Here is a 115,343-nt window from a genome sequence, read left to right as displayed (position 1 = left end):
GATTTGGTGATCGTGAAGCCGCCGTCCTGCTGTTCGAGCGTCACCGCGGCGCTCGTCTCGAGGGTGTCGCCATTATAGCCCGCGCGCGCGAGCCCGAACGACAGCGCCATGGTGAAACAGGCGGCGTGCGCCGCGGCGATCAATTCCTCGGGATTGGTTCCGGGCTGGCCTTCGAAGCGCGTGCCGAAGCCATAAGGCTGCTTGTCGAGCACCCCCGATTTGGTCGTGATCGATCCTTTGCCCTCCTTGCCGAAACCTTCGTAGCGGGCCGATGCGCGGTTGACGGTCATGCGATATCTCCTGGGTTCGATCGGGGGTCGATCATGCGTGCGAAACGGAAATGGCGTCCGGGACTCGGGCGTCCTCAGGCGGCGAGCAGCTTAGGCCCCGCACCCACCCGCTTCCATGCTTTTTCGTGAAAGAAGAAGGCGACGGCATTGATGCACGGCTCGATGATCGCGATCCCGCCCGCGAGCGCGGCCGATCCGGTCATCACATAAGCGACGCTGAACCCGATCGTCAGGTGGATGGTGAGATAGGTGAACGTCTTGATCAGGTCGGCGGGCATGGCCGGTCTCCAGCAGCGGTGAACCGGGCCAAATTAAGAATGATTCGCAACAAGCGCCAGCGAGTGCTTTCGCTCAGTCTGATCGATTTTCCCGCGACACGCCTGCGCGGTCGAGTTCGGGGCCCAGCCGCCCGCCGAGCCACATCGCCCACATCCTGAAGTCGGCGGCGAGGCTCCACAGTGGATAGCTGAAGGTCGCGGGGCGATTCTTCTCGACCCCGAAATGCGCGATCCAGGCGAAGAAATAGCCCGCGACCGGCAGCGCGGCGAGCCAGCCCCAACGGCCGCTGACCACCGTCGCGACCGCGATCAGCACGACGAGGCTCGTCCCGACATAGTGCAGCGCGCGTGTCGACGCCTTGCTGTGCTCGCGCAGGTAAAAGGGCCAGAATTCGGCGAAACTGGTGTAGAGCCGCGGCATGATCGAAGGATGCTGCGGCGCGCGCGCGGCGTCAAGGCGGACGCTCGTGTTGGACCGCTTCGGTCGTCGGCTTTGGGGTGGGTTGACGACGTTTAGGACTTGAGGTGGTTTCCCCTCCCGCCTGCGGGAGGGGAGAAGAACGGCAGCAATCGGTCGGTTTCCGCCGCTCGGCGTTACCAAATGAAAAGGGCCGCGGATCGCTCCGCGGCCCCATCCATTTCGCCTGACGGCTCCGATCAGAGATCAGAAGACGCGGGCATATTGTTCGTTGCCGACGAAGCCGAGCTTGCCGACGCCGCTGCGCTTGATCACCGCCATGACATTGTCGACGACGATATAGCGCGCATAGGGGTCGGGCTGGACCTGCAGTTCGGGTTCGACCGGCAGCGCCTTGGTCTGTTCCAGATATTGCGCCAGCTGCGCGAGGTCGACCGGCGTTCCGTTCCAGGTGATCGTCCCCGCGGGGTCGATCATCACCTTGTTCTTCTCGGGGTCGACATTGCTCTGGCTATCGGTCGGGACCGGCAGATCGATCTTCACCGCGTGGGTCTGGACCGGGATGGTGATGATGAACATGATGAGGAGCACGAGCATGACGTCGATGAGCGGCGTCGTGTTCATGTCCATCATCGGTTCGTTTTCGTCCCGATCTCCAACTGCCATGGACATGCGATTATTCCTTCATAATTGAGCGGACCGCCTTAGAGACGGCCCACCGTGCCCGAGCCAGGAGCCGGTTCGGAAATGAACCCGATCTTCTGGAAGCCGGCATATTGCATCGTGTAGATCACACCGCCGATGCACTGGTACGGCGTGTTCACGTCGCCGCGGATATGCACTTCGGGGAAGTTCTCTTCGGTGATGTTCTGCGGCCCGCCGATATCTTCGAGCAGCTTTTCGAGCTTGGCCTGCCCGCGTTCGAGCAACTGCCGCGAATCGACCGGGGTCTGGCCCCAATAGACTTCGCACGCCGTGCTCTCGGCATTGGGCTCGCCATCGCCGTCGGTGTCGGCCGAGCGGATCGACAGCAGCACATTTTCGGGCTTCGTCGTCGTCGGCTCGAAGACCACGTCGGGCAGCTTGAGGTTCACCGTCTCCAAAACCACGGGAACCGTGATGAGGAAGATGATGAGCAACACAAGCATGATGTCCACGAGCGGGGTCGTGTTGATTTCGGACATCGGGGCGTCTTCGCCCTTGTCGCCTACACTCATCGCCATAGGATTAGCATCCTGTCACAAAATTACTGTCATGGACCCTTGGGTCGTCGCGCCACCGGCGCCGCGCCCGGTCCAGCGGACCCCGCCCTGCGCCGCGCGGCGACAAGGCGGGGATCCAGGAACCAATCAGGCCTTCTTCGGCGCCGCCGCCGGAGCAGCGACCTTCGCCGGAGTGAGCGACGCCGGCTTCACCTGGCCGTTCGACATGATCGAACCGAGAACGTCGTTCGAGAAGGTCGACAGGCGGCGGGCGATCGCCTTGTTGCGGCTCTGCAGCCAGTTGAACGCGAGCACCGCGGGAACCGCGACGATCAGACCGATGGCGGTCATGATGAGCGCTTCACCGACCGGACCGGCGACGGTGTCGATCGAGGCCTGGCCCGACGCGCCGATCTTCACGAGCGCACGGAGAATACCGATAACGGTACCGAACAGACCGACGAACGGCGCGGTCGAACCCACCGTCGCGAGGAAGGCGAGGCCCGAGTTCAGCTTCGAGTTGATGTGGTTCTGCGAACGCTCGAGCGTGCCGTGCATCCAGTCGTGGGCTTCGACGGGGTCGGTCAGCTTGTTATGCTCTTCGTTGGCGCGCAGACCGTCTTCGACGACCTGGCGATAGGCGCTGTTCTTTTCGAGCTTCGCCGCGCCGTCGGCGAGCGTCGGAGCGCGCCAGAAATTGGCGTCGACCGCCTTGCCCTGGCCGATCACCTTGTTCTGCTCGAACAGCTTGGTGAACAGGATGTAGAGCGTGCCGACGAACATGATCAGCAGGACGAGGAAGGTGACCTGCGACACGATGCCGCCTTCGCACAGCGCGGGGACGAGGCCGTAAGGGTTCGTGCCCTCTTCCTTCACGCACATCGATGCGGGCATCAGGCTCATGCCTGCGTCGTGAGCGGCAGCCGGCGCCGCAGCGGCGGCATTTGCGATCAGATTAAACATATAGGAAATTCCCTCTCAAAATATTCAAAATCGAAAACAGCTGGTCCGGCGCCGATCAGCGCGGAATCTGCCAACGGATACGGTTGCTGTAGGTGCCGCCTGTCGGATTGCCCGCACGGTCCTTGCCCGGGTTGAACCGGCCACGGCGCGTGATGAGCTTGCAGGTTTCGGCATCCAGGTCTGCGTGCCCGCTCGACGAGGTGACGTCGCACGAAGTCACGCGTCCCTCGACATTATAGGTCACGCGGAAACCCGTCGTGCCCTCGCGTTCTTCACGCATGGCGCGCGCCGGATAGTCGTCGTTCGTCGCCCAGCGGCCCGGATTGCCACGCGGCGAACCGGCCTGGCTGAGATCGGGCGCCGGCGGCGGCGGGGCCGGCGGCGTGAAGACGGGCGGCGGCGGAGTCGGGGGCGCCTTCGGCACCGACTGGACCGTATTGGTCGTCACCGGCGGCGGAATCGGCGACGGCGGCGTCACGACCGGCGGCGGCGGCGGCAGCTTGTTGTCCGGCGGCGGCGGCGGCGGCGGTTCCTCCGGCGGCGGCGGCTCTTCGACGTCCACCACATCCAATTTTTCGGCGATCTTCTTGACGATGCTGATATTCAAGCCGTTGACTAGGCCATAGCCCAGCACTGCCGTAAACAGACCAACCAAGACAATCGCCACTACCCTGTTTTTAGGGTCGACATTATCACCATAAGCCATTCAGGGACGACGCTCCTTGCTAGATCATCCTGACACCAATTCCCAACCCTCGGGACGGTTGCCAAATGCCCGGATGATTTCCGATGCGTTTTCACAGACCCGACGGCACTGCACCCGGCTTATTATGTTTTCGCCGGACGCTTCGCGGCCCGTCCTATCGCGGTGGCGAGACATTCGCAAACCCTTTATCAGCGGTTAATGTGCCTTGTCCCATGATGGGGATTCAGGCGCCGATACCGGTGTCACAGACGATGGAAAGTAGATCGACCATGCGCCTCCCTCACCCGGCCGCTATCGCCGGCATTTTGACCTTGAGCTTTGGAATCCCAAGCGTTTCCGCAATGCAGGCGCCCGCGGACGCCACGGCGGCCAGCCCCTACACCTACGCCGACATCGCCGATCTGGCGACGGCGGCGCCGATCGTGCTGCACGCGCGGATCCACCGGGCGACCGACCTGAAACCCGAGCGAGCGCCCGGAGTCGCCGCGGGCCATGTCCGATTCTATGTCGAAGCCGACGTCGTCAGCCTGATTCGCGGCAGCGGCCCGCTCGCGGCGCGAATCTCCTATCTCGTCGATCTGCCGCTCGATGCGCGGGGCAAACCGCCGAAGCTGAAGAAGAAGCAGCCCGTCCTGCTCTTTGCCCGTCCCGTCGCGGGCACGGCCGCGGGCACGAACAACACGGGCAGCGTCCGCCTGATCGCCCCCGACGCGCAGCTGCCGTGGGATCCGGCGACCGAAGCGCAGTTGCGCGCGATCCTGACCGAGCTGGTCAAGCCCGGCGCGCCGCCCGCGATCACCGGCATCGCCAACGGCTTCCACGTCCCGGGCACGCTGCCCGGCGAAGGGGAGACGCAATTATTCCTGAACACCTCGACCGGCGACCCGGTGTCGCTCACCGTGCTCACCGCCGCCGACGGGTCGCGGCGCTGGGCAGCGGCGTTCGGCGAGATCGTCGATGGGTCCGCGGCGGTGCCCGCGCGCGACACGCTCGCCTGGTACCGCCTCGCCTGCGGCCTGCCGCGCCAGCTGCCGCTGAACAAGCTCGCGGGAACCCCGCCCGAAGACCGGCGCAAGGCGGCGTCGGACTATGGCGTCATCCTCGGCGCGCTCGGCGAATGCACGCGGACGCGCAAGCCGCCGGTCGATTGATAGAACTTCTTCGCCTGACGGCGAAGGCGGCACCGGCCCGCTCCCCCTCCCGGCCTCCCATAGGCTACTATCGTGAGGGAGGCCGGGAGGGGGAGTGGGCCGGTGCCGCACGTTTTCGCATCGCGGCAACAGAAAAGCTTCCTTGTCTCGCGCGCAAAAGCCGATAGGGCGCTCGCGATGACGGGGCGCGGCCCCGTAGCCTTATGGAGTCCCGCATGTCGCCCTATTCCGCCCCGACCGCCCCCCGCCCGCCGCTGCGCGTCGCGCTCGCGGGGATCGGCGTCGTCGGCGGCGGGGTCGTGCGGCTGCTCGAGGCGAACCGCGAGCTGATCGCGCGGCGCGCGGGGCGGCCGATCGAGATCGTCGCGGTGTCGGCGCGCGACCGGCACAAGGACCGCGGCGTCGACCTGTCCTCCTATCGCTGGGAAGACGATATGGACGCGATCGTCGCCGCCGACGATGTCGATGTCGTCGTCGAGATGATCGGCGGTGCCGACGGCATGGCGCTGACGCTCGCGCGCCACGCGCTCGGCGCGGGCAAGGCGCTCGTCACCGCCAACAAGGCGATGATCGCGCATCACGGGCTCGACCTCGCGCGGCTCGCCGAAGAAAGGGACACGCCGCTCAAATATGAGGCCGCGGTCGCGGGCGGGATTCCCGTCATCAAGGCGATCCGCGAGGGCGCGTCGGCGAACGAGATCGCGCGCGTCTATGGCATCCTCAACGGCACCTGCAATTACATCCTGACGCGCATGGAGCGCGACGGCGCGAGCTTCGCCGACGCGCTCGCCGCCGCACAGGCGGAAGGCTTTGCCGAGGCCGATCCGAGCTTCGACGTCGATGGCGTGGACGCGGCGCACAAATTGTCGATCCTCGCCGCGCTCTGCTTCGGGACGCGGCTCGACATCGGCGCGGTGACCGCCGACGGCATACGCGGGCTGATCGCCGCCGACATTCGCGAAGCCGGCCTGAGCGCAGTCGTCTGACACCGAGGCCGCCAGCACGCCGACATTCGCGAAGCCGAAGCCCTCGGCCACCGCGTCCGTCTGATCGGCATGGCCGAACGCGACGGCGCCGGCAAAGGCGGCGGCCTCTATCAGCATGTCCAGCCGTGCCTCGTCCCCGCCGACCATCCGCTCGCCTATGTCCCCGGCGCGCTCAACGCCGTGGTCGCCGAGGGCAATTTCGTCGGCCGCCTCTTCTTCGAAGGCGCGGGCGCGGGCGCGGGACCGACCGCATCGGCGATCGTCGCCGACATCATCGACATCGCGCGCGACGAATATGGCCCCGCCTTCGCGATGCCCGTCGACGCGCTCGACGCGGCGCCCGCCGCCGACGCCGGCGCGCGCGTCGGCAAACATTATGTCCGCCTGATCGTCGAGGACCGCATCGGCGTCCTCGCCGAGATCGCGACGGCGATGCGCGACGCCGGCGTCTCGATCGAAAGCCTGATCCAGCGCGGCAGCGAGGATGGCGACGGCGTCGTCATCGTGCTCGTCACCCACGAAGGGCCCGCGCGCGCGATTCACGCCGCGCTCGCTGTCCTCGGCGCGTCGGACCACGTCGTCGGCACGCCGATGCACATGCCGATACTGGCGCTCTGACTCGCCCCTGACCGAGGGGATCAAGGCTCGGGCGTCTCCGGCACCGCAGGCTCACCCGTTTCGGGATCGGTGCGCTCCTTCGCCATTTCATAGAGCGCATTATATTCGGGGCCGGGCGCATAGCGGCCGCCGATCGACACCCAATTATAGGGCAGCTTGTCGAGGCTCATCGCCCGCGCCTCGGCACGCGGCAGCTTGGGCGGCGCCTCGCGGCCCACCCCGGCGATCGCCCGCAGTTCGGGGGTCAGGCGGTGGCGTTCGGTGTCGGTGCCGCACACATTGATCGATCCGTCCTCGGCGGGTTTGCAGCGCCGGATCGGATCGACCATCTCCTTTGCCCGGGCGGCGGCGGTTTCGGCGTCGCGCGGCGGCGGCGGCGCGGGCGGCCCCTGCACCTGCGCGGCGGCGGGCGGCATCGCGGTCATCAGGACGACACAGCTCATGGCGAAAGCGGCTCCGAATCGGGCGAAGCGTTCTCGACAAGTGGCGCGGGCGACCATATGGCGCCCACCATGCCGACGCGGCGCAGCAAGTAAAGACGGAGAGTGCGAAAGATGACGGATAGCGGCAGCAACCTCGACCGGGTGCTCGTGCTCGAAATGGTGCGCGTCACCGAAGCCGCGGCGATCGCCGCCGCGAAGCTGATCGGCCGCGGCGACGAAAAGGCAGCCGACGCCGCCGCGGTCGAAGCGATGCGCACCGCGTTCAACACCCTCTATATGGACGGCACGATCGTCATCGGCGAGGGCGAGCGCGACGAAGCGCCGATGCTCTATATCGGCGAGAAGGTCGGCAATGCGCCGGGCAAGGGCCCCAAGATCGACATCGCGGTCGACCCGCTCGAGGGCACGACGATCACCGCCAAGGCGGGGCCGAACGCGCTCGCGGTGCTCGCGATCGCCGAGGAAGGCTGCCTGCTCAACGCCCCCGACGTCTATATGGACAAGCTCGCGGTCGGCGCCGGCTATTCGCCCGACATCGTCGGTTTCGACAAGAGCGTGCGCGAGAATGTCGAGGCGGTGGCGCGCGAAAAGGGCTGCAAGCCCGAACAGATCATCGTCTGCGTGCTCGACCGTCCGCGTCACGAGGCGATCATCGCCGAACTGCGCGCGATCGGCTGCGGCGTCGCGCTGATCCCCGACGGCGACGTCGCGGGCGTGATCGCGACGACCAATCCCGAAACCAATATCGACATCTATATGGGGTCGGGCGGCGCGCCCGAGGGCGTGCTCGCCGCCGCCGCGCTGCGCTGCGTCGGCGGCCAGTTCAAGGGCCGCCTGCTCTTCCGCAACGACGACGAACGCAAGCGCGCGAAGAAGTGGGGCATCGAGGATCTCGACCGCGTCTACGACCTCGAGGATCTCGCCAAGGGCGACGTGATCTTCGCCGCGACGGGGGTCACCGACGGATCGCTGCTGCGCGGCGTCAAGCGCCGCCGCGACGGCGTGATGACGACCGAAACGGTGGTGATGCGCGCCTCGTCGGGCACCGTGCGCTGGGTCAAGGGCGAGCATCGGTCGCATTGAGGATGGATTGAAAGCGGCCGAAACTAGCCGTCGCCCCCGCGAAGGCGGGGGCCGCTGTCGGTTTACGCGGGCACCGCTGATTAAGGCCGCTGGCGGCCCCCGCCTTCGCGGGGGCGACGGTTATAGGCAACGTCCGCTCTCCACCCCAACGCCGCCATCCGCTCAAAACCGCTCGCCCATCCCCTTCAGCAATCCCCGCCAAAACTCCCCCAGCCGCCGCTGAAAAAGCAGCAGCTCGAACCCGTGCCGCGCGACGTGGCTTTGCGGGATCGCGTCCCAGCCGCGATGCTCGACGATCACGCGCGTTTCGCCGCCGACGGCCTCGAACCGGACATCGACTTCGGTCGTCTGATCGTCGCGGAAACTCGGCAAGCGCCAGGCGAACGCCAGCCGTTCGCCCGGCAGCCAGTAGCGCACCGCGCCGATCTCCCACTCCGTGCCGTCGTCGAAGCGCGTGACGAGCCGCCCGCCCGGCCCCGCGGGATCGAAGCGCAGCACGCCGTCGCCCCCGCGCGAAAGCTGGAACAGCGGATGGCTCCGCCACCAAATTCCGATGTCGCGTGTAAAGGCGGCGAACGCCGCCCCAGGAGTCGCCGCAACGCGCAGCGCGACGATCACCGCCGCGCTCATTCGCCGCCCTCGACATGACGCTTGAAATTCGCCAGCTGGTGCGACCACAATGCCTCGGTCTCGGCGAGCCATTGCTTGAGCTCGGCGGTCGCGCCGTCCTTCAGTCGATAGATGCGCACGCGTGCGTCGAACGCCGGATGCCCGTCCTCGACCAGCCCGCCTTCCTTCAAGCTTCGCAGGTGCCGGCTCATCGCGGGCGGCGCGAGGCCGAGCGCGCCCGCCAGCTCGCCGGCGCTGCGCGGCCGCTCGCCCAGCAGCGCGATCGCGCGCCGCCGCACCGGGTCGGCGAGCGCGCCGAGCATCCGGTCGAGCGCGGCGCTCAATCGTCGAGCCGCGTCTTGGTCGTGAAGCCGCCCTCGGCATCCCATTCCTCGGCGGTCTTTTCCTCGACCGTCACGCCGAAGGTCCAGATATGCCCCTCGGGGTCCCTGGCGCGGTAGGTGCGGTCGCCGTAGAATTGGGTTTCGGGCGCCGCGACGATGTCCGCCCCGGCGGCGCGCGCGCGTTCGCAATGCGCGTCGATGTCTTCGCCGCGGCCCAGCTGGACATGCACCGTCTGCGTGTTCTTGCCGCCGAGGTTCGCGGGACTGCGATGGTCGTCCGACCATTCATTGCCGATCATGATCGACGAATTGCCATATTCCATCTCGCTGTGCGCGAGATTGCCGTCGGCGTCGAGCAGCACGAAGGCGGGCTCGAACCCGAACGCCTCCTCGAGCCAGCGGAACGCCGCCTTCGCATCCTTGTAGCAGACGGCGCTCGCAAGCCCCTTGGGTCGTGGATGATCGGCCATGTCCTGTCTCCCGAGTCGCTATTTGATTTCGCAATCATAAAATATTTTCTATAAATTGAAAATACTCGCCGATGGGCATCAAGATGATAAAGCAGCGTCATGACCGACGACCTTCGCACCCATATCGACGAAGCGATGACACTGGCCGCTGCGCAGCTCGGAAAAGGGCGCGTCGCCGGCTATATCCCCGCACTGGCGAAGGTCGATCCGGACAAGCTCGGTTTCGCGCTCGCCCTCCCCGACGGCACCATCCACGCGGCGGGCGACGCCGACGAGCCCTTCTCGATCCAGTCGGTATCGAAGGTCTTCACCCTCGCATTGGCCCTCCGCCGCGTCGGCAGTTCGCTGTGGGACAGCGTCGGCCGCGAACCCTCGGGATCAGCGTTCAACTCGGTCGTCCAGCTCGAAAGCGAGCAGGGCATCCCGCGCAACCCGCTGATCAACGCGGGCGCGCTCGCGACGACGGACCGGCTGATCGACGGGCGCAGCGGCGATGCGACCGTTGATGAGATCGTCGATTTCATGCGCGCCCGCGCGGGCGATGACGGCGTCGGAATCGACTTCGACGTCGCCTTTTCCGAATCCGAAACCGGCGCGCGCAACCGCAGCCTCGCGCATTTCATGGACGCCTTCGGCAATCTGACGCACCCGGTCGAAACCGTCGTCGGCGTCTATTTCCGCCAATGCGCGATCGCCATGTCGTGCCGCCAGCTCGCGCGCGCCGGGCTGTTCCTCGCGATGGAGGGGCGCGACCCGCTGACCGGCGAGCAATTGATCGAAGCACACCGCGCGCGGCGGATCAACGCGATCATGATGCTGTGCGGCCACTATGACAATTCGGGCGAATTCGCCTTCCGTGTCGGCCTGCCGGGCAAGAGCGGGGTCGGCGGCGGCATCCTCTGCATCGCGCCGGGGCAGGGCTCGATCGCGGTCTGGTCGCCCGCGCTGGGCGAGGCGGGAACGTCGCTCGCGGGCGCGGCGGCGCTCGAACATTTCGCCTATGCGGCGGGCTGGTCGGTTTTCGATTAGCGGCAGCTTTGCGGTGGTGAACGGACGTTGCGGCCTTATGAAAAGCCCCTCCCCTGAAGGGGAGGGGCTTTCTCCCCTATGTCCGCAACCAGTCGAAACCCGGCAGCGACGCCATTATCTCAGTCGTCGGCGAGCAGCGCCAGCTTCACGCGCGCGGTGCCGCTGCGGTGCATGCCGATCTCGCGCGCCGCCGCCTGGCTGATGTCGATCACGCGGCCGTGGGCGAAGGGACCGCGGTCGTTGATGCGGACGATCACGCTGTCGCCGTTCGACATGTTGGTGACGCGCACCATGCTGCCGAAGGGCAGGGTGCGGTGCGCGGCGGTCAGCTGGCCGGGGTCGAAGCGTTCGCCGTTCGCGGTGCGGTTGCCGGCGAGTTCATTGCCATAATAGCTCGCCATGCCCCCGTCGATTTCGGTTTCCATGTCGGCGATGGGGACCGCGCTTGCCGCGACGGCGGGTATGGCAGCGGCATCGCTATCCTGCGCGGCGGCCGATGCGACGAGCATCAGCGGCAATACCATGGTTGCAAGAGCCCGCATGGCACCTCTCCCTCTTTGGTGGAGGCGCCAAAAGCAGCAGCGGCCCGCCGAAACAAGCCGCCGCGCGTTCAATCGAACCTAAATTGCGATCAGACGTCGAGATTCGCCACCGACAAGGCGTTGGTCTGAATGAAATCGCGCCGCGGCTCGACCTCGTCGCCCATCAGCCGCTCGAAGATTTCGTGCGCGACATCGGCCTGTTCGGCCTCGACACGCAGCAGCGAGCGGTTGGCGGGATCGAGCGTGGTTTCCCAGAGCTGTTCGGCATTCATTTCGCCCAGCCCCTTGTAGCGGCTGATCGCGAGCCCCTTGCGGCTGTGCGCGAAGATCGCGTCGAGCAGTTCGGACGGGCGCGTCACGGGGTTGGCCTTGGCGCCCGTTGCCGCTGCGGGCGCCTCGCCCTCTTCCCCATCGGCAATCTCGGTTTCGACTTCGGCCGCGGCGCCGGTCGCCTTCACCAATCGTCCCGGGCGGGCATAGGTGTCGGCCTGTTCGGCGGCGAGCTTGTGCATCCGGCGCGCTTCCTGGCTGGCAAGAAAACCCGCGTCGATCGCATGATGGTCGCTGACCCCGCGCCAGCGGCGTTCGAGCGTATAGCCGCCGCCCTCGACCGCTTCGACGGTCCAGATGGCCTCGGCCCCGCCGGTCAGCGCCCGCTCGGCCGCGTTGAGCCAGGCCGCGGCGGTCGCCGCGGCGCTGTGGCGGCCCGCGGTGTCGAGATCGGGGTCGAGCGCGCCGGTCAGCGCGAGCGCCTCGACGAGCCCGTGGTTGAGGGTGCGCGGCACGTAGCGCATCAGCGCGCGCAGCCGCCGACCATGGTCGATCAGCGAGCGCAGATCGGCGCCCGAACGCGCGCCGCCCGCCGTTTCGAGCAGCAGCGCATCGATCCCCGCATCGACAAGGTAATTTTCGAGCGCAGTGTCGTCCTTGAGATAGACTTCGCTCCGCCCCTTCGCGACTTTATACAGCGGCGGCTGGGCGATGTAGAGATGACCGTTCTCGATGATCTCGGGCATCTGGCGATAGAAGAAGGTGAGCAAAAGCGTGCGGATATGCGCGCCGTCGACGTCGGCGTCGGTCATGATCACGATCTTGTGATAGCGCAATTTTTCGACATTGAACTCGTCGCGGATGCCCGTGCCGAGCGCCTGGATCAGCGTGCCCACTTCCTTCGACGAAATGATGCGGTCGAAACGCGCGCGCTCGACGTTCAAAATCTTGCCCTTCAAGGGCAGGATCGCCTGCACATGCCGGTCGCGGCCCTGCTTCGCCGATCCGCCCGCCGAATCACCCTCGACGAGGAAAAGTTCGCATTTCGAAGGATCGCGTTCCTGACAGTCGGCAAGCTTGCCGGGGAGCGAGGCGATGTCCATCGCGCCCTTGCGCCGCGTCAGCTCGCGCGCCTTTTTCGCGGCTTCGCGCGCCGCGGCGGCGTCGATCACCTTCTGGATCACCGCCTTCGCGTGCGCCGGATTCTCCTCGAGCCATTCGGTCATCCGGTCGGCCATCAGGCTTTCGAGCGGCTGGCGGACCTCGGACGACACGAGCTTGTCCTTGGTCTGCGATGAGAATTTGGGATCGGGCAGCTTGACCGAGACGATCGCGGTCAGCCCTTCGCGCATGTCGTCGCCGGTCAGCGAGACCTTTTCCTTCTTCAGCATCCCCGACTTTTCGCCATAACCGTTCAAGGTGCGCGTCAGCGCGGCGCGGAAGGCCGCGAGGTGGGTGCCGCCGTCGCGCTGCGGGATATTGTTCGTGAAGCAGAGGACATTTTCATAATAGCTGTCGTTCCACTCGAGCGCGACGTCGATGCCGATGCCGTCGCGCTCGCTGCTGATCGCGATCGGATCGGGAAGCAGCGCATTCTTGTTGCGGTCGAGATATCTGACGAACGCCGCGATCCCGCCTTCGTAGAAAAGGTCGTGCGTCTCATGCTCGGCATGGCGCGCGTCGACGAGCTTGATGCGGACGCCCGAGTTGAGGAAGGCGAGCTCGCGATAGCGATGCTCGAGCTTCTCGAAATCATATTCGGTGACATTCTTGAACGTCTCGGTCGAAGCCATGAAGGTCACGCGCGTGCCCTTCTTGCCCGCGGGTGCGGGGCCATTGACTTTGAGCGGCGCGACCGAATCGCCATGTTCGAAGCGCATCCAATGTTCTTCGCCGTCGCGCCAGATCGTGAGTTCGAGCCATTCCGAAAGCGCGTTGACCACCGAGACGCCGACGCCGTGCAGGCCGCCCGACACCTTGTACGCATTGTCGTCGCTCGTATTCTCGAACTTCCCGCCCGCGTGGAGCTGGGTCATGATGACCTCGGCCGCCGAAATGCCTTCCTCGGCGTGGATGCCGGTCGGGATGCCGCGGCCATTGTCCTCGACGCTCACCGACCCGTCGCTGTTGAGCGTGATCAGGACGAGGTCGCAATGCCCCGCGAGCGCCTCGTCGATCGCATTGTCCGAAACTTCAAACACCATGTGATGCAGGCCCGACCCGTCGTCGGTATCGCCGATATACATGCCCGGACGCTTGCGCACTGCGTCGAGGCCCTTGAGGACCTTGATCGAATCGGCGCCATAGGCATTTGCGTTGGGCTGTTTGGAGGCGCTTTCGGGCGCGCTGTTTTCGGGCGTGTCTGTCATATCGATTATATAGGGTCGAAGGGCGCAAAACCCAAGCGAAAATGCGGCTCTCGGGGGTAGGGCGACGAACGTTGCGCGCCCGCGCCGCGGCGGCTAGTTTCATTCCCATGAAACACCCTGTCGCTCCGTCCTTCGCCGCCCTGTTCATCGCCGCGCTCGCCGCGTGCAGCCAGCCCGCGCCGCCCGCCGACAACGCCCCTGCCGTTGCCGGCGAACCGCTCGCGACGCGCGCGGTGATGATCGGCACCGAGGGGCCGAGCCTGCCCGCCTGTTCGAGCATCAGCCGCGTCAAGGCGGGCGGCACCGACGTCTATTGGGCGCCGAACGAAACGCGCGCGGTCAAGGCGAGGCTCGCGGGCGGCGCGAATGTGTCGCTGTGCGAGGCGGCCGAGAATGACGCCTGGTTCGGCGTGGTCTTCGCCGCGCCGGGCACCGACCCCGACATGTGCGGGGTCGGCAAATCGGTCCAGAACGCCCGCGAATATCAGGGTCCGTGCCGCTGGGGCTGGATCAAGGGCGGGACGGTGCAACTGGGCGGGTAGCCGCGCCACCAATAGGACCGGTTTCGACCGGGAGCGGACCTATGTTTCATCGTCACCCCGGACTTGATCCGGGGTCCATTCACGCAGCGTGGAAAGAATGGATCCCGGATCAAGTCCGGAATGACGAGGGGCTGAAACCGACCGATACCAGCCGTCGCCCACCTTTTACTTCGTCATCCCCGCGAAAGCGGGGACCCAGAGCATGCGTAGGCTGACCCCAGACTGGGTTCCCGCTTTCGCGGGAATGACGAAAATAGGGAAGGGCCTCTTCCCACCCCAAAGCCGACGTCCCATTACCCCCGGCAATCCTCGATCACCCGCCCGATTTCGGACTGCACCGGCAGCGTCAGCGCACCGCCGCCCGGAGTCTCCAGCGCGAAGCGGCCGCGGCTGAAGGCGATGCGGTCGAGCCGCGGGTCGCGGCTCGGCAGGTTCGCGCTGCCGCCATCGAAGCGGATCTGGTCGGTCCCGGCGCTGGTGCGCAGGCTGATGTTGCCCGAAAGCGCCGAAGTCATGCGGATACCGCCGCCGCTGCACGCCATCGTCAGCAGCGGGTTCGCGCTGCCCGTCGGCACGAACGCGGCGGTGCGGCTCGCGGCGTCATAACGCCACGCGCCGCGATCGATCGCGCGATCCTCCCATCCGGCCGTCGGGGTCGGCAGCGGCGCCGGACTCGGGGCAGGCGCAACCGGTTGCGGCGCGGGGGGCGGCGCTTCGGGCGTCGGGATCGCGGCGCAGCCCGCGACGGCCAGCATCAGCGTCCCTGCCGCCGCATAGCGAAACCCGGACATTTTCATCGCTTAAAACCCCTGCCAATCAATCACTTCATCCAGCGGCGCGCGCGGCACCGGCCACTGGTTCACCGCCGCATCGGTGTCGGCATAGCCGATCGCGAGCCCGGTGAACAAAATCTGCCCGTCGTCCAGCCCGAGCGCGTGCCGAACGGTCGCGCCATACATCGCCCAGCATTCCTGCGGGCAGCTCGCGAGACCGTGCTCGACGAGCAGCAGCATCACCGATTGCAGCCACATGCCCATGTCCGCCCATTGCGGAGGCCCCATGATGCGCGAACAATGGAGGAAAAGCATCACCGGTGCGCCGAAACCCCGGTAATTGTCCATGAACCGAGCGAGCCGCCCAGCCTTGTCCTCGCGCGGGATGCCGAGCGACGCATAGAGCGCCTCGCCGACCCCGAAGCGGCGTTCGGTCCAGGGTGCGGTCAGCGCCGGGGGGTAGATGTCATATTCGGGCTCGTGCCCCGCGCGCCCCATCGCGATCCGCGCGGCGACAGCGTCTTTCATCGCCTGCCACGGTTCGCCGGTCAGTAGCGTCGCCTGCCACGGCTGGAGATTGCCGCCCGACGGCGCGCGCTGCGCCGCGGCGAAAATCTCCTTGAGCAGCGCCGGATCGACCGGCTGGCCGGTAAAAGCGCGCACCGAACGGCGCTTGTGGAGAGCTTCGGTCACGCTGGTATCAATCGCTGGCATATTTATCCTCTCGCCGCTTGCCGAACAGCAATTTGCGTTCGAGCCGAGCTTTCAACTGGCGGTAGTAGGAAAGCAGGAAGACGTCATCCTCTTCGGCGACCGGCCGCCCGATCTTGGCGCGGATCGCATCGGCGACCTCGCGCATCGCGCGCGGATCGCGGCCGCGAAGCACGCGCTCGAGTTCCTGCAGCTCGAAAATGCCGTAGACGGCGAGCTCGGCGTCGGTGAAGGCCATCGCATCCCCCGCCGCATCGACCGCGGCGATGTCGGCGTCGAGCTTGGCGCGCCGCGCCATCACCACCCAAGTCCCCGCGATCAGGTCGCCCATCCGCATCCGGTCGCGGTTGAACAGCAGGAAGAGGCTGAGCGTCAGCGCCCAGAGGATGCCGGCGAGCATGATCCACCCCGACACCATATCCTCCGACGCGCCGACGCCGAGCATCATCAGCGGCAGGAAGATTTCGAGCTCGCGGATCAGATTGCGCGCAACCACCGCGTCGGCGGTCAGGCGGCCGCCGTCGCGTGCAACGACGCGGATGCCCATCAGGCGCTTGCCCGGCGTCGCGGCGCGCGAGCCGAGTTCGAAGCCGATGAACCAGAAGGTGCGCAGCATGAAGGCGCCCAGCATCCACACGACGACGGTAATGTCCGATTGCGATGCGAACCCCATCCACAGCATGAACAGCGAAAAGAGAAGCAGCGCGAGCAGGATCAGCACCACATCGACGAGCAGCGCGCCGAAACGCAGCCCCGCGCTCGCGATCCTGAGTTCGAGATCGACGCCCTCGGGCGTCACGAACTGGCGGATCTTCTTCGTTTTCGCGGCGCGCTGTTTCGCGTTGGCGGCAGCGGTCATGTCACATCCTCGCGGCGCGGGATGTAATAATAGGCCAGCCAGAAGAGCAGTAGCAGCGTGCCGATCGCATAACGCAGCATCGTGTCGGTGATAAGCTGGCGCCCGAAGCCTTCGAGCAGCCCGGCGGCGAACAGCATCAGTATGACGCCGACCATCACCTTGCCCGCGGTGCGCCCCGCCTCCGACGCCGCCTGCAACCGCCCGCGCGCGCCGGGAAAGACGACCGCAGTGCCGATACGAAGGCCCGCGGCGCCCGACAATGCGGCGGCGAACAGCTCGGTGGTGCCATGGATGAACAGCCAGCCGCCGAAATCGAAGCCGAGCCCCTTGGCCGAAAAGACCGCCATCATCGCGCCGAGCCCGATCCCCTGATAATATTCGAGCATCAGCGTCGGTACGCCGAAAGCGAAGCCGAGCGCGAAGGAGAGGATCGACACGCGGCTATTGTGCGTGAACAAATAGGTCGCGAAGACGTGCAGCCCGCTTTCGCCTTTCTCCGCCGCCGCTTTGCCATGGCCGAGCGTCGTCTGGAGATATTCGGCCGAAGCGCGCGGATCGCGGCCGCCCGCCATCTCCTCGGGGACGAAGTTGAAATACCATTCGGGGTTGCTCGCGACGAGCGAATAGCTGGTCAGCGCACCGAGCAGGATGACGAGCGCGACGATCAGCGTCTCCTTCCATACCGACCGCACCGCCGCGGGCCAGTCGTAGAGGAAGAAGCGGCGGAGCCGGCTCCAGCGGCTCTCGCGCACGCCATAGACGAGGAAATAGCCGCGGATCGACAAGGCTTCGAGATGATCGAGCAGCGCCTTGTCGAGGCTCGTCGCGCGCGCGATCGACAGCGACGACAGCGTCGCGCGATAGAGGATCGGGAGCTGGAGCAGCTCGTCGCTGGTCAGCGCCTTCGCGCCCTTCTTCTCGAGCTTCGTCAGCAGAAGGTCGAAGGCGATCCAGTCGGCTTCGCGTTCGGCGCGGAAGCGGCTCGTCGAGAAGCTCGGCGCGTCGATGCTCCTTGCGGGGGCGGCGGGCGGGATCACAGGCTGCCCTGCCTCTTGATGCCGAGATAGGCCTCGACCGCGCTCGCGCCCATCGCGTCGGCGGGCACTTCGATGACGTCGGCGCCGAGGCGCTGGAGCCGCGCGATCACCAGCTGGCGGTCCAGCAGCATCGCCGCGGCGACGTTCGATCGCGTGACGTCGGCGCCGGTCTCGGGCCGCCGCCGCTCCTCGCTCTCGACCTCCTCGTCGCGGATCACGACGAACAGCAGGCGGTGCTTCTGCGCGAGCCTGCCTGCGGCCCGGATCATCAGGTCGGCGCTCGTCGCGTCGGTGAATTCGGTGAACAATATGATCAGCGAGCGGCGGTTGAGCTGCGCGCTGAGCGTCGTCAGCGCGAGGGTGAAATTGCTCTCGACATGGGCATAGTCGATCAGGCTCGCGGCGCGCTGTAACGCCGGGAAATCCTGCGTGTGCATATAGGCAGGGGTCAGCGCCTGCGGCTTGGCGGCGAAGGAGAAGAAGCTGACGCGGTCGTTGAGCTTCAGCCCGACATAGGCGAGCAGCAGCGCTGCCGACACCGCGCGGTCGACGCGCGGCATGCCGCCGACCGGCTCGGCCATCGTCCGCCCGCTGTCGATCGCGAGGACGACGCGATTGTCGCGCTCGACGCGATATTCCTTGGCGAGCAATTTGACGTGGCGCGCCGAGGCATTCCAGTCGATCGCGCGCCGGTCCATCCCCGGCTGATATTCGGCAAGCGCCTCAAACTCGGCGCCTTCGCCGCGAAAACGCTGCTGGCGAAGGCCGAACCAGCTGTTGCGTTGAAAGAGGCGGCTGCCCTCGTCGGTGACCGCGCGCAGGCTCGGCACGACGCTGATCGCGCCGTCGATCGCGAATTTGCGCTGTTTCCACACGAGCCCGAGCGGCCCCGCCCAGCGGATCCACAGTGAATCGACGCGCGCCTGCCCGCGCCGCGAGGCCGTGAGCGCGAGCGTGCGGACGAGGGCATCGCCCGTGCCCGCGCGCCGCATATCGCCGGCCAGCCGCCCGCCTTCGGCAAGCCTTTCGTCGAGCGCGAGCGCGAGTTCGGCGTGCGGCGGCACGCCGCGGCCGCTCGCAGTGAGCGACAGGTCGAACGGATCGCCGACGCCGACCTGATGCGGGAAGCGGGCATCGAGCGTCAGATGGCGGGGATTCGCACCCGCAATGCTATCGAGGATCAGGCAGGCGATGATCACCCCGATCCAGCCGGGCGCGACCAGCCACAGTTCGGGCCGCACCAGCCCGAGCGCGAGCGCGACCGGCGCGCCCGCAAGCAGCAGATAGATCGCCCGGCGGGTGGGGTAGATCATGTCAATCCGCCCCCGTTCCATCCGTCATTGCGAGCGTAGCGAAGCAATCCAGAGCGGCTTGCCACGCCCTGGATTGCTTCGCTACGCTCGCAATGACGCTGTAATGCTGAGGAAAAACGATAATCGTCACCGCGGCACCTCCTCGCGTTCGAGCACCGCCGCGACAACCTGCTCGACACCCCGGCCCTCGATCTCGGCCGCCGCCGACAGGATGACGCGGTGGCGCAGCACGCCGGCGGCGAGGCGCTGGACGTCGTCGGGGATCACATAATCGCGCCCGTCGAGCGCCGCCGCCGCGCACGCCGCGCGCGCGAGCAAGGTCGCGGCGCGCGGGGAGGCGCCGCATTCGAGGTCGGCGCTCTCGCGCGTCGCGCGAACGAGACGGACGATATAATCGACGATCTCCTCGGCGAGCCGGACGGTCGCGATCGTGTCGATCGCCGCGCCGATCGCCTTGGCGTCGGCAACTTGCGTGACGCCGAAATCTCCAACCGCCGGGCTTTTGAAGCGCCCGCCATGGTCGGCGACGATGCGCCGTTCCTCGGCGGCGTCGGGATAATCGACGACGAGCTTGAACAGGAATCGGTCGAGCTGCGCCTCGGGGAGCGGATAGACGCCCTGCTGCTCGATCGGATTCTGCGTCGCGAGCACGGTGAAGCGCGGGCTCATCGCGTGCGGTTCGCCATTGATCGTCACCCGCCGCTCCTGCATCGCTTCGAGCAGCGCGGCCTGCGTCTTGGGCGGGGTGCGGTTGATCTCGTCGGCGAGCAGCAGTTCGGTGAAGATCGGCCCCTTGGTCAGGGTAAAGCTCGACGTCTGGAAGTTGAACAGGTTCGACCCCAAAATATCGCCGGGCATCAGGTCGGGGGTGAACTGGATGCGCCCGAAATCGAGGCCGACCGCCTTGGCAAAGGCCTGCGCGAGCAACGTCTTCGCGGTGCCCGGCGGACCTTCGAGCAGGACGTGTCCGCCCGCGAGCAGCGCGATCGTCACCATGCGCGTCAGCTGCCCCTGCCCGAACACCGCCTTGGCGACCTCGCCCTCGATCGCGGCGCCGAGCGCCGCCACGCTTTCCACGGGATTAGCTGTCACGGAGTAGATCCTTCCTGATGTCGTGCAGCGCCTGCGCGTCTGCCAGAAACTCGTGGGTGTTGCGCGCGATCGGCAGACGCCGCGCCAGCGCGGAGAAAAGCTCGCCGTCGCCGCGCAGATGCTTGTCGATCCACGCATCGGTTTCGGCTTCGTCGAGCCCGGCGGGCGCGTGCAGCCGCCGCGCGATCGCGCTGCGCTGGCTTTTCACATAGGCATCGGCGCCGTCGAGTTCGCGCCGCGCCTGCCGGATCAGGTCGGCGCTGTTGGCGATCAGCGCCGCCTTCGACACCGGGATCGCGCGCCCGGGCTTCAGCGCGGGGCCGAAGCGCGTCCACGCCTGCCACAGTGCGAGCAGCCCGGCGGCGAGCAGGCAGAGCGTGATGCCGATGAAAGGCGGCACGAAGGCGAAGCGGAGCAGCGAACGCCCGCCGCCGAAGCCATTGAGCGTGAGGTCGAAAGCGAGCCCGTCGGCGTCGGTATAGTCGGCGATCGCGTCGATCAGCATCGCGCCGCCGGCCGCCTTGTCGCGCGAGGCGAAGGCGAGATTGTTGATGAGGTCGGGGTCGGCGAGAATGTAGATGTCGCGCTCGCCGACCTGCGCCAGCACCGCGCCGCCGTTCGGCGCCGCGATCAGCGTTTCGAGATTGCCACCCGAAATCGTCTGGACATTGTCGGGCAGCCAGGCGGTGAAGCTGCGCCCGGCCAGCCGCGCGGGCACCTCCTGCGCCTTGCCTGGCGCGGCCTTGATCGCGACTTCGCCGAATTGCGCCGGCGGCAGCAACGCCGCGGGCGGGCGCACCGGAAAGCCGACGCTGACCCAGCCGGGCTTCTGCGTCTGTCCCGGCACCGCCATGGTCTGCCATTTCGGCAGCACGATCAGCGCAGATCCCCTGCGCCCGGCGTCGAACAGTTCGGCGATCTCGGAGGCGCGGGTGCGGTGCGTCGGGGTCAGCACCAGCAGCGGTTCATAATCGTCGTAGCGCGTCGTTTCGACGCGCCGGCGGAGTTCGACCTCGGCGCCAGCGCGCTCGACAAGATCGACGATCCCGGCATAGCCCGGCGCCGCCTTCGACAGCGCGTGGCCGCCGCCATCGTTACCGCTGCTGAGCTGCGGCCCCAAGGCGATGAGCGCCCACAGCGCGACGAAGGCGATGACGCCGATCATCACGACGCCTGCGATCAACCGCGGGTTGAAGCCATGATCGCTGACGCCGGAATCGCTCATGCGCGCGCCCAGCTCCTCGGCACCGTCAGCTCGGCATAAGCGCTGCGGCACTGCTCCCACGCCGCCGCGTCGATCGAGCGTCCGCCGAACAGGCTGATCTCGACCGCGCTCGCGATGCGGCTGAACGCGCCGCGCGCGACGATGGGCAGGTCGTACGCTTCGGCAAGGTCGCGCGATGTCATCGCGGGTTTGACGAGGCCCGGGCGGCGGCCCTCGATATCCTCGACGCTGCGATAGAGCAGCAGATGCACCGCCTCGGCGAAGCGCCCCTCGGCGGCGAGCGCATCGGCCTCGGCGAGCAGCGCGCGCGCCGCGCCCGCTTCGGCCTGCCCGGCGAAATCACCGGCATCCGCGTCGCCGCGCTTGCGGCCGAAGCGCAGATTGTCGACCCACTGTGCAAAAGCGGGCACCAAATGATAGAGGAGGAACAGCAGGAACAGCGCGGCCACGATCCACATCAGCGGCTTCGCCGCGGGCGCGCTCCATTCGAAGAAATTGCCGATCGCGTTCAGCAGCGACTTCAGCCACTCGGGCGGCGGCGCCGGCGGTGGGGGCGGCGGCGGGAAGGCGGTCTGGATCTCGCCGCCCGCGATCGTCTGGCTGTAACCCGGATCGACCAGTTCGGGATCGAGCAGCCATCCCCCGCCCGCGTCGGCGCTCGATGCGTCGGCAGCCGCCGACGCCTGGGAGATCCACATGGATATCATGTTGAAAAGATGATCTCGCCCCGCTCGGTCATTGCCGAACGTGGTAGCGCGAGCGCGCGCAGCAAGGCAAGAGATGCTTGCGCGCCGGACGGCCCCGTTCTAGCGCGCGGAAAAATCGGCCGGTTCGTTACAACGGAAACCACTGGCCGCGTGACAGGAGAGACAGGTGGACGCGGCGCAGGCGGTACATGAAAAATTCCTCGCGGCCCTCGCGGGGGGCCTTCTGCCCGGCCGTGCCGACGCGCCCGATCCCGCCGCGGCCGGCCTGTCGCGCGCGCAAGCGACCGACATCTTCCTCTCGCAGCTGACGAGCCGCCAGATGGACCGGCTGTCGCGCCATCTGCAGGCGCGCGGCGAAGGCTTCTACACGATCGGCTCGTCGGGACACGAGGGCAATGCGGCGGTCGCCGCGGCGCTGCGCGTCACCGACATGGCGTTCCTCCACTATCGTTCGAACGCCTTCCAGCTCCACCGGTCGCGCCAGCTTCCCGGCGGCACGCCGACGTGGGACATGCTGCTGAGCTTCGCCGCCTCGTCCGAAGATCCGATCTCGGGCGGACGGCACAAGGTGATCGGGTCGAAGCCGCTCGCGATCCCGCCGCAGACCTCGACGATCGCCTCGCATCTGCCGAAGGCGGTCGGTGCGGCTTTCTCGATCGGGATCGCGCGGCGGCTCGGCATGACCGGGCTGCCGTTGCCCGACGATGCGGTGGTGCTGACGAGTTTCGGCGACGCGTCGGCGAACCATTCGACCGCGCAGGGCGCGTTCAACACGGCGGGCTGGGCGGCGTTCCAGGGCTCGCCCATGCCGCTGATCTTCCTTTGCGAAGACAATGGCATCGGCATTTCGACGCGCACCCCGACCGGCTGGATCGAGGCGCAGTTCCGCCACCGCGCGGGGCTCCACTATATCAAATGCGACGGCACCGACCTCGTCTCGGCCTATGCCGGCGCGTGCGAAGCCGCCGACCATGCGCGGCGCACGCGCAAGCCCGTCTTCCTGCATATGGCGACGGTGCGCCTCTACGGCCACGCCGGGTCCGACGTGCAGGGCGCCTATCTTCCCAAGGCGCTGATCGAGGCCGACGAGGCGCGCGACCCGCTGCTCGCGGGCGCGGCGCTGATGATCGAACATGGCTGGATGTCGCGCGCCGAGATCGCCGACGCCTATGAAGAGATCGGTGCGACGCTCGCGCGGCAGGCCGAAGCGGCGATCCTGCGCCCGAAGATCACGACCTCCGCCGGCGTGATGGAAAGCCTGATCCCGCCGAAGCGGAAGATCGCCCGCGCCAACACGCCGTCGGACGACGATCGCAAGGCGATGTTCGGCAGCGACGCGCAGGCGATGGACAAGCCGCAGCACATGGCGCGTCTCCTCTCGTGGGCGCTCGCCGACCTGATGCTCGCGCATCGGGAGATCGTCGTCGCGGGCGAGGATGTCGGGCCGAAGGGTGGCGTCTACAATGTCACGGCGAAGCTCCATCAGCGTTTCGGCTCGGCGCGCGTCGTCAACACCTTGCTCGACGAGCAGGCGATCCTCGGGCTCGCGATCGGCATGGCGCACAATGGCTTCCTTCCGATGCCCGAGATCCAGTTCCTCGCCTATGTCCACAATGCCGAGGACCAGATCCGCGGCGAGGCAGCGACATTGAGCTTCTTCTCGGACGGCCAATATACGAACCCGATGGTGATCCGCATCGCGGGGCTCGGCTATCAGAAGGGCTTCGGCGGCCATTTCCACAACGACAACAGCCTCGCGGTTTTCCGCGACATTCCGGGCCTTGTCCTCGCGGTACCGTCGAACGGGCGCGACGCTGTGGCAATGCTTCGCGAATGCGTCCGCCTCGCGCGCGAGGAGCAGCGCGTGGTCGTCTTCGTCGAACCGATCGCGCTCTACATGACGCGCGACCTCCACGAAGAAGGCGACGGGCTGTGGACGAGCGTCTACGAAACCCCCGGCGAAGGCGCGCCGATCCGCCTCGGCGACGTCGGCGTCCATGGCGCAGGCACGGACCTCGCGATCGTCACTTACGGCAATGGATATTATCTCTCGCGGCAGGCCGAGAAACTGCTCGCCGGCGATGGTGTGAAGGCACGCGTGATCGACCTGCGCTGGCTCGGCCCGGTCGACGAGGAGAAGCTCGTCGCCGCCGTCGGCGACGCGCAGCGCATCCTGATCGTCGACGAATGCCGCATCACCGGGTCGCAAAGCGAGGCGCTGATGGCGACCTTCGCCGAGCGCACTCCTGACAAGAGGCTGAAGCGCATCGCCGCCGACGACAGCTTCATTCCCTTGGGCAAGGCCGCGACGCTGACGCTGCCGAGCCGCGATTCGATCGTCGCGGCTGCGAAGGAGTTGCTGGCGTGACGCTTTACACCGCCGTGCCCCTGCGCAGGCAGGAGCCCATCTCCGACGCTTTCCTTTTTCATGGCCCGTTGCTTCGAGCCGAAATGGTCGATGATGGGCCCCTGCCTGCGCAGGAGCACGGCGGTTTGGTTGATGGAGGTCGGGTATGACCGCGGCAAAGAAAACCGCCCTTGTCGTCGCCCCTGGCCGCGGCACCTATGGCAAGGGCGAGCTCGGCAGCATTGCCCGGCTTCACGGCGCGCGCTTCGCCGACCTGATCGCCGATTTCGACGCGCAGCGTCGCGAACGGGACCAGCCGACCGTTTCCGAGCTAGACGGCGCCGACCGCTTCAGCGTGAGCACGCATATGCGCGGCGACGTCGCGGCGCCGCTGATCTACACCGCGACCGCGCTCGATTATCTGAGTATCGACCGCGACACATATGACATCGTCGCGGCGCTCGGCAATTCGATGGGCTGGTACAGTGCGCTGGCCGTGGGGGGCGCGGTCTCGGTCGAGGACGGCTTCCGCATATCGAACGCGATGGGGCTCAACAGCCAGACGCACGGGCCCGGCGGGCAGATATTGCTGCAGGTGGTGGACGACGACTGGCGCCCGGTGCCCGGCCTGCGTGCGGCGCTGCTCGATCTCGTCGCCGCGATCGACGCGCGGCCCGATCACGCTCTCGCGCTCTCGATCGACCTAGCCGGGATGCTCGTGCTTGCGGGCAATGAGGAAGGGCTCGCTGCCCTGCTCGCCGAAGCCCCGCCGACCCCGGGGCGCGATCCGCTGCGCCTCGCGGGCCACGGCCCTTTCCATACCCCGCTGATGGTCGGCAGTGCGGACAAGGCGAAGGCCGAACTGCCGCCGTCGCTGTTCGGCCGCCCGGCCCTGCCGCTGGTCGACGGCCGCGGCCATATCTGGCGGCGCTTCTCCAGCGATCCCGCCGCGATATGGGATTACAGCTTCGGCCACCAGATCCTCGCGCCTTATGATTTCGCGCTCTCGGTGCAGGTGGCGGTCAAGGAGTTCGCCCCCGACGTCATCATCCTGCCCGGCCCCGGCGACACGCTCGGCGGAGCGATCGCGCAGTCGCTGATCGGTATCGGCTGGCAGGGCATGGCAAGCAAGGCTGATTTCATGGCGCGGCAGGCGTCGGACCCGATCCTGCTCTCGATGGGGCGCGCCGATCAGCGCGCGCTGGTCCTCCAGCGATGACGAAATAGGCCGGCAGGGAGGAACGTCCCTGCCGGCCTGTCGTTGGCCCGGGGTCAGGTGGGGTTGACCCCGGGCGGATGAACGGCAGCGCCAATGGGGACCAACTCAAGGGCGGTACACCGTTCATTTTCCTTATAGGCGCATTGCGCGCCGCGTGGCCGGGTTTGCGCGCGATCATGCACCGAAACGGACCCGATCGACCGGCGCGGCGCGCGCATGTTCGGCGGTGAATTGCAATCGCAGCAGTTCGGCGACATTACCCGCGCCGGCGCGGCGCATGATATTCGCACGATGCACTTCGACCGTGCGCGGGCTGAGCGCGAGCCGCCGCGCGATCGTCTTGTTGCCGAGACCGGCGGCGATCCCATCCAATATGTCGCGCTCGCGCGGGGTCAGCGCCGCCAGTCGCGCTTCGGCTTCGCGCTGCCGGGCACGCGCCTCTTGCGCCGCGCGCCAATCGGCCAGCACCGCATCGATCGTGCCCCGGACGAAGCGGGGGTCGAGCGGCGCGGGTAGTAGATCCTGCGCGCCGCCGCGCAGGATGGCGCGCGATTCGGCGATACTGAGCCGCTCGGCCGCGACGAACGCGGCGATCCCGGGACGCCCGGCGACCCGGTCGAGCAGCGCCGCGCCATCGGTCCGGCCCGGCTGGCGCCAGCGAAAAAGCAGGATGCCGGAAAGGTCGTCGCCCTCGGCCTCGATCCACGCATCCGCGCTCGCAAAGCTGCGCACGACCCGCGCGCCACCCGCCGCGAGCGCACGAAAACAGGCGGCCCGTTCGACAGGATCGGGCAGGATCAGATGGATATGGCCCCCGCTTTCGGTCACGCTGCGATGCTGCGCCCCGAATGACCGGACGGACAGCGCGAAAGGGTCGAAGGCGGCGCCATTTCGGCGCGTTTGCCGGAAATTCGGGGAAGCGAGGACCCCGAACAACTATCCGCCGTTTAGCTGAGCTGGCAGATGTCGAGGACATTCATGTCGTCATAATCCTGGTTCTCGCCCGCCATGACCCAGATGAACGCATAGGCGCCGGTTCCGGCGCCCATGTGGATCGACCAGGGCGGAGAGATCACCGCCTCGCCGTCCGCCATGACGATATGCCGGGTCGCCTCGCCCTGACCCATGAAGTGCATCACCCGGCCCTGTTCGGGATCGTCGAGATCGAAGTAGAAATAAATCTCGCTCCGGCGTTCGTGGACGTGCGGCGGCATCGTGTTCCACACGCTTCCCGGCTTGAGGATGGTGAGGCCCATCGCCAGCTGCGCGCTGTCGCACACGCCGGGGATGACGAGCTGGTGAATCGTCCGGTCGTTGGCCGTCTCCAGGCTGCCACGCTCGAGTATCCTGGCGTCGGCGAGCGGCAGTTTGCGCGTATCGAAGGCGCGATGCGCGGGCGACGAGGCGAGATAGAAGCGCGCGCCGTCGCCGGAAAAGCGGACGTCTTTCGCGCCCATCGTGACATAGAGGCTGTCCTTCGCACCGAGCGCGAACAGCTCGCCGTCGACGGCCACGGTGCCCTCGGCGCGGCCGACATTGACGATGCCGAGTTCGCGCCGCTCGAGGAACGGGTGGCCGGCTGCCGACGCCGGCTCCGATTGGTCGGGCAGCCGGACGCTTCCGCTCTCGACCAGCACCCCGCCGATCACCAGCCGGTCGGCATGCGTATAGTTGAGCACGCACGCGTTCGGGCGGAACAAATTCCGGATGAGATAGCGATCGCGCAGTTCGTCATTGGACACGCACGCCATCATGTCCGGATGGGTGGCGTAATAGGTTCGATCGAACATGATTGCTCCGAAGAAAGGACCGGACCGGCGGCACCGCCCCGGGTCAAAAGGGCCACGTGCAGCCGCCGGGGCGCGAGGCGCCGACGACCGCACGGGCAGGGGGGAGGGCTATTTCCCTTTCAGGAAGACCGGCGGCGTGTAGGCGCCGTTCGTCGCGACGTCCCACACCTCGATGCGCGCCCATTTGCGGCCGCGGAGATCGACACGCTTCTCGATCGTGCGGCTTCCGAAGGGCGCGGCGCCGGTCAGGTCGATGCGATCACGATAGACCTTGTTGCCATCGCCGCTGACGATTTCGGCGAAGGCGGGCGGGAAGGTCCATTCGATCTTCGCGCGCACCACGCTATTCCGTCCGAACGCGGCTTCTTCGCCGCTCTTCGCACCGCCGATCGTGAATTCGGGGATCAGCACTTCACCGGTGGTGGTGAAGAAGCGGCCTCCGCGCAGCGCGTCGAGCACGCTCTGCCACCCATCGGAGTAGCGCGGCAACGGCCCGTCGAGCCGGAGATAGTTGATGTTCATATGCGCATAGAGCTCGCTCTCGTCCGAGATCTGGAACACGTCGACCTCGCCGGGGGCGAACTTGCGCTCGGACGGGCTGGCCGCCCAATTGTTCATGTCGTCGAGCGTGTCGAGCACGCGCGTGCCGAGCCGCGGCAGCGAATAATCCACCGGCATGTTCTTCCACGCGCCGCCGAGGAAGCGGTCGCTCTTGAAGAAGGCCGTGTCCTTATGCTTGTCGGGGAAGCCCGTCGAGCCCTTGATTCGCGGGTGCGCGGTCCACATCAGGCCCTTCTCGTCCTGCATCAGCTTCAGGACATCGTCCTGCGAGCCGACATGATAGACCTTGCCCAGCTTCGGGTCGTTTTCGACGAAGGGCTGCCCCTCCTTGCGGTCGAGCGTCCAATAGACCGGCTTGGGGAAGAAGCTGATCCAATGCCCGCCGAGATGGACGTTGGGCTCCTCGCCCGGAAGCAGCAGCAGCTTGTCGTCCGACAGCCGCGCGGTCTCCGCGTGCATGGTCTTGAGCAAGGTCAGCCGGTCGCCCGCGCGATCGAGCGCCTCGCGCCCGAGGTGAAGCTCGGCGAGATGGACGATCTCGACGTTCATATCCTTGAACCGCTTGACGAACTCGGGCGACTCGAGCCCGTCGGGCACGCCCGTCGATTGCTGGAAACGCTGCGTGTTCAGAAAGTCTTCGGTGTGCTCGACATGATAGTGGCTGGTGAAGGTGCGGTGCCCGTCGAGCGCCTTGAAGCGGTCGCCGCGCGTATAGGCGAGCGCAGCCTTGGTGACGCTCGCGGCGTCGCCGCCGTCGGGGAGCAGAAACACGCCCATGTCCTGCATCGTGCCCGGCGGCGCGTTGACCCACGGCACATAGCGCCGGTCGCCCTCGAGCGTCTGGCGCACACCGAAGCTCGTGCGGCCGTCGAGGTTGCGATAGTCGTTGCCGTACCAGGCCGAATTGTCGTTGTTGGCATAGTCGAGCGGGTAGTAGAATTGGTGCGGCGGCGGGACGATGCCGAGCGAACCGCCCGACGGCCCTTCCGCGACGATCATCCGAGCGCGGACCTTGGGGGAGACCGCGGGCTCCCGCGACGCGTCGCCTTCCTTGCGCACCATCGCGTCGCTGGTGTCGGTGAAGGCGATCGAACGCCATGGCAAGGGCGCCGAGGAGGCGACGCTGAGCCCGGCATCGAAGGTATAGGCGGTGGCGGGGCGCTGCGTGGTCATCACCATCGCCGCACGCACCAGTCGCGAACCCGGATAGATAGTGAATTCATAGGTGCCCGAGAAGGGCCCGGCCGCCGCGCCGCCGACGATCACCTTGGTATAGCCGCCTTCCGCGCGCACGCTGATGTCGCTGCGCGCCAGCGTCAGCGGGAAGCTTTCGAACGGGCGCTTGCGAGGGTTGTCGAAGAAGATCGTCCAGCCCTGCTTGAGATCGCGGGTCCCGACGGTGACGACGCCGGCCGGATCGACGCCGCCGAGCACGGTCGTGCCGGCGATTGCGATGGCCTGGATCAACGGCTTGCCCGGATCGCGCGCGAGGACGAGCTGCGCGCGCTCACCCTGCGCCGAGGGCCAGTCGATCGTCACCAAGTCCTGCGTCCGCGCCACGCGCACATCGCCGGGCAGGGCCTGGGCGGACTCGGCGAGAGCGGTGGCCGGCGCCTGTGCATGCGCCGCGCCGGCGATTGCGAAGCTGCCAGCCGTCAGAGCCGTTGCCAGCCCGAACGCCGCAAACATTCTTTTCCTGTTCAAACCATCCTCCTGTTTTCGCCTTTTTCAGCGTCCGTTCGGCGGCCCGCGTCATTCGACGCGGGCCGCGCGCCATATTCATGTTCAGAAGTTGAAGCGGACCCCCAGTGAATAGGTCGTGTCGTCGTTCCGCACCTCGCGGACGAAATCCTCGCGCGATTCGAAGTTGCGCGTCTTCTGGCCCGTGATGTTCGTGCCGGCGAGGCTGACCGTGATGCCGGGCGCCACGTCGTAATTGAGGCCGAAGTCGAGCCGCCCTGCGGCGCGGATGCCGTTGAGTCCCACGGGGATCGAAACCGGCCGCAGCGAGAGGCCGTTGGTGATGTCCCCGTCGAAATATCGCGAGCGATAGGTGTAAATTATCCGTGCCGAAATGCCGTATTTTTCATAGATCAGGCCGATGTTGTAATTATATTTGGAGACGCCGAGCAGCGGCAGACCCTGAAGCCGGTCGCCGGGGGTCGTCACCTCGCTGTCGATGACCGTGAAGTTTCCGATCACGCCCGCACCGTCGAGACCCTCCGGAAGGAAATCGAGGAAGAGCTGGCCGCCCACTTCGACGCCCTTGATCTTGGCCGACCCCAGATTGCGGGGCGTCGAGATCACATATTGCAAGCCGTCGATCGTCCGGACCTCGGTGCCATTGATGATCCGGTCCTTGATGTCGCGATAGAAGCCGACCACCGAGACATAGTTGCTGCGGCCGAAATAATATTCGAGCGACGCATCGAAGCTGTCGGCCTTTTGCGGCCGGAGGTCGGGGTTGCCGCCCGACCCCGAATTCTGGATCGTGTTGACGTAGGATACGACATAGCTGAGGCCGGGGTTGAGCTGGCTGAAGCTCGGCCGCGACAGCGTCTTCGAATAATTGAAGCGCGACTGGAGGCCGCCGCCGAACTGGATGCGCGCGCTGGCGTTGGGCAGAAGGTCGGTGTCGCTGGTCGAGCGCCGCACGAGTTCGATGCGCGAGGTGCCCGTCGCCGGATCGGTCACCCGGCCCGAACCCGCAATATTGCGGTCGGTGCGGGTCAGGCGCGCGCCGACCATGCCGTCGATCGAGATCGTATCCGTGAGCGGGAATTTATAGCCCGCCTGCAGAAAGCCGGCATAGCTTTTTTCCTGCGCATCATAGTCGCGCGTCGGGTCGAAAGCCGGCGTGTCCGGCGAGATGCCGTACAGCGTCCTGAGCTGCCGCTTGATCGATTCCTGAACCAGATAGTCGGGATCGAGCTGCAGGAAGGGCGCGCCGTCGTTCATCTGCGGGACGCCGGGGGCCTGCGAAAGAATATCGCCGGGCAGGCCGGCCGCGTCCAGCGGCGTCACGAACGAGCCGCCTGGGGCCGGCGGGCCGCCGAGATACTGCTCGAACGCGGCCTTGCGCTTCGCCACGCGAACGCCCGCCTGAACATAGTCGAGGACCCCATCGAAATCATATTTGGCGTCGCTCATGACAGCCCACAAAGTGCCCCGGCTGCGGTTGATATTTTCGCTCATGCCGTTGGCGAACGCGAGGCCCGCCGGGTCGTTCATGGGGTTGCCGGGCATCGTCGCCCGAACCTCATGATCGACGTCGCGAACGAGGACCAGTTCGTCGATGCGCTTGCCTATGTCGACGCGGAAGCTGTCGTTCCGGTTGGTCGAGGATTCATAGGAGATGTCGGTATTCCAGGTGAGCGCGCCGATCTCCTTGTTGAAGCCGGTGGCGATCACATAGATGTCGGTGCGCGACTTGTTCGCGACGGTCGCGGTGTAATATTCCAGATTGCGCGCCGTGTAGCCGGTGGCGTTGCAGAGCTCGCGGATCGTACCCGTCCCCGTCGGATTGTCGGGGCTCAGCACATTCCCCGAATAATAGCCGTCGGGGCCGACCGCGAAATCCTCGCAGGTGTCGCCGGCGGTCGCCTCGAACGAGGTGCCGGTGAAGGCGCGGAAGGTCGGGCGCGCCTGGAAGACGTCGCCGCGATACCCCGCGAACAGACCCTCGAGATAGATTGTCGTGTCGCTGTCCGGCGCCCATTCGAGCGAGAAATTGGCCTGCGGGCGCTCATATTTCCCGAATTCGATCGCGGCGGCGAAGCCCGTGGGCGCGTGCAGGTTCTGCGGCGAGCCCGCGGGCCCCGCGCTGGTTGCGCGCGTCCAGTCGTTCCATGCGATCGGCCGGGCATATTTGTTGCGCTGATAGGAAAGGCCGACCATCGCCGCGATCTCGCCCTCGCCGGCGTCCCAGCGGTTGGCGACGAGCAGGCTCAATGCCGGATTGATCGTGTTCTTCGACCCGGCTTCCTGCAGATAGGTCGCCCGCGCACTGCCCGCGATCGTCAGCTCGTTGAAGTCGAGCGCGCGGCGCAGGCGCATGTTGACGCCGCCGGCCACGCCGCCTTCGAGCCGCTCGGCCGAATTGGACTTGTAGACATCGACGCCCGCAAGCGCTTCGGCCGGCAGATCCTGAAACGAGAAGCCGCGACCGACACCGGTGAAGATCTCGCGCCCGTTGAGCGTGGTGATGATGTCGTCGAGGCCGCGGATGCGCGCGCCGACGATCTCGTTATTACCGCCGACGACCACCTGCACGCCGGGCACACGCTGGAGCGCCGACGCCGTGGTCAGGTCGGGAAGCTTGCCGATATCCTCGGCGACGATCGAATCGACCACGGCGGTCGACTCGCGCTTGATCTCGGCGGCGCGCGACAAGCTCTGGCGAATGCCGGTGACGACGATGTCGCCGTCCTGCGCCTCGCTTGCGGCCGGATCGGCGGCCGGCGCGGTTTGCGCGATTGCCATGGGCGCACCGCTTGCGAGTGCGATCAGCGCCACGGAGGCGCGAAGACTGACCTTCAATGGACCTCTCCCTATAAGACATCATATAAGCTTGGCAGATTGATCTTATTATTCTGCCGGGCGTAATCGGGTGCCTGATTGCTCTTCAGGTCTGTCGTGTTGGTCGGGTCAGCCCGTCGGGCTGTTGGACGACATGAAGTCGTGCAATTCGCGGTGCCGCTTGAGGCTGCCGCTCATATGCGTCCGCGCCGCTATCCGCGCGGCGTCGGGGTCGCGATGGATGATGGCGTCGAGGATCGCCTCATGCTCCGCGCTGATCACCGCCTTATAGCTGTCGCCGATATAGGCCTGGCCCTGCCGCAGATAGAGCGAGCGAGGCGGGACGAGGCGGACTCCCAGAAAGTCTATCAGCTTGGCATAATAGCTGTTCTGGCTCGCCCGGGCGATGGCGTTGTGGAATTCGACATCGGCCTTGACCGAATCCTCGAGGCCGACCGCCGCCTCGCCCAGAATCTTGATCTGCTGACGCATGTTCATCACGTCGACCTCGGTGCGCCGTTCGGCCGCCAGCGCCGCCATCTCGGTTTCGACGCAGAGCCTGAGCTCGAGCAACTGGATCACGTCGCCGAGATTCTCCACCTCGTCGCGCGTGATCTGGAACGCCTGGTAACGCGCGGTCTCGCTGACGAAGAGCCCCTTGCCCTGTCGGGCCTCGACCAAACCCGCAGCGGCGAGGCGGGCGATCGCTTCGCGAATCACCGTCCGGCTCACGCCCAGAACATCGACGAATTCCGCCTCGGTAGGGAGCTGCGCGCCGGGCCGGTGCGCGCCCGACAGGATGCTGGCGCGGATATTTTCGCACGCAGCATCGACGAGCGACGGCCGCCGCTTGCGCAGCGTCAGCCTGTCGTCATGCACAGCGTGGGTGCCGCCCTGCTTCACGCCCATCCTCCCGTTGCCGACGCATTGTGCATCATACCCGCTTGAGTGTAACGATTATAAGTCATATGACAACTTAAATAATTTCATTTGATTTTAAAATGCAGCCATCGGGCTGCGAGCCACGAATATGAGAGCGCCGTTCGCGCATGTGCGACGGAAAGGGCGGCAACGGGAGAGAGAATGATGCAGGCTTCGACCCTATGGAAAAACGGGTGCCCGGTGGTGACCATGGCGTTTCTGTTTGCGGTGACCGCGGCGATGCCCGCCGCGGCACAACACACCGGGACGCCGGACATGCCGGCGGCCACCGGGTCGCTGCCGCCGCCGCCCGATCGCGAAGCTCAGGCCGCCGTGGTGCGGGCCGACTATCGCTACGACGATCTATTGTGGGAGAATGATCGCACCGCGCACCGCATCTACGGCCATGCGCTCGAAGCGGCGGAACCGCCGTCGGGCTCGGGAATCGATTCGTGGGGCAAGAATGTGCCCTGGCCCTTTGCCGATCGTCAGCTGCGCAGCGGCGACCAGCACAGTTATCGCGGCGAAGGCCTCGACTTCTACAATGTCGGCACGACGCGGGGCGCCGGCGGGCTCGGCATCTGGCATGACAACAAGCTGTGGACCTCGCGCAATTACGTCCGCCACCGCATTCTGTCAGCGAGCGGACAAGCCGCCGATTTCACCGTCGATTACGCGCCCTGGCCCGTCGATGTGGACCGCAAGGTCTGGGAGACGCGCCGCTTCACGCTCCCGCTCGGCACGCATTTCACCCGCATGGTCTCGACGATCTCGTCCGACAGCGCCGAACCGCTCCTCGTCGGGATCGGCATCGGCAAGCGGACCACGGGATCAGGCGCCGGCGAACTGACGGTCGACCGCGCGAAAGGGCTGCTCTCATGGTGGGGACCCGCCGACGGCGACCATGGCCGGATCGCGATCGCGATCCGCGTCGATCCTGCGATGATCGCCGGGATACGCGACGATGCGGACAATCATCTCGTCCTGCTCCGCGTCGCGCCGGGCAAGCCGTTCGTCTATTTTTCGGGTTCGGCCTGGGACAAGGGTCGGGGCGGCTTTCGCACGCGCCAGTCATGGGACGCCTATGCGGCCGACGAGAAGCTGGACTTCAGAGTCCCGGACGCCCCTCTTCCCTAGCGATGGATTATCGACCGGTGGTGACCCCTACGGGAATCGAACCCGTGTTTCAGCCGTGAGAGGGCCGCGTCCTGACCGCTAGACGAAGGGGCCTTGGGTCGGAAATTTCGTAGCAAGGAGGAGCCGACCGCTCCCGTGACCGATGGTGACCCCTACGGGACTCGAACCCGTGTTTTCGCCGTGAAAGGGCGACGTCCTAGACCGCTAGACGAAGGGGCCGTCTGATCGGTGAGCGCGCGCCTTAGACGGGCGTTGGGACGCGGTCAAGCATGGGGACGCCCGGCCCGCGCAAAAATGTTGCGCCGCACGCCGGCGGCCCGCTCCTAGTCAGCCCAGGCCGCATCCTCGAGATGCAGTTCGGCGGCGGGGCGGCTGCCCCAATCGTCGCGTTTTGCGCGGCCCGCGAGCCATAATTTGCGTCCGCGCGCGTGGAGCAGGGCCTGCCCCAATTCGGTCTCGGCGCTGCGGAAGGCGACCGCCTTGAAGCACGCGCCGTCGTCGCCCGCCACGATCAGGCGGACATGGTCGGCGCCGACGATCCCCGATTCGACGATTCGCACCGGTCCCGTCGCGACGCGCGGCGCGGGCCAGCCGGCGCCATAGGGGCCCGCGCTCTCGATCGCGTCGCACCAGAGCGGATTGATCCCGCGCGGCGCGAGCACCGCATCGATCAGCAGCGATTTGTCGCCGCTCGCGCGCTCGACGTCGGCGGCGAGACGATCGCTGAGGAAAGCGCCGAGCGCATCGACCTTGTCTTTTTCGACGGTCAGCCCCGCCGCCATCGCATGACCGCCGCCCGCGACGAGCAGCCCCGACTCTTTCGCGGCGAGGATCGCGGCGCCGAGGTCGACGCCCGAGATCGAGCGCCCCGACCCCTTGCCGACGCCATCCTCGTCGAGCGCGATCACGATAGCGGGGCGATGCAGCCTTTCTTTCAGACGCCCGGCGACGATGCCGATCACGCCCGGATGCCAGCCCTCGCCCGCGACGATCGCGACCGGCGCATTGCCGCAGGCGGCGCTCGCCTCGATCGCCTGGTCGAGCACCGCCGCCTCGATCGCGCGGCGCTCTTCGTTCAGCCGGTTGAGCTCGGCTGCGATCTCGGCGGCTTCCTGCGGGTCGCCCGTCGTGAGCAGCCGGACGCCGAGGTCGGACTTGCCGACGCGCCCGCCGGCGTTGATTCGCGGACCGAGCGCAAAGCCCATGTCGCTCGCGCCCGGCGGCTTGGTGAGCCGCGCGGCGTCCATCAGCGCGGCGAGGCCGATATTGCCGCGCCGCGCCATCACCTTCAGCCCCTGCGTCACCAGCGCGCGGTTGAAGCCGGTGAGGCGCGCGACATCGGCGACGGTGCCGAGCGCGACGAGGTCGAGCAGCTCGATCAGCGCGGGCTCGGCGCGGCTCGCGAAAAATCCGCGCGCGCGCAGGGTGCGGAGCAGCGCGGCGCCGAGCAGGAAGGCGACCCCCACCGCGGCGAGATTGCCGTGGATCGCCGCATCGGCTTCCTCGTCGAGCCGGTTGGGGTTCACGAGCGCGAGCGCCGCGGGCAGCGTCGTCGCGCATTGGTGATGATCGACGACGATCACCTCGACCCCCGCCGCCTTGGCCTCGGCGATCGCGTCGAACGCCTGCGCGCCGCAGTCGACCGTGACGACGAGCTTCGACCCCGCCTCGCCGATCTTGACGAGCGCCGCGCCCGACGGCCCATAGCCTTCCATCAGGCGGTCGGGGATATAGGCGCCGACGGGGAGGCCGAGCCCGCGCAGCAATCGCACGAGCAGCGCCGCCGAGGTCGCGCCGTCGACGTCATAATCGCCGAAGATCGTGACGGCCTCGCCTTTCTCGACCGCATCGGCGAGCCGGGCGGCGGCGGCGTCCATGTCGCGGAACAGCGACGGGTCGGGCATGAAGCCGCGCAGCGTCGGCGCGCGCTGCCGGTCGAGATCGTCGCGCGCGACGCCGCGCGCGAGCAGCAATTGCGTGACGAGATCGTCGGGGGCGAGATTTTCGCTAGCCATATCGGCGCTCGCCCGCCGCCAATGCCAGGGCTGGCCGGCGATCGAGCGCGTTATTCCGAGCGCCGCATCGCTCATCGCCGTACCCTCGCGGCAAGGATGCGGGCGCGCAGCGCCTGCGCCGTGGCGGTCGGGATCGCCGGAATTTCATGGCTGACGAGCGAACTGCCGCCGGGCACGCCGAACACCAGAGTCGCGAGGCCCAGCGGGCGCAGGATGAAATCGCTCTTGAGGTCGACGCTCTGCACCGACGCGTGCGGCAGCAGCGTCGTCTTGGGTTTCCATATCCCGCGCCGGATCGCCACTTGCTCGCCAAGATCGGTCCAGCGATGGAAGCGAGCGCCGAACAGCGACCCCGCGCCGATCAGGAGCCCGGCGAGAGGCCCCAGCCAGCCGAGCGGCTGGCCGAACGACACGGCGACAAGCCCGCCGGCGGCGGCACACACCGCGCCGATCAAGCCGCCGAGCGCGACGATGCGGTGGCTATGCTGCCACGCCGCCTCCGCGCCCGGCCGCGCCATCGCGACCTCGTCCAGCACCGGGTCGATCTCGGCCAGCTTGCCGAAGGGGATGACCTGATGATCGCGCTCCTTCTCGCCATCGCTCGCAAGGCTTTGCAGACGAAGCTCGTGCCAGCCGAAACGCCGGCGAAACCAGCCGGTGACGAGGATCGCCGCCTGCACGCGCCTGACCGGCAGCGCGACGTCGGTGCGCGTCGTCAGCCCGCGGGTCCGGCGCAGCGCGCGCGGCTCGCGCGTCAGGCGAAAATCCCAGTTGGCGAAGACCATCATCGCGATCCCGCTTACGAAACCGATCAGCAGCAGCGACAGCGCCGCGCCGATCCCGGCGACCCAGCGATGCGCGAGCAGCCACCGATCGAGGCCATAGCTTTCGGCGATGTCGATCCAGTCCACCGGATTGAAAATATTGAAATCGAACGGCAACAGGCCATCGAAAAATTGCATCGCGGCGCCGACCACCGCCAGCGCGGCGAGCGAGAAGTTGAACAGCCCCGCGGTCAGCAACCGCCCCGGACTCATTGCGAAGAGCAGCCGGTCTTCGGGCGCGGGCGGCGTATCGGGGATGTCGGCCGCGACGGCGGCGGCCGCCTCGCCGCTGCGATGCGCGCGGATCGTCGTGCGCAACGCCTGCGCGGCGTCGAGCGCGATCGCGTTTAGGGCGGCGTCATTTTCCTTGCCGCCCGCGCCGGTCTCGAACCCGACCTTGGCGATGCCGAGCGCGCGCGCGACCAGCCCCTGCTCGATGCTGACGTCCTGGATGCGGTCGAAGGGGATGGTGCGGTGCTGGCGCGCCAGGACGCCGCTTTCGATCTCCACCTCGTCGTCGCCGACGAGGAAGCGGAAGCGCAGCCATTGGAACCAGGCGGCGAGCAGCGAGATGAGCAGAAAGGCGCCGATCGCGGGCACGATCCAGATCCAATTGCCCGTGAAGCCGAGCGCCGCGACCGCGGGCAGGGCGTTGAGCGACTTCGGCCCGAGCGCAACGACCGCGAGCGCCAGCGTCGCGGGATGCAGCCGCTGCCAGCGCGCCTCGCCCTCTGGCGCGGCGAGGATGGCGGCGCCCTTCATGCGAAGTCGGTCTGGATATGGCGCCGGATCGTCTCGCGCATCGCCGCGGCGAGGTCGCTCGGCAGTCCGGGCAGCGTCACCGTGCTGTTGTGCGTGCCCGAGGTGTGGACGATCAGATGCGACAGGCCGAACCAGCGTTCGATCGGCCCCTGCCCGACGTCGATATGCTGGACGCGCACGAAGGGCACGATCGTGTCGGTGCGGAACAGCCAGCCACGCGCGACGCGGAGCTGCCCCTCCCCGATCTTGTAGCCCCAGCGCGACACGCGGCGCGACGGGAAGCTGACGATCGTGACGATCGCGATCAGCCACGCCAGCGCGGTGATCAACCCATAGGGGCCCTCGATATGCCGGATCAGCAGAGCATCGAAAACACTCGCGCCGATCGCGAGCGGGATCAGGTTGAGCGCGGTCGCGATGCGCAGCACCTTGGCATAGGCCGGGTCGACCGGGTGCAGCCCTTCGGCGGCATTCAACGCCTCGGCGTCGAAGGGATCGGTCGGATGCGCGGCGGGCGTGTCGGTCATGCTCTTCCGTTAGCGTCTTATATGACTATGGCACAACCACATTGAAGCGCGGGTCGGCGGGCGGATGGAGCGCGAACCACGACAGGAAAGCCTGCCTGTCGCCATCGATGCGGATCGCCCCCGACTGGATGAGCGCGGGAAATTGCGCGCGGCCCATCATCGCCTCGTCGAGGATCTTGCGGTCGATCGTGATCGTCGCGGTGGGGGCGGGGTCGGTCGCGCCATAGCGCGGAAATTCGACCCCGCCGCCGACGACGACCGCGACGCTTTCCTTGCTGTCGGGCAGGATGAACTGGAAAATCCCCTCGACCGCGCGCCCCTTCACGGCGTCGAAGCGCGTCGCGAGCGCGTCGAAGAAGACCGCGGTCGGGATCGCGCTGACGAAGCTGCGGCTTTGCCCGTTGCTCGTCGCCGCCTCGACCGCGTTGCCGCGCAGGCTCGCAGCCCCGGCGAGATAATAGTTGCGCCACGCGCCCGATTCGGCCTGATAGCCGAGCTGGTCATAGGCCGAGGCCAGCGCCGCGCGCGCATCCTTGTTATCGGGCTCGGCAAAGACCAGCTTGTTCAAAAGCTCGGCCGCCCAGCGATAATCGCCCGCCTTCAGCGCCGCCTGCCCCGCCGCGAGCAGCTTGTCGGCGCCGCCCGCGAGCGCGACATATTTGGGCGCCGATTGTTCGGGCGGCAGCGGGTTGAAATTCGCCGGATTGCCGTCCCACCAGCCGAAATAACGCTGATAGACCGCCTTCATGTCGTGGTTGAGCGTGCCATAATAGCCGCGCGTCGAAAAATCGGCCGCCTGCACCGGCGCTTCGGCGGTCTGGTCGGCGAGCTCGTGCAGCGTCGCGCCGCGGTTCGCGAGGAAGAGCGTGCGGTCGTGGACATAGCGATAGGCGTCGCGCTGGTTCGCGAGCAGCGCCGACACTTCGCCCGCGCCCCATGTCGGCCAATGGTGCGACGCCATCGCGACCTCGGCCGTGCCGCCCCATTTGAGCAGCATCGCGTCGATCACCTTCGACCAGCGCAGCGCATCGCGCACCTGCGCGCCGCGCAGGGTCAGGATATTGTGGAGATTGTGGGTCACGACCTCGGTCGTGTGCAGCGCCTTATAGGCGGGAATATAGAAAACAAACTCCGACGGCGCCTCGGTGCCGCCCGCGTCGAGGAAGTCGAAGACCAGCCCGTCGATCGTCAGCGTGCCGCCCTGTTCGCCGACCGTCTCGGTCGGTTCCATATAGCCGATCGTTCCCGACGACAGCTTCGGCCCCAGCCCGGTGTCGACCTGTCCCGTCGGCCCCGGCGGCAGGATCGCGCCGAACATATAGAGCGCGCGCCGCCCCATCGCGCCGCCCGCAAGGACATTTTCCGACGTCGCTTCCTCCGAAAAGCCGTGCGGCGCGATGATGCGGATTTTCTCCGCCTGGACCTGTTCGGGCGTCACGATCCCGCCGACGCCGCCGAAATGATCGCTGTGACTGTGCGAAAAAATCACTGCCCTGATCGGCCGCTCGGACTCCTTGCCCGCGACCGTGTCCGCGAACAGCTTCCATCCGGCGGCGGCGGCCTCTTCGGACAAGAGGGGATCGACGACGATCCAGCCGGTCTCGCCGCGGATGATCGTCATCACCGACAGGTCATAGCCGCGGATTTGCCAGATGCTGCCCGGCACCACCTCGAACAGACCGTGGACCGCATTGAGCCGCGCCTGCCGCCATAGCGACGGATTGACCGTATCGGGCGCTTCCTTCGCGTCGAGGAAGGCATAGGGCCGCCGGTCCCATATGATCCTGCCGTCGGCGGTCTGGATCAGTCCGCCCGGAATCTCGGCGATCTTGCCGCGCGTCGCGTTGGCCTCGTCGCGCGGGTCATCGAGCGGCAGGCGCTTTGCGAGGTCGGCCTGCGCGGCGCGGGTCGCCTCGCTCGCGGGATCCTGCGCGGTAGCGGCAAAGGGCAGGCTCGCGGCAAGCAGCAGGGCGGTCAAACGGCGCATCTTCTCTCTCCCCCTATTTCGGAGCAGCTTGCGCCGCGTCCTTGCGCTTGGCAAGCATCGGCGCATGACCGGCACGCCGCACCTCCTCATCGTCTGGCATAGCCGCACCGGCGGCAGCAAGGCGCTCGCCGAAGCCGCGGCGGAGGGTGCCGCCACGGCAGCCAAGCTCGTCGCCGCGGGGGACGTCACGCCGGAGCTTCTGCAAGCCGCGGGCGGCTATCTCTTCGTCGGCCCCGAAAATCTCGCCGCGCTGTCGGGCGCGATGAAGGAGATGTTCGACCGCTGCTATTATCCCTGCCTCGGCAAGCTCGAAGGCCGCCCCTATGCGACGATCATTTGCGCGGGGTCCGACGGCGAGAACGCCCAGCGCCAGCTCGACCGCATCGCCACCGGCTGGCGGCTGAAGCGCGTCGCCGAGCCGATGATCGTCAATACCGCGGCGCAGACTCCCGAAGCCATCCTCGCACCAAAGACCATCGCGCCCGACCGCCTTGCCGAAGCGCGCGACATGGGCGCCGCGCTGGCGGAGGGGATCGCGGCCGGGATTTTTTGAGGACGGAGCGTTCGTTGCGACCGCTTTGAGGTGGAAAGCAGACCTTCCCGACATTCGTCATTCCCGCGGAGTCGCAGACGGCGCGCAGCGCCTCCGCGGGAACCCAGTGCGGGATCAGCCTACGCACGCTCTGGGTCCCCGCTTTCGCGGGGATGACGATGTAAGAGGCCGCAATTGTCCGGTCTCAGACATTCGTCATCCCGGACTTGATCCGGGATCCATTCTTTCAACGCTGCGTGAATGGACCCCGGATCAAGTCCGGGGTGACGATGAAACATAGGTCCGCAATCGTCCGAAAGCGGACATGCCTTCATAGCACGAAGGGGCCAAGGGGCTTGCCCCCCGTCCCCCGCCGCGCCACATTTTCGCGATGCAGCTCCCCGCCCCCTTCGCCGACTGGTTCGCCGCGCGCGGGTGGCGGCTGCGGCGGCATCAGGCCGATATGCTCGGCGCGAGCGCGCGGGGCGAGCATGCCTTGCTCGTTGCGGCAACCGGGGCGGGCAAGACGCTGGCGGGGTTCCTGCCGAGCCTCGTCGATCTCGCCCGAAATCCGTCCGACCGGCTCCACACCCTCTATGTTTCGCCGCTGAAAGCCTTGGCGGCCGACGTCGAGCGCAACCTCCTCGGTCCGATCGCCGAGATGGGACTCGACATCAGCGTCGAAAGCCGCAGCGGCGACACGTCGTCGGACAAGAAGGCGCGCCAGCGCAGCCGCCCGCCGAACATCCTGCTGACGACGCCCGAATCGCTGTCGCTGCTGCTTTCCTATCCCGACAGCTTCACGATGTTCGCGCATCTGAAGACGGTGGTGATCGACGAGATCCACGCCTTTGCGCCGGGCAAGCGCGGCGATTTGCTCAGTCTCGCGCTGTCGCGGCTCCAGACGATCGCGCCGGGGCTGCGCCGCGTCGGGCTGTCGGCGACGATCGCCGATCCGGTGCGATATGCCGGCTGGCTCGCCCCCGAAGCCGACGCCGGCGCGGTCACCCTCGTCGAGGGCGAAGCAGGCGCCGAGCCCGACATCGAGATATTGCTGCCCGAAGGCGCGGTGCCCTGGGCGGGGCATTCGGGGCGCTGGGCGGTGCATCAGGTGATGGAGGTGATCGCCCGGAACCGCACGACGATCATCTTCTGCAACACGCGCGGGCTCGCCGAGCTGATCTTTCAGGAGCTGTGGAAGGTCAACGACCTCAGCCTGCCGATCGCGATCCACCACGGCAGTCTCGACCGCGAAGCGCGCCAGCGCGCCGAGGCCGCGATGGCCGAGGGACGGCTGCGCGCACTCGTCGCGACCGCGAGCCTCGACTTGGGGCTCGACTGGGGCGACGTCGATTGCGTGATCCAGATGGGCGCGCCCAAGGGGTCGTCGCGATTGCTCCAGCGCATCGGGCGCGCGAACCACCGGCTCGACGAGCCGAGCAAGGCGCTGATCGTGCCCGGCAACCGCTTCGAATATCTCGAAGCGCAGGCGGCGCTCGACGCGGTCGAAGCGGGCGAGCGCGATGCCGACCGCTTCCGCCCCGGCGCGCTCGACGTGCTCGCGCAGCATGTGATGGCGCTTGCCTGCGCGGCGCCGTTCGACGAGTCTGGACTGCTCGCCGAAATCCGGAGCGCGACGCCCTATCGGTGGATCGATGCCGACATCTTCGCGCGATTGCTCGGCTTCGTGCGCGACGGCGGCTATGCGCTCAAAAGCTACGACCGCTTCCGCCGCCTCGCCCCCGACGGGCCGGGCAAGTGGCGGATCGCGCATCCGCGGCTCGCCGCGCAGCACCGGCTCAATGCGGGGATCATCGTCGAAGCGCCGATGGCCGACGTCCGCTTCAAGAACGGCCGGCGGCTCGGCAAGGTCGAGGAATATTTCGCCAGCACGCTGACCCCCGGCGACACCTTCGCCTTTGCCGGTTTGAGCCTCGAGGTCGAGGCGATCCGCGATACCGACCTGATCGTCCGCGCGACGACGCGCCCGGCGCGTATTCCGAGCTATATGGGGGCGAGGCTCGCGATCTCGACGCGGCTCGCCGACCGGGTGCGGACTTTCCTGGCCGATCCGGCGAGCTGGGCGCGTTTTCCCGAGGATGTGCGCTTCTGGCTCGAAATGCAGGCGCTGCGCTCGGCGCTGCCGCGGCCGGGCGAACTGCTCGTCGAGACCTTCCCGCACGAAGGACATCATTATCTCGTCTGCTATCCGTTCGAGGGCTGGAACGCGCACCAGTCGCTGGGGATGCTGATCACGAAAAGGATGGAACGCGCCGGGTTGCAACCCTTGGGCTTCGTCGCCTCCGACTATGCGATCGCGATCTGGTCGCTGCGGCCCGTGGCGTACCCCCAGAACCTGTTCGATGCCGAGATATTGTCCGAAGAGTTCGTCGAATGGGTCGAACACTCGCACCTGTTGAAGCGCGCCTTCCGCGAGGTCGCGGTGATCGGCGGGCTGATCGAGCGCCAGCATCCGGGCAAGCGCAAGACGGGCAAGCAGGTCACCTTCTCGACCGACCTGATCTTCGACGTGCTGCGCAAATATGAGCCCGACCATCTGCTGCTCGAAGCCGCGTGGGCCGACGCGCGCGAGCGGCTGACCGACGTCGCGCGGCTCAGCGACCTGCTCGACCGCGCGGCGGGGACGATGCTGCACAAGACGCTCGACCGGATCAGCCCGCTCGCCATCCCCGTGCTGGTGCTGATCGGGCGCGAGAATGTCGCGGCGTCCGACCTCGACGACATGCTGCTCGGCGAACTCGCCGATACGCTGGCCGAAGAAGCGATGCGCGTTGACCCGCAGGAATAGGACGTCGGGCGGCGCGTCGCTTGCCGCAAGCGCCGCACAGGCGTAGACTGGCATAAATATAGATGAGGATGCCAGCGATGACCCGTGCAACCGGTTGGTCCGTCCCATTGGCGCTGCTGCTCGCCGCCCCCGCGCTGACCGCTCCCCCGCTCACCGCCCCCCCGCCCTCTGGCGCGACGCCGGCGCCCGCCGATCCCGTGCCCGCCCCCGCCGCGGCGCCGACGCCCGCCGGCCAACTGGTCGCGCCGCCGGTCACCGTCGTCCCCTTCATTCAGCCCTTCGACCTCGACGCGACGCGGCGCATGGCGGTGCAGGTCATGGTCGGCGGCGAAGGGCCCTTCTCCTTCCTCGTCGATACCGGCGCCGAGCGCACGGTGATCGCGCGCGAGCTCGCCGAGCGACTCAAGCTTGTCGAAGGCGCCAAGCTCAAGCTCGCGACGATCGGCGGATCGGCGGTGGTGCCCAGTTTCCGCGTCGCGGCGCTGCGGATGTCCGACCTGCACCTCGCGCCGGTCGATGCTCCCGCCTTTTCCGGCCGGCACATCGGCGCCGCCGGGCTGATCGGGGTCGACATGCTCGAAAAGCGGCGCGTGCTCATCGATTTCCGCGAGGAAACGATGGAGATATTGGAGACGCGCAAGCGCGCGCGCCCGATCATCCGCGACGATGACGCGATCGTCGTCACCGCGCGCAATTCGGCCGGGCGGCTGATCCTGTCCGACGCGCGGCTCGACGGCAAACGCATCGACGTCATCGTCGACACCGGCGCGCAGACGAGCGTCGGCAATATCGCGCTGCAAAAGCTGGTCGCGGCGAAGCGCGCGAACCGCCTGCCCTTCCTGCCGACCACGCTCGGCGCGGTGACCGGCGAGGCCGTGCCCGCGGTGCGCACCGCGATCCGGCGCATCGTGATCAACGGCATGGATGTCAACGACCTGCCCGTCAGCTTTGCCGACAGCCAGGCGTTCCGCGCGCTGGGCCTCGTCGAGCGGCCGGCGCTGCTGATCGGCATGGACAGCCTGTCGCTGTTCGACCGCGTCGAAATCGATTTTCCGAACAAGCGCGTCGTGTTCGACCTACCCGAAGGAGCGAGCCGCGACATGGGACAGCGCTTTGCCGCCAACGGGATCCGCATCGGCGGTTAGCATCGATTGCGCGCTTGCGGCGGATCGCGGGCGCCGTCATAGCGGCGCCATGTCCGCGCCGCCGACTTTTGCCTTCGCGGGCCAGCAGTTCGAGATGCTGGCCGACCGGGCGCTGTTCTGGCCGCGCCACGGCGCGCTGATCGTCGCCGACCTGCATCTGGAAAAGGCGAGCTGGTACGCCGCGCTGGGCCAGCCGCTGCCGCCCTATGACAGCCACGACACGCTCGACCGGCTCGCCGCGCTCGCCGCCGAGACCGGTGCGAGCGCGATCTGGTGCCTTGGCGACAGTTTCCACGACCGGCACGCCGCGGCGCGCATCGTGCCGGCGGTGGCCGAGCGACTGGCGCGGCAGGCGACATCGGCGCGGCTGCTGTGGATCGCGGGCAACCACGACGGGCTCTCCGGCGGCGCGTGGGGCGGCGAGGTCGCCGACGAGCTGGCCGTCGACGGCATCGTTTTTCGCCACCAGAGCCTGGCCGACGAGACGCGGCCCGAAATCTCCGGGCATTTCCACCCCAAATTGCGGATCAACGTCCGCGGCCGGCCGATTTCGCGCCCCTGTTTCGCGGGCGACGCGCAGCGGCTGATTCTCCCCGCCTTCGGCAGCCTGACCGGCGGCCTGGCTGCCGAAGATCCGGCCATCGCCGAAAATTTCGCCGGCCCCTATCAGGCGATGCTCGTCGCGCGCGGGCGCCGCCTCTGCTTCCCCTGCGCCGGCCGGGCGCAGGGTGACGCTACGGCAAGCCGCCTCCTTCGCCAGGCGGGGAGCTAAGTCCCGTCGAACAGGCGCTTTTCCGCCTGTGACCGAAAAGCATCACTTTCTCAAAAATGACGCAAATCGGCCCCTCCGGCTGGATCGGGGGCGCAATTGAGTTATGCTCCCCCGGCAACAAAAATAATGAAATGTTGAGAGGAGTGCCCGATATGAAATCATCTTCCCTTCGTGCTGCCCGTTTTCTTCGCACCAGCGCGCTGGGCGTCTCGATCGCCATGGCGGCGGTTGCGGTCCCGGCCTTCGCCCAGGATGCCCCGGCCGATGCTGCGGCTGACGACAGCGACAACACGCCGATCATCGTCACCGCGCAGGGCCGTTCGCAGCTCCTGTCCGACGTCCCCGTCGCGATTTCGGCGGTGAGCGCCGAAACGCTGCAGAACAGCGGCGCGAACGACATTCGCCAGCTGAACCAGGTCGCCCCGTCGCTGCTCGTTTCGTCGACGGGTTCGGAAGCCAATGGTTCGGCACGTATCCGCGGCATCGGCACCGTCGGCGACAACCCCGGCCTCGAAAGCTCGGTTCCGGTGTTCATCGACGGCGTCTATCGCTCGCGTTCGGGCATCGGCCTCAACGAACTCGGCGAAATCGACCGCATCGAAGTGCAGCGCGGCCCGCAGGGCACGCTCGGCGGCCGCAACTCGTCGGCGGGCCTGATCAGCATCTATTCGAAAAAGCCCGATTTCCAGTTCGGCGCCACGGGTGAGATCACCTATGGCAATTATGATTATTGGCGCCTCGGCGGCAGCGTTACCGGCCCGATCAGCGACACGCTCGCCGCGCGCCTCGACGGCGTTTGGGTGAAGCGCGACGGCTTTCTGCACGATGTGAACAACGACCGCGACATCAACAACCGCGATCGCTATTTCCTTCGCGGCCAGCTGCTTTTCGAACCGACCGACGCGCTGTCGGTCCGTCTGATCGCCGATTACACGTCGCGCGACGAGGAATGCTGCGGCGCCACCTATGTCGGGCCGTCGGTCAATCCCTATATCGGCAACCTCAACAATCCGTCGAACCTTCCCTATCCGCCGGGCACGCCGATTGGCGACAATGAGAACAGCATCATCCAGGTGCTCACCGATCTGGGGCAGGATCCGAGCGCCTTCAACCAGGGCTATAGCCGCGACATTTGGGTCACGCCGGGACGCAGCTATGCCGGCAAGACCAAGGATTACGGCTTCTCGGGCCAGATTGATTATGATTTCGGCGGCGCGACGCTGACCTCGATCACCGCCTATCGCGAATATCGGTCGAGTCAGGCGGGCGACGTCGATTATGGCACGGTCGACATCCTCTATCGCGCGCCCGACGACGACGCCTATCGCCAGTTCCACACCTTCACGCAGGAACTGCGCCTGCAGGGCGAGGCCTTCGACGGCAAGCTCGACTGGCTCGTCGGCGGCTTTTACGCCAATGAAAAGCTGCGCGTGCGCGACAATCTCCGCTTCGGCGAGGCTTACGGCCGTTTCGCGAGCTGCCGCATCATTTCGGGCAGCGGGCTTAATTTCCTTTATTCGCCGGAGAATCCGCTCTGCGCCGTGCCCGGCGTCGGACCGGCGACGATCGCGGGTGCGAGCGGCGCATCGGGTCCCGATATCCTCGCGGCGTTCAACGCGCTCGACGGGCTGAGCGATCTTGGCAGCATCAACGACGTCTATCGCCAGGATGGTGAGAATTGGGCGCTGTTCACGCACAATATCTTCCACATCACCGACAAACTCGATTTCACTTTCGGTCTCCGTTACACCAACGACAAGAAGAAATTCTCGGCGAGCTTCACCAACGACAACACCGTTTGCACCACGGTGCAGGGGCTGGTGCTCGACGATCTCTCGAGCCCGAACCCGACGGCGCGCTCGCTCGCCGGGGCACTCATCGGCCTCAGCTGCCAGGGCAATTCGACCGCCGAACTCAATGGCGTGTCGATCAACGACAAGCGGAGCGAGGACGAATTCACCGGCACCGCGATCCTGTCGTACAAGCCGGTCGACGATCTGATGGTCTATGCGAGCTATTCGCGCGGCTACAAGGCGGGCGGCTTCAACCTCGACCGGTCGGCGCTGAAATCGCCGATCCTGCCCTTCGCGGCGACGCCGGGCGGGGCGCAGGCGCTGGTCGGCGCGCTGCAGTTCGACCCCGAAACGGTCAACAGCTATGAAATCGGCGCCAAATATTCGACCGGTCCGTTCGGCCTCGGCCTGACCTTCTTCCGGTCGGACTTTTCGAGCTTTCAGCTCAACACGTTCAATGGCACGGTCTTCCTCGTCCAGAACATCAACGGCTGCGACAGCGACCTCGCCGGCGGCGATCGCGATCAGAACAAGTTCCCGGGTGCCCCGAATTATATTGCGCCGACGCCGACCAATGCAAATCCGGCAAATACCACCGGCGCCTGTCCCGCCGACGACGTCAGCCATGGCGTGCGGTCGCAAGGCTTCGAACTCGAAGCCTCGCTCGTTCCGGCGCGCAGCTTCCGCATGACCGCGGGGCTGACCTATGCGAAGACCAAATATCGCGGCCAGTTGGTGGGCAATGATTCGGGCGCGCCGCTCGATCAGGCGCTGCGCCTGCTGCCGGGCAACAATCTGTCAAACGCGCCCGAACTGGTCGCGACCGGCAGCATCGCCTGGACCCCCGACATCGGCAGCAGCGGATTGACCGGCCTTGTCTATATCGATGGCCGCATGACCAGCGATTATAACACCGGGTCGGACCTGTTCCCGCAAAAGGGACAGGACGGCTATGCGCTGTTCAACGCCCGCCTCGGCGTGCGCGGTCCCGACGAGAAATGGGGCATCGAGCTGTGGGCGCAGAATATCTTCAACAAGCAATATGCCCAGGTTGCGTTCAATTCGCCGTTCCAGGAGGGCGCGACATCGGCCAGCGCCGCCTTCGCCGACCCGCAATATCCGGGCGGTCGCCAGATCTTCTCGCAGTTCCTTGCCGAACCGCGGACCTATGGCGTGACGCTGCGCGGCAAATTCTGATCGCGTATGATCGCATGACTTTCGAGGGGGCGGGGCCGTTGGTCCCGCCCCTTTTTTTGCTCCGGCAAGTCAACCCGTCACATCTGACAGCTGTGACACAAAAGCCGCGCGCCCGGCAGAATGACGTTAGGGCGGCGGCGGCGCGCTGGCATGACGCGCACAAGTCGTGATACGCCTGCGTCATAAACAGAAAAACCGCTCTCCCCCGCACAAACGAACGATCGTGAGAGGAGGGCCATTTTCATGAAAAACAATTGCCGCACCGCCGCGGGTCTGCTGCGAACCAGCGCCGCCGGGCTGTCGCTTTCGCTCGGCCTTATCGCCGTGCCCGCCATGGCGCAGGACGCCGCGGGCGCCGAAACCGACGACAGCACGATCATCGTCACCGCGACGCGGCGCAGCGAGGCGCTGTCCGACGTGCCGATCGCGGTCTCCGCCGTCACCGGCGATACGCTCGAAAAGACGGGCGCGACCGATGTGCGCGCGCTGGGACAGGTCGCTCCGTCGCTGCTCGTGTCGGGCGCGACGAGCGAGGTCAATTTCACCGCGCGCATCCGCGGCATCGGCACCGTCGGCGAGAATCCCGGGCTCGAAAGCTCGGTCGGCCTGTTCATCGACGGCGTCTATCGCAGCCGGACGGGCGTCGGCCTGTCCGAACTCGGCGATATCGAGCGCGTCGAGGTGCTGCGCGGACCGCAGGGCACGCTGTTTGGCCGCAACTCGACCGCCGGGCTGATCAACATCGTCACCAAGGGGCCGGACCTTTCGGCGTTCGGCGCCAAGGGATCGGTTTCCTACGGCAATTATGATTATTGGCGCGTCGACGGCATGATCAACGCGCCGCTGGGCGACAAGGCGGCGGTACGCGTCGATGGCGTCTGGCAGCGGCGCGACGGCTTCATCGACAATGCGACCCCCGGCGAGCCCGATATCAACGACCGCGACCGCTGGCTGGTCAAGGGGCAGCTACTGCTCGAACCCGCCGAGAATATCACGCTGCGGCTGATCGCCGATTATTCGAAGCGCAACGAGAATTGCTGTGGCGGCGTGCTCCTCAACCCCGTACGCAGCCTGACGCGCGGGCCCGACGGCGCCCCCGTGGCGTCGCCCAACACGCTGTTGCCGCTGCTCCAGTTCCTCGGCGCGAACCATCAGGTTCCGCCGGCGGGCGACAGCTTCGTGCGCCGCCAGTCGACGACGCCCGGCGTCCCCTACCGGTCGGATACCAAGGACTGGGGCGTGTCGGGCGAACTCGACTGGGATTTCGGCGGCGCGACGCTGACCTCGATCACCGCCTATCGCGATTACAAGAATGCGCAGGGCCAGGACGCCGATTTCAACACGCTCGACATATTGCGGCGCACCGACCTCGATCGCCGATTCCGGCTGTTCACGCAGGAACTCAGATTGCAGGGCGAGGCGTTCGACGGGCGGCTCGACTGGCTCGTCGGCGGCTATTATGCGAACGAGAAGCTCGATGTCGACGACGACATCGTCTATGGCGCCGACTATCAGCGCTATGCCAACTGCCTCGCCGCGGCGGCGCTCGCACCGACCTTCCTCAACCCGGCGTCGCCGACCTGTTCGAACCTGCCCGCGGCGAGCTTTCCGGGCTTTCAGGGGATTGCCGCGCTGCTTGGTGCCGCGCCGCTCAATGGCACCGGCAACAATGGATCGACCTTTGCGCAGCGCAGCACCAACTATGCGGTGTTCACGCACAACAGCTTCGACATCGTCGAGGATGCGCTGACGCTGACCGTCGGGGCGCGCTACACGCACGAGAAGAAGACGCTGAGCGGCGACGCCAATTTCACCAACACGCTGTGTCCGGCGATCGTCAATTCATCCTTGCAAGCCCTGGCGACCCTCGCCTGCGTGATCAACGGCACCGCGCCCGACATCGCCCGCGGCGCGCCGGGGACCAAATTCAGCGAGGGCCAGTGGACAGGGACCGCGGTGCTGAGCTGGAAGCCCGCGCCCGAATGGCTGATCTATGCCTCGGCGTCGAAGGGCTACAAGGCGGGCGGCTTCAACCTCGACTATTCGGCGCTCGACCGGCCGTGCAGCACGACCGCGGGATCCGATGCGCAGGATGCCGCCTGCGTCGCGGCGCTCGCGCGGCCGGCGAACACGCCGGGCAACGCGCGGCCCGAAGCGAGCGACCTGCAATTCGCGAGCGAAAAGGTCGACGCCTATGAACTCGGCGTCAAATGGGACGGCCCCGGGGTCGACGTCAATCTCGCGGCCTTTTATCAGGAATATAGCAATTACCAGCTCAACACCTTCAACGGCGTCAATTTCGAGGTCACCAACATCCAGGCGTGCAAGGACGATCTGGGAACCGGGCCGATCGACAACAGCGCCGCGACCGGCGGCTGCGCGTCCGACCGGCTGAAGCCCGGCGTCGTCGCCAAGGGGTTCGAGATCGAGACCTTCCTGCGCCCCGCGCGCTATCTCTCGGTCAATATGGGGCTGACCTATGTCGACACCCTCTATCGCCGCAACCTCGTCGGCACCGGCGGCCGGCCGCTGTCGCCGGTGCTGTTCCAGCTGCCCGGGCGCGGGGTGTCGAACGCCGCCAAATATGTCGCGACCGCGGGGATCAGCTGGACGCCGCCGATCGGCGACAGCGGGCTGAGCGCGCTCGTCTATCTCGACACGCGGCTCCAGAGCGACACCAACACCGGGTCGGATCTGGATGTCGAAAAGATCCAGGACGGCTTCGCGGTCTTCAACGGCCGCATCGGCCTTTATGGGCGCGATCGCCGCTGGGGGATCGAGCTGTGGGGGCAGAATCTGTTCAACAAGCAATATTACCAGATCGGCGCCGACATGCCGCTGCAGGGATCGGGCTCGTTCCGTTCGGTCGCAGCGCCCGCGGCGCTTGGCTTCCCGGCGACCGCAAACCAGCTGTTCGTCGGCTTCCCCGGCGAGCCGCGCACCTATGGCGTGACCTTGCGCGGCCAGTTCTGACCGTCTCTCCCCCTCCCCAAAGCCGGGGAGGGCGTAGGGAGGGCCTGCCGCGGCCGGGCACTGTCGCGACAGGCCCTTTCCTTATGGAGGAGAGGCGGCTTTGGGTGGAACGCGGACGTCATGGTGCTAGGCTGCACGGATGTCCGTAAAACGCGATTTGTCCGGCCTGATCGAAGTTGATGGTCACGAGTATCATTGGGCTATCGAACGGGAACCTCAATGGTGCACAGCCGAAGGCTGGCGTGGCATGGTCGTTAGCCTGCGCCGAGCAACCGCGCCGCGCCAAGCCCTATTAGAATTTCCGATGCCGTCGGCCCGACGCTCGGCCCTTCAACCTCAGTTGCGTCGCCCCCCAGTCAACGGGGCGATTATCGCGAATGGGGTTCGGGCGGCCTTAGCAGCGGGATGGGAGCCGACCAGTCGAGGTAAGTCGATAGCTTTTGAAGTGGATGCCAACGGCAACTAACAGTCGAAACCGGTCCTAAGCGAACGCCCCGACGCTTTCGATGAACTTGATCACCGAAATCGGTTTCGAGACATAGGCTTCGGCCCCCGCGGCCTTGATCTGCTCCTCGTCGCCCTTCCCCGCATAGGCGGTGACCGCCATGATCGGGACCGCCCGCAGCGTCAGGTCGGCCTTCATCTGTCCGATCAGATCGAGCCCGCTGACGTGCGGCAGCTGGATGTCCATGATGATCAGGTCGGGGGTGATTTCGCGCGCCTTCGCCAGCGCGTCGCGTCCGTCGCGCACCGGATGCGCGCTGTAGCCATGGGCGTTGAGCAGGTCGCAGAAGAGGCGGAGGTTGAGTTCATTATCCTCGACGACCAGGATGGTCTTGCCCATGTGCGTTCCGTTCCCCACCTTGCGTGCGCGGCCCGTTTAGGCGAATCGGCCGCACGACACAATTGTATCGCGACGGAGGGATCGGGCTTGCTGGAAGATGATGCGGCGCTGGCGCTTCATGCGCTCGGCTGGATTTTGAGCGACGAACCGCGCGCCGAACGGCTGCTCGCGCTGACCGGCCTCGCGCCCGACGAATTGCGCGCCTCACTCGGCGAACAGGCGACGCTTGCCGCGATCCTGTCTTTCCTCACGGGCCACGAAAACAACCTTGTCGCCTGCGCCGATGCGTTGCAGGTGCCGCCTGCCAGCATCGCTGCCGCCGCGCAAAGACTCGAAGGAACCCCCGCATGAACCGCCCGCTCGTCATCACCGATTGCGACGAAGTGCTGATGCACATGGTCGTGCCTTTCGCCGAATGGGTCGATGCCGAACATGGCGTGATCTTTCGCATCGAGGATGCGAGCTTCGCCAATGCGCTGAAGCGCAAGGAATGCGGCACGCCATTGGAGGCGGCCGAGGTATGGCCGCTGCTCGACGGTTTCTTCCGCACCGAAATGACACGGCAATATCCGATACCCGGTGCGCTCGCGGCAATGGCGGCGATCGGCGCCGAGGCCGATATCGTCGTCCTCACCAATGTCGGTCCCGAGCATCAGCAGGCGCGGATCGAGCAGCTCGCGCTCCATGATTTTCGTGCGCCGGTGATCGGCAGCCGCGGCGGCAAGGGCGAGCCCGTGCGCCGCCTGATCGACGAGTATCGGCCCTCGGTCGCGGTGTTCATCGACGATCTGGCCGGCCATCACCAGTCGGTCGCGCAAGAGGCGCCCGACGTGTGGCGGCTGCATCTGATCGGCGAGCCCGCGATCGCCGGCAAGATCGCCCCGGCGAAATACGCCCATGCGCGAATCGACGATTGGAAAGAGGCGCAGGGCTGGATATTGGCGCGCCTCGCCGAAAACATCCCCGCCCCGGCCGCCGAGCCGGTTTAAGAAGGAACCACCCCCATGGATATCGCCGCCAAGATCGCCGAGCTCGGCCTCGAGCTCCCCAAGCCCGCCGCGCCGGTCGCCGCCTATGTGCCCGTCGTCGAGCAGGGCGGCATGCTCTATGTCAGCGGCCAGTTGCCGTTCCGCGACGGACAGGTCGTCACCGGCCGCCTCGGCGACGATATGGACGTTGCGGGCGGGCAGGATGCGGCGCAGCGCGTCGCGCTGATGCTCGTCGCGCAGATCGGGCAGGCCTTGGGCGGCGACTGGTCGCGCGTCGAGCGCGTCGTCAAGCTCGGCGTCTTCGTCAACAGCGCGCCCGGCTTCACCGATCAGGCGAAGGTCGCCAACGGCGCATCGGAACTGTTCGAAACGCTGTTCGGCGAGGCGGGCCGCCACGCGCGCGCCGCGGTCGGCGTCGCGGTGCTGCCGCTCGGCGCGGCGGTCGAAGCCGACGCGATCGTCGCGGTGAAGCCCGCCTAAGGGCGCGAATGGCCGAGGCCGACCCGCCCGCCCGGACGATTTCGCTCGGAACCGGCGTTGCCGCGATCGATGCGGCGGCGTGGGACGCGCTTCACGATCGCGGCAATCCGTTTGTCGGCCACGCCTTCCTGTCGCTGCTCGAACAATCGGGCAGCGTCGGGCCCGGCAGCGGCTGGCAGGCGGCGCCCCTGCTTGTCGAAGACGCAACCGGCGCACTCGTCGCCGCGGCGCCCGCCTACCTCAAATCGCACAGCCAGGGCGAATATGTCTTCGACCATGCGTGGGCCGATGCCTGGGCGCGCGCGGGCGGCGATTATTATCCCAAGCTGCAGATCGCGGCGCCCTTCACTCCGGTGCCGGGCCCGCGCCTGCTCGCCAAGGACAAGGGTGACGCCTTGCTGCTGCTCCGCGCCGCCGAGGCGGTCGTGCGGCAGAACGGGCTGTCGTCGGCGCATGCGACCTTCGTCGCCCCCGAACAGATGCCGCTGTTCGAGCAGGCGGGCTGGCTCGTCCGCCGCGACATCCAGTTCCATTTCGCGAACGCGGGCTATGCGAGCTTCGACGATTTTCTTGGCACGCTGAATTCGCAGAAACGCAAACAATTGCGCAAGGAGCGGCTGCGCGCGGTCGAGGGCTTGCGCGTCGAGGAGCTGACGGGCGACGCGATCCGGCCCGAGCATTGGGACGCGATGTGGCTTTTCTATCAGGACACCGGCGCACGCAAATGGGGGCATCCCTATCTGACGCGCGCCGCCTTCGACCTGATGGGCGAGCATATGGCGGACCGGATCATCCTGCTCATCGCCTACGACGCCGACGAGCGGCCGGTCGCCGGCGCGCTGCACTTCCTCGGCGCCGACTCGCTGTATGGCCGCTATTGGGGATGTCTCGCCGAAATCCCCTATCTGCATTTCGAGCTATGCTATTACCGCGCGATCGACATTGCGATCGAACGCGGGCTCGCGCGGGTCGAGGCGGGCGCGCAGGGCGGACACAAGCTCGCGCGCGGCTATGGCCCCGTCGCGACCTGGTCGGCGCACTTCATCGCCGATCCGGGCTTTCGCCGTGCGGTCACGGAGTATCTCGAGCAGGAAAGGCAGGCCGAAGCGGCCGAAATGGAATGGCTTGAAGGGCACACGCCCTTCAAGCGGAAGAGCTGAAACGTCCCCTTCGTCACCCCGGACTTGATCCGGGGTCCAGCGTCATCTGCTGGATGGATGCCGGATCAAGTCCGGCATGACGAAAAAGGGGATTTTGGAAGGATTAGGCCGCGAAGCGGCGGGCGGCGGGACGGCGCGCCGTCTCGTCGAGCCAGGCGCGCGCCTGGCGCTGCGCTTCGGCGATTTCATCGCGCGACATTTCGCTCGACACGTCGGCGCGGCATTGCTGGCCTTCGACATTGCCGCCGAGCGCGGCGAGATTGAACCATTTATGCGCTTGGATCAGGTCGACATCGACCCCGCCCGAGCCGGTCGAAAACGCGATACCGAGATCGAAATAGGCGCCCGCATCACCGCGCGCTGCGTCGAGCAAGCGGCTCTCGATCAGATATTGGGCAGACTTCAGACTGTTCGCCATGATAACCCCCTTTGCCTCCACCCCACATGGAGACCTCGGGGCCAAATTTGCGACTTATGGTCAACAAAGCGTTAACAACGATGTGAATTTTCGGGGATAAGCCAGAAAAGCCCCGGAAATCCCAATTTTTCTCTTCCGTCATTCCGGCGAAGGCCGGAATCTCGACCTCAAATCATGGCGTCCCCGGCGAGATCCCGGTCTTCGCCGGGATGACGTGCCAAGTGCTGGTGGAGTGATTTTAGCCCACCTGAAGATTGTCGATCAGCCGCGTTTTTCCGATCCGGGCGGCGGCGAGCAGGCGCGCCGGCGCGCGGAAAGTGCTCAACCTTTCAAGGCTGTCGGCATCGGCGAGCGCGACATAATCGACGCTGTCGAAGCCGCCCTCGACGATCGCAGCCTCCGCCTTGAGGAGCGTTTCGCCGACGTCTGCTCCGCCCGCGATCGCTTTCGCCGCCGCGTTCAGCGCGGCGGGAAAGGCGGGCGCCGCCGCGCGCTGCGCGTCCGAGAGATAGGCGTTGCGCGACGACAGCGCGAGGCCGTCGGCGTCGCGCGCGATCGGCGCACCCAAAATGTCGATGCCGAAATCGAGGTCACGCGCCATGCGGCGGATGATCGCGAGCTGCTGCCAGTCCTTTTCGCCAAAGATCGCGACGTCGGGGCGGACCTGGTTGAACAATTTGGCGACGACGGTCGCGACGCCGTCGAAATGGCCGGGGCGCGCCGCGCCGCAATAATCGGCGCCAAGCTCGGCGACCTCGATATGCGTGCTGTGGCCGCCGGGATACATGGTCGCGACATCGGGCGCCCAGAGCAGGCTCGTGCCTTCCTCGACCAGCAGCGCGGCATCGCGCGCTTCGTCGCGCGGGTAGGCGTCGAAATCCTCGTTCGGGCCGAACTGCGTCGGGTTGACGAAGATCGACACGACGACGTGGTCGGCGACGCGCTTCGCCATACGGACAAGCGAGAGATGGCCGTCGTGCAGCGAACCCATCGTCGGGACCAAAGCGACGCTCTTCCCCCCCTGTTTCAGTGCCGTAACGGCACGGTGCAGCATCGCGATGTCACGGATGATTTGCACGGTTCGTCGCCCTCCGATATTGGCGCGACTATATCACTTCGCGCGACGGCCGCCCATGCCGTGCCAACAGGAAAATCGCAACGCTCATGACGACGCCCGCACCGCACCGCATCATCTTTGCCAATGAAAAGGGCGGGACGGGCAAATCGACCTGCGCCGTGCATTTCGCGGTCGCATTGGCGAGCCAGGGATGGCGCGTCGCGGGCATCGACCTCGACCCGCGCCAGCGCACCTTCCACCGCTATCTCGAAAATCGCGAGAATACCGCAAAGCGCCGCGAGATCGCGCTGCCGACCCCGCGCTTCGAGGTGTTCACCGGCTCGACGATCGAGGAACTCGACGAGCAGGTCGCACGGCTTTCCGAAGATGTCGATTATCTGATCGCCGACACGCCGGGGCGCGACGACGTCTTCGCGCGCCACCTTGCGACGAGCGCCGACACGCTCGTCACGCCGATCAACGACAGCTTCATCGATTTCGACCTGATCGGTCAGGTCGACCCGGAGACCTTCCAAGTCACCCGGCCGAGCTTCTATTCCGAACTTATCTGGGACACGCGCAAGGCGCGCGCGAAGAGCGACGGACGGACGATCGACTGGATCATCCTGCGCAACCGCCTCCAGCATGTCGACGCGCACAATATGCGCCGCGTCGGCGAGGCGCTGACCCAGCTGTCGCGCCGCGTCGGCTTTCGCGTCATCCCGGGGCTCGGCGAGCGCGTCATCTATCGCGAGCTTTTCCCGGCTGGCCTCACCCTGCTCGACAAGGCGCATCTCGGCGGCATGGGAATCGGCCACGTCGTCGCGCGGCAGGAACTCCGCGAGGCGATGGGCGGACTGAACCTCCCGGCGCGCGAAAGATTGCATCCGGACGGGGACCTGTTCGCCGCCGCCTGACCCTTCTCTCCCCAAGAGGTTCAAAGATGACGCACAATTTCCATCCGACGATGCTCCGCGAATATGACATCCGCGGGGTCGTCGGCGACACGCTGTCCGACAAGGACGCCACTGCCATCGGCCGCAGCTTCGCGACGATGATCCGCCGTGCCGGCGGCAAGCGCGTTGCGGTCGGCTATGACGGGCGGCTGTCGTCGCCGATGCTTGCCGAGGCGCTGATCGCCGGGATCAACGCCGCGGGTATCGACGCGCTGAACGTCGGGCTCGGCCCGACGCCGATGCTTTATTATGCCGCGTCAACCGAGGATGTGGACGGCGGCATACAGATAACCGGCAGCCACAACCCCCCCGACTATAATGGTTTCAAAATGGTGTTTCAGGGGCGCCCCTTCTTTGGCGCCGACATTCAGCGGATCGGCGAAATGGCCGCCGCGGGCGACTGGGAGTCCGTCGATTCCGGGAGCGAAGGCACGTCGCAGAGCATCGACATCGTCGACGCCTATGTCGACCGGCTGGTCGAGGGTTTCGCCGGCGGCGCCTTCCGTATCGGCTGGGACGCCGGCAACGGCGCCGCGGGCACCGTGATCGAGAAGCTCACCGCGCGCCTCCCCGGCGAGCACCACCTGCTGTTTACCGACATCGACGGCCATTTTCCGAACCACCATCCCGATCCGACCGAGGAAAAGAATCTCGCCGATCTTCGGAAGCTCGTCGCCGAGAAGAGCCTCGATTTCGGCGTCGCTTTCGATGGAGACGGCGACCGCATCGGCGCGATCGACGGCGAGGGCCGGGTGATCTGGGGCGACCAGCTGCTGCAAATCTATGCGGCCGCGGTGCTCAAGGACATGCCCGGCGCAACGGTGATCGCCGATGTGAAGGCGAGCCAGGCGTTGTTCGACCGTGTCGCAGAACTTGGCGGCACGCCGCTCATGTGGAAGACCGGTCACAGCCTGATCAAGGCGAAGATGAAGGAAACCGCGAGCCCGCTGGCGGGCGAGATGAGCGGGCATATCTTCTTTGCCGACCGCTATTACGGCTATGACGACGCGCCTTACGCCGCGGTGCGGCTGATCGAGGCCTCGACGAAGCTCGAGCAGAGCGTCACCGCGCTGCGCGGCAGCATGGCGCCGATGGTCAACACGCCCGAAATGCGCTTCCAGGTCGACGAGAGCCGCAAATTCGCCATTGTGGATGAGGTTTTGGACCGATTGACGGAATCGGGGGCGAAGGTCGACCGCACCGACGGCGCGCGCGTGCTGACCGATGATGGTTGGTGGCTGCTTCGCGCCTCGAACACGCAGGACGTTCTCGTCGCGCGTGCCGAGGCGAAGGACGAGGCTGCGCTCGCGCGCCTGCTCGCCGCGATCGACGAGCAGCTGGCGCTGTCGGGGATCGTGCGTGGGGAGAGCGTGGCGCATTGATAGAAAGAAAATCCCTCCCCTTCAGGGGAGGGCAGCGAGACTTGCCAGCTTGCTGGCTTAGTCGCAGCGGGTGGGGGCCAGCAGCCTTACGCTATCTCGATAGCCCCCACCCCAACCCCTCCCCTGAAGGGGAGGGGCTTTTAAGAGATGCAAAAATCTTGCCAGATTGACCTTGGCGGCGTCGCTGGGGTAACGCCGCACCGGGGCTAGAAACGGAACCGACCGAGCCATGACCGACGACGAATCCACTGCGGCGACACTTGTCGAAGGCGACCACGGGGTTGCCGAACATACCGCGCATGTCCGCGAGGATGCGGCGGCGGGCAACGGGCTCGCGGTCATCTCGATCGCGAAAAGCTATGACAAGCGCGTCGTGCTGTCGGACGTCTCGCTGTCGGTCGGCAAGGGCGAGGTCGTCGGTCTGCTCGGCCCCAACGGCGCGGGCAAGACGACCTGCTTCTATTCGATCATGGGGCTGGTGAAGCCCGACGCCGGGCGTATCATGCTCGATGGCGCCGACATCACCGCGCTGCCCATGTATCGCCGATCGATCCTCGGCCTTGGCTATCTGCCGCAGGAAACATCGATCTTTCGCGGCATGACGGTCGCGCAGAATATCGAAGCGGTGCTCGAACTCGCCGAGCCCGACAAGATCGCGCGCGAGCGCCGGCTCGAGGAGCTGCTCGACGAATTCGGCCTGACGCGGCTGCGCGATGCCGCCGCGATGGCGCTGTCGGGCGGCGAACGCCGCCGCGCCGAAATCGCCCGCGCGCTCGCCGCCAACCCGTCGATCATCCTGCTCGACGAGCCCTTCGCCGGCGTCGACCCGATCGCGGTGATCGAAATCCAGCGCATCGTGCGCTTCCTGAAAGGCCGCGGCATCGGCGTGCTGATCACCGACCATAATGTCCGCGAGACGCTCGACCTCGTCGACCGCGCCTGCATCATCTACGACGGCAAGGTGCTGCTCGCCGGCTCCCCGGCCGAACTCGTCGCCGATCCCGAGGTGCGCCGCCTCTATCTCGGCGAGGGTTTCTCCTTGTAATGCGATGATACGCTGATGGCGTTGGGTCCGCGCCTCGATCTCCGCCAGTCGCAATCGCTGGTGATGACGCCGCAGCTTCAGCAGGCGATCAAGCTGCTTGCGCTGTCGAACCTCGAACTCGAGACCTATCTGGCCGAGGCGCTCGAAGGCAATCCGCTGCTCGACACGGCTTCGGCTGACAGCGACGGCAGCAGCAGCGACGAACCCGCCAGCGACGCGCCGGCGGCCGAAGCGGCGTCGCTCGATACCGATCAAGCGATGTCGGCCGATGGCGGGAGCGAAAACGACCTCGACGTCGACTTCGCGACCGAAAGCTTCCACCACGACAGCGCGAGCGACAATATCGGCCTGTCGGGCGGGGGCGAGGATATCGATTTCGACAGTTTCGCCGAGCATGAAGGCACGCTCCACGATCATCTGCTCGCGCAGGTCGGCGAACGGTTCGGCGGCATCGAGGCGATCGTCGCGGGGCAGCTTGTCGCGCTGATCGACGAGGCGGGGTATCTTCGCGCGGATCTTGCCGAACTTGCCGCGCAGCTCGGCGTGCCGCTCGCGCTGGTCGAGGCGGTGCTCGCGGGCATCCAGGCGTTCGATCCGTCGGGCGTCGGCGCGCGCGACCTCGCCGAATGTATCGCGATCCAGGCGCGCGAGGCCGACCGCTACGATCCCGCGATGGCGACGATGATCGCGCATCTCGACCTCGTCGCGAAGGGCGCGTTTCCGCAGCTCAAACGCATCTGCGGGGTCGACGACGAGGATCTCGCCGACATGATCCGCGAGCTGCGCGGTTACGATCCGAAGCCGGGGCTGAAGTTCGGCGGCGACGGTGCGCCGGCGGTCGTTCCCGACCTCTATATCCGCCGGACCGCGCAGGGTTGGGCGGTCGAGATCAACAATGGCACGCTGCCCCGCCTGCTCGTCAACCGCCGCTATTATAGCGAACTGGCGCAGGGCGCGGCGGCGAAGAGCAAGGCGTGGCTGTCCGAACAGCTCGCGGGCGCCAACTGGCTCGTCCGCGCGCTCGACCAGCGCCAGCGCACGATCGTCAAGGTCGCGAGCGAGATCGTGAAGCAGCAGGAGGGCTTTTTCCTGAACGGCGTCGCGCACATGCGCCCGCTGACGCTGCGCCAGGTTGCCGAAGTGATCGGCATGCACGAATCGACCGTGAGCCGCGTGACAAGCAACAAATATCTGTCCTGCGCGCGCGGGCTGTTCGAACTCAAATATTTCTTCTCGAGCGGAATTGCCGCGACCGGCGGCGACGGCGCGGTGTCGGCCGAGGCGGTGAAGAGCCGGATCAAGGCGATGATCGAGGCCGAGGACGCCAAGGCGATCCTCTCCGACGAGACGATCGCGCAGAGACTCTCGGCCGAAGGCCACGACATCGCGCGGCGCACCGTGGTCAAATATCGCGAAGCGATGGGCTATGGCTCGTCGGTGCAGCGGCGGCGGCAGAAGGCGCTGGCGGGGTAGATTGTGATTCGCGCAGAGGCGCAGAGACCGCAGGGGATTTGGTTCACGCGGAGACGCGGAGGCGCGGAGAAGGAGAGAGATTGGCGGCTTTGCCGCCCGCATTTCTGCTCTGCTTCCTCTGCGCCTCTGCGCGAATATTATCTTCTCCGCGCCTCCGCGTCTCCGCGTGAACTTTTCCCGATTGATCGGCTCCGCAGCGGTTGACTTTTCGGCCTTATCCCCATAGTTGCGCCGCTTCGCGTAACAACGCCAAGATTTACGGAACAGACCAATGAAGATTCGCAACAGCCTGAAGTCGCTGAAGGACCGCCACCGGGATAACCGCGTGATCCGTCGCCGTGGCCGGACCTATGTGATCAACAAGACCAACCGCCGCTTCAAGGCGCGCCAGGGCTGAACGTCCTGCCGGGACCCATGTCCCGCGCGCATTTGCGAGTTAGCGTGACGCCGTCGGATGTTTCCGGCGGCGCTTTCGCGTGCCCGGAGCCCCTATGATTCGCCAGAGCGTGATCTTCGACGTCGGCCGCGTGCTGTTCGACTGGGACCTGCGCCACCTGTTCGCGAAGCTGATCGACGACCGGCAGGAACTCGAATGGTTCGTGACCAATGTCGTCACGCCGCAGTGGCATTTCCAGCACGACGCCGGGCGCCCGCTCGCCGCCATGCTGCCCGAGCGCAAGGCCGAATTTCCGGGGCACGATGCGCTGATCGACGCCTATGCGACGCGTTTCAACGAGACGATCCCCGGACCGATGCCGGGCAGCCTCGAACTGGTCGAGCGGCTCGACGAGGCGGGCGTGCCGCTCTTCGCGATCACCAACTTCGGTCATGAATTCTGGGAAGGTTTCCGCCCGACCCAGCCGGTGTTCGACCGCTTCCAGGATATTATCGTCTCGGGCACCGAAAAGCTGATGAAGCCCGATCCCGCGATCTACGCCCTCGCGATCGAGCGATTCGGCATCGACCCCGCGGGCGCGATCTTCATCGACGACAATGCGGCCAATGTCGCGGGCGCCGAATCGGCCGGCATCGCGGGGCACCTGTTTGTGGATGCTCCGACGCTGGAGCGCGAGTTGATCGCGCGGGAATTTCTGACGTAATTTCCGTCATCCAGGCGAAGGCCGGGATCTCGCCGGTAGTGTAAAACGTGAGGACGAGATCCCGGCCTTCGCCGGGATGACGAACAGGAGAACTTACTTCTCCACCCCTAGCTGCGTCAGTACGAAAGCGAACTCTTCGGCATCCTCGCGCAGCGCGCCCCAGCGGCCCGACTTGCCGGCGTGGCCCGCCCCCATGTTGGTGCGCAGCAGCAGCATCGCGTCGTTGGTGCGCGTCGCGCGCAGCTTGGCGACCCATTTCGCCGGCTCCCAATAGGTCACGCGCGGGTCGTTGAGGCCTGCCGACACGAGCATCGGCGGATAGGCCTTCGCCGTGACATTGTCGTAGGGGCTGTAGCTCAGCATATAGTCGAATGCGGCCTTGTCGGTGATCGGATTGCCCCATTCGGGCCATTCGCCGGGGGTCAGCGGCAGGTCCTTGTCGACCATCGTGTTGATCACATCGACGAAGGGCACCCCCGCGAGCACCGCGCCCCACAGTTCGGGCGCTTCGTTATAGACCGCGCCCATCACCTGCCCGCCCGCCGAGCGGCCCTCGATCGAGATCCTGCCCGCGCGCGTATATTTGGCGGCGATCAATCCCTTGGCGACGTCGATGAAGTCGTTGAACGTGTTCTTGCGCCGATCGGTCTTGCCCGCGAGATACCAGGCGCGGCCGAGGTCGTCGCCGCCGCGGACATGCGCGATCGCATAGATCATGCCGCGATCGACGAGGCTGAGGCGCGTTGTCGAGAAACCCGGCGGGACGCGATAGCCGTATGAGCCATAGACATAGAGGTGCATCGGCGCGCTGCCGTCGCGCGGCGTGCCCTTTTTGTAGACGAGCGACACTGGAACCGGCGTGCCGTCGCGCGACGGCATGTGAACCAATTCGGTTTGATAATCGTCATGATTATAACCAGAAGGTATTTCCTGCACCTTCAGCGTTTCGAGTTCTCGCTTGGCGAGGTCGTAATCGAAGACCGTGTCGGGGGTGACCATCGATTCATAGTCGAGCCGCAGCTTGTCCTGATGATATTCGGGATTGTCGCCGAGCCCCGCGACATAGGTCGCCTCCGGAAACTGGATCCGGCCGGGCGTCAGCGGCGCATCATATTTGCGGACATCGACCTGATCGACGCCCTTTTCGCGCGATTCGAGGACGAAATAGTCGCGGAAGACCGAAAGGCCAGTGATGTAATTGTCATCCGATCCGGGAATCAGCGTCTTCCACGCCCCCGGCGTCTTGATGTCTGCGGTCGCGATGCGGAAATTGGGATGCTCGTCGTTGGTGTGGATGTAGAGCGTCCCCTCGCGTTCATCGACGCTATATTCGCGGCCCTTCTGGCGCGCCGAGACGAGTTGCATCGGCGCTTCGGGATTGTCGGCGGGGAGCAGATAGACTTCGCTCGTCTCGTTATCGCCCGTCGCGATGACGATATAATTGTCGGCGGCGGTCTTGCCGATGCCGACGCCGAAGCCGATGTCGGGCTCCTTGTAGAGCAATTTATCCTCGCTCACCGGGGTGCCGAGCTTGTGCAGCCGAACATTGTCGGTGCGCCAATTCTCGTTCGCGAGGCCATAGAGGATCGCGTCGTTGCCCGATGTCCAGACGAGCGACGACAGCGTGCCGGGGATGGTGTCGGGGAGCAACTCGCCCGTTTCGAGGTTGCGGATGCGCGCTTCGAACCGCTCCGAGCCGTTATCGTCGAACGAATAGGCCATCAGCCTGCCGTTGGGGCTGACCGACAGCTCGGCGAGGCGGAAATAATCCTTGCCCGCCGCCATCGCGACCTCGTCGAGGATCAGCTGCGTATCGCCGCCCGCGACGGGTTTCCGGTACCATTTCTTATATTCGGCGCCTTCCTCATATTCGACCCAATAGAGCCAGTCGCCGTCCTTCTGCGGCACCGACGAATCGGCTTCCTTGATGCGGCCCTTCATCTCCTGAAACAGCGTTTCGACGAGCGCGGCGTGCGGCTTCATCGCGGCGTCGAAATAGGCATTCTCCGCCTTCACATAGTCGAGCACATCCTTGTCATCGATCACCGGATAGCTTTCGTCCTTCAGCCAGTGATACGGGTCGGACAGCGTCTTGCCGTGCAGCGTCATTTCGTGCGGGCGCTTTTCCGCGACGGGCGCGGCGGGCAGGGCAGGGGTCGGGCTGGTCAAGGCGGCGTCTTTCTCTTTGGCAGGCAGAGGGGGCGATGCGACAAGCGGGGTGGCAATTGCCGCCAGAAACATCCAAATAGCGCGCATCACAAAATCCCCCGCGGTGTCGCCCCAAGGGGCGGGATCGCCCGCGATGTAGGAACAAGGAAGCGACCATGTCCAGCCCCATCCATGCCGAGCGCCTCGCCCGCGTCCGCGCCGAACTCGCCGCCCGCGGCCTCGACGGCTTCGTCGTGCCGATCAGCGACGAGCATATGAGCGAATATGTCGGCGAATATGCGCAGCGCATGGCGTGGCTGACGGGCTTCGGCGGCTCGGCCGGAACCGCGGCGGTGCTGCCCGAAAAGGCGGCGGTCTTCGTCGACGGGCGCTATACGGTGCAGGTGCGCGACCAGGTCGACGGGTCGCTGTTCGACTATGTCGGCGTGCCGCAGTCGAGCGTCGCCGAGTGGCTGGGCGCGAACGTCCGCGCGGGACAGAAGGTCGGCTATGATCCCTGGCTGCACGGCATCGACTGGGCGCGGGGGCTGGAGAAGGCGCTCGCTGCCAAAGGCGCGAGCCTTGTCGCGGTCGACGCGAACCCGATCGACGCCGCGTGGGACGATCAGCCGGCGCCAAGCGACGCGGTGGTGACCGTGCATGACGCAGCGCTCGCGGGGCAGGGCGCGGTCGAGAAGCGCGAGGGTATAGCCGACTGGCTGAAGGCGAAGGGGCTCGACACGACGGTGATGACCGCGCTCGATTCGATCGCCTGGACCTTCAACATCCGCGGGGGAGACGTCAGCCACACGCCGGTCGGGCTCGCCTTCGCCCTGCTCCACGCCGATGCGACCGCCGACCTGTTCATCGCGCCCGAAAAGCTGACCGACGCGGTGCGCGCGCATCTCGGCAACAGCGTCCGCATCCACGACCGCAGCGCGTTCGAAGCGGCGCTCGCGGATCTTTCGGGCAAGAAGGTCGCGGTCGATCCCGACCGCGCCGTCGCGGCGATCTTCACCGCGCTCGAAGGCGCGGGCGCGAAGATCGAGCGCCACCGCGACCCCGCGGTGCTGCCCAAGGCGATCAAGAATGCGACCGAACTCGCCGGGACGCGCGCCGCGCATGTCCGCGACGGCGTCGCGGTGGCGCGCTTCCTCAAATGGATGGAGGAGGTCGCGCCGCAGGGCGGCCTCAACGAACTCGGCGCTGCGGCGAAGCTGCGCGAATTTCGCGACGCGAGCGGCGCGCTCAGGGATCTGTCGTTCGACACCATCTCGGCCGCCGGCCCGAACGGCGCGCTGCCGCATTACAAGGTCGACGAAACGACCAACCGGGCGATCGAGGCGGGCACGCTCTATCTCGTCGATTCGGGCGGGCAATATGATGACGGCACGACCGACATCACGCGCACGATCGCGATCGGCGCGCCGACGCCCGAAATGCGGCGCCGCTTCACGCAGGTGCTGAAGGGCCATATCGCGCTCGCGACCGCGCGCTTCCCGAAGGGGACGCGCGGCAGCCAGCTCGACATTCTCGCGCGCCAATATCTGTGGGCCGACGGGGTCGATTATGCGCATGGCACCGGCCACGGCGTCGGCGCCTATCTGGCGGTCCACGAAGGGCCGCAGCGCATCGCCAAGCCGGCGGGCGGTCAGGCGGGGACCGAAGAGCCGCTGCACGCCGGCATGATCCTGTCGAACGAGCCCGGCTATTACAAGGCGGGCCATTTCGGCATCCGCATCGAAAATCTCGTCGTCGTCACGCCGCAAAGCATCGCGGGCGCCGAGGAGGACATGCTCGGGTTCGAGACGATCACCTTCGCGCCGATCGCGCAAAATCTCGTCGATGTTTCGCTGTTGTCGGATGCCGAGGCCGACTGGCTCGACGCCTATCATGCCGAAGTGCTGGCGAAGCTCGGTGCGGACATGGCGGGCGAGGAGCGCGCATGGCTCGAAGCCGCCTGCGCGCCGCTCGACCGCACCCCCGCCGCGCTCGCGGCCTGAGGCGCGCATGACCGACGCTCGCAGCACCGTGCCGCTCGCCGATTTCCGCGTGCAGGAGCGCGTGCGCGTGCGCTTCAACGAAATCGACGGACAGAATATCGTCTTCAACGCCAATTATCTGGTCTATGCCGACATCGGCGTGACCGAATATTTCCGCGCGCTTGGCGAGGGGCAGCCCGGACCCTATTTTCACCAATATGGTACAGATATTCGCGAGACGCATTGCGAAATCGACTATCATGCGCCCGCGCGACTCGATGAATTGATCACGATCGCAGCGCGAATCAGCCGATTCGGGCGGACGAGCTTCACGCTGCACTGCGGAATTTTCCGCGAAAACGAACGCCTTACGGATATAGAGATCAGCTACGCCCATCTCGATACCGATAGCGGCCAGCCGACGCCGCTGCCCGGAAGCTTCATTGCGGAAGTCAGGCGATTCGAAGCGCGGACGCCGACGCAGGGCTGATAAGACATTGAATTGTTTCCGCCTTGCGGAAACGCTCGGCCCCGGCCCACTCCCCCACCCGGCCTCCCTGACGATAGCAGGCTATGGGAGGCCGGGTGGGGGAGTGGGCCGGGGCCGAGCCCGATCAAAAGAAACCGAATCGACCCTCTCAACCAAAAAAGTCGAAAAAAAGGGCCGCCCGAGGGCGGCCCGTGAAAGTTTTGGGAGAGGATGCCTAAAAGGCAAGTGTGATATTGCAGTGCACAATGAATGTTGCAACTGCGAAAAGAGCATCCGTAATTGCATTTTTTGCAATCGATAGGCTTTTACCGTCATTTGGTGCAATCGACGCGCCGCACCGCTTCCTCTCGCAAATCGCCACGACATCGCCTAAATTGCGCCGATGGGAATGTTCAACAAGATCGACGTCGGCGGCGGCCTGTCCGACTTCTGGTCCTATATCCGCGAACCCCGCCCGCATCGCTGGGCGATCTGGGGGGTCGCGCTCGCGCTGACCTGGCTCGTCTTCAACGGGATCGAACAATATCTGATCCCCTATGAAAAACCGAAGGCTGAGATCATCTATTTCGAAAATTGGAAGGCGACGCGCAGCGCCGAGGAGATTCGCGCCGACTGGGTCGCGCGCGCGAAGGAAACGACGCGCCGCAATGCCGAGAAGCGCGCCGAATATCAGCGATTCGCCGACAGCCTCGGCATCGAATATGATTCGACCGAGGCCGACAGGGTGACGCGCGAAACGCTGGGCGAGGAAGCGGCCGCGGCGGCGAAGAAAAAGCCGGCGCCGGTGCAGACCCGCTCGACGCTCGCCGAGCGCGCGGCGCGCGGCGCGGCGCCCAAAGCCGCCGACTGACCGGATGCGCCGGCCACCCGCCGATGCCGACTGGATGGCGGCCGCCATCGCGCTGTCGCGGCGCGGGCGGCCCGCATCGGCCCCCAATCCCAATGTCGGCTGCCTGCTGGTCAAGGACGGCAGGATCATCGCGCGCGGCTGGACGCAGCCGGGCGGCCGCCCCCATGCCGAAGCGATGGCGCTCGCCGCCGCCGGTCGCGCCGCGCAGGGCGCCACCGCCTATGTCACGCTCGAACCCTGCGCCCACGCGAGCCCGCGCGGCCCCGCGTGCAGCGGCGCGCTGATCGCCGCGGGCGTCGCGCGCGTCGTGACCGCGGTGCAGGACCCGGACCCGCGCACCGACGGCAGCGGGATCGCGCGGCTGCGCGATGCGGGGGTCGAAGTGGTTTTCAACCTCCTCCCCGCCGAAGCGCGCGCAGCGATGGCGCCCTGGTGGACGCGGCAGACCGAGGGGCGTCCGTTCGTGACGCTGAAGCTCGCGACGTCGCTCGACGGCTGCATCGCGATGGCCGACGGCTCGAGCCGCTGGATCACCGGCGGCCGCGCGCGCGCCCACGGCCATCTCGAACGCGCGGGCCATCAGGCGATTCTGGTCGGGCGCGGCACCTTCGAGGCCGATGCGCCGAAGCTCGACGTGCGCTTGCCCGGACTCGAGGATCGCAGCCCGGGAAAGCTGTTGCTGACCTCGGGAGCCGCGCCCGAGGGCTGGACCGCCGTCGCCTCGCCCGAAGCGATCGATGGAATCGACTCGCTGCTCGTCGAGGGCGGCGCCGGCGCCGCGGCGGCCTTCCTCGCCGCCGACCGCGTCGACCGGCTTTTGCTCTATCGCGCGCCGGTCCTGATCGGCGGCGGCAGGCGCGCGCTCGCCGACATCGGCCTCACCGATCTCGCCGACGCGCACGGACGCTGGCGCCTCGCCGACAGCCGGATGCTTGGCAGCGACCGGCTCGACGTCTACGAGCGCGTCAGAGAAGGATAAGGCAACTCCATGTTCACCGGCATCATCACCGACATCGGCACCATCCTCGCCCATGAGGAGCGCGGCGACACGCGGCTCGTCATCGGCACCGCCTATGACGTCGGCGGCATCGACATCGGCGCCTCGATCGCCTGCTCGGGCGCGTGCCTGACCGTGGTCGACAAGGGGCAGGATGCGACCGGCAACTGGTTCGCGATCGACGCCAGCGCCGAGACGCTCGCGCGCACCGCGCCGGGGATGTGGGACCGGGGCCGCCGCCTCAACCTCGAACGCGCGCTCCGGATCGGCGACGAGCTCGGGGGGCATATCGTCACCGGCCATGTCGACGACATCGGACGCATCGTGTCGGTCGAACCGGCCGGCGACAGCATCACCGTCACCGTCGCCGCGCCCGCGTCGCTCGCGCCGCATATCGCGCCCAAGGGCTCGATCACCCTCGACGGCGTGTCGCTGACGGTCAACGAAGTGACCGACCAGCCGGACGGCGAGGCGCATTTCACGCTCAATATCATCCCGCATACGCAGGAGATGACGACGCTGAACGAGGCGGCGGCGGGGCGGCCGGTCAATCTGGAGATCGACATCCTCGCGCGCTATCTGGCGCGGATGCAGGCGCGTTCCTGATCCGTCGCCCCCGCGCAGGCGGGGGCCGCCACCGTTTTACGCAGCGCGGCAGGAAAAGGCGGCTAACGGCCCCTGCCTGCGCGGGGGCGACGATTACTGTTCCGCCCACCCCGCCGCCAGCTCGGGATCGGCCGCGATCATCGAGCGGCGCATCGCGAGCCGCCCGATCCTGAGCAGCTCGGCCTTGCGCCGCGCGGGGGCGAGGTTGCAGCTTGCGGCTTCGCGCACCACCGCCGCGCCATAGCGGTCGGCGACGATCAGCCCCGACGTTTCGGGGCGATAGTCCTCGGTTTCGAGGATCGCGGGGTCGAGCCCCGCGGCGAGCGCCCAATAGAAGCGATCGCACCAGTCGCAATAGTCGGGCCATTTTCCGTCGCCGTGCAGGTCGGCACGGCTGACCTTGATCTCGACGATGATGATCTGGCCCTTGGCGTCGATCGCGGTGAGGTCGGTGCGCCGGCCGTTGGGCAGCGTGACTTCGGGGATCGCGACCAGCCCTTGCTGCGCGAACAGCCGGCAAACGCCGCGCGCGACGTCCGCGGCGGTGATGGCTTGATCGAGATTGACGCCAGCTTGCAAAGCCATCGCTTCAACTCATGCCGTTCGCCCTGAGCTTGTCGAAGGGCCGTTCTTCTTCGCCGCGACGCCACAAGAAAGGACGGTGCTTCGACAAGCTCAGCACGAGCGGGTTTTAGGTGGGCGTCAGAACGGAACGTCGTCGTCGAGATCGTCGTCGAAGGGCGGGCGTCCGCCGCCGCTCGAACCGCCGCCGAAACCGCCGCCCGAGGAGCCGCCGCCACCGCCGCCCTGATTCCAGCCACCACCCGACGAACCGCCGCTCCATTCGTCGCCACCACCGCCGCCGCCGCGCGAACCGCCGCCGCCCGGCGCGCCGTCGAGCATGGTGAGGTTGCCGCCCATGCCCGCGATCACCACCTCGGTCGTGTAGCGGTCGTTGCCGTCGCGATCCTGCCATTTGCGGGTGCGAAGGCTTCCTTCGATATAAACTTTCGAGCCTTTTTTGAGGTAGCGTTCGACGACGCCGACCAGCCCTTCGCCGTTGATCACGACATTATGCCATTCGGTGCGCTCCTTGCGCTCGCCGGTCATCCGGTCCTTCCACTGTTCGCTGGTCGCGATGCGGATATTGGCGATCTTGCCGCCATTCTGGAACGATTTGATTTCGGGATCGGCGCCGAGATTGCCGATGAGAATTACCTTGTTGACGCTGCCAGCCATCGCCGTTCCGCTCCGCTTCAAAAGTTGTGAGGATCAGCCGAGTCCGAAGGCGACGGCCGTCCAGTAAGTGATACCAGCAGCGGCATAGGCGAGCAGGAACAAATAGCCAACCATGAACATCGGCCATTTCCATCCGTTGGTTTCGCGCCGGGTGATCGCGATCGTCGAAATGCACTGCGGCGCGAAGACGAACCAGGCTAGGAAGGCGAGCGCGGTCGCGAGGCTCCATTTGCCCTGCAGCCGCTCGCCGAGCGATTCGGCCATCGCTTCCTCGTCGTCGCCCGCGTCGATCGCGTTCGCGGTCGCCATCGCCGAGACCGCGACCTCGCGCGCCGCCATCGCGGGGATCAGCGCGAGCGCGATGTCGTGATTGAAGCCGATCGGCGCGACGACGACCTCGAGCCCGCTCGCGATGCGGCCCGCGACGCTATATTCGACCTGACTCTCGCCTTCGGGCGCTTTGGGGAAGCTCAGGAGCAGCCACAGCACGACCGTGGTCATCGCGATGATCGTGCCCGCGCGGCGCAGGAAGATCCACGCGCGCTGCCACAGGCCGAGCGCGATGTCGCGCAACTGCGGCATCTGATAGCGCGGCATTTCCATCATGAAACCCGCGCCCGCGCCCTTCGCCACCGTGCGGCGCAGCGCGAAGGCGACGACGAGCGCGCCGACGATGCCCGCGAGATAAAGGCCGAAGAGCACGAGTCCCTGCAAGCCGACGCCGGTGCCGCCGACGCCGCGGTTGGGGATGAAGGCGGCGATGATCAGCGCATAGACGGGAAGCCGCGCCGAACAGGTCATCAGCGGCGCGATCAGGATCGTCGTCAGCCGGTCCTTCTCGTCGGGAATCGCGCGCGTCGCCATGATGCCGGGCACCGCGCAGGCGAAGCTCGACAGGAGCGGGATGAAGCCGCGCCCCGAAAGCCCGACCTTGCCCATCAGCCCGTCCATCAGGAAGGCGGCGCGCGTCATATAACCCGACGCTTCCAGAAGCAGGATGAAGAGGAAGAGGATCAGGATCTGCGGCAGGAAGACGACGACCGCGCCGACACCCGCGAGCAGCCCCTCGACGACAAGGTCGCGCAGGAAATTCTGCGGAATAGTGTCGACGACCCACGTCTGCATCGTCCCGACGAGCCCTTCGAGCGCGTCGGCGGGCGGCCCGGCCCAGGCATAGACCGCCTGGAACATCACGAACATCAATGCGAGCAGGATGATCATCCCGGCGACCGGGTGCAGCACGATATTATCGACGCGCTGCGTCCAGCGGCGCACCGGCGTTTCGCTGACGATCGCGGCCTTCGCGAGCGCGCGGGCGCGCTGATGGAGCGCGGCGTCGCCGGCTTCGGCTGGAGCGGTGGTCGAACCCGCGGCATGCGAACGGATCGCGCCGTCGACCGCGGCAAGCAACTCGGTCAATCCGCGCTTGCGCACCGCGACCGTCGGCACGACGGGCACGCCGAGTTCCTTCGACAATCGTTCGGCGTCGAGCGTCAGCCCGTCGCGCGCCGCGAGATCGACCATGTTGAGCGCGACGACGGTCGGCAGATCGAGCGCGAGCAGTTCGAGCGCGAAGCTCAGATGATTGTCGAGGTTCGCGGCGTCGAGCACGACGATCAGCGCGTCGGGGCGCGTCTCGCCCGCCTGACGGCCGAGCACGACGTCGCGCGTCACCGCCTCGTCGAGGCTCGCGGGCGTCAGGCTGTAGGTGCCGGGCAGGTCGATCAGCGACAGCGGGCGGCCGTCGGCGAAGCTCGCGTGCCCCGCCTTCCGCTCGACGGTGACGCCGGGATAATTGGCGATCTTCTGCCGTGCGCCGGTCAGCGCGTTGAACAGGCTCGATTTGCCGGCGTTGGGATTGCCGACCAGCGCGACCGAGGGAATCGCCGCCGTCATGCCGCCGGCTCCACTTCGATCGCCGCGGCTTGCCGCGCGCGGATGATCACCTTCATGCGCCCGACGGTCAGCGCGAGCGGATCGCGCGAAAAAATGCTGCCGCGATGGTGCGGCGTGACTTCGCTGCCCTCCATCAGGCCGAATTCGCGAAGGCGCCGTCCCTCGTCGTCGGACATGGCGTTCCAGTCGATCCGGGCGATTCGCACCATCACGCCCAAGGGCGATTTGTCGAGCAAGGCAGTCATTTGCGAGCGATTATCAATAACAACCGCCGAGCGCCAGTCCTTTATCGAAACGCGTCAGCGCCCGGGCTTCTTCAAATCCTTCTGCGCCGCCTTGATCGCCGCAATGTCGCGATCGGCCTGTTCGTGCCGAAGCTGCCGCTGCGCCGCCTTGAACTTTTCATATTCTCGCTCGGCATGCCGCGCCGCGTCGGTCATCGACACGCTGCCGCCGGAACGCAAAACCGCCCGCCCCAAGCTGGAAAGCTGCCGGTCCAGCAATTCGCCGGCCTGCGCCATCGATGTCAGACGTCCAATGTCAGCCTGATCCTCGAAAATATCGAGAAGGATGGTCGTGAGCCGATTGAGTTCCCTGATCTCGCCTTCCGCGAGGTAATTTTTCGAGGTACCGACGTCGGCCTTGCGGATATTCGCGTTCGGCCAGCTTTGCAGGCCCATGTTGGGCTCACCGGCATCGGCGCGAAGGCGTAGGACCTCGGCAGGGGTGTTCGAGCAGACGGCATAGATCAGCTTGGCCTGCGTATTCCGATAGAAATCCCGCCACGCCGGCGACGTCCCGTCATAATCCTGGCACATCGCGCAAATGGCGCGCAATTCGCGATAGACATTGGCTTCATCCGACCGAATGTCGCGAATGATTTCCTTGAGTTCGGCAATGCGATCCCGATTGTCGGGACTTTTCAACCGTGCGGCGTCGATGACGAAGCCCTTGGTCGCAAATTGAACGAGCTTTTCGGTCGCCCATTTGCGAAATAGCGTCGCTTGCTTCGATTCAACCCGGTAGCCGACCGAGATGACCATATCCAAGCTGTAGAAGGTGACCGGCTTCGTCGATGAAGCAATTTGCGTTTTATGCAAATTGCTCTCGTCGAGTTCCTCCTCTTGGAGGATATTGGCGATATGTCTGGAGATTGTCGAAACGTCGCGGCCAAAAAGCTCGGCGATTTGGGCCTGCGTCATCCAGAGGCGATCGCCATCATAGCTAATTTCTACGTTTACCCCCGCGGCGTCGCCATAGACGAGAAATCGATCTCCTGTGGTTTCGTCCTCTTGGAGATGCACCGGCTCCATATCCGACATATTGCAAAGCCTCGATTCGAACAGAAAGTGAACAAATCTAGCAGGGGGCTGGCTGCTACGCCAGTGTCAAATCCGCCTAAGGCTCACCGTCCCGGATAGCGCAGCCGCCCGACGAAGCGCGCAAGACTCGGCCGTTCGATGCTGCGCGCGGCGCGGCGGTGCTTCCAGCTTTCGAAGCGCATCACCTGATCGATGCGGCGCGCGAGGAAGGCGCGCGTGTCGGCGAAATCCTCGCTCTCGTCGTTCAGGAACACCGCCATCGTCGATCCGTAGACCGCGCCGAGAATCGCGCGCTTGCTGTAATGATTATAGTCGGTCGCGGTGTCGCCCGCGAGCCGCCACATATGATCGGCGGCGCGCCAGCCGAGCTTTGCCGCGTGCGGCGCATTGGTCGGCAGCGCGAGCAGCGCCAGCGCGCGGCGGAGCGATTCGCGGTTTACGGCGAGCAGGTCGATGCGCGTTTCGACGAGCGTCGTAATCCGCTCGCGAATCTTGAGCGCCCGAAGCTTTTCGGCGGGCCAGCGCACCTCTATCGCCAGGTCGATATCGGCGAACCAGGCGTCGACCATATCGCGCCCACCGCCGGGAAAGGCGAGGCGCGCAACGTCGGCATCGACGCCGACGCGCGCGGCGGCATCGGCGAGCGCGGCGTCGCCGAAGCCGTCGAACGCCGCCGAGGCGGCAATCAGCGGCGCGAGCGCGGCGCGAATCTCGTCGAGGGTCGGGTCGGCGGGCAATATGGAGGCCATGCGCTTCAGATAGGCCGCGCCGCGCGGTTCGGCAACCGCGCGAGCACCCGCGCCTGTCGACGCGTGCGTTCTTCGCTGTCATTTAGATTTTCTTTTGCTACTCACCATTGTGCCGGCGCCGCTGCGTTCATAGTTTTGCGGGCCATAGCGGCGACCGCAGGGGCCGCCGCCAAGACGTGAAACGTGGAGGAACCATGGCCGTATCACTGTTCGATCCGATCAAGCTGGGCGCGATCGACGCGCCGAACCGCATCATCATGGCGCCGCTGACGCGCGGGCGCGCCGGACCCGGCTTCGTGCCGAACGAGCTCGCGCGCGAATATTACCGCCAGCGCGCGTCGGCGGGGCTGATCATCTCCGAAGCCACGGGCATTTCGCAGGAAGGGCTCGGCTGGCCGAGCGCGCCCGGTCTCTGGACCGATGCGCAGGTCGAGGGCTGGAAGCCGGTGATCGAGGCGGTGCATGAAGCGGGCGGCCGCATCGTCGCGCAGCTCTGGCACATGGGCCGCGTCGTCCATTCGGTGTTCAACGACGGCAAGCCGCCGGTTTCGGCGTCGCCAACGCAGGCGCCCGGCAAGGCGCACACGCCGGTCGGCCGCCGCGAATATGAAGTCGCGCGTCCGCTCGAGCTCGGCGAAATCCCGCGCGTCATCGCCGATTACGCGCATGCCGCCGAAAATGCGAAGCGCGCCGGATTCGACGGCGTGCAGTTGCACGGCGCGAACGGATATCTGATCGACCAGTTCCTGCGCGACGGGTCGAACCTGCGCGACGATGATTATGGCGGTCCGGTCGAGAATCGCATCCGCCTGCTCCGCGAAGTGACCGAGGCGCTGATCGCGGTCTGGGGCAAGGATCGCGTCGGGGTGCGCCTGTCGCCCAACGGCGACACGCAGGGCGTCGACGACAGCGCGCCCGAAAAATTGTTCCCGGCGGCGGCCGCGGCGCTGGACGCACTTGGCATCGCTTTCCTCGAACTGCGCGAGCCCGGACCCGACGGCACGTTCGGCCGGACCGACGTGCCGAAGCAGTCGCCGGCGATTCGTCAGGCCTTCAAGGGGCCGCTGATCCTCAACAGCGATTATACCGTCGCGCTCGCCGACGAGGCGCTTGCGAACGGCGCGGCCGACGCGATCGCCTTCGGCCGGCCGTTCATCGGCAACCCCGATCTGGTCGAGCGAATCCGGAACGGCGCCGAATGGGCGGCGGACGATCCGCAGACCTGGTACGCCCCGGGGCCGGTTGGCTACACCGACTATCCGGCGCTGCAAACGGCGTGAACTGCCTCATCCTCCCAGTCGCGAAGCGATGGGGAGGGGGACCGTTCGCGTAGCGAATGGTGGAGGGGCAACGGCGTCGCGTCCTTGCCCCTCCGTCAGCCCTGCGGGCTGCCACCTCCCCATGGCCTTCGGCCACAGGGAGGATATTCAAGCTAGCTTCGCTCGGCGAGCGCCTTGTCGACGATAGCGGCGCCGATCGGCCCGAGAAAATTGCCGCCGAAGCGGAACAGCAGGAATGCGCCGACGAACAACAGTAGCGGCGCGATGAAGGCGATGACGATCGCCGCGATCACCACCCCAAAGAACAGGAACATAAGGCGGCCGGTCAGTTCGGCCTGCGCCTGCTGACCCAGTTCGATCGTGCGCGGCCCTTTTGCATCCCACCATTTCGCCGTGACGATCGTCTTCCGGTCGCCGGCTCGCGATTGAGACTGCGGGCGTTGCGGGATGCGGGCGGGTCCCTTTCCCCTCGCCTGCTGGGCCCATGGCTGCTTGCGGTTCATCGCGGGCGCCGCCGCCGCCTTCCCATCGTTCGGCGGTTGCGGCGCGGCGCGCGGCGGCGCCGGAGCGGCTTCGGCAAGGTCGAGGATCGTCTCGGCACGGGCCGGAGCCGCCCGCGCCGCGGGGCGGTTCGGCTCGGTCCCCATGCGGCGATCATGGGCGTCCATCCGTTCGGCCGCCGTCGGCGGGGTCTGCCCGGTTTCGCGATCGATCACCACCAGCCGCCCGCCGCGCTCGACGACGGAGAAGCGGCTGGGAGGCGGGCGGTCAACCAATGCCGAATTGTTCCTTGAGCGCGAGCATCGCGAGCGCGGCCTTCGCCGCTTCGCCGCCCTTATCCTTGCGCGTCTTGTCGGCGCGCGCAAGCGCCTGTTCCTCATTCTCGACGGTGAGGATACCGTTGCCGATGGCAAGGCCATCGAGCGTCAGCGCCATGATGCCGCGCGCGCTTTCGTTCGACACCACCTCGAAATGATAGGTCTCGCCGCGGATCACGACGCCAAGCGCGACATAGGCGTCGTAGCGCCCGCTGTCGGCGGCGAGCGAGATCGCCGCGGGGACTTCCAATGCGCCGGGTACCGTCACCGTTTCGTGGCTGTGGCCTTCAGCGTCGAGCGCGCTGCGCACGCCGTCCAGCAGCATATCGTTGAGGTGCGAATAAAAGCGGGCTTCGACGATCAGGACATGTGCCATCAGGCTTCTCCGGGAATGGGGCGTTCGCCGACGACCGACAGACCATAGCCTTCGAGCCCGACGATATTGCTGTGGGTGGGGGTGAGCAGTTCCATCGCGTGGACGCCGAGGTCGGCGAGGATCTGCGCGCCGATGCCATAGGTGCGCAGGTCCATGCCGCCGGTCGGCGGCGGCAGCGCCTCGGCATCGGCCGAGCCGGGGAGCGGGCGCATCAGCATCACGATCACCCCCGCGCCGGCCTCGCCGATCGCATCCATCGACCGCTGGAGGCGGCGCTTCTTCGGACCCGGACGGCCCATGATGTCGTCGAAGATCGAAACCGGGTGCATCCGCACGAGCGTGACGCCTTCGGGATCGACCGGGCCCTTTTGCAGCACCAGATTGACGCTGCCGTCAATCTTGTTGCGATAGGATTTCAAACGCCAGTCGCCGCCATAATCCGATTCGAACGGTTCGTCGGACACGCATTCGACCAGCCGGTCGCTGCGGTTGCGATAGGCGATGAGGTCGGCGATCGTCCCGATCTTGAGCCCGTGGCGCCGCGCGAAGGGGATGAGGTCGTCGAGCCGCGCCATCGTGCCGTCGTCGTTCATGATCTCGCAGATCACGCCCGACGGGTTGAGCCCGGCCAGACGGGCAATGTCGACCGACGCCTCGGTATGGCCGGCGCGCACGAGCACGCCGCCGTCGCGCGCGATCAGCGGAAAGATATGGCCTGGGGTGACGATGTCGTCGCGGGTCTTGCCCGCGTCGATCGCCACGGCAACGGTGCGCGCGCGGTCGCCCGCCGAAATGCCCGTCGTCACGCCTTCGCGCGCCTCGATCGAGGTGGTGAAGGCGGTTTCGTGGCGAGTGCCGTTGTTGCGGCTCATCAATTCGAGCCCGAGCGTGTCGACGCGCGCCTTGGTCAGCGTCAGGCAGACGAGGCCGCGCCCGTGGGTGACCATGAAATTGATCGCGTCGGGGGTCGCCATCTGCGCGGGGATGACGAGGTCGCCCTCATTCTCACGATCCTCATCATCGACGAGAATGAACATGCGGCCGTTGCGCGCCTCGGCGATGATTTCCTCCGGGCTCGCCATCGGCGACAGGTCGCTGCCGTTCGCGAGCCAGTTTTCGAGCTTGCGCAGCGTTTCGGCGGTGGGGTTCCAGCCCGGCGAGTCGAGGTCGCGCAGGCTGTTGGCGTGGAGACCCGCGGCGCGCGCGAGGCCCGAGCGGGACATGGCCCCGTCGTCGACGATGGCGCGAATGCGATCGATGAGCTGTATGGACATGATCACCATGTCTCACATCATAATGTGATTGTCAATCGAGTCATCACATTGAAGGCCCGTCGCCCCGCCAAGGCGGCGGTCGCCGCCGGTTTGCGCAGCGGTGAAGGGAACGGCCGATTGCGGCCCCCGCCTTCGCGGGGGCGACGAGCATTGCGATACGGTCGGGGACCGGGCCGCCTAGAGCATGATCATCTTTGACTGAAGCGTTACAGCGTTTCCCGTGTCCCCGCGAAGGAGCATCGGGTCGGATCGTCCCCCGGACGATCCTTGACCATGCGGGGCATGGTCAACCCGATACTGACCCATCTCCTGTGGGTTCAAAATAGCACCGACCGGAGATGGGCTCCCGCCTTCGCGGGAGCACACAGCTTATTCAGTCAAAGACGATCATGCCCTAGTTGCTGGGGCCGAAGGTCGGGCCGAACTCGCGCTCCGGCGCATCGGCCTTGGCTTCTAGCAACGCCAGAATGCGTCCGCTGCGGTCGTCGCGCTTGGCATAGTCGCGCGCCGACATGCCGGCGATATGGTCGGCCTTGTCGGGATTGGCACCGCGCTTGACCAGCAGCCGGACCATCGCGACATTCCGCGCCTGTACCGCGAGGATCAGCGCGGTTTCGCCGCGCCGGTTGGTCTGATCGACGGGGGCCTTGCGGTCGAGCAGCTCTTCGGCGCCGTCGGTGAAGTTGATGAGCGCGGTGTGCATCAGGGGGGTCACCTCCTGACGATCGCCGATCGACGGATCGGCGCCCTTGGCGAGCAGGAAGCGCAGCCAGCTGATGTCGCGCCGCTTGGCGACGATGATCAGCGCGGTTTCGCCGGTGTCGGGATTGCGCGTGTTGACGAACGATGGATCGTCCTTCAGCGCCTCGGTCGCCTTGGTCCCGTCGCGGCTCTCGACCGCTTGCAGAAAGGCATAGCCGCCGCGGAACTGCGCCTGCGCGGGATGGACGAGCCCCGCGACCGCGAGCAGCATGAGGAGACAAGAGGCGAGGCGGAATTCCGCGCGTCGAAACATGATCGGGCGACCCCCTGGGGCAATTTGTCCGTCGCGCCGCGCGACGACAATGGTTGATTTTCGGCGGCTAGCCGACCAAGGCTGGCCGCATGATGAATATCGCAAATATGGGACAAAGGCTGGTCCGTGCAAGCCTGATCCTCGCTTTCGGCGCCGCGCTCGCAGGATGCAGCGGTTCGGGCGAAGGCGCGCCCGCCAAGCCGCCGCTCGAGGGCGCGCGGATCGGCGGGGCCTTCACGCTGACCGACCAGAATGGCAAGACCGTCCGCGATACGGATTTCGCCGGCCAATATCGCCTCGTCTATTTCGGCTACAGCTTCTGCCCCGACATCTGTCCGGTCGATCTGCAAAAGCTGATGCGCGGCCTGTCGCAGTTCGAAAAGGCCGACGCCGCGCGCGGGGCGAAGGTCCAGCCGCTCTTCATCACCGTCGATCCCGAACGCGACACGCCCGAAGCCTTGAAGCCCTTCGTCGCGCGCTATCACCCGCGCCTGCTCGGCCTGACCGGCACGCCCGAACAGATCGCCAGCGTCGCAAAGGCTTTTGTCGTCACCTATAACAAGGTGCCGGGCTCGGCGCCCGACCGCTATCTGATGGCGCACAGCCAGCTCGCCTTCCTGATGGATCCCGACGGAAAGCCGCTCGCGCTGCTGCCGCTCGACGACCCGTCGTCCGACATGGACGAGGGCGCGCCGGGCAAGGTCGCGGCCGAGCTGGCGAAGTGGGTGAAGTGATGGCGGCAGGGGCGACATCGCAGCGCCCCTTCTGGGAAGCGCCGCTCGCCAGCCTCGACGCCGGGCAATGGGAGGCGCTGTGCGACGGCTGCGGCAAATGCTGCCTGCACAAGCTGGAGGATGAGGATACGGGCCGCATCTATCCGACCAATGTCGCGTGCCGTCTGCTCGACCTGACGACCGCGCGCTGCAGCGATTACAAGCATCGCCGCCGCCACGTTCCCGACTGCCTGACGCTCACCAGGGCCAAGGTCGACGATCTCGAATGGCTGCCGCAAAGCTGCGCCTATCGCCTGCGCGCCGAGGGCGAACCGCTGCCCGACTGGCATTATCTCGTCTGCGGCGATCGCGACGCGGTGCATCGCGCGGGGCAGTCGATCGTCGGCTGGACGGTCGGCGAAGATGTCGCGGGGCCGCTCGAGAATCATCTTGTCGAACGCGTCATTTGATCCTTCGGCCGGCCGGCCTCACATCTGGGTGGCGGGCGAAGCCTGGCCGGTGCGCGTCGTGCGCCATGCGCAGTCGCGCCGCTACCGCCTCGTCTTCGACGGCGCGCGCGGCGAACTGCGGCTGACGGTGCCGCGCCGCGCCAGCGAGCGCGCGGCGCTGACATGGGCAGGCGAGCAGCAGGCATGGCTCACCGAACAGCTCGGCAAGGCGGTCGTACCAATCCTCGTCGGCCCCGGCGCGGCGCTGCCCTTTCGCGGCATCGAACGCCATGTCGACTGGGCGCCCGCCGCGCCGCGCGCGATCCGCCTCGATGGCGAGCGGCTGCACGTCGGCGGCCCGCTCGAAACGCTCGGACGGCGTATCGAACGCTGGCTGAAGGCCGAGGCGCTCGACCTGATGGAGCGCGAGAGCCGCGACATCGCGGCTGCCGCGGGGCTGACGGTCGGCCGCGTTGCGGTCGGCGATCCGCGCAGCCGCTGGGGCAGCTGCACCCACGACGGCGACCTTAGATACAGCTGGCGGCTGATCCTGGCGCCCGACCATGTCCGGCGCGCGACCGTCGCGCACGAGGTCGCGCATCTGCGCCACATGGACCATGGCGCGGCGTTCCACGCGCTCGTCGACGAGCTGCACGACGGCGACGTCGCGGCGGCGCGCGGCTGGCTGCGCCGCGAAGGGCGCGGACTCCACCGCTATCGCTTCACGGCCTGACCCGATCGCCCCCGCTTGAATCGTCATCCCGGCGAAGAAGAGCAGAAGGCGCATCAATCCGAGACGGCTATGCCCTACTCCAAAGGCTCCGACGGCGGGCGCTGCTGCGACGGCCGCGCTGTCGGCGGCGGCACGAGCTTCGGCACCGTGACGATCTTGGGCTGCCCGCCGTTCTGGCGCGCGCCATTCCGCGGCGCCGCGCCATCCTCGGCCGGTGCGGGCGGGCGGCGTCCGGTCTGCTCCTCGATCCATTGCTGGTCGAGCACCGGACCTTCGTCGGCTGGCGGCGGCATCGGTCCGGTCGTTTCGGGCGGGCGGCTGTCATAGGGCAGCTCGATCGGCATGCCATTCTCGTCGACGAACCCTTCTTCGCCGGGTTCGCCCATATAGGCTTCGTCCTCGTCCTCGAGCTGCCATTCGGGCAGCACGACTTCGGTGTCGAACTGCTCGACCGGACGCCGCGCGACCGCGACGCGCATATAGTCGGCGAAGGCCCTGGCAGGCGCCCGCCCGCCCTGGAGCCCGCCGACGGGTTTCGCATCGTCGCGGCCCATCCACACGCCGGTGGTGATCCCGCTCGAAAAGCCCAAAAACCAGCCGTCCTTGTTGCTCGAAGTCGTGCCGGTCTTGCCCGCGACGGGCCGCCCGATCTGCGCCGCCCGGCCGGTGCCGGTGTTCACCGCGGTCTGCAGGAGATCGGTGATCCCGGCGGCAACCCAATGATCGACGAGCGTCTGCCCGCGCTCGGCGGGGCGCTGATAGAGCAATTCGCCGCCCGCCGTCGTCACTTTGGTGATGCCATAGGGCTGCACCGACACGCCGCCCCGCGCCACGGCGGCGAAGGCGGCGGTCATGTCGATCACGCGCACCTCGGCGCTGCCGAGCACCATCGAGGGGTGGGTGTTGATGGGCGTGGTGATGCCGAAGCGGCGCGCCATGTTCGCGACCGCGGAAAATCCGATTTCGTCGCCCAGCTTCGCCGCGACGGTGTTGACCGAATAGGCGAAGGCGCTGCGCAGATCCATCGTGCCCGCGAAGCGGCCCGACGAGTTGCGGGGGCTCCAGCCGTTGATCGTCACGGGCTCGTCGACGACCGGATCATTGACCTTATACCCCGCCTCGAGCGCCGCCATATAAACGAACAATTTCCACGCCGACCCCGGCTGGCGCAGCGCCTGCGTCGCGCGGTTGTAGTTCGACGCGACATAATCGCGGCCGCCGACCATCGCGCGCACCGCGCCGTCGCGGTCGAGCGACACGAGCGCGCCCTGCACGCCCTTTGGCGTGTCGGCCTGGATCGCCGCGGTCGCCGCACGCTGCATGCCGAGGTCGATCGTGGTGTAGACATCCAAGGCTTCGCTGCCCTCGTCGATCAGCATGTCCAGTTGCGGCAGCGCCCAGTCGGTGAAATAGCGCGCGCTATTCTGTCCGGTTTCCTTCGCGAGCTGGACATTGGCGGGCTCAGCGGCGTCGGCCTGCGCCTGGGTGATGACCCCGGCATCGGCCATGACGTCGAGCACGACACCGGCGCGGCCCAAAGCGGCCTGCGCGTCGGCGGTCGGCGAATAGCGCGACGGCGCCTTGACGAGCCCGGCGATCACCGCGGCCTCGGACAGCGACATTTCGGTCGCGCTATGGCCGAAGAAGCTGTTCGACGCGGCATCGATGCCATAGCTGCCGCCGCCGAAATAGACTTTGTTGAGATAGAGTTCGAGGATCTCGTCCTTCGAGAATTTCCATTCGAGCGCGAGCGACAGCACCATCTCGCGCATCTTTCGCGCCCAGGTATAGCTGTTCGACAGGAAGATGTTGCGCGCGAGCTGCTGCGTGATCGTCGAGGCGCCCTGCATCCGGCGCCCGGAGCCGTAATTCTGCACCGCGAACACCGCGGCGCGCGCCATGCCGACGGGATCGACCCCCGGATGATAGCGAAAGCGGCGGTCCTCGACCGCGACCATCGCGTCCTGCATCACCTGCGGCGTTTCCCTGAGGGTCAGCCAGCGGCCGTAATTGGGCCCGAGCGACAGAAAGACCGTGCCGTCGGCGGCGCGGACGCGGATCGTCTGGCCCGCGGGCGATTTCTTGAGCTCCTCGAAGCTCGGCATCCGCTGCACCGCGATGCCGACCGCGACGCCGAGCGCGACGAGGGCGACGACCGCGAGGCCGAGGCCCCAGCGAAGAGCACGGCGCAACCACGTGCGCCAGCGCGGCGGACCACCACGGGGCGTGCCGCTACGCTTGCTGGACGATGACGATTGTTTCGACGAAGCTTGCTGTCTTTCGCGGCGCAAAGCCCGTATTCCTTCCCTCGCGTCGCCCCTGATGCGTCAGTAGCGAGGGCGTGTCAGCCTTCGCCGGTTGACGCCTCATCCTGCCCGCGGTCCGCGAAGTCAAGCGCCGCGCTGTTGATGCAGTAGCGCAGCCCCGTCGGTCCGGGGCCGTCGGGGAATACATGGCCGAGGTGGCCTTCGCATTTCGCGCAGCGCACTTCGGTGCGGACCATGCCGTGGCTCGCGTCGCGATGTTCGCTCACCGCGCCGCCCGCGGCGGGTGCGGTATAGCTCGGCCAGCCCGATCCGCTGTTGTATTTGGTGCGGCTGTCGAACAGCGGTGCGCCGCATCCGGCGCAGTGATAGACGCCATCGCCCTTATGGTCGGTATATTTGCCCGTGAACGCACGTTCGGTGCCGCCTTCGCGCAGCACATGATGCGCCATCGGGTCGAGCGTCTTTTCGGTTTTCGGGTCGGTCATGGAGAATCTCCTTCGGATAGGCCGTATCCGGCCATCGCCATAGCCCATAATATCGGTGCCGCGCCGCCCGGCCGCAAGGGGCCAGAAGGGTGGCACGGTCAGCGCGGGTCGATGCGCGTCATCTGCGAGGTCATTCGCACCAGCGCGGGAAAAAGTGACGCCGCACGCGTTATAATCCCCGCCGTGCGCCGGTTTTCGCCGAGGCGCCAGACAAGGTTCGCGAGCGCGAACGGGCGCGCCATCGCGACGGCGAGGCGGTGCTGGAACGCCGGCGCGGCATTGCCGCCGCCGTGACGCCACGCCGCCACCGCGGCGTCGGCGCTGGCGAGGGCGAGCCCCATTCCCTCACCCGCGAGGCTGGGGATCACCCCCGCCTGATCGCCGAGCCGGAACAAGCCGGGCGCGGTCCCGGCGGTTCGCCAGCCATAGGGGACGTGGCCGATCGCATCGATGCTCCGCGACCAGTCGGCATGCGCCAGCCGCTCGCCGAGGCGCGGCAGCGCGCCGCCCAGCATATGGAGCAAGGCGGCAGGTTCGCCGCCCGCCTCGTCGAGTCGCGATTTCTGCACCGCGAGGCACAGATTGCCGCTGCCGTCCTCCTGCCGCACCAGTCCGGCATAGCCGCGATCGAACAGGTGCAGCTCGACCGCATCGCCGACCAGCCGCTCGAACGCGGGATGCGCGGGCAAGCGCAGCCGTAACCCCATGACGGGATCGCCGCGCTGCCAGCGGGCGGGTTCGCGCGAGAAACCGCGAAAGCCATGCTTGCCGGTCGCGAGGAAGAGCGAGGACGCCGCCAGCGTCGCGCCATCCCGCGTCTGCACGCCGCCGTCGTCGATCGCCGTCGCATGGACGCCGCGTTCGAGCCCCACGCCCGCGGCGACCGCAGCCGCCTGCAACAAACTGTCGAGTCGGTGGCGCGACACCCCCATGGCTTCGCCCGGCAACAGTGTTTCGCTTCGCCCCTCGCCCGCGAACAGGCGCACGCGGCGGACCGCCTGCCCGCCGAGCGCCGCCCGGTCGATCCCGAGCGCGTCGAGCCGCGCCAGCGTCCGCCAGCTCAGGAACCCACCGCATAGCGCGTCGCCCGTTTCGCGCGCGCGTTCGAGCAACAGTGCTCGGGCGCCGCCGCGTGCCAGCCCGATCGCCGCCGCCGACCCGGCAGGCCCGGCGCCGACGATAATCGCGTCACTCACCGGATGCGCTCGACGCAGAGGCGCCAGGGGAAGCTGCGGAAGATCCGGCATTCTTCTGCCACGCCGGGCAGCGCCTCCGCTAGCATCGCCGTCCACTCGACGCGGCGAAAACTGCGCCCGACCGACAATTGCCCGTCGCGCCGCACGATCGGATCGACCAACGTCAGTGCCGCGAGCAAGGGATAGAAGGCAAAGGGCAGGCGCCGGCGATGCAGGTCGTTGACCAGCCAGCCGCGCGCCGCCTCGCCTTCCATGAAGCGCAGAAATTCGCTGCGCTCGGCGGGCGTCATATGGTGGCTGACGAGGCTCGACAGGATGATGTCCCACCCCTGCCCCGCCAGATCGCGATAATCGCCGGTGACGAGCCGCACCCGATCGCCGAGCCGCGCGCGCGCGACCGCCTCGCTCTTCGGGTTGAGATCGACTCCCGCGAGATCGAGCGCGACGCGCCGGCGCCCACCCCAGCGCGCGATCCGCGCGAGCATGTCGCCCGCGCCGAAGCCGACGTCGAGGATGCGCCACGGTCGCGCTCCCGTGCCGCGCGCGCGCACCCGTTCCAGAAACCCCAGCGTCGGCCGGGACGCCAGCGTCAGCGCGTTAATCCGCGACAAATCGGCGAGCACGCGCGCATAACGCTCGGGGGACAGCGCCGCCGCGTCCATTTCCTCTTCGCGCGCGATCGGCACCCGGAGGCTGGCAAAGGGATTCATGCCCGGAACCGGATCGCCTCGGCGGCGAGGCCGGGGCCGAAGGCGATCGCGATGCCCTCCCCCGTCGCGCCCCGCGCCATCATGTCAGCGAGCACGAATAATATCGTCGCCGACGACATATTGCCGAACCGCGCGAGCACCGCCCGGCTGTCGGCAAGCGCCTCGGGCGCGACCGCCAGCGCATGTTCGACCGCATCGAGCACCGAGCGGCCCCCGGCATGGACCGCGAGCAGCGGCGGCGGCGCACCGGCATCGCCGAACAATTCGCGCTGGACGTCCGGACGCGCGAGCGTTTCGCGCAGCCGTCCCGGCACCTCTCCCGACAGCGTCATCTCGAACCCCCGGTCGCCGATGTCCCAGCGGATCAGCTCTTCGCTATCGCCGAGCGCGAGGCTGCGACCTTCGCCGAGTTCGAGGCCGCCCGCCGCCGCCGAGACGATCCCCGCGGCGGCGCCGTCGCTGAACTGAAGCATCGCAAGCAGCGGCTCGGGCGCGTCGGCGAGGCTGAGGTGGAGCGTCGACAGCTCGACGCTCACGACCAGCACCACCGCGCCCGGCTCCGACCGCACGATATGCCGCGCGGTGCGCAGCGCGGTGACCCCGGCGTAGCAGCCCATGAAGCCGATCAGCACGCGCTCGACCGTCGCGGTGAGGCCCAGCCGCCGCGCGAGGATCTGGTCGATGCCGGGCGCGACGAAGCCAGTGCAGCTCGCGACGACCAGATGCGTGACCCGCGCCGGATCGAGCGCGTCGTCCAATGCCGCGATCGCCTGCATCGCGAGCTCCGGCGCATGATCGGCATAGGCCGCCATGCGGACCGATGTCGGCGGCAATCCGGGAACGTCGTAGAAGCCGCCCGCCGCGACCGGCGACCCGCCGGCCGGGGTGGGCGGCAGCACCGACCAGCGATGGTCGATCCCCGATCGCGCCGCCATCCGCGTAAAGAGCGCGCGCATGCGCTCGTCGCTGAGCCGCGCCGCCGCCCAGTCGATGAAGGCCCGATGGATGTCGTGCCCCGGCACCGCGGTGGCGAGGGCGTTCAGCCGGGGAGGCGGAGGCGTGGTCATCGCGCAGGTGTGGCCGAAAAGCGGAGGGCAGACCAGCGATTAGCGCCCGGTCCACTTTACCGCGGATTAACCACGGCCGGGCTTTTCCTCGGCCTCGCCCTGGCCCTTGGCGGCGCGCCCGTCGCGGCAGCCCCGTGCATGCTCTGCGCGCAAGACAAGTCCGGCGGCGGCGCGACTCGCGAGGCCGAAACACCGCTGCGCGTCGAGGTTGAAACCCGGCTCGATATGGGCCGCATCGCCGTCGGCGCGATGGGCGGCGAGGTCGAGCTCGATCCGGTGTCGGGCGCGCGCCGCGTGCGCGGCGATGTCGTCGATCTGGGCGGCTTCGCGCTGACCGGCGTCGTGACCGTGCGCGGCGAACCCGGCGCCGAGGTGCGCGTGATCCTGCCCGCGAGCGTCGACCTCGAAGGCGGCCATGGCCGCACCGCGCGCGTCGCGGGCCTCGTCACCGACCTGTCGGCAGCACCGCGCCTTGGCGCCGACGGCCGGTTGCAATTTCGTTTCGGCGGCCGGCTGCAGGTCGCGGCGCTCGACGACGGTGACTATCGCGGGCGGATTCCGGTGACGGTGGAGTATCAATAGGGTGAAGGCCGGCTTTGGGGTGGGGGAGCTGCCATAGCTCTCCTCCACTTCCGTCATCCCGGGCTTGACCCGGGATCCCACTTTTTGGGGCATCGACCGGTCTTCGGCATCAAGCGGGACCCCGGATCAAGTCCGGGGTGACGAATAAAGAGACGGCAGCAATCCGTCGGCAGCGGATGTTCCCTTGTTCCGTTCGTGTCGAGCCCTTCGACTGCCTTGGCAGGCGCTCAGGATAAACTTCGACCTTTGGTTGAAGTCGAGACACCCATCGATGTAGCGCCTGGCCCGAGGGGCATCTCGACGTCGCTCGATGCGAACGGATATTTTAAAGCGCAATGTCCGCTTCCGGTCGAAACCGGACCTTCAACCCCGCGGACCGAACAGCGCGGTACCGACGCGCACATGCGTCGCGCCCAGCATCACGGCCGTTTCATAATCGCCGCTCATCCCCATCGAGCGCAGCGGCAGGCCATGGCGTTCGGCGAGTTCGTCGAGCAGTGCGAAAAAGGGTGCGGGCTCGATGTCAGCTGGGGGGATCGCCATCAGGCCGTCGATCGTGAGACCGGCTTCCTTCGCTTCGGTCAGCAGCGCGGGCAGGCCGGCGACTGCGCAGCCGCCCTTTTGTTCCTCGTCGCCAATATTGACCTGCACGAACAGCTGCGGCTGCCGGCCCGCCTTGGCGCACGCCTTGGCGAGCGCCTGCACCAGCGACGGGCGGTCGACCGAGTGGATCGCGTCGAACAGCGCCACCGCTTCCTCGGCCTTGTTCGATTGCAGCTGGCCGATCAGGTGCAGCATGATGCCGGGCGTTTCGGCGCGCAATTCGGGCCATTTGGCGGCGGCTTCCTGCACGCGGTTCTCGCCGAAATGGCGCTGGCCCGCCGCGATCAGCGGGCGGATCGCCGGCGCGTCGTGCGTCTTCGACACCGCGATCAGGCAGATGTCCCCGGCGCGCCGCTGCGCGCGCTGCGCCGCATCGGCGATATGTCCCTGCACTTCGGCCAGCCGCTCTGCTGCTTCGCTCATCGTCCCGCTTTCATCCCGCGCGTTGCGCGCGCTCGCGACGCGCCTATAGGAAGCGCGATGCGCCCGCGCCACCCCCTGCCGGAACTCTGGCTGTTCAGCGACGAACGGGCGCGGACCGGCCTTGTCGAACTCGCCGCGCTGCTGCCGCCCGACAGCGGCATCATTTTCCGGCACGACGGGCTGGCGCCCGGGGCCCGCTGGCGCCTGCTCCGGCGGCTGATGCGCATCGCGCGGGCGCGGGGACTCGTCGTCCTGCTTGCGGGATCACCCGATACGGCGCGGCGCTGGGGCGCCGACGGCGTCCACCTCCGCCAGCGCGACGCCGATCGGACGAAGCAGGCGCACCGGCTCGGGCTGCTGGTAACGATGCCGGTCCATGATGCACCCGAGGCCCGCCGCGCGCGCCAGTCCGGAGCCGACGCCGTCTTCGTCTCGCCGCTTTATCCGACGCGCTCGCATCCCGGCGCGCCCGCGCTCGGCCCGGCGGCCTGGCTGCGGCTGGCGCGCCTCGCCCCAGCGGCGCCGATCGCGCTGGGCGGGATGACCGGCGCGCGCGCGCGCCGGATGAAGCGCGCGAGCCAAATCGCGCACGGCTGGGCGGCGATCGATGCGTGGGATGAAAAGGCGGCGAAGCGCCGGGCGCGTCAGAAGCGGAACGCGGTTCCGATATAGACCGCCTGGCTGTCGCGGCGCGAATCGGTGAGCGGTTCGACGCGGTCGTCGCTCTTGTACCGGACGCCCGCGGTGACATCGATATTCTTGGTCAGGCGATAGCTGCTGACGACATCGACGGCGGACGCCTCGCCGGGAGCGGTGACGCGATCGGTTGCCCCGCTCGGGTCGCTTGGGCGGTTCACCATACGCGTGGCGAAGCGTGACTTTTTATCGTCCTGTTCGGGCGCCCTGGCGACCGGCAGGTTACGAAGATCGGTGCCGCGCGGCAGCGACGGCGTGACGAATTTTTCGAAGCCGACCGACGCGCCGAGATTATATTTGACCGGCGCGATCGCCACCGGCGCGGTGCGCCCCGCCGCCAGCGCCGAGGTGCGCGCGGCGCTCGACGCGTCGTCGCGGGCGCGAATCACGACGGTGATCGCGCGGTTCTGACGCGCCCGGTCGGTCAGGGCGGGCGTGAAGCTGAAGTTGCCGCGCTGTTCGGCCGACATCTTGTTATAGCGCGCGATCAGCCTTTCGTCGCCCGACGCCGGGGTAAACTGGCCCAGCAGGGTTTCCGAAAGCGCCGTGTCGCGAATGCGGTCGGCGTTCGACATCGCGGCGAGGGCCGGCGGCAGCGCAAGCGAAGCCACCGCCAAAGCGGTGAGACCTGCTTTCCAAAAATGTCGCGATGTTCGCGCCATTGCTCTGCGACTCCAACCCCAATCGACTCGTCAAATAGGACCGCCAGCCCGAGAATGCCAGTGAATCCCGCCAAATTATTGCAACGATTCCGCTTTTTGCCGATATTGTTGCGGGATCGTCACAGTGCGCATCGAATCTGACCAGAATCTGAATGGCGGCGCGGCCGGAATTGCCGCGCTTGCAGGGTGGCGGCAAGGGCGATAGAGACGCTGGCAATTCCGTTATGCGCGGCCGATTTTCTGACATTCGGGCGAGCTCAAAAAGATAAGGTGTTATCGGCATGTCCCAGCTTTCCGTCCTTGCCACGATCGGTCGGCGTCCGGCCACGCTCGCGCTGCTCGGACTTGCGGCGCTCGGCCTTTCGGCGTGTGCGGGCAAGGACCGGCCGCGCGCCGATCTCGCCGCCAGCCAGGTGACGACGATCGGGGTGAACAGCTATTTGTGGCGCGCCTCGCTCGATGCGCTGTCGTTCATGCCACTGCTCCAGGCCGACAGCTCGGGCGGCGTCGTGATCACCGACTGGTATGCGAACCCGTCGAACCCGGGCGAGCGGATGAAAGTCACCGTGTCGATCCTCGACCAGGACCTGCGCGCCGACGCGCTGCGCGTCGCGGCGTCGCGGCAGGTGTCGCAGGGCGGCGCCTGGGTCGATGCGCCGGTGCAGGCGGCCACCGTCCAGAAGCTCGAGGAAATCATCCTCACCCGCGCCCGCGACCTGCGCCGCTCGGCGATCCGCGACTAGATTCTATTCCGTCATCCCGGCGAAGGCCGGGTTCTCGACCTCGGTGTCACGATCCACGGGCGAGATCCCGGCCTTCGCCGGGATGACGATCATGTAAGACAGACTAACGGGGTAACCGACGAATGACCCGCGAAACGCGCTTTGGCGCCCTCGCCGCCGACGCCCGCTGGCAAAAGGCGTGGGAGGCGGCGAACAGCTTTGCCACGACCGATACGGCGGAAAAGCCGAAAGCCTATATCCTCGAGATGTTCCCCTATCCCTCGGGGCGCATCCATATGGGGCACGTCCGCAACTATGCGATGGGCGACGTGCTCGCGCGGTTCAAAAGGATGACCGGGCACGACGTGCTGCATCCGATGGGCTGGGACGCGTTCGGCATGCCCGCCGAAAATGCCGCGATGGAAAAGGGCGTCCACCCCGGCGGCTGGACCCGCGACAATATCGCCGCGATGCGTGCGCAGCTGAAGCGTCTCGGCCTCGCAATCGACTGGAGCCGCGAACTCGCGACGTGCGAACCCGATTATTACGGGCAGGAACAGGCGCTGTTCCTCGACCTGTTCGCCGCCGGGCTCGTCACGCGCAAGGAAAGCTACGTCAACTGGGACCCCGTCGACATGACCGTGCTCGCGAACGAGCAGGTGATCGACGGTCGCGGCTGGCGCTCGGGCGCGCTGGTCGAAAAACGCGAAATTCCCGGCTATTACCTGCGCATCACCGATTACGCCGACGAGCTCCTCGACCAGGTCCGCTCGGGCCTGCCCGGCTGGCCGGAGCGCGTGCGCGTCATGCAGGAAAACTGGATCGGCAAGTCGCAGGGGCTCGAATTCAGCTTCAAGCTCGCCGGTGGCGCGCCGGGCTTCGACGTGTTCACGACGCGCCCCGACACGCTGTTCGGCGCGAGCTTTGCGGCGATCTCGCCCGATCATCCGCTCGCCGAACGCCTTGCGAAGGATTCGCCCGAACTCGCCGCGTTCATCGAGGAGTGCCGCCGGCAGGGCACCGCCGCCGAACAGCTCGACACCGCCGAGAAGCTCGGCTTCGACACCGGTATCGCCGTCGAGCATCCGCTCGATCCCGACTGGCACCTGCCCGTCTGGGTCGTCAATTATGTGCTGATGGATTATGGTACCGGCGCGATTTTCGGCTGTCCGGCGCACGACCAGCGCGACCTCGACTTCGCGCATAAATATGAGCTGCCCGTCCACCGCGTGATCGCCGAAGGCGACGAGGTCGCACAGCATTTCACCGGCACCGAGGCTTATACCGGACCCGGCAAGCTGGTGAACAGCCATTTCCTCGACGGGATGACGATCGACGAGGCCAAAGCCGCGGTCATCGCGCGCGCCGAGCATGAGGGCTGGGGCAAGGGCACGACCGTGTGGCGCCTGCGCGACTGGGGCGTGTCGCGCCAGCGTTATTGGGGCACGCCGATCCCCTTCATCCATTGCCCGGCCTGCGGCATGGTGCCGGTGCCGAAGAGCCAGCTTCCCGTCATACTGCCCGAGGACGCCGATTTCTCGGTCCCCGGCAATCCGCTCGACCGCCATCCGACGTGGAAGCATGTCGCATGCCCAAGCTGTGGCGGCGAGGCGGTGCGCGAGACCGACACGCTCGACACTTTCGTCGATTCGAGCTGGTATTTCCTGCGCTTCGCGTCGGCGCCCGGGGACAAGCCCTTCGATCCCGAGGTGATCCGCCGCTGGCTGCCCGTCGATCAATATATCGGCGGCATCGAGCATGCGATCCTCCACCTGCTCTATGCGCGCTTCTGGACGCGCGCGCTGAACAAGCTGGGGATGATCGACATCAAGGAGCCTTTCGCGAGCCTCTTCACGCAGGGCATGGTGACGCACGAGACCTACAGCCGCGCGCAGGGCGAAGGCCTGCCGCCGCTCTTCTTCACGCCCGATGAAATTACCCGCACCGCCGACGGCGCGACGCTCGAAGCCGATGGCGCGCCGGTCGACGTCGGCCGCGTGATCAAGATGTCGAAGTCGAAGAAGAATGTCGTCGATCCCGACGCCATCCTCGACCAATATGGCGCCGACGCCGCGCGCTGGTTCATGCTCTCCGACAGCCCGCCCGAGCGCGACCTGCCGTGGAGCGAGGCGGGCATCGAAGGCGCGTGGCGCTTCGTCCAGCGCCTGTGGCGGATCTTCGGCGACACCGAAAATGCCGGCAACGGCAGCGAAGACAAGGGGCTGGCGCGCAAACTGCATCAGGCGATCGCCGGGGTCGCGACCGATATCGAATCGCTCGGCTTCAACAAGGCGGTCGCGAAGATCCACGCGCTCGCGAACGAGATCGAAAAGGCAAAGCCCTCGGCGACGCGCGCCGAGGCGTGCCGCACGCTGATCCTGCTCGTCGCGCCGATGATGCCGCATCTTGCCGAAGAGGCGTGGGCGGCGCTGCCGGAAGGCCAGCGCACCACGCCGATGATCGCCGACGCGGCGTGGCCCGCCGCCGATCCGGCACTGCTCGTCGATGACGAGGTGACAATTGCGATCCAGATGGCGGGTAAGCTGCGCGATACGATGACGATCGCCAAGGGCCTCGACAAAGAAGCCACCGAAGCGGCAGCACTCGCGCGCCCGCGCATCGTCGAACTGCTCGCAGGCGCGACGCCGAAGAAGGTGATTGTGGTACCCGACCGGCTCGTGAACATCGTCCCCTGACAGAATGGCAGGAACGAAATCTTCCATCTTCCGTTCGCATCGAGCGAAGTCGAGATGCCCATCGTCCGTGCCTCGCTTCACGGTGTCTCGACTCCGCTCGACACGAACGGGGATACGGGGCATGGTTGATTGAAATGCGCAGCCTTCTCGTCTCCTCGCTCGTCGCCCTTTCGCTGACCCTCGGCGGGTGCGGTCTGCGTCCGCTCTACGCGAACGGCAGCAAGGGGGCGGTGGCGCAGGTGCTTGCCGACGTCGATGTCGCGCCGATCGAGGGGCATGAAGGCTGGCTCGTCCGCAATGCGCTGCGCGACCGGCTGCAGGCGACGCAGGGCGGCGAGGGTGCGGGCAAGCGCCTCCGCCTCGACGTCCGGCTCGAGGACTCGATCACCGGCTTCGGCGTCCGCGCCGACGATACGGTGACGCGCGAACGCCGCACGCTGCGCGCGCGCTACCAGCTCGTCGATTCGGCATCGGGCGCGGTGCTGCTCGACGCGACCGCCGCGCAGGACGCGGGGATCGACGTCGTCGGCAGCGAATATGCGACGATCGCCGCCGAATCGACCGCGCTCGAACGGCTCGCCTCGGGCGTCGCCGACCAGATCGTCGCGCGGCTCGCGGTCTATGCGAATCGCGGCGGCGGCCAGCCGGGGGCGGTGCTTGCCTCCCCCGTATCCGCGCCCGCTGTGCCCGCGCCCGCCGGGCAATGAAGAGCGTCAAGCCCGCCGACCTCGAACGCCAGACGCGCCTCGATCCCGCGGTCCGCTTCACCCTCCTCACCGGCCCCGACGAAGCGACGATGGAAGCCGTCGCCGGCCGTCTGATCGGCCTTGCCGGCAAGGATGCCGAGCGGCTCGACCTGACGGGATCGCAGCTGTCGCAAGACCCGTCGCTGCTCGCCGCCGAAGCCGCGTCGATGTCGCTCTTTTCGCCGAGCCGGATCATCAAGCTCGAACTGTCGGGCAGCGGCGACGACAGCCTCGCCGCGGTCGAAGCATTGCTCACCGCCGAAACCGCGATCAACCCGGTCGTCGCGACCGGCGCCTCGGTCACCGCCAAGTCGAAGCTCGTCAAGCTGGTCGAAGCGTCGGACCATGCCGTCGCCGCGATCTGTTACCAGCCCGACCGGCGCGCGCTCGTCGGCATCGCGATGGCGGCGGCGCAGGAGCAGGGGCTGCGCATCGCCAACAGCGAGGCGCAATTGCTCGTCGACCTCGTTTCGGGCGACCAGGCGCTGATGCGCCGCGAGATCGAGAAGATCGCGCTCTATCTCGACGCCGGGCCCGATCGTCAGCGGCAGGTTACGCCCGCCGACATCGCCGCGCTGGGCGCCGCGACGCACGAGGAGGATGTCAGCGAGTGCATCAATGTCGCGCTCGGCGGCAAGGTGCGCGACCTGCCCGAGATGCTGACCAAGGCGGCGGCGGTCGGCGTCGCCGAGATCCGCATCATCCGCGCGCTCGCAATCCGCGCACTCGCGCTCGCCCGCCTGCGCGCCGAAGTCGACGGCGGCGCGCATCCGGCGACCGTCGTCTCGGCGCGATCGAGCGGCATTTTCTGGAAGGAACGCGACGCGGTGACCGCGCAGCTGCATATCTGGGATTCGGTGCGCATCGCGCGGCTGATGACCCGGCTGCTCGACTGCGAGCGCGCGCTCAAGGCGTCGGGCACCGCGGGCGCGGTGCTGTTCCGCAAGCTGATGACCGATATCGCCCATCAGGCCGCACGAGCACGCTAGCGAGAGGCCGCTGTCGGCCGCAAACAGACATAGCTGAAAAGCAAGCCCCTCCCCTTCAGGGGAGGGGTTGGGGTGGGGGCCATCAGCCTTGCGCAAGGCCGATGGCCCCCACCCGCTGCGACTAAGCCAGCAAGCTGGCAAGTCTCGCTGCCCTCCCCTGAAGGGGAGGGCCTGATTTGGATCAACGTCCACTTCCCACCCCAAAACCGACATCTCCCGCCCTCAAAACGAAGAGGCGGCGCGGAGCTCGCGCGCCGCGCCGCCTCGACAATGGTTCCAGTGGGAAACCATCGCCCCCCGCCCGTACCGAATAGCCGTGGGTCGCAGAAAGCCGACGGCCGGAACGAAGCTCGGAAAATCAATCGTCTGTTTCAGGTCCCCGCCAAGCCCCATCCTCTGGCGTCACGTTCGATTCCCCTCGCACGCTCCCGTTCGGAGCAGGCAACGCAACTATGGGGCAGCGGCAGCCCATAAAATTGTAAGAACCCGACAGCAGGTCCCCTCGTAACATTGTTTTTCACGCGTTTTACGGATTAAAATGGAACAGCATGCCGCACCGCGACGCATCTTCCGTCCCATCCGCCAGCCGTGTCGCGACGCGCTTCTTCCCCTTGTCGGAACCGCTTCGCCCCTATCTCAGCACCATCTATCTGACCGAGGTCGCCGTGCCCGACGGTTCGCGGGTCGAGGATTATCTGCATCCCGAATGGGCGAACCTGCGCTTTGTCGACGGCGACCCGCCGCGCGCGGCGATCGGCGGCGGTTCGACCGTGGAAGCGTCGCGCTTCATCGCCACCGGACCGACGAGCCGGGCAAGCTATTTCGCGGCGGGCAATATGCGGACCTGGGGTATCGGCGTGCTTCCGATGGGGTGGGCAAAATTCATCCCGCTGCCCGCCGGCGAACTCGCCGACCGGTTCTGCGACGGCGGAGCGCATCCCGCCTTCGCCCGCTTCGCGCCACTCGCCGGGCAGTTGCGACAGACCGACGACGCCGATGCCGCGGCGGCGCTGATCGACGCCCATTTCCGCGCGCTGCTCGCCGATGCGCCGCCCGACGACCCCGCCATCCTCGCCGCGCACCGCGCGCTCGTCGACGATGACCTGTCGAGCGTCGCCGATCTTTCGGCGAAGCTCGGCCTTTCCGAACGCTCGATCGAGCGATTGAGCCACCGCGCCTTCGGCTTTTCGCCCAAGCTGCTGCTGCGCCGTCAACGCTTTCTGCGCAGCCTCGCGCGCTTCATGCTCGATCCGTCGATGGCGTGGATCGATACGATGGACCATCATTATTACGATCAGGCGCAATTCACCCGCGACTTCCGGCGTTTCATGGGGATGAGCCCGCGCGACTATGCTGCGCGGCCCAAGCCGATATTGGGCGCCGCCGCCTTCGCCCGTACCGCCGCCGCCGGCGCGCCGGTGCAAGGCCTGCACAAACCGACAGGATAGACCGTTCCGCCAACAGGCTTGACCCGCGCGGCGCCTTCGGTGCAAGCGGCGGACGACGGACGCGCGGGCAGCCGCCTATCCACCAATTTGAGAAAGCATGATACCGGCAGCGGCAGCGCCGCCGGAACAGGACGAATGACGATGAGCGATATCGAAGCCATCCAGACCCAGCTTTTGGGCGACATCGAAGCCGCGGCCGATGCGGGTGCGGTCGAGGCGCTGCGCGTCGCCGCGCTCGGCAAGGCGGGCAGCATCACCGCGCTGCTCAAGACGCTCGGCGGGATGACCCCCGAGGAACGGCAGGCGCAGGGCCCCGCGATCCACGCGCTGCGCGAGAGCGTCACCGCCGCCCTCGCGGCACGCAAGGCGGTGCTCGACGCGGCGGCGCTCGACGTGAAGCTCGCCGCCGAAGCGATCGACATGACGCTTCCCGCCGAGGCGAGCCCGCGCGGCAGCGTCCATCCGGTCAGCCAGGTGATGGACGAACTCGCCGAAATCTTCGCCGACATGGGCTTCGCGGTCGCGACGGGCCCCGAGATCGAGGACGACTGGCGCAACTTCACCGCGCTCAATATCCCCGAAACGCACCCCGCGCGCGCGATGCACGACACCTTCTATTTCCCGGACACGGACGCGGAAGGTCGCGCGATGCTGCTGCGCACCCACACCTCGCCGGTGCAGATCCGCACGATGATGAGCGAGGAACCGCCGATCCGCATCATCGCGCCCGGCCGCGTCTATCGCAGCGACAGCGACGCGACGCATACGCCGATGTTCCACCAGGTCGAAGGCCTCGTCATCGACCGCGGCATCCATATGGGGCACCTCAAATGGACGCTCGAGACCTTCCTCAAGGCCTATTTCGAGCGCGACGACATCGTGCTGCGCCTGCGCCCCAGCTATTTCCCCTTCACCGAACCGTCCGCGGAGGTCGATGTCGGTTATAAACAGGAAAAGGGCCGCCGCATCGTCGGCGGCAACGGCGACGACGAAGGCCATGCGTGGATGGAGCTGCTCGGCAGCGGCATGGTCAATCGCCGCGTCATCGCCAATTGCGGGCTCGACCCCGACGAATGGCAGGGCTTTGCCTTCGGCGCCGGCGTCGACCGGCTCGCGATGCTCAAATATGGCATGGACGATTTGCGCGCCTTCTTCGACGGCGACCTCAGGTGGCTGTCGCATTACGGGTTCGGCGCGCTGTCGGTGCCCACGCTGAGCGGGGGAGTTTCGGCATGAGGATCACCCTTGATTGGCTGCACGAGCATCTGGATGGCGACTATTCGGTCGCCGACGTCGTTGCGACGCTGAACCGCATCGGCCATGAGGTCGAAGGCGTCGAGAATCCGGCCGAGAAGCTCGCGGGCTTCCGCATCGCCAAAGTGCTCACCGCCGAAAAACATCCACAGGCCGACAAGCTGCAGGTGCTGACTGTCGATACCGGCGACGGTAGCGCGCCGCTCACCATCGTCTGCGGCGCGCCCAATGCGCGCGCGGGCCTGATCGGCGTGCTCGGCCTGCCCGGCGCGGTAGTCCCCGCGAACGGCATGGAGCTGAAGGTCGCGGCGGTGCGCGGGGTCGAATCGAACGGCATGATGTGCTCGACGCGCGAACTCGAGCTCGGCGACGATCATGACGGGATCATCGAGCTGCCCGCCGACGCGCCGGTCGGCACGCCCTTTGCCGACTATAGCGGAGCGAACGATCCGGTGATCGACATTTCGATCACCCCGAACCGGCAGGATTGCATGGGCGTGCGCGGGATCGCGCGCGATCTCGCCGCCGCCGGACTCGGCACGCTGAAGCCGCTCGACGTCCCGACGATCACCGGCGAAGGGGCGCCCGCGACCGAAATCGCTACCCTCGACCCCGAAGCCTGCCCCGCCTTTTTCGGCCGCACGATCAGCGGCGTCACCAACGGCCAGGCCCCCGAGTGGATGCGCCGCCGGCTGGAAGCGGTCGGCCAGCGGTCGATCTCGGCGCTCGTCGACATCAGCAATTATGTGATGTTCGACCTCGGCCGCCCGAGCCACATCTACGACCGCGCCAAATTGCATGGCGCGCTCGTCGCGCGCCGCGCAAAGCAGGGCGAGACCGTCACCGCGCTCAACGGCAAGGAATACACGCTCACCGACACGATGACGGTGATCGCCGACGAGCGCGAGGTTCACGACATCGCGGGCATCATGGGCGGCGAACATTCGGGCTGCAGCGAAACGACGACCGACGTGCTGATCGAGGTCGCCTATTTCACCCCCGAACGCATCGCGCTCACGGGCCAAGCGCTCGGCCTGTCGAGCGACGCGCGCAGCCGTTTCGAGCGCGGGGTCGATCCGGCGTTCCTCGACGATGCGACCGCGATCGTTACCGCGCATATCCTGAACATCTGCGGCGGCAATCCGTCGGCGGTCACGCGTGCGGGCACCCCGCCCGCCGAAGTGAAGGTGATCGATTACGACCCCGCGCTGTCGGCGACGCTCGGCGGCATCGCGATCGCGCCCGAGCGGCAGAAGGAGATTCTCGCCGCGCTCGGCTTCGGCGTGCTCGAACAGGGCGGCCGCTGGCAGGTGTCGGTGCCGAGCTGGCGCCGCGACATGGACGGCGCGCCCGACGTCGTCGAGGAAGTCACGCGCATCACGGGGTTCGACGCGATCGCGTCGGTGCCGCTGCCGCGCGCGGACGGGGTGGCGAAGCCGACCGCAACGCCCGAACAGACGATCGAGCGCCGCCTGCGCCGCGCCGCGGCCGCCGCGGGCTTCGACGAAGCGGTGACCTGGTCGTTCATCAGCGAGGCCGAGGCCGCGCCCTTCGGCGGCGGCACGTGGAGCCTCGCCAACCCGATCAGCGAAGATCTGAAAGTGATGCGCCCGTCGCTGCTCCCCGGCCTGCTCGCCGCGGCGCAGCGCAACCAGAATCGCGGCGCGGAGAGCCTCCGCCTGTTCGAGATCGGCCGCCGTTACCTTTCCGACGCCGAGCATCCGACGCTGGCGCTGCTGATGGCGGGCGACAAAAGCGCGCGCAGCTGGCAGGCAGGCAAGGCCGCGCCCTTCGATGCGTTCGACGCCAAGGCGGCGGCGCTGGCGCTGCTCGACGCCGCCGGCGCGCCCGCCGACCGGCTGCAGGTGATGGAAGCTGTCACGACCGGCAACATCTGGCATCCCGGCCAGTCGGCGACCTTGCGGCTCGGCCCCAAGGCGGTGCTCGCCGAATTCGGCGCGCTCCACCCCGCGCTGACCCGCGCCTTCGACGTCGACGGCCCGGTGATGGCGGTGCAGATCTTCCTCGATGCGGTCCCGGCGAAGCGCGCGAGCGGTCCGGCGCGCGCCGCCTTCGCGCCCCCGGCATTGCAATCGGTGCGCCGCGACTTCGCCTTCCTCGCACCCACGGGGCTGGCCGCCGCCGAGCTGGTGCGCGCGATCCGCGGCGCCGACAAGGCGGCGATCGTCGATGCGCGGCTGTTCGACCGCTTCGCCGGCCAGGGCGTGCCCGAGGGCCAGGTGAGCCTGGCCGTCGAGGTCGAACTGCAACCGCAAGAGAAGAGCTTCACCGATGCCGAGTTGAAGGCGATCGCCGACAAGGTGGTGGCCGCTGCCGCGAAGGCCGGAGCGGCGCTGCGGGGATAGATTCGGGTCGACGGGACAAAGGGAGAGTTTGATATGGACACCCGCCACCTCGTCGATCGCGAGATCGCGCCGATCATCGACCTGTTCCCGCGGGTCGACCTCGACGCGGCGCCGATCGCGCAGATTCGCGCGAAGGCGGCCGAAACCTATGCGATCCTGCCGCCGACGGTGATCGCGCCCGAAAAATTGTTCGTGCCGTCGATCCACGGCGGCCCCGACATCATGGTCTTCCTGTATCGCCCCGCCATAACGCGCGCGGGGAGTGGCGCGATCCTGCATATTCACGGCGGCGGCATGGTGCTGGGATCGGTCGAGCAGATGCAGGCGGGCCCCGCCGCGCTGGCGGCAGCCGCGGGCGTGCCGGTCGTATCGGTCGAATATCGCCTCGCACCCGAACATCCTTTTCCCGCGCCGCAGGAAGATTGCCATTCGGCGCTGAGCTGGCTCGCCGGGCAGGCCGATGCGCTCGGTTTCGACGCGAAGCGGATCGTCGTCGCGGGCGAGAGCGCGGGCGGCGGGCTCGCCGCCGCGCTCGCGATCATGGCGCGCGACCTCGGCGGACCCGGACTTGCGGGCCAGTTGCTGACCTATCCGATGCTCGATCACCGGACGGGCGGCGACGCCTGCCCCTATAAGAATCCGATGACCGGCGAATTCATCTGGACGCGCGCGAGCAACCGCTTCGGCTGGCGCGCGCTGCAGGGCGATTACCAGGCCGACGACGAACGATGCGGCTGGTTTTCGCCGAGCCTCGCCGGCGATCTGACGGGCCTGCCTCCTGCCTATATCGCGACGGGCAGCCTCGATCTCTTCTTCGACGAAAATCTCGACTATGCGCGGCGGCTCGTCGCGGCGGGCGTACCCGTCGACCTGCACAGCTATGCCGGGGCGATCCACGCCTTCAATGCGATCCCCGACGCCGCGCTGTCGCAACGCTTCAACGGCGGGCTGCTCGCGGCGGCGGCGGCGATGACGGCGCCGGCGAGCGGCTGAATCGAGCGCGTGTGCGGGCTGTTGGCCGCATGCGGACACCTGCTTCCGACATGGCTAGTCCGGCGTCTCCGTCATCGCGGCGTCGTTTGCCAAGTCTTATTGTGGTGGGAGTGCGGGGGGCCCTTCGGGGACGTTGGCGTTTGCGGCGGGGACGGCGCGGGTATCGTTTGCGACCTGCTGCGGCGCGGGGTCGTCGGCCCAGTCCCAAAGCTCGCCCTTGACGCGCCTGTAATTGACCTCGGGGTCATAGAGCGCGCCGCCCTCGAGCCCGAGGTCGCGCGCCTCGGCCTTGCCCATCGCCGCGAGCACCGAGAAGGCGGCGACATAGCTGTTGCGCTGCGCCGAGACGAGCTGGACCTGCGTGTTCAGATATTCCTGCTCGGCGTTCAATATATCGAGGATCGAGCGCGTGCCGACGCTGTTCTCGGCGCGCACCCCTTCGAGCGACAGCGCGTTCGCCCCGACCGCCTGCCGCGTCGCGGCGATGATGCGCTCGTTCGCCTGCCACGCCGCATAGGCGCCGCGCGTCTGCGCGATCACTCCGCGTTCGACCTCGATATATTGCTCGATCGCCTGGCTGCTGCGCGATTGCGCCTGGCGCACCTGCGCCGAGCGGCGGCCGCCGGTGAAGATCGGCAGCGTCACCTGCACCCCCGCCGCCGCGCTCGACGTCTCCTGCGTCACGCTGACCCCGGGCACGCCGCTGTTCAGCGATCCCAGATAATTATTATAGCCGCCGTTGACGATCGCCGACACCTTGGGCGCGCGGCTCGACTTTGCGGTGCCGATGTCGGCCTTCGAGGCGTTGACCAGCTCGTTCGCCGCCTCGATGTCGGGATTGCTGGTGAGCGCGACCGCCACCGCATCCTCGGCGGTCGCGGGCAGGTTCGGCAGCGGCGGCGGCGCTTCGAGGTCGGCCGGCGCCTCGCCGACAAGGCGGATATAGCCCTCGCGGCTCGCGATCAGATTGGCTTCGGCGGTGCGCAGGTCGCCCTCCGCCAGCGCGAGCCGCGCTTCCGACTGGGCGACGTCGGTGCGCGTCAGATCGCCGATCTCGAACCGGTCGCTCGTCGCCTGCAAATTGGTGCGCAGCACCGCGACATTCTTCTGATTCAATTGGACGATCGCCTGGTCGCGGATGACGTCCATATAGGCGCCGACGACCTGCGAGAAGACGCTCGCCTCGGTCGCGCGCAAATCGGCCTGCCCCGCCTCGACGCGATGCTTCGCGGCGCGCACCGCATTGCGCACCGCGCCGCCCTGATAGAGCGGCACCGTCAGCTGCGCGCCCGCCGACAGCGAACGCGCGGGCGCGTTGAAGCTGTTGCCCGGAACGATCAGATTCTCGTCATAGCTCGCCTGCGTGCCAATGTCGGGCAGGCCATAGCTCTTCTCGATCGGAACATTCTCGTCGTTCGCGCGCTGACCCGCCCGCGCCGCCGTCAGCGTCGGGTTGTTCTCATACGCCTTCGCCAAAGCTCCCTGCAACGTCTCCGCAGACGCCCCCGCAGGAAGCAAAAACGCAACCGCCGCAAGGCCGGATAGCGACACGCGGAGGTTCGGCGCTCGCTTCAATGTTCGCGGCCGGCTTTCCACAAGGTCTGGGTAAGCGGCTCGAGCAGATAGGCGAGCGCGGTGCGTTTGCGCAGCGGGACCATCACCTCGGCGGGCATGCCCGCGCGCAGGCCGTTGTCGCCGCGGAGCGCCGCGATCTTCTGCATCTCGGCCGGCGGCACCATCACCTCGATCTCGAAATATTCCAGACCCGTCCGGTTGTCCTCGAAACTGTCGGCCGACACTTTGCTGATCTTGCCCATCAGGATCGGCAGGCTGCGTTCCTGGATTCCCGAAAAGCGCACCTGCGTTTCCATTCCAGGCGACAGGTCGTCGGCGTCGTTGGGCGACGCCTTCGCCAGCACGACCAGCGCCTTGTCCTTCGGAACGATCTCCATCAGCACGTCGCCCGGCGCGGCGACGCCGCCGACGGTGAATATCTTCAGGCCGACCACACGCCCGCTCGCCGGCGCGCGCACCACCGACTGCGTCAGGCGCTCGCGCGTCGCGAACAGGCGCGGCTGCAATTCGTCGAGCCGCACCTGGACCTCGCGAAGCTGGGTGGCGACTTCCTCGAGCGTGCGGCGGTCCATCGACACCATCTGGAGGCGCGATTCGCCGATCGCTTCCTCCAGCCGCGCGACGTCCGAGTTGAGCGCGCCGAAATCGCCGTCGAGCTGCGCCGCGCTGCGCTCGATCGCACGCAGCCGGTTCGTCGACACGAAGCCGCGCGCGGACAGGGTGCGCAGCCCCGTCAGTTCCTCGTGGATCAGCCGCTGCTGGATGCGGTTCGATTCGATCTGCGCGCCATAGCCGACGATCTGCCGGCTATGCTGAGCGACCCGCTGGCCCAGCATGGCGCGTTCGGTCGCGTTCGACCGCCGGCGCGCGTCGAACAGCAGGCGCTGGCCGCGCATCGCTTCGTCGGCGAGCGCGCGGTCGCCGGCGAGGAAGCTCGAAAACTCGACCGGCTCGGTGATGCTGCCCACGCCGTCGCGCTCGGCGATCAGCCGCGCCCGCTGCGCGAGCAGCGCGACGACCTCGCCGGTCAGGCCGCGCTCGGCCGCGACCACGTCGGACGCGGAAATCTTGAGCAGCACGTCGCCGCGGCGCACCTCGCTGCCCTCCGCCACCATCAGGGCGGTGACGATGCCGCCGTCCTTGTGCTGGACCGCCTGACGGTTGCCCGCGACCGAGACCGACCCTTGAGCGAGCGCGCCCGCGTCGAGCGGGGTCAGCGCCGCCCAGCCGAGCAGCCCGACGAAGAAGGCGCCGGCGATGATCAGCCCTGCCCGCACCTCGCGCTTCGACGAATCGATCGCCTCGACCGGCAGCGGCGCGCCGTGCAGATCGTCGCCGAAGCTCATTGCGTTCATGGCTTCTTGCCCCTCATCTTGACGACATTGGCCGCGGCCCGCGCGGCGTTCTGTTTCAGCGTTTCGATCACCTGTTCGCGCGGCCCCTGATGCTCGATGATCCCGTTCTTCATCACCGCCAGGCGATCGGCATCGCGCAGCGCCGCCTGACGGTGCGTCACGATCATGATGGCCGCCTCGCGCGCCTTTGCGGCGGCGATCGCATCGCCCAAGGCTTCCTCGCCCTGGCTGTCGAGCGAGGCGTTGGGTTCGTCGAGGATCAGGATTTTGGGATCGCCATAGAGCGCGCGCGCGAGCGCGATGCGCTGCGCCTGCCCGCCCGAGAGCCTGAGGCCCCCGTCGCCGATCCGCGCATTATAGCCGCCCGGCAGGTGCAGGATCATGTCGTGGACGCCGGCCGCGATCGCGGCGCGGGTCACCTTGTGGTCGATGTCGGCCGGATGCTCGCCGCGGGCGGCCGCGAAGCGCGAGATATTCTCGCCGATCGTCCCGGGGAGCAAAGTCGGGTCCTGCGGCAGATAGCCGATATGGGCGGCGAGCCGCTCGCCGTCCCAGTCGCCATATTGGGCATCGTCGATCCGGACTTCGCCGCCGTCGGGCGGGATGGCGCCCGCGGCGATGCGCGCGAGCGTCGTCTTGCCGGCGCCCGACGGGCCGATCACCCCGAGCACCTCGCCGGGGATGATCCAGGTCGAGACCCCGCGCAGGATCAGCGCGCTGTTGTCGGGCGTGCGCAGCAGGATGTTGGAAAGTTCGACATAGCCCTCGGGCGCGGGGAGGATGAGGCGTTCGCCGGCCGGATCGCCCGTGTCGCGGAACAGCGCCTCGACCGACGCCTTCGCCTGCCGCGCCTGCCCGATCGCGGGCCAGGCCTGCACCACCTGCTCGATCGGCTGGAGCGCGCGCGCAAGCAGCACCGATGCCGCGATGATCGCCCCGACCGATATCTCGGCGTGGATCGCCAGATAGGCCCCTGCGCCGAGCGCGAGCGACTGCATGAACATGCGGGCGAATTTGACGAGGCCCGAATAGCGCGAGGCGACGAACTGCGTCATCGCGCTCGCCTCGAGGCCGGCGCGGCGATCGGTGATCTGGCGCGCGACCATCGCGCGCCGCATGCCGAGCGCGCGCACGATCTCGGCCTTGTCGAACATCGCTTCCTGCCCCGCATAGGCCAGCGCCATCGCGCGATGCCCTTCAGCGGCAGAGCATCTGGTCGCGCGCTCGTTGAGCAGCGCGAGCGCGAGCAGGACCAGGCCGCCGCCGAGGATCATCATGCCGAGCAGCGGATGGATGAGGAAAGCGACGATGAAATAGAGCGGCGTCCAGGGAATGTCGAACAGCGCGATCGCGGCGGGACTTGCGACCGCGCCGCGGAAATTGTCGAAATCGCGCATCGCCTGCGCGGCGCCCGGATCGGCGCCTCCCTTCGCCCGCGCGAGCAGCCGGTCGAGGATCGGCGCCGCGAGCTGGCGGTTGAGCCGCAGCGAGGCGCGCAGCATCAGCCGGCTGCGCACCATGTCGAGCGCGCTGAGGCAGGCGATGGCGATCCCGACGATGACGGTGATCCAGAACAGCGTCAATTGCCCGCCCGTCGGCACGACGCGATCATAGACCTGCATCATGTAGATGGTCGGCGCCAGATAGAGGATGTTGACGAGCGCGCTGAACAGCGCCGCCGCCGCGAAGTGCCGGCGGCAGGCCGCGAACGCCGCCTTGATCTGAACCGGAACAGCGGGATCGTTACGCATGACCCTCCCCCATTTCTTCTGACGTTCTTGCTCAAGCCAAAGGAAAGACCCGGACCGGCTGAGCCGATCCGGGTCCCCGGGGGATCTCAGACATAGTCCCAATCGTTGCGGATCATGTCGGCACGATCGATCCACCAGTCACGCGTCTGATCCAGCCAGCGATGATGCGACTGCGGAGCGGGATCGAGACCGGCTGGCGCCGGCGCGCCGCCTGTCGCCGGCGCGGCAAGCGGCGCGGTTCCGACGCCGCCGCCGGCGAAGAGGAAGGACGCGCCCGCCAGATCGGCGGCGGTCATCGCGTCGAACAGCATCGAATGACCGTCGATCCGAAGCACCACGCCGTCGCCCGATTGCGCCATCGCGACGCGCGACGCGAATTTCTCCGCCGTGATGCCGAGCGCGCTGAGGTCGATCACATCGCCCTCGACATCGAAATCGGTCACGCGATCGTCGCCGGCACCGAAGACGAAGACATCGTCGCCGCCGCCGCCCGTCATCACATCGTCGCCCGCGCCGCCGTCGAGCCGGTCATCACCCGATCCGCCCGAGAGCATGTCGTCGCCGTCGCCGCCCGCGAGCTGGTCGTCGCCCGATCCGCCCGAAAGCACATCGTCGCCGGCGCCGCCGTCGAGGATGTCGTCCCCCGACCCGCCGCTCAGCGTGTCGTCGCCGCCGCGACCCTCAAGCTCGTCGTCGCCCGATCCGCCGTTCAGAACATCGTCGCCCTCCGTTCCGGCGAGTCGATCGTTGCCGGACGTCCCGCGATCCGACGGCGCAGGCGACGGCACGCCATGATCATCGTCGTCATGGTCGTCGTCGTGGTCGTCATCGTCGTCCTGATCGTGGTCGCCGTTCTGATCGTCGTCGTTGTCGTCATCGCCAGGCGCGCCCTGATCGTCATCGTCTTCATCATCGTCATCGCCAACCCCCGGCGAAACGATCCGAGGCAGTCCGCCTTCGCTGATGAACGAGACGCTGTGCGTGCCGTTGGACATCGTTATCACGCCATTTTCCTCGACCCTGGTCTCATAGTCTTCGAGCAGGGCACCATCGGGAAGTTCGATCACATCCTGCGGGCGCAGGGTCCCGATGATCACGTCCCGGCCCCCGTTCGTACGGAACACGATGCGGTGGGCCGAACGAAGCGACGAGATGTCGACGGTATCGTCGCCGGCCGAACCGGTCAGGGTGATGGTATTCGGGCGCAGGCTCGTCGCCGTGGAGAAGTCGCCATAAATCTCGAAACTGTCGTTTCCGGCCACGCCATTGCCCGCGACGCTGGTGCCGTTGACGATAATCTCCTCGATCTCGGTCATCGCAGCGATGACGGTTTCCTCGCCGCCCGCGACCTGCCGCGTCACGACGATCTCGTCTTCGAAATCTCCGCCTGCATCGCCGTCGTCGAAGCCTATCCGGGCGATGGCTTCATCGATCGTATAGATGCGATAGACCTCCGCCTCCTCGTTGCCGTTGATGACCAGCCTGTCGCCATCGGCACCTTCAAAGCCGCCGTTGATCGTGTCGCTGCCATCGCCGACGTTCCAGATGAACATATCGTTGTCGAGATCGCCCGCGACGGCATTGTCGCCGTCGGGCAGGTCGCTGCCAAAGAGCACATCGTCCCCCGCGCCGCCGACGATCACGTCGTCCGATCCGCTTCCCCGGATCTCGTCATTGCCATCACCGCCCAGAATGATGGAGGCTTCGGTCGCCAATATGGTGCTGCTGGCGCCCGGAGCGTCGGTCACCACCGCCAGACTGGCGCCGTCGCCGAATTGTATCCGTTCGATGGCCGTCAACGTGTCCGTCCCGCCATTGCCGACGACATCGGTCACGGAAGCGAGCGCGCCCGCCGACGCATCGAAGACGTAATCGCTCGCGGAACCGTCGAACACCGCCACGTCGATGCCGCCTGCGCCATTCAGGGCATCGTCGCCGTCGCCGCCGGCAAGGCTGTCGGCCCCCGCACCGCCGTTGAGGATGTCGTTGCCCGCCGCGCCCATCAACACGTCGGCGCCGCCGCCGCCGTTCAGCGTGTTGTTGCCCGAATTGCCCGTCAGAACATTGCCGAGCGCATTGCCGGATCCATTGATATTGGCTGTTCCGACCAATGTCAGATTCTCGACATCGCCTGCAACCTGAGCCGCGTTGTTCAGATTGCGGGTGATCGACGCATAGATGGTGTCGACGCCACCGCCGCCCGTCTCGTCGACGACATCGGCGCTGTTGTTGACGACATAGGTGTCGTCGCCAGCGCCGCCGGCCATGGTGTCGGCGCCGTTTCCGCCGACCAATATGTCGTTGCCATCCCCCGCCTGAAGCAAGTCGGCGCCATTGAAGCCAAGGATCAGGTCGTCACCGGCCGTTCCGGGCAGCGGGTTGTTCGCGGCGTTCGTTCCGGCGACCAGACCATAACCGACGCCGCCGATCTCGACGCGTTCGATGTTCAGAAGAGTATCGGTGCCGCCCGCGTCGCTGGCGACCGTGACATTGCCGCCGACCAGCGAGAAGGCGTAATCGGTGATCGCACCGCCCAGCACCACCGTATCGATGCCGTCGCCGCCATCGAGGATATTGTCGCCCGAATCGCCGGTCAGACGGTTGTCGGCCGCGTTGCCGGTCGCGCTGCCGCCGCCCGTAACGATCACATTTTCGACATTCGCAGCCAGCGTGTAAGACGCCAGCGAGGTGCGGACCGTGTCATCTCCGCCGTTGACGGATTCGGTCACCACATCGCCGGCGTTGTCGACGACGTACATATCGTTGCCCAGCCCGCCGGCCATCGCATCCGCGCCAGCGCCGCCGTCGATGATATTGTCCGCGGCATTGCCGGTCAGCGTGTCGTCGTGGGAGCTGCCGGTCAGATTCTCGATCGAAACCAGCAAGTCCTCGGCGCCGCCGGCTATCGCATCGGCAAGGGTGGAGTAGGCATTCGCCAGGGAGACGGAGACGGCCGCCGCCGCTCCGGCATAGCTCGCCGTATCGTTACCGGCGCCGCCGTCGATGCGATCGTTTCCGGCGCCGCCATTCAGCGTGTCGTCGCCCTCCTCGCCATAGAGCAGGTCGTTGCCTTCGCCGCCTTCGAGCGCATCGTTCCCGAAGCCACCGCGCAGCGTGTCGGTGCCTCCGGCACCGACCAGCAGGTTGTCGGCGGAATTGCCGGTCAAACTGTCCGCCGCCGCGCCGCCGGTTACATTCTCGACGCCGCGCACGAAGGAGAAACCGGTAGCCAGCCCCGAAAGGAGGTTCACGTTCACCGCTTCCGACGTCGCGCCATAGTTGAGCGTGTCGGTGCCGGCGCCGAGATCCATTTCGACATTCTCGACATTCTGCATCGACATACCGCCAATGCCGGTCATCACGCCCGCCGCGAGCGCCACCGTCACATTATCGTTCGAGTTGGATGTCGCCTGCGTCACCCTGAGCGTGTCCATGCCGTCTCCGCCGTCGATCACGTCATTGTCGTCACCGGCGCCATAGACGATCGTGTCGTTGCCGGCACCGCCATTGACGCTGTCATCGCCCTGCCCCCCGGCCAGCGTGTCGTCGCCGTCCCCGCCCAGGATCGTGTCGGACCCGCCGCCACCGTCGATGCGGTCGCCACCCGCGAGGCCGGAGATGGCGTTGTTGCCGTCCCCGCCCTGGATCCAGTCGGCGCCAATGGTGGCGCCATCGCCCGAGCCGTCGATGACGGCGGCGTCCGAAATGAGGTGATTGCCGACGATCTCGGTCACCGCCGATTCGACCCGATGCGAAAACAGCAGGTCATCCTGATAGTTGACGATCACCCGGAGATATTGCCCGACATGCTCCGCATTCGGGATGAGGCTGCGGCTGTTGCCGCCCTGATCGGCCGGAATATTCGTCCATCCGGCGTCCGGATCGGTTTTCGAGACGGTGCCGGTCGCCGAATATTGCCATTGATAGACGAGCAGGGCTTCTTCGAAGGCATCGGTCAGCCCATCGGCGTCGAGGAAGGCCGCGGTTGCGGTCAAGGCCTGATCTTCGGTCGGCGACATATCGCTTATCAGCAGGTCGCCGACCGGCTCGTCGTTGATACCGACGACAACGTCGGTCGGAGCGGAGGTGACCGTCTCCGTCACCCCGCCGGCATCGACATAGGTTCCAAGCACCCGGATGCGCAGGCCGGTGTGCTCGTCGCTGGGCGTGAAGCTGTCTCCTCGCGCACCGGGAATGTCGATATAGTCGCCGGTCCCGTCGTTGCGTTCGATCTGCCAGCGATAGGTGATGTTGTTCACCATGCCGTCCGGATTGTTCATGTCGCGGATGCCCGCCGACGAAACGGTAAGCGGCTCGTCCTCCCTGGCGGGCAGGCCGGCGATGACCAGCCGCCCGGTCGGATCGACGTTGCCGGTTTCCCGGATCGTGTAGATCTGGTCGGCGAACTGGATACGCTCGATCCCGATCAGCGTGTCGGTGCCCTCGTCGATCTGGGGGTCGATCTCCTCCATCTCGCGGCGCGCGACATAAGTGCGATCGCCGACATGCGTGATCTCGTACCAGGACATGTTGCCGGCAAAGACCGCCGTATCGACATCGGCCAGCGGATTCTCGTCATAGAGAATCTCTCGCACGATCGTCAGCTGCTTCGGCTTGATCACGCCGGCAAGCAGGAATTCCGACAACGGCTTGCTGACGCCATCGATCTCAACCACCTGCTTCAGGCTGTCGACGGTGAAGGCTTCATTCTCCGTTACGGCGCCCGCCTCATCCAGTTCGCGGATGCTGATGCGCACGTTGAGCCAGGCATCGCCGTGGATGAAGTCATCGCCGCCGCGACCCTCGAACGTATCGTTGCCGTTGCCGCCGAGCAGGATATTGCCGCCCGTCCAGGCCACGATCGTTTCCGGATCGACGCCCTCCGGCACGGTCGTCACGATGCTGCTGCCCAGAAGCGTGCGCATTCCGTCGATGCGATCGACACCGGCATGGGACAGCTCGTGCCCGGTCATGTCGAGCTCGACCTCGATCTCCTCCGTCGAGCCGCGGTCGTCTCCCCGCAACACGTCGTTGTGGATCCAGCCGGATAGCCCTTCGGTCATGTCGAACCGGTCGCGCAGGATGTCGTCGGCGACAGTCGTGAAGATCGGAATCCGCATGTCGGAATCGGCCGCCAGCGGATTGCCCTTGTGGATCGCCCAGTCGAAGCCGAGCATCCCCTCGTTGCGCATCACGCTTTCGCCCTGGACCATGATGTCGTCCCCGGATTCGGCGTCGAAATCATTTTCGTTCGGGCCGGCCAGCAGCACGTCGTGGCCGATGATCGTCGAATTGAAGAAGAGTTCGGAATTGTCGCCCGCAAGCGTGTCGAAACCGTCGCCGCCCTCGATCCAGTCGTCGCCCTCGTTGCCCATCAGGAAGTCCATATCGTCGCCGCCAAGGATGAAGTCGTCCCCTTCCCCGCCGAAGACTTCCGTCGCATCGACCCCCACCAGGATCGCGTCCTTGCCGTCGCCGCCCATGATGACGTCGAGGCCGTTGGAGTTGGCGATCACGTCGTCGCCATCCTCGCCCTTGATGAAATCGCCGGTGTCGCCGCTGTCGGTGATGATGTCGTCGCCGGCGCCGCCGATGATGAAGTCGACGCCCGCGCCGCCCTCGATACGGTCGTTGCCACCGCCGCCCCAGATCGCGTCGTCACCGAAGTCGGCGATGATCGTGTCATCCCCCGGCGTGCCGTTGATGGCCGTGTGTTCGCCGCCCAGCACGCGCAGATAATTGACCTCCACGCCGGGCGTGGCGAGATCGTCCCGTTGGACCTTGGTCTGGCCGAGCCCGTTCAGGGCCGCATCGTCATGCGTGGGATCGGGCCCGATCTGCTTGGTCGGATCGACGTGCAGGACAAAATCGTGCAGCGCGAAGGAATCCACGCCCGTGTGATAGTCGAGAATATCGTCTTCCGTTCCCCGGACACCATCGGGGCCGGGCTGCGTCATGTCGGTATTCGCCATGATGAGCTTGGAGAAAGCATTGTTCTCCAGCTCGTTCAGCAGGTTCAGGCCCTGGGTGCGGGTCAGGTAATAGAAGCGGTCGAGATCCTGGAGCATTTCCAGCTGCGCCTCGAACACGGCGTTGAAAGTCGAACCGAGGAAGCCGCCGAACGGCATCTTCTTCTCGGCCAGGCCGCCGATCCACAGGTCGATCTCGTTGACGCCGGTCGTGGCCGCGGGGCCATTGAGGAAGGCCATGCGTTCCGCATTGAACGCATCCGCCGCCGCGCCCGCAAGCGCGGGGTTGCCCAGGACGAGGAGCGTCGCGGCATCGCGCCGGGCCGCGATATTGTCGCCCGCGTCCAGTATCGACTGGTGGGTGCCATAGGCGGCGATGAAATTGATCACCGAGGCCGGCGTCTTGAGATTGGACGCGAACTCCGCCCAGCTTTCATAGGGCTTGAGGAAAGTCGAACTCGACGCCGCGTAAAGCTGCTGGCGCGCCTCGTTCAGCGTCGGCATGCCGGTATCGCGACCGCGCGCTAGGTTGATCGCCGCAAGGTCGAGCGGCAGGCCAAGCAGGTTGTTGCGAAGGGCATCGGTGACGAATTCGTCGATCTCGTTGCCATGCACCCGGGACATGCCGCGGAAGATCGCGCCGGCCGCCTGCTCGTGCGAGATCGTGCCGTCCTTGTCGAACTCCAGCGGATTGAGGAAGGCTTCGATCAGACCGACGTCGTTGCCCCAGTTCTCGAGGTCCTCCGGCGCGACCGGAACGGCGACGCCATTCTCGTCGTATCGGACCGGATTCCCCGCTTCGTCGAGGAACATCCGCGCGACGTCCTCGGTCAGCATCGAATGGCCGAAGCGATAGACGACATGGGCGAATTCGGCGAAGATCGCCGGGTCGATGTCGGTTATGGTATTGAAGACGAAGGGGTCGATCAGCGGCTGAACCTTGCGGCCGAATTCTTCGAAGACCAGGTGCTGATATTGCATCTCGGTGGCGAAGCGGGCCGATTGGAACAGGCGCTCGCCATCCCAGGACAGACTGTCCGCGAAAGTCCTCAGCGCGGCGCCCTGCAAGGCGGCAGCGGCGTCAAGCTCCGGCTGGGTCAGATCGACAGCAAGCCATTCGTTGATGAAGTCGAGGTCGCCGCTCTTGAGTATCTCGAGCTGCTGGGCGGCCACTTGCCGGTTGTGCTCGGAGTGGAATACGTGGTGAACGGCGGTGAGACCGATATTCTCGTTGCCGCGGCCGTCGCCGGTGATGAAGTGCCGGTCGAGCAGTTCGTTGTCATATTCGGTGTTCGACCCCGTGAGAGGATCGAATTGCACCGCGTTGCCGGCCGGATCGACGTCGTCGATGATCACATTGTCGGTCACGAGGATACCGTCGTTGCTGATCACCGGCACCGCATTATGGGCGATGTCGTCGAGGAACGAATGCGACGTGCGAACCGGCACGACATCGCCGACATGGATGAACTCGCCGGGGTTGTCGGGAACCGGAATCTGTTCCGGTTCGCCGAAGCGGCGCAGCGTAAGGGGATCGGCGGCGGTGCCGCTCGCCGTAATATCGTCGTCGGTGTTGGGAATGCCGTCCGGGCCGATGTCGATGATGACCTGAGGATAGCCGTCCGCGTTGCGGATGAATTCGCCATAGGGGTCGGTCCGGATCAACGGAATGTTGAACACGTCCTTGTCGGTCAGCTCGATGCCCAGAATTTCCCGGGCCTGGAGCTTGACGTCCGCCCAGGTCGGCAGGCCCTGCGCCCCGTCGAGCATGCGTCCCGTCGCCAGTGGCACGTCATGGCCGAGCTCCGGATCGAAGACCATCTTGTATTCGCGCAGGAATACCTGGTGCGAGGGATGCGACGTGTAGGTCTGATTCTGGTCCACGAACGGCGTCGTGACGTTGATCGATTCCCGCTCGGTATCGTCCGCCGTGCCCAGCACGCCATCCTCGCCCGGCCCGTCGAACTGGGTCGCGCGGGTGAGCACCATGAAGTTCGTGTGGCCGCCCTCCACATAGAGGGGGTCGTCCGGCTGCAACGGTATATAGATGGTGCCCGAGCCGCCCTTGCTGATCAGGTCCAGGCCGTGATCGAAGAACTGGCCGAAGAATGTCATCCAGCCGTTGAACGGAGCGGAAAGCCCCTCGTCGGGCGCGATGTTGGGGATGACGAGGCTGCCGCCCTGCATTTCGAGACCGTAATCGCCTATTACTGTGTCCAGCGCGGCCTGCGCCGCCTGCACGCCCTGGGCAGCCGCCTCGACGGCCTCCGCGGCATCGTCCGCCGCGACGCTCGCGGCGCTGACCGCAGCGGCGGCGGCCAGAATTTGATCCGCGGTGCTTCCGGGATTTCCGACGAGCGCCGTAAAGGCGGCCTGCGCATCGGCCAGGGCTTCGTCGGCGGCGTTCCGGGCATGGGTCGCGGTCGTCAGCGTTTCCGCAGCCGCCTTATAGGGCTGGTGGACCGCCTGTATTGCGCTCACCGCGACCGCCTTGTCCCCTTCGAAGCCCGCGTGGTTGAGCGCGGCGATGATTGCGGCGGGATTGGAGGGCGTCTGATCGACAATCAGGTTTGAAATCAGTCGCGGATCGACATCGGCGACGCTGTCGCTGCTGTTATAGTCGGTGTTCGTCACCGGAGGAGGCGCCCCCATCGACGGGGGGCCGAAATACATCTGGTCGCCGTCGCCTTCGTTGCGCCAATGCGGTTCGAACATGCGCGGCATCGTCTGGTCGGCCGCCCCCCAGAGTTCGCGGCCGGGAATGACATTGTTGTACGACCCATCCACCGTGCGAAGGCCATAGGGCAGGTGCGGCCGGGTCACCAACTCCTCCAGCGGGATTCCCGCCGCATGTTTTTCGGCGATCTTGATCTGCGCGAGGATGAATTCGAGGTCGTGCTTGTTGAGCTTGACTGCCATGGTCCGTTCCTTCTCCGCCTTGGCTCAAGGGGAGGCCATCACAGGAAAAATGGCGCAGGCATCCGCGACGAGAATCGCACTCGTTCCGATCACCGTTTTGCGAGTTTTCCCAACCCCGCCTTCATGCTGCTTTAATAATTTGGGGCGCTTCGACTCACCCGGCAAACTA

At 66.8% G+C, this 115,343-nt stretch carries 97 protein-coding genes, 2 tRNA genes and 1 pseudogene (1 of these 100 cut by a window edge); 43 read left to right on the top strand and 57 right to left on the bottom strand.

Annotated features, from left to right (window positions below):
* The 7 genes from QZL87_RS18495 to QZL87_RS18465 all read right to left on the bottom strand — a co-directional run.
* Positions 1-290, bottom strand: partial view of an OsmC family protein gene (locus tag QZL87_RS18495; RefSeq protein ID WP_295321986.1) — the 5' portion only. The gene continues 139 nt to the left of window position 1, outside the view; the window shows 290 of its 429 coding nt (coding positions 1-290); the start codon lies at positions 288-290; its stop codon lies off the left edge, out of view.
* 74 nt (positions 291-364) lie between these two features.
* Positions 365-568 carry a DUF2061 domain-containing protein gene (locus tag QZL87_RS18490; RefSeq protein WP_295321984.1) on the bottom strand — a complete coding sequence of 68 codons (204 nt, stop codon included), beginning with the start codon at positions 566-568 and terminating at the stop codon, positions 365-367.
* A gap of 73 nt (positions 569-641) precedes the next feature.
* The gene (locus tag QZL87_RS18485) at positions 642-989 is read right to left on the bottom strand and encodes a DUF962 domain-containing protein (RefSeq protein WP_295321981.1); all 348 of its coding nucleotides are present in this window, start codon (positions 987-989) and stop codon (positions 642-644) included.
* Between the two features lie 243 nt (positions 990-1,232).
* On the bottom strand, positions 1,233-1,658 hold the full coding sequence (locus QZL87_RS18480) for a biopolymer transporter ExbD (protein ID WP_037555438.1): 426 nt from the start codon (positions 1,656-1,658) through the stop codon (positions 1,233-1,235).
* A gap of 32 nt (positions 1,659-1,690) precedes the next feature.
* Positions 1,691-2,209 carry a biopolymer transporter ExbD gene (locus tag QZL87_RS18475; RefSeq protein WP_295321979.1) on the bottom strand — a complete coding sequence of 173 codons (519 nt, stop codon included), beginning with the start codon at positions 2,207-2,209 and terminating at the stop codon, positions 1,691-1,693.
* Between the two features lie 126 nt (positions 2,210-2,335).
* A complete protein-coding gene (locus QZL87_RS18470) occupies positions 2,336-3,091 on the bottom strand; it encodes a MotA/TolQ/ExbB proton channel family protein (RefSeq protein ID WP_295327042.1) in 756 nt (251 codons plus the stop codon).
* Positions 3,092-3,206: 115 nt separating this feature from the next.
* On the bottom strand, positions 3,207-3,857 hold the full coding sequence (locus QZL87_RS18465) for an energy transducer TonB (protein ID WP_295321976.1): 651 nt from the start codon (positions 3,855-3,857) through the stop codon (positions 3,207-3,209).
* Positions 3,858-4,198: 341 nt separating this feature from the next.
* On the opposite strand from QZL87_RS18465, the gene QZL87_RS18460 reads away from it, so the two are divergent.
* A complete protein-coding gene (locus tag QZL87_RS18460; RefSeq protein ID WP_295321974.1) occupies positions 4,199-5,008 on the top strand; it encodes a hypothetical protein in 810 nt (269 codons plus the stop codon).
* Positions 5,009-5,223: 215 nt separating this feature from the next.
* Positions 5,224-6,612: pseudogene (locus QZL87_RS18455) on the top strand (homoserine dehydrogenase).
* Positions 6,613-6,632: 20 nt separating this feature from the next.
* Here the strand turns inward: QZL87_RS18455 and QZL87_RS18450 are convergent.
* Entirely contained in the window at positions 6,633-7,055 is a 423-nt protein-coding gene (locus QZL87_RS18450) for a hypothetical protein (protein WP_295321970.1), read from the bottom strand.
* Between the two features lie 111 nt (positions 7,056-7,166).
* On the opposite strand from QZL87_RS18450, the gene glpX reads away from it, so the two are divergent.
* The gene (glpX, locus tag QZL87_RS18445; RefSeq protein ID WP_295321968.1) at positions 7,167-8,138 is read left to right on the top strand and encodes a class II fructose-bisphosphatase; all 972 of its coding nucleotides are present in this window, start codon (positions 7,167-7,169) and stop codon (positions 8,136-8,138) included.
* 162 nt (positions 8,139-8,300) lie between these two features.
* Here glpX and QZL87_RS18440 read toward each other — a convergent pair whose 3' ends face one another.
* Genes QZL87_RS18440 through QZL87_RS18430 form a run of 3 tightly spaced genes read right to left on the bottom strand, consistent with a single transcriptional unit; the run spans position 8,301 to position 9,561 of the window.
* Positions 8,301-8,768 carry an SRPBCC domain-containing protein gene (locus QZL87_RS18440; protein ID WP_295321965.1) on the bottom strand — a complete coding sequence of 156 codons (468 nt, stop codon included), beginning with the start codon at positions 8,766-8,768 and terminating at the stop codon, positions 8,301-8,303.
* Positions 8,765-9,091, bottom strand: coding sequence for a metalloregulator ArsR/SmtB family transcription factor (locus QZL87_RS18435; protein WP_295321963.1), 327 nt, complete (start codon positions 9,089-9,091; stop codon positions 8,765-8,767). The genes QZL87_RS18440 and QZL87_RS18435 overlap by 4 nt, the downstream gene beginning before the upstream one ends.
* Positions 9,088-9,561 carry a VOC family protein gene (locus QZL87_RS18430; protein ID WP_295321960.1) on the bottom strand — a complete coding sequence of 158 codons (474 nt, stop codon included), beginning with the start codon at positions 9,559-9,561 and terminating at the stop codon, positions 9,088-9,090. Before QZL87_RS18430 ends, QZL87_RS18435 begins: the two co-directional genes overlap by 4 nt.
* Positions 9,562-9,696: 135 nt before the next feature.
* Between QZL87_RS18430 and QZL87_RS18425 the strand changes: the two genes are divergently transcribed.
* Positions 9,697-10,590 (top strand): glutaminase, encoded by an 894-nt coding sequence (locus tag QZL87_RS18425; RefSeq protein WP_295327040.1) that lies wholly within the window; start codon positions 9,697-9,699, stop codon positions 10,588-10,590.
* A 119-nt stretch (positions 10,591-10,709) separates the two neighbouring features.
* On the opposite strand, the gene QZL87_RS18420 is transcribed toward QZL87_RS18425, so the two are convergent.
* Both QZL87_RS18420 and gyrB read right to left on the bottom strand, forming a co-directional pair.
* Positions 10,710-11,132, bottom strand: coding sequence for a septal ring lytic transglycosylase RlpA family protein (locus tag QZL87_RS18420; protein ID WP_295321957.1), 423 nt, complete (start codon positions 11,130-11,132; stop codon positions 10,710-10,712).
* Between the two features lie 89 nt (positions 11,133-11,221).
* Entirely contained in the window at positions 11,222-13,771 is a 2,550-nt protein-coding gene (gene gyrB / locus QZL87_RS18415; protein ID WP_295321955.1) for a DNA topoisomerase (ATP-hydrolyzing) subunit B, read from the bottom strand.
* A gap of 107 nt (positions 13,772-13,878) precedes the next feature.
* Here gyrB and QZL87_RS18410 point away from each other — a divergent pair, with 107 nt between their 5' ends.
* On the top strand, positions 13,879-14,313 hold the full coding sequence (locus QZL87_RS18410) for a hypothetical protein (RefSeq protein ID WP_295321952.1): 435 nt from the start codon (positions 13,879-13,881) through the stop codon (positions 14,311-14,313).
* 293 nt (positions 14,314-14,606) lie between these two features.
* On the opposite strand, the gene QZL87_RS18405 is transcribed toward QZL87_RS18410, so the two are convergent.
* The 8 genes from QZL87_RS18405 to QZL87_RS18370 all read right to left on the bottom strand — a co-directional run bounded on the left by QZL87_RS18405 (position 14,607) and on the right by QZL87_RS18370 (position 22,030).
* Positions 14,607-15,110, bottom strand: a complete 504-nt coding sequence (locus tag QZL87_RS18405; RefSeq protein ID WP_295321950.1) for a hypothetical protein — start codon at positions 15,108-15,110, stop codon at positions 14,607-14,609.
* Positions 15,111-15,113: 3 nt separating this feature from the next.
* The gene (locus tag QZL87_RS18400; protein WP_362988018.1) at positions 15,114-15,779 is read right to left on the bottom strand and encodes a nitroreductase; all 666 of its coding nucleotides are present in this window, start codon (positions 15,777-15,779) and stop codon (positions 15,114-15,116) included.
* Between the two features lie 7 nt (positions 15,780-15,786).
* On the bottom strand, positions 15,787-16,656 hold the full coding sequence (locus tag QZL87_RS18395) for an RDD family protein (protein WP_295321945.1): 870 nt from the start codon (positions 16,654-16,656) through the stop codon (positions 15,787-15,789).
* Positions 16,653-17,693, bottom strand: coding sequence for a stage II sporulation protein M (locus tag QZL87_RS18390; RefSeq protein WP_295321942.1), 1,041 nt, complete (start codon positions 17,691-17,693; stop codon positions 16,653-16,655). Before QZL87_RS18390 ends, QZL87_RS18395 begins: the two co-directional genes overlap by 4 nt.
* On the bottom strand, positions 17,690-19,006 hold the full coding sequence (locus QZL87_RS18385; RefSeq protein WP_295321939.1) for a DUF58 domain-containing protein: 1,317 nt from the start codon (positions 19,004-19,006) through the stop codon (positions 17,690-17,692). Before QZL87_RS18385 ends, QZL87_RS18390 begins: the two co-directional genes overlap by 4 nt.
* A 126-nt stretch (positions 19,007-19,132) precedes the next feature.
* On the bottom strand, positions 19,133-20,098 hold the full coding sequence (locus QZL87_RS18380; RefSeq protein WP_295321937.1) for a MoxR family ATPase: 966 nt from the start codon (positions 20,096-20,098) through the stop codon (positions 19,133-19,135).
* Complete coding sequence (locus tag QZL87_RS18375) at positions 20,088-21,323, bottom strand: DUF4350 domain-containing protein (protein WP_295321935.1); 1,236 nt, start codon at positions 21,321-21,323, stop codon at positions 20,088-20,090. Before QZL87_RS18375 ends, QZL87_RS18380 begins: the two co-directional genes overlap by 11 nt.
* Entirely contained in the window at positions 21,320-22,030 is a 711-nt protein-coding gene (locus QZL87_RS18370; protein WP_295321933.1) for a DUF4129 domain-containing protein, read from the bottom strand. The genes QZL87_RS18375 and QZL87_RS18370 overlap by 4 nt, the downstream gene beginning before the upstream one ends.
* Positions 22,031-22,196: 166 nt before the next feature.
* Here QZL87_RS18370 and QZL87_RS18365 point away from each other — a divergent pair, with 166 nt between their 5' ends.
* Positions 22,197-24,398: an alpha-ketoacid dehydrogenase subunit alpha/beta gene (locus QZL87_RS18365; RefSeq protein ID WP_295321931.1), complete on the top strand. Its 2,202-nt coding sequence runs from the start codon at positions 22,197-22,199 to the stop codon at positions 24,396-24,398.
* 145 nt (positions 24,399-24,543) lie between these two features.
* Positions 24,544-25,596 (top strand): ACP S-malonyltransferase, encoded by a 1,053-nt coding sequence (locus QZL87_RS18360; protein ID WP_295321929.1) that lies wholly within the window; start codon positions 24,544-24,546, stop codon positions 25,594-25,596.
* A gap of 174 nt (positions 25,597-25,770) precedes the next feature.
* Here QZL87_RS18360 and QZL87_RS18355 read toward each other — a convergent pair whose 3' ends face one another.
* From QZL87_RS18355 to QZL87_RS18335, 5 genes are all read right to left on the bottom strand, one after another.
* Positions 25,771-26,424, bottom strand: a complete 654-nt coding sequence (locus tag QZL87_RS18355) for a LuxR C-terminal-related transcriptional regulator (RefSeq protein ID WP_295321927.1) — start codon at positions 26,422-26,424, stop codon at positions 25,771-25,773.
* Positions 26,425-26,543: 119 nt separating this feature from the next.
* The gene (gene kduI, locus QZL87_RS18350) at positions 26,544-27,386 is read right to left on the bottom strand and encodes a 5-dehydro-4-deoxy-D-glucuronate isomerase (protein WP_295321925.1); all 843 of its coding nucleotides are present in this window, start codon (positions 27,384-27,386) and stop codon (positions 26,544-26,546) included.
* Between the two features lie 108 nt (positions 27,387-27,494).
* Positions 27,495-29,636 (bottom strand): hypothetical protein, encoded by a 2,142-nt coding sequence (locus QZL87_RS18345; protein ID WP_295321923.1) that lies wholly within the window; start codon positions 29,634-29,636, stop codon positions 27,495-27,497.
* A 96-nt stretch (positions 29,637-29,732) separates the two neighbouring features.
* Complete coding sequence (locus tag QZL87_RS18340) at positions 29,733-32,429, bottom strand: TonB-dependent receptor (RefSeq protein WP_295321921.1); 2,697 nt, start codon at positions 32,427-32,429, stop codon at positions 29,733-29,735.
* A 165-nt stretch (positions 32,430-32,594) separates the two neighbouring features.
* Entirely contained in the window at positions 32,595-33,368 is a 774-nt protein-coding gene (locus tag QZL87_RS18335) for a FadR/GntR family transcriptional regulator (protein WP_295321919.1), read from the bottom strand.
* 228 nt (positions 33,369-33,596) lie between these two features.
* Here QZL87_RS18335 and QZL87_RS18330 point away from each other — a divergent pair, with 228 nt between their 5' ends.
* Entirely contained in the window at positions 33,597-34,523 is a 927-nt protein-coding gene (locus tag QZL87_RS18330; protein ID WP_295321917.1) for a DUF4861 family protein, read from the top strand.
* Positions 34,524-34,541: 18 nt separating this feature from the next.
* Here the strand turns inward: QZL87_RS18330 and QZL87_RS18325 are convergent.
* From QZL87_RS18325 to QZL87_RS18300, 6 genes are all read right to left on the bottom strand, one after another.
* A tRNA-Glu gene (locus tag QZL87_RS18325) sits at positions 34,542-34,616 on the bottom strand.
* A 50-nt stretch (positions 34,617-34,666) separates the two neighbouring features.
* Positions 34,667-34,742 (bottom strand) — tRNA-Glu (locus QZL87_RS18320).
* Between the two features lie 104 nt (positions 34,743-34,846).
* On the bottom strand, positions 34,847-36,613 hold the full coding sequence (recJ, locus tag QZL87_RS18315) for a single-stranded-DNA-specific exonuclease RecJ (protein WP_295321915.1): 1,767 nt from the start codon (positions 36,611-36,613) through the stop codon (positions 34,847-34,849).
* Positions 36,610-38,124, bottom strand: a complete 1,515-nt coding sequence (locus QZL87_RS18310; protein ID WP_295321913.1) for a PH domain-containing protein — start codon at positions 38,122-38,124, stop codon at positions 36,610-36,612. The genes recJ and QZL87_RS18310 overlap by 4 nt, the downstream gene beginning before the upstream one ends.
* Positions 38,121-38,651: a PH domain-containing protein gene (locus QZL87_RS18305; RefSeq protein WP_245198412.1), complete on the bottom strand. Its 531-nt coding sequence runs from the start codon at positions 38,649-38,651 to the stop codon at positions 38,121-38,123. Before QZL87_RS18305 ends, QZL87_RS18310 begins: the two co-directional genes overlap by 4 nt.
* 25 nt (positions 38,652-38,676) lie before the next feature.
* Positions 38,677-40,638, bottom strand: coding sequence for an alkyl sulfatase dimerization domain-containing protein (locus QZL87_RS18300; protein ID WP_295321911.1), 1,962 nt, complete (start codon positions 40,636-40,638; stop codon positions 38,677-38,679).
* Positions 40,639-40,702: 64 nt separating this feature from the next.
* Between QZL87_RS18300 and QZL87_RS18295 the strand changes: the two genes are divergently transcribed.
* The 6 genes from QZL87_RS18295 to QZL87_RS18270 all read left to right on the top strand — a co-directional run bounded on the left by QZL87_RS18295 (position 40,703) and on the right by QZL87_RS18270 (position 51,859).
* The gene (locus QZL87_RS18295) at positions 40,703-41,191 is read left to right on the top strand and encodes an NAD(P)H-dependent oxidoreductase (protein WP_295321909.1); all 489 of its coding nucleotides are present in this window, start codon (positions 40,703-40,705) and stop codon (positions 41,189-41,191) included.
* A gap of 370 nt (positions 41,192-41,561) precedes the next feature.
* Entirely contained in the window at positions 41,562-43,979 is a 2,418-nt protein-coding gene (locus QZL87_RS18290; protein WP_295321906.1) for a ligase-associated DNA damage response DEXH box helicase, read from the top strand.
* 77 nt (positions 43,980-44,056) lie between these two features.
* Entirely contained in the window at positions 44,057-45,124 is a 1,068-nt protein-coding gene (locus tag QZL87_RS18285; protein WP_295321904.1) for an aspartyl protease family protein, read from the top strand.
* A gap of 49 nt (positions 45,125-45,173) precedes the next feature.
* Positions 45,174-45,896, top strand: coding sequence for a ligase-associated DNA damage response endonuclease PdeM (gene pdeM, locus QZL87_RS18280; protein ID WP_295321902.1), 723 nt, complete (start codon positions 45,174-45,176; stop codon positions 45,894-45,896).
* 152 nt (positions 45,897-46,048) lie between these two features.
* A complete protein-coding gene (locus QZL87_RS18275; protein WP_295321900.1) occupies positions 46,049-48,886 on the top strand; it encodes a TonB-dependent receptor in 2,838 nt (945 codons plus the stop codon).
* Between the two features lie 243 nt (positions 48,887-49,129).
* Positions 49,130-51,859 (top strand): TonB-dependent receptor, encoded by a 2,730-nt coding sequence (locus tag QZL87_RS18270; protein ID WP_295321898.1) that lies wholly within the window; start codon positions 49,130-49,132, stop codon positions 51,857-51,859.
* 481 nt (positions 51,860-52,340) lie between these two features.
* Here QZL87_RS18270 and QZL87_RS18265 read toward each other — a convergent pair whose 3' ends face one another.
* The gene (locus QZL87_RS18265; protein ID WP_136176111.1) at positions 52,341-52,703 is read right to left on the bottom strand and encodes a response regulator; all 363 of its coding nucleotides are present in this window, start codon (positions 52,701-52,703) and stop codon (positions 52,341-52,343) included.
* Between the two features lie 87 nt (positions 52,704-52,790).
* On the opposite strand from QZL87_RS18265, the gene QZL87_RS18260 reads away from it, so the two are divergent.
* From QZL87_RS18260 to QZL87_RS18245, 4 genes are read left to right on the top strand one after another with little or no spacing between them, the layout of a single operon-like run.
* Positions 52,791-53,054, top strand: coding sequence for a DUF3572 family protein (locus QZL87_RS18260; protein WP_295321896.1), 264 nt, complete (start codon positions 52,791-52,793; stop codon positions 53,052-53,054).
* Complete coding sequence (locus QZL87_RS18255) at positions 53,051-53,692, top strand: HAD family hydrolase (protein ID WP_295321893.1); 642 nt, start codon at positions 53,051-53,053, stop codon at positions 53,690-53,692. The genes QZL87_RS18260 and QZL87_RS18255 overlap by 4 nt, the downstream gene beginning before the upstream one ends.
* Before the next feature lie 15 nt (positions 53,693-53,707).
* Positions 53,708-54,172 carry a RidA family protein gene (locus tag QZL87_RS18250; protein WP_295321891.1) on the top strand — a complete coding sequence of 155 codons (465 nt, stop codon included), beginning with the start codon at positions 53,708-53,710 and terminating at the stop codon, positions 54,170-54,172.
* An 8-nt stretch (positions 54,173-54,180) separates the two neighbouring features.
* Positions 54,181-55,332, top strand: a complete 1,152-nt coding sequence (locus QZL87_RS18245) for a GNAT family N-acetyltransferase (RefSeq protein WP_295321888.1) — start codon at positions 54,181-54,183, stop codon at positions 55,330-55,332.
* A gap of 103 nt (positions 55,333-55,435) precedes the next feature.
* On the opposite strand, the gene QZL87_RS18240 is transcribed toward QZL87_RS18245, so the two are convergent.
* Together QZL87_RS18240 and panC are read right to left on the bottom strand one after the other, a co-directional pair.
* The gene (locus QZL87_RS18240) at positions 55,436-55,750 is read right to left on the bottom strand and encodes a sel1 repeat family protein (RefSeq protein WP_136176116.1); all 315 of its coding nucleotides are present in this window, start codon (positions 55,748-55,750) and stop codon (positions 55,436-55,438) included.
* Between the two features lie 238 nt (positions 55,751-55,988).
* Positions 55,989-56,828, bottom strand: coding sequence for a pantoate--beta-alanine ligase (gene panC / locus QZL87_RS18235; RefSeq protein ID WP_295321886.1), 840 nt, complete (start codon positions 56,826-56,828; stop codon positions 55,989-55,991).
* 86 nt (positions 56,829-56,914) lie between these two features.
* Between panC and QZL87_RS18230 the strand changes: the two genes are divergently transcribed.
* The 6 genes from QZL87_RS18230 (at position 56,915) to QZL87_RS18205 (ending at position 62,763) form a co-directional block, all read left to right on the top strand.
* Positions 56,915-57,724 (top strand): division plane positioning ATPase MipZ, encoded by an 810-nt coding sequence (locus tag QZL87_RS18230; protein WP_295321882.1) that lies wholly within the window; start codon positions 56,915-56,917, stop codon positions 57,722-57,724.
* Positions 57,725-57,750: 26 nt separating this feature from the next.
* On the top strand, positions 57,751-59,145 hold the full coding sequence (gene pgmG, locus QZL87_RS18225; RefSeq protein WP_295321879.1) for a phosphoglucomutase/phosphomannomutase PgmG: 1,395 nt from the start codon (positions 57,751-57,753) through the stop codon (positions 59,143-59,145).
* A 229-nt stretch (positions 59,146-59,374) separates the two neighbouring features.
* Complete coding sequence (lptB, locus tag QZL87_RS18220; protein WP_295321876.1) at positions 59,375-60,190, top strand: LPS export ABC transporter ATP-binding protein; 816 nt, start codon at positions 59,375-59,377, stop codon at positions 60,188-60,190.
* Between the two features lie 15 nt (positions 60,191-60,205).
* The gene (rpoN, locus tag QZL87_RS18215) at positions 60,206-61,663 is read left to right on the top strand and encodes an RNA polymerase factor sigma-54 (protein ID WP_295321874.1); all 1,458 of its coding nucleotides are present in this window, start codon (positions 60,206-60,208) and stop codon (positions 61,661-61,663) included.
* 271 nt (positions 61,664-61,934) lie between these two features.
* Positions 61,935-62,060 (top strand): type B 50S ribosomal protein L36, encoded by a 126-nt coding sequence (ykgO, locus tag QZL87_RS18210; protein WP_003046794.1) that lies wholly within the window; start codon positions 61,935-61,937, stop codon positions 62,058-62,060.
* Positions 62,061-62,154: 94 nt separating this feature from the next.
* Positions 62,155-62,763 (top strand): HAD family phosphatase, encoded by a 609-nt coding sequence (locus QZL87_RS18205; protein WP_295321871.1) that lies wholly within the window; start codon positions 62,155-62,157, stop codon positions 62,761-62,763.
* 93 nt (positions 62,764-62,856) lie between these two features.
* Here the strand turns inward: QZL87_RS18205 and QZL87_RS18200 are convergent, their stop codons facing one another.
* Positions 62,857-64,872, bottom strand: a complete 2,016-nt coding sequence (locus tag QZL87_RS18200; protein WP_295327038.1) for a S9 family peptidase — start codon at positions 64,870-64,872, stop codon at positions 62,857-62,859.
* A gap of 215 nt (positions 64,873-65,087) precedes the next feature.
* Here QZL87_RS18200 and QZL87_RS18195 point away from each other — a divergent pair, with 215 nt between their 5' ends.
* The 5 genes from QZL87_RS18195 (at position 65,088) to QZL87_RS18175 (ending at position 69,836) form a co-directional block, all read left to right on the top strand.
* Positions 65,088-66,914 (top strand): aminopeptidase P family protein, encoded by a 1,827-nt coding sequence (locus QZL87_RS18195; RefSeq protein WP_295321868.1) that lies wholly within the window; start codon positions 65,088-65,090, stop codon positions 66,912-66,914.
* A gap of 7 nt (positions 66,915-66,921) precedes the next feature.
* A complete protein-coding gene (locus QZL87_RS18190) occupies positions 66,922-67,383 on the top strand; it encodes a thioesterase family protein (protein WP_295321865.1) in 462 nt (153 codons plus the stop codon).
* A gap of 382 nt (positions 67,384-67,765) precedes the next feature.
* The gene (locus QZL87_RS18185) at positions 67,766-68,233 is read left to right on the top strand and encodes a hypothetical protein (RefSeq protein WP_295321863.1); all 468 of its coding nucleotides are present in this window, start codon (positions 67,766-67,768) and stop codon (positions 68,231-68,233) included.
* Positions 68,234-68,237: 4 nt separating this feature from the next.
* Complete coding sequence (ribD, locus tag QZL87_RS18180) at positions 68,238-69,212, top strand: bifunctional diaminohydroxyphosphoribosylaminopyrimidine deaminase/5-amino-6-(5-phosphoribosylamino)uracil reductase RibD (RefSeq protein ID WP_295321860.1); 975 nt, start codon at positions 68,238-68,240, stop codon at positions 69,210-69,212.
* A 9-nt stretch (positions 69,213-69,221) separates the two neighbouring features.
* Positions 69,222-69,836, top strand: a complete 615-nt coding sequence (locus QZL87_RS18175) for a riboflavin synthase (protein ID WP_295321857.1) — start codon at positions 69,222-69,224, stop codon at positions 69,834-69,836.
* 93 nt (positions 69,837-69,929) lie between these two features.
* Here the strand turns inward: QZL87_RS18175 and QZL87_RS18170 are convergent, their stop codons facing one another.
* The 6 genes from QZL87_RS18170 to QZL87_RS18145 form a co-directional block, all read right to left on the bottom strand.
* The gene (locus QZL87_RS18170; RefSeq protein WP_295321854.1) at positions 69,930-70,421 is read right to left on the bottom strand and encodes an MmcB family DNA repair protein; all 492 of its coding nucleotides are present in this window, start codon (positions 70,419-70,421) and stop codon (positions 69,930-69,932) included.
* Positions 70,422-70,538: 117 nt separating this feature from the next.
* The gene (gene ssb, locus QZL87_RS18165; protein ID WP_295321852.1) at positions 70,539-71,075 is read right to left on the bottom strand and encodes a single-stranded DNA-binding protein; all 537 of its coding nucleotides are present in this window, start codon (positions 71,073-71,075) and stop codon (positions 70,539-70,541) included.
* 33 nt (positions 71,076-71,108) lie between these two features.
* Positions 71,109-72,971 (bottom strand): ferrous iron transporter B, encoded by a 1,863-nt coding sequence (locus QZL87_RS18160; protein WP_295321849.1) that lies wholly within the window; start codon positions 72,969-72,971, stop codon positions 71,109-71,111.
* A complete protein-coding gene (locus QZL87_RS18155; protein ID WP_295321846.1) occupies positions 72,968-73,216 on the bottom strand; it encodes a FeoA family protein in 249 nt (82 codons plus the stop codon). Before QZL87_RS18155 ends, QZL87_RS18160 begins: the two co-directional genes overlap by 4 nt.
* Before the next feature lie 54 nt (positions 73,217-73,270).
* Complete coding sequence (rhuM, locus tag QZL87_RS18150) at positions 73,271-74,293, bottom strand: RhuM family protein (protein ID WP_295321843.1); 1,023 nt, start codon at positions 74,291-74,293, stop codon at positions 73,271-73,273.
* An 83-nt stretch (positions 74,294-74,376) separates the two neighbouring features.
* Positions 74,377-75,042, bottom strand: coding sequence for a COQ9 family protein (locus QZL87_RS18145; RefSeq protein WP_295321841.1), 666 nt, complete (start codon positions 75,040-75,042; stop codon positions 74,377-74,379).
* 194 nt (positions 75,043-75,236) lie between these two features.
* Here QZL87_RS18145 and QZL87_RS18140 point away from each other — a divergent pair, with 194 nt between their 5' ends.
* Entirely contained in the window at positions 75,237-76,322 is a 1,086-nt protein-coding gene (locus tag QZL87_RS18140; protein WP_295321839.1) for an alkene reductase, read from the top strand.
* A 152-nt stretch (positions 76,323-76,474) separates the two neighbouring features.
* On the opposite strand, the gene QZL87_RS18135 is transcribed toward QZL87_RS18140, so the two are convergent.
* The 4 genes from QZL87_RS18135 to QZL87_RS18120 all read right to left on the bottom strand — a co-directional run bounded on the left by QZL87_RS18135 (position 76,475) and on the right by QZL87_RS18120 (position 79,805).
* Complete coding sequence (locus QZL87_RS18135; RefSeq protein ID WP_295321837.1) at positions 76,475-77,098, bottom strand: hypothetical protein; 624 nt, start codon at positions 77,096-77,098, stop codon at positions 76,475-76,477.
* The gene (gene ribH, locus QZL87_RS18130; RefSeq protein WP_295321834.1) at positions 77,091-77,516 is read right to left on the bottom strand and encodes a 6,7-dimethyl-8-ribityllumazine synthase; all 426 of its coding nucleotides are present in this window, start codon (positions 77,514-77,516) and stop codon (positions 77,091-77,093) included. Before ribH ends, QZL87_RS18135 begins: the two co-directional genes overlap by 8 nt.
* Entirely contained in the window at positions 77,516-78,790 is a 1,275-nt protein-coding gene (gene ribB / locus QZL87_RS18125; protein ID WP_295321832.1) for a 3,4-dihydroxy-2-butanone-4-phosphate synthase, read from the bottom strand. The genes ribH and ribB overlap by 1 nt, the downstream gene beginning before the upstream one ends.
* Positions 78,791-79,184: 394 nt before the next feature.
* Positions 79,185-79,805 carry an ankyrin repeat domain-containing protein gene (locus QZL87_RS18120; RefSeq protein ID WP_295321829.1) on the bottom strand — a complete coding sequence of 207 codons (621 nt, stop codon included), beginning with the start codon at positions 79,803-79,805 and terminating at the stop codon, positions 79,185-79,187.
* An 89-nt stretch (positions 79,806-79,894) separates the two neighbouring features.
* On the opposite strand from QZL87_RS18120, the gene QZL87_RS18115 reads away from it, so the two are divergent.
* From QZL87_RS18115 to QZL87_RS18105, 3 genes are read left to right on the top strand one after another with little or no spacing between them, the layout of a single operon-like run.
* On the top strand, positions 79,895-80,539 hold the full coding sequence (locus QZL87_RS18115; RefSeq protein WP_295321827.1) for an SCO family protein: 645 nt from the start codon (positions 79,895-79,897) through the stop codon (positions 80,537-80,539).
* The gene (locus QZL87_RS18110) at positions 80,539-80,988 is read left to right on the top strand and encodes a YcgN family cysteine cluster protein (RefSeq protein WP_295321824.1); all 450 of its coding nucleotides are present in this window, start codon (positions 80,539-80,541) and stop codon (positions 80,986-80,988) included. The genes QZL87_RS18115 and QZL87_RS18110 overlap by 1 nt, the downstream gene beginning before the upstream one ends.
* A 28-nt stretch (positions 80,989-81,016) precedes the next feature.
* A complete protein-coding gene (locus QZL87_RS18105; protein WP_295321821.1) occupies positions 81,017-81,700 on the top strand; it encodes a M48 family metallopeptidase in 684 nt (227 codons plus the stop codon).
* A gap of 74 nt (positions 81,701-81,774) precedes the next feature.
* On the opposite strand, the gene QZL87_RS18100 is transcribed toward QZL87_RS18105, so the two are convergent.
* From QZL87_RS18100 to QZL87_RS18080, 5 genes are all read right to left on the bottom strand, one after another.
* The gene (locus QZL87_RS18100) at positions 81,775-83,892 is read right to left on the bottom strand and encodes a PBP1A family penicillin-binding protein (RefSeq protein WP_295321818.1); all 2,118 of its coding nucleotides are present in this window, start codon (positions 83,890-83,892) and stop codon (positions 81,775-81,777) included.
* Positions 83,893-84,044: 152 nt separating this feature from the next.
* The gene (gene msrB / locus QZL87_RS18095) at positions 84,045-84,452 is read right to left on the bottom strand and encodes a peptide-methionine (R)-S-oxide reductase MsrB (protein ID WP_295321815.1); all 408 of its coding nucleotides are present in this window, start codon (positions 84,450-84,452) and stop codon (positions 84,045-84,047) included.
* Positions 84,453-84,550: 98 nt separating this feature from the next.
* Positions 84,551-85,648 carry an FAD-dependent monooxygenase gene (locus QZL87_RS18090; RefSeq protein ID WP_295321812.1) on the bottom strand — a complete coding sequence of 366 codons (1,098 nt, stop codon included), beginning with the start codon at positions 85,646-85,648 and terminating at the stop codon, positions 84,551-84,553.
* Positions 85,645-86,310, bottom strand: a complete 666-nt coding sequence (locus QZL87_RS18085) for a methyltransferase domain-containing protein (protein WP_295327037.1) — start codon at positions 86,308-86,310, stop codon at positions 85,645-85,647. Before QZL87_RS18085 ends, QZL87_RS18090 begins: the two co-directional genes overlap by 4 nt.
* Positions 86,311-86,354: 44 nt before the next feature.
* Complete coding sequence (locus QZL87_RS18080) at positions 86,355-87,425, bottom strand: type III polyketide synthase (RefSeq protein WP_295321809.1); 1,071 nt, start codon at positions 87,423-87,425, stop codon at positions 86,355-86,357.
* A 138-nt stretch (positions 87,426-87,563) separates the two neighbouring features.
* Between QZL87_RS18080 and QZL87_RS18075 the strand changes: the two genes are divergently transcribed.
* Complete coding sequence (locus QZL87_RS18075) at positions 87,564-88,007, top strand: DUF4402 domain-containing protein (RefSeq protein WP_295321806.1); 444 nt, start codon at positions 87,564-87,566, stop codon at positions 88,005-88,007.
* A 363-nt stretch (positions 88,008-88,370) separates the two neighbouring features.
* On the opposite strand, the gene QZL87_RS18070 is transcribed toward QZL87_RS18075, so the two are convergent.
* Positions 88,371-89,033 (bottom strand): YggS family pyridoxal phosphate-dependent enzyme, encoded by a 663-nt coding sequence (locus QZL87_RS18070; protein WP_295321804.1) that lies wholly within the window; start codon positions 89,031-89,033, stop codon positions 88,371-88,373.
* Positions 89,034-89,090: 57 nt separating this feature from the next.
* On the opposite strand from QZL87_RS18070, the gene QZL87_RS18065 reads away from it, so the two are divergent.
* Positions 89,091-89,705 carry a thiamine phosphate synthase gene (locus QZL87_RS18065; RefSeq protein ID WP_295321801.1) on the top strand — a complete coding sequence of 205 codons (615 nt, stop codon included), beginning with the start codon at positions 89,091-89,093 and terminating at the stop codon, positions 89,703-89,705.
* Here the strand turns inward: QZL87_RS18065 and QZL87_RS18060 are convergent.
* On the bottom strand, positions 89,678-90,340 hold the full coding sequence (locus QZL87_RS18060; RefSeq protein WP_295321799.1) for a hypothetical protein: 663 nt from the start codon (positions 90,338-90,340) through the stop codon (positions 89,678-89,680). The two genes, QZL87_RS18065 and QZL87_RS18060, sit on opposite strands and share 28 nt — an antisense overlap.
* 332 nt (positions 90,341-90,672) lie before the next feature.
* On the opposite strand from QZL87_RS18060, the gene QZL87_RS18055 reads away from it, so the two are divergent.
* The 8 genes from QZL87_RS18055 (at position 90,673) to QZL87_RS18020 (ending at position 101,605) form a co-directional block, all read left to right on the top strand.
* Positions 90,673-91,134: a DUF3576 domain-containing protein gene (locus tag QZL87_RS18055; RefSeq protein WP_295321796.1), complete on the top strand. Its 462-nt coding sequence runs from the start codon at positions 90,673-90,675 to the stop codon at positions 91,132-91,134.
* Positions 91,135-91,256: 122 nt separating this feature from the next.
* Positions 91,257-93,809, top strand: coding sequence for a leucine--tRNA ligase (gene leuS / locus QZL87_RS18050; RefSeq protein WP_295321793.1), 2,553 nt, complete (start codon positions 91,257-91,259; stop codon positions 93,807-93,809).
* Between the two features lie 134 nt (positions 93,810-93,943).
* Complete coding sequence (lptE, locus tag QZL87_RS18045) at positions 93,944-94,516, top strand: LPS assembly lipoprotein LptE (protein ID WP_295321790.1); 573 nt, start codon at positions 93,944-93,946, stop codon at positions 94,514-94,516.
* Positions 94,513-95,544 (top strand): DNA polymerase III subunit delta, encoded by a 1,032-nt coding sequence (holA, locus tag QZL87_RS18040; RefSeq protein WP_295321787.1) that lies wholly within the window; start codon positions 94,513-94,515, stop codon positions 95,542-95,544. The genes lptE and holA overlap by 4 nt, the downstream gene beginning before the upstream one ends.
* A gap of 548 nt (positions 95,545-96,092) precedes the next feature.
* The gene (locus tag QZL87_RS18035) at positions 96,093-96,992 is read left to right on the top strand and encodes an AraC family transcriptional regulator (RefSeq protein WP_295321784.1); all 900 of its coding nucleotides are present in this window, start codon (positions 96,093-96,095) and stop codon (positions 96,990-96,992) included.
* Positions 96,993-97,133: 141 nt separating this feature from the next.
* Positions 97,134-98,228: a phenylalanine--tRNA ligase subunit alpha gene (gene pheS / locus QZL87_RS18030; RefSeq protein ID WP_295321781.1), complete on the top strand. Its 1,095-nt coding sequence runs from the start codon at positions 97,134-97,136 to the stop codon at positions 98,226-98,228.
* Positions 98,225-100,612, top strand: coding sequence for a phenylalanine--tRNA ligase subunit beta (pheT, locus tag QZL87_RS18025; protein WP_295321779.1), 2,388 nt, complete (start codon positions 98,225-98,227; stop codon positions 100,610-100,612). Before pheS ends, pheT begins: the two co-directional genes overlap by 4 nt.
* A 33-nt stretch (positions 100,613-100,645) precedes the next feature.
* Positions 100,646-101,605 (top strand): alpha/beta hydrolase, encoded by a 960-nt coding sequence (locus QZL87_RS18020; protein ID WP_295321776.1) that lies wholly within the window; start codon positions 100,646-100,648, stop codon positions 101,603-101,605.
* 96 nt (positions 101,606-101,701) lie between these two features.
* Here the strand turns inward: QZL87_RS18020 and QZL87_RS18015 are convergent, their stop codons facing one another.
* The 4 genes from QZL87_RS18015 to QZL87_RS18000 all read right to left on the bottom strand — a co-directional run bounded on the left by QZL87_RS18015 (position 101,702) and on the right by QZL87_RS18000 (position 115,174).
* Positions 101,702-103,156, bottom strand: a complete 1,455-nt coding sequence (locus QZL87_RS18015; RefSeq protein WP_295321773.1) for a TolC family outer membrane protein — start codon at positions 103,154-103,156, stop codon at positions 101,702-101,704.
* Between the two features lie 20 nt (positions 103,157-103,176).
* On the bottom strand, positions 103,177-104,535 hold the full coding sequence (locus QZL87_RS18010; protein ID WP_295321771.1) for an HlyD family type I secretion periplasmic adaptor subunit: 1,359 nt from the start codon (positions 104,533-104,535) through the stop codon (positions 103,177-103,179).
* Positions 104,532-106,286 carry a type I secretion system permease/ATPase gene (locus QZL87_RS18005; protein ID WP_295321768.1) on the bottom strand — a complete coding sequence of 585 codons (1,755 nt, stop codon included), beginning with the start codon at positions 106,284-106,286 and terminating at the stop codon, positions 104,532-104,534. Before QZL87_RS18005 ends, QZL87_RS18010 begins: the two co-directional genes overlap by 4 nt.
* A gap of 86 nt (positions 106,287-106,372) precedes the next feature.
* Entirely contained in the window at positions 106,373-115,174 is an 8,802-nt protein-coding gene (locus QZL87_RS18000; RefSeq protein ID WP_295321765.1) for a peroxidase family protein, read from the bottom strand.
* Positions 115,175-115,343 lie beyond the last annotated feature (169 nt).

This window comes from uncultured Sphingopyxis sp. (assembly GCF_900078365.1).
Classification (GTDB): Bacteria; Pseudomonadota; Alphaproteobacteria; order Sphingomonadales; family Sphingomonadaceae; genus Sphingopyxis.
This window is presented reverse-complemented; position numbering and strand designations above follow the sequence as displayed.

Coding starts and splice junctions, on each gene's coding strand:
- msrB (WP_295321815.1), bottom strand. CDS start 84,452: ATGACCGACCCGAAAACCGAAAAGACGCTCGACCCGATGGCGCATCAT.
- QZL87_RS18275 (WP_295321900.1), top strand. CDS start 46,049: ATGAAATCATCTTCCCTTCGTGCTGCCCGTTTTCTTCGCACCAGCGCG.
- kduI (WP_295321925.1), bottom strand. CDS start 27,386: ATGTTCGATCGAACCTATTACGCCACCCATCCGGACATGATGGCGTGC.
- QZL87_RS18190 (WP_295321865.1), top strand. CDS start 66,922: ATGACCGACGCTCGCAGCACCGTGCCGCTCGCCGATTTCCGCGTGCAG.
- QZL87_RS18410 (WP_295321952.1), top strand. CDS start 13,879: ATGAAACACCCTGTCGCTCCGTCCTTCGCCGCCCTGTTCATCGCCGCG.
- recJ (WP_295321915.1), bottom strand. CDS start 36,613: ATGAGCGATGCGGCGCTCGGAATAACGCGCTCGATCGCCGGCCAGCCC.
- lptB (WP_295321876.1), top strand. CDS start 59,375: ATGACCGACGACGAATCCACTGCGGCGACACTTGTCGAAGGCGACCAC.
- QZL87_RS18425 (WP_295327040.1), top strand. CDS start 9,697: ATGACACTGGCCGCTGCGCAGCTCGGAAAAGGGCGCGTCGCCGGCTAT.
- glpX (WP_295321968.1), top strand. CDS start 7,167: ATGACGGATAGCGGCAGCAACCTCGACCGGGTGCTCGTGCTCGAAATG.
- rpoN (WP_295321874.1), top strand. CDS start 60,206: ATGGCGTTGGGTCCGCGCCTCGATCTCCGCCAGTCGCAATCGCTGGTG.
- QZL87_RS18020 (WP_295321776.1), top strand. CDS start 100,646: ATGGACACCCGCCACCTCGTCGATCGCGAGATCGCGCCGATCATCGAC.
- QZL87_RS18345 (WP_295321923.1), bottom strand. CDS start 29,636: ATGTTTGCGGCGTTCGGGCTGGCAACGGCTCTGACGGCTGGCAGCTTC.
- QZL87_RS18300 (WP_295321911.1), bottom strand. CDS start 40,638: ATGCGCCGTTTGACCGCCCTGCTGCTTGCCGCGAGCCTGCCCTTTGCC.
- QZL87_RS18285 (WP_295321904.1), top strand. CDS start 44,057: ATGACCCGTGCAACCGGTTGGTCCGTCCCATTGGCGCTGCTGCTCGCC.
- QZL87_RS18005 (WP_295321768.1), bottom strand. CDS start 106,286: ATGCGTAACGATCCCGCTGTTCCGGTTCAGATCAAGGCGGCGTTCGCG.
- QZL87_RS18430 (WP_295321960.1), bottom strand. CDS start 9,561: ATGGCCGATCATCCACGACCCAAGGGGCTTGCGAGCGCCGTCTGCTAC.
- QZL87_RS18145 (WP_295321841.1), bottom strand. CDS start 75,042: ATGGCCTCCATATTGCCCGCCGACCCGACCCTCGACGAGATTCGCGCC.
- QZL87_RS18420 (WP_295321957.1), bottom strand. CDS start 11,132: ATGCGGGCTCTTGCAACCATGGTATTGCCGCTGATGCTCGTCGCATCG.
- ribB (WP_295321832.1), bottom strand. CDS start 78,790: ATGTCCATACAGCTCATCGATCGCATTCGCGCCATCGTCGACGACGGG.
- QZL87_RS18450 (WP_295321970.1), bottom strand. CDS start 7,055: ATGAGCTGTGTCGTCCTGATGACCGCGATGCCGCCCGCCGCCGCGCAG.
- QZL87_RS18085 (WP_295327037.1), bottom strand. CDS start 86,310: ATGGACGCGGCGGCGCTGTCCCCCGAGCGTTATGCGCGCGTGCTCGCC.
- QZL87_RS18230 (WP_295321882.1), top strand. CDS start 56,915: ATGACGACGCCCGCACCGCACCGCATCATCTTTGCCAATGAAAAGGGC.
- QZL87_RS18110 (WP_295321824.1), top strand. CDS start 80,539: ATGGCGGCAGGGGCGACATCGCAGCGCCCCTTCTGGGAAGCGCCGCTC.
- ssb (WP_295321852.1), bottom strand. CDS start 71,075: ATGGCTGGCAGCGTCAACAAGGTAATTCTCATCGGCAATCTCGGCGCC.
- QZL87_RS18375 (WP_295321935.1), bottom strand. CDS start 21,323: ATGAGCGATTCCGGCGTCAGCGATCATGGCTTCAACCCGCGGTTGATC.
- QZL87_RS18185 (WP_295321863.1), top strand. CDS start 67,766: ATGGGAATGTTCAACAAGATCGACGTCGGCGGCGGCCTGTCCGACTTC.
- holA (WP_295321787.1), top strand. CDS start 94,513: ATGAAGAGCGTCAAGCCCGCCGACCTCGAACGCCAGACGCGCCTCGAT.
- QZL87_RS18330 (WP_295321917.1), top strand. CDS start 33,597: ATGGCGTTTCTGTTTGCGGTGACCGCGGCGATGCCCGCCGCGGCACAA.
- QZL87_RS18480 (WP_037555438.1), bottom strand. CDS start 1,658: ATGTCCATGGCAGTTGGAGATCGGGACGAAAACGAACCGATGATGGAC.
- QZL87_RS18065 (WP_295321801.1), top strand. CDS start 89,091: ATGCGCCCGCGCCACCCCCTGCCGGAACTCTGGCTGTTCAGCGACGAA.
- QZL87_RS18055 (WP_295321796.1), top strand. CDS start 90,673: ATGTCCCAGCTTTCCGTCCTTGCCACGATCGGTCGGCGTCCGGCCACG.
- pheT (WP_295321779.1), top strand. CDS start 98,225: ATGAGGATCACCCTTGATTGGCTGCACGAGCATCTGGATGGCGACTAT.
- QZL87_RS18385 (WP_295321939.1), bottom strand. CDS start 19,006: ATGATCTACCCCACCCGCCGGGCGATCTATCTGCTGCTTGCGGGCGCG.
- QZL87_RS18370 (WP_295321933.1), bottom strand. CDS start 22,030: ATGATATCCATGTGGATCTCCCAGGCGTCGGCGGCTGCCGACGCATCG.
- ykgO (WP_003046794.1), top strand. CDS start 61,935: ATGAAGATTCGCAACAGCCTGAAGTCGCTGAAGGACCGCCACCGGGAT.
- QZL87_RS18310 (WP_295321913.1), bottom strand. CDS start 38,124: ATGAAGGGCGCCGCCATCCTCGCCGCGCCAGAGGGCGAGGCGCGCTGG.
- QZL87_RS18255 (WP_295321893.1), top strand. CDS start 53,051: ATGAACCGCCCGCTCGTCATCACCGATTGCGACGAAGTGCTGATGCAC.
- QZL87_RS18470 (WP_295327042.1), bottom strand. CDS start 3,091: ATGAGCCTGATGCCCGCATCGATGTGCGTGAAGGAAGAGGGCACGAAC.
- QZL87_RS18250 (WP_295321891.1), top strand. CDS start 53,708: ATGGATATCGCCGCCAAGATCGCCGAGCTCGGCCTCGAGCTCCCCAAG.
- rhuM (WP_295321843.1), bottom strand. CDS start 74,293: ATGTCGGATATGGAGCCGGTGCATCTCCAAGAGGACGAAACCACAGGA.
- QZL87_RS18000 (WP_295321765.1), bottom strand. CDS start 115,174: ATGGCAGTCAAGCTCAACAAGCACGACCTCGAATTCATCCTCGCGCAG.
- lptE (WP_295321790.1), top strand. CDS start 93,944: ATGCGCAGCCTTCTCGTCTCCTCGCTCGTCGCCCTTTCGCTGACCCTC.
- QZL87_RS18205 (WP_295321871.1), top strand. CDS start 62,155: ATGATTCGCCAGAGCGTGATCTTCGACGTCGGCCGCGTGCTGTTCGAC.
- QZL87_RS18115 (WP_295321827.1), top strand. CDS start 79,895: ATGATGAATATCGCAAATATGGGACAAAGGCTGGTCCGTGCAAGCCTG.
- QZL87_RS18160 (WP_295321849.1), bottom strand. CDS start 72,971: ATGACGGCGGCGATTCCCTCGGTCGCGCTGGTCGGCAATCCCAACGCC.
- QZL87_RS18010 (WP_295321771.1), bottom strand. CDS start 104,535: ATGAACGCAATGAGCTTCGGCGACGATCTGCACGGCGCGCCGCTGCCG.
- ribH (WP_295321834.1), bottom strand. CDS start 77,516: ATGGCACATGTCCTGATCGTCGAAGCCCGCTTTTATTCGCACCTCAAC.
- QZL87_RS18240 (WP_136176116.1), bottom strand. CDS start 55,750: ATGGCGAACAGTCTGAAGTCTGCCCAATATCTGATCGAGAGCCGCTTG.
- QZL87_RS18070 (WP_295321804.1), bottom strand. CDS start 89,033: ATGAGCGAAGCAGCAGAGCGGCTGGCCGAAGTGCAGGGACATATCGCC.
- QZL87_RS18075 (WP_295321806.1), top strand. CDS start 87,564: ATGCTCTGCGCGCAAGACAAGTCCGGCGGCGGCGCGACTCGCGAGGCC.
- pheS (WP_295321781.1), top strand. CDS start 97,134: ATGAGCGATATCGAAGCCATCCAGACCCAGCTTTTGGGCGACATCGAA.
- pdeM (WP_295321902.1), top strand. CDS start 45,174: ATGTCCGCGCCGCCGACTTTTGCCTTCGCGGGCCAGCAGTTCGAGATG.
- leuS (WP_295321793.1), top strand. CDS start 91,257: ATGACCCGCGAAACGCGCTTTGGCGCCCTCGCCGCCGACGCCCGCTGG.
- QZL87_RS18460 (WP_295321974.1), top strand. CDS start 4,199: ATGCAGGCGCCCGCGGACGCCACGGCGGCCAGCCCCTACACCTACGCC.
- QZL87_RS18405 (WP_295321950.1), bottom strand. CDS start 15,110: ATGAAAATGTCCGGGTTTCGCTATGCGGCGGCAGGGACGCTGATGCTG.
- QZL87_RS18265 (WP_136176111.1), bottom strand. CDS start 52,703: ATGGGCAAGACCATCCTGGTCGTCGAGGATAATGAACTCAACCTCCGC.
- QZL87_RS18120 (WP_295321829.1), bottom strand. CDS start 79,805: ATGTTTCGACGCGCGGAATTCCGCCTCGCCTCTTGTCTCCTCATGCTG.
- QZL87_RS18245 (WP_295321888.1), top strand. CDS start 54,181: ATGGCCGAGGCCGACCCGCCCGCCCGGACGATTTCGCTCGGAACCGGC.
- QZL87_RS18035 (WP_295321784.1), top strand. CDS start 96,093: ATGCCGCACCGCGACGCATCTTCCGTCCCATCCGCCAGCCGTGTCGCG.
- QZL87_RS18200 (WP_295327038.1), bottom strand. CDS start 64,872: ATGACGCTGCACGGCAAGACGCTGTCCGACCCGTATCACTGGCTGAAG.
- QZL87_RS18290 (WP_295321906.1), top strand. CDS start 41,562: ATGCAGCTCCCCGCCCCCTTCGCCGACTGGTTCGCCGCGCGCGGGTGG.
- QZL87_RS18155 (WP_295321846.1), bottom strand. CDS start 73,216: ATGACTGCCTTGCTCGACAAATCGCCCTTGGGCGTGATGGTGCGAATC.
- QZL87_RS18295 (WP_295321909.1), top strand. CDS start 40,703: ATGACCGGCACGCCGCACCTCCTCATCGTCTGGCATAGCCGCACCGGC.
- QZL87_RS18140 (WP_295321839.1), top strand. CDS start 75,237: ATGGCCGTATCACTGTTCGATCCGATCAAGCTGGGCGCGATCGACGCG.
- QZL87_RS18080 (WP_295321809.1), bottom strand. CDS start 87,425: ATGACCACGCCTCCGCCTCCCCGGCTGAACGCCCTCGCCACCGCGGTG.
- QZL87_RS18395 (WP_295321945.1), bottom strand. CDS start 16,656: ATGACCGCTGCCGCCAACGCGAAACAGCGCGCCGCGAAAACGAAGAAG.
- QZL87_RS18170 (WP_295321854.1), bottom strand. CDS start 70,421: ATGGCTTTGCAAGCTGGCGTCAATCTCGATCAAGCCATCACCGCCGCG.
- QZL87_RS18465 (WP_295321976.1), bottom strand. CDS start 3,857: ATGGCTTATGGTGATAATGTCGACCCTAAAAACAGGGTAGTGGCGATT.
- QZL87_RS18485 (WP_295321981.1), bottom strand. CDS start 989: ATGCCGCGGCTCTACACCAGTTTCGCCGAATTCTGGCCCTTTTACCTG.
- QZL87_RS18440 (WP_295321965.1), bottom strand. CDS start 8,768: ATGAGCGCGGCGGTGATCGTCGCGCTGCGCGTTGCGGCGACTCCTGGG.
- QZL87_RS18340 (WP_295321921.1), bottom strand. CDS start 32,429: ATGGCAATCGCGCAAACCGCGCCGGCCGCCGATCCGGCCGCAAGCGAG.
- QZL87_RS18175 (WP_295321857.1), top strand. CDS start 69,222: ATGTTCACCGGCATCATCACCGACATCGGCACCATCCTCGCCCATGAG.
- QZL87_RS18270 (WP_295321898.1), top strand. CDS start 49,130: ATGAAAAACAATTGCCGCACCGCCGCGGGTCTGCTGCGAACCAGCGCC.
- ribD (WP_295321860.1), top strand. CDS start 68,238: ATGCGCCGGCCACCCGCCGATGCCGACTGGATGGCGGCCGCCATCGCG.
- QZL87_RS18475 (WP_295321979.1), bottom strand. CDS start 2,209: ATGGCGATGAGTGTAGGCGACAAGGGCGAAGACGCCCCGATGTCCGAA.
- QZL87_RS18195 (WP_295321868.1), top strand. CDS start 65,088: ATGTCCAGCCCCATCCATGCCGAGCGCCTCGCCCGCGTCCGCGCCGAA.
- pgmG (WP_295321879.1), top strand. CDS start 57,751: ATGACGCACAATTTCCATCCGACGATGCTCCGCGAATATGACATCCGC.
- QZL87_RS18490 (WP_295321984.1), bottom strand. CDS start 568: ATGCCCGCCGACCTGATCAAGACGTTCACCTATCTCACCATCCACCTG.
- QZL87_RS18305 (WP_245198412.1), bottom strand. CDS start 38,651: ATGACCGACACGCCCGCCGCGCATCCGACCGATCCCTTCGACGCCGAG.
- QZL87_RS18360 (WP_295321929.1), top strand. CDS start 24,544: ATGACCGCGGCAAAGAAAACCGCCCTTGTCGTCGCCCCTGGCCGCGGC.
- gyrB (WP_295321955.1), bottom strand. CDS start 13,771: ATGACAGACACGCCCGAAAACAGCGCGCCCGAAAGCGCCTCCAAACAG.